Below are 111,704 nucleotides of genomic sequence, written 5' to 3' on the forward strand. Positions count from 1 at the left end.
GCCGGCGGTGTGCTCGGCAGCACGATCGGCAAGGGCGATGGCCGCACGGCCACCACGGTAGTCGGCGCGGTAGCTGGTGGCGTTGTCGGCAATCAGATCGGTCAGCGCAGCGATGGCAATGGCGCGGGATGGCGCATTGTCGTGCGGCTCGACAACGGGCAGTACGCCACGGTAACCCAGCGCGAAAACCCTGGCGTCCGCAATGGCGATTATGTGGAAGTCAGTGACGGTCACGTTTACGCGCGTTGAGTTTTCATTGTCATATGGACGTCCGTATATATGGACGTCAAAAAATAAAAAAGCCCTCATTCGAGGGCTTTTTTATTGACGTTGGATTGTGCGTATCATGAATCAGTTTACCGCGTAGAAGGCGTGTTCACCGATCGTCACACTGGGGCGATTGTGCGACCACGCTGGAGAGATCGCAGTCGTGGCAAAGTGATCGGCACGCGGCACCAGCATATGGCGCTGCGCCAGCGGCAATTGCCAGTTGCGCAGTGACCTCCCGGCTACCTGCCATGCCTTGTTGAAGGCTTCGAGATTGTTGACCTCGAATGAGCCGGGCGTCGTGGTCGTCGCGAACTGATGCGGCGAAGTCACCACCTTGCACACGGTCGCACCCCACTGGCCGCGGTCACGGCGACGCAGTGCAACTTCGGCAACGGCGAGCTGACCGATCGTCGGTTCGCTGCGTGCTTCCAGGTAGACGGTGGTGGCCAGGCATGCCTGGTCAGCGACGGGCTGGGGCATCAATGACGTCAGCCACAACAGCATGGAAAGTTTCATGGTTCTGCCTCCAACGTGCTGTACGCGCAAAGCAGACTGCAAGCTTTGAGCGCCATTGCGATGGACGGGCGGGCAGGCCGTTCCATCTGGATCTATCGCCGTGACCGAAACTTGTGGTCAGGCGCTTTGCCACGGGATTGTGGCGGTCGAGCGGCTGGTCTGTGCCGATCGGGAGTTGGGTGCTGCTGGGCGTTGCGCGTGCCGGGTCGGCCGTGTTGCCTGCAACTGCTACGCACTCGTTGGATGCGAGGCGATATGCCATCCGGCGATGCTTCTGCCGGGTCGCGCCGATTCGGATTCATCCGGTTCGTCGCGTACTTCGACACCCCGTGTTCCGGATGTCGCGATATTCAATCGGCGAAGCCTAGTGGCGGTATCCACCGCTGGCAAGTGCCGGGGGAGTGAAGTTTAACTTACGCTCACAATCCGTTGGCAAGTGCCATCACAAAATTTGTTTGTAACAACAAGCATTACTCATGCCGACCACGACGTGTCGAGGTGAATCATGAGACTGTCGTCGAGTGGATTCAGATGTCCGTCGCGCGCTTGTGCAGCAGCGTCGTCACTCAACACAACGAGTGCTGCGATGTCGTCATGCGTGGTAATCACATCGAGCACGCAACCGACTTCGCGATCACCACGGCGCAGCACGTCGCCGGCATTTGCGACTTGCGACAATGTGACGCTGTGCAGATGTCGCTTGTGACCACCGCGATAGTGCAGCCGCGCGACGATTTCCTGGCCGGGGTAACAACCCTTGTCGATGGCGACTGCCTGCAGACGCTGCAGCGACAACGCCGCTGGCAACAACTCATTCAATGTTTGCGGCGGCAGCCACGGCCAGCCTGCGCGTAGTTGCGGCAAGCGCCATGCATCGTCTCCGATGTTCGCAGCGGTGATCTGCAAGCTGTGCGTGTCGCAACCCAGTGAGAGTATTTCGGCGTCATCGCTGATCGCATGCAGCGGCATGCTCGGGCCAGTCGTCAGTGCGCGCACGGGTAACGCAGTCAAACTGAGTTTCGAGCGGAACACGAAACGCTTTAGCGCCTCGACCATGGCTGTTGCAGTGCCGCCGCGCAGCAAGACGAGATAGCGATCGTCAGCGAGTCGGGCCAGATGAAACAGCGCACGCACGCGACCTTGCGGATCGAGCCATGCACTGAACTGCCACTGGCCGGTAGCGAGCGAACTGACATTGCTGCTGAACTGGGCATGCGCAAACGCCATCGCGTCCGGGCCTTCGATCAGCAGGGTTTCCGCAGGATAGGATGTCGGCATAAGGGACTATAGGTTGGGGCAGCAGAAGCCTGTCGCAAGTACGGACGGCGAAAGCGCCGCCAACACGGCGTCTCAGTCAAGGTTGTGCTGCTTTGCCGCAAGTATTAACCTTCGTCGGCTTATAAAAACCATGTCCGATACCTCTTCCTCAGCCGAATCCACACCTGCTTCCGTTCCGACGGAAACAACCGCCGTGCCTGTGGGCCCGGTGCAGGACAGGCTGCCGGCGGAGCGGCCGGTTCCTGATCCCACCCGCTACGGCGACTGGGAAAAGAACGGGCGCTGCATCGACTTCTGAACGACCGCAACGGCGCTCGTCGCCGATCGCGTACAGGGGCAGATGCGGCACGGACACCAGCGATTCCACTCAGGATAGCCGCCATGGCAAACACGCAACGACCGCTCTCTCCGCATCTACAGATCTACAAGCGGCAGGTGCAGATGATGACTTCCATCGTGCATCGCGCCACCGGTATCGCCTTGGCTGTCGGTAGCGTGCTGGTGGTCGGTGGCCTGCTGCATCTGGCCGCAGGCGAAGACAGTTTCAACCACTTCAAGAGCATCATCGGCAGTCCGGTCGGCATGATCCTGCTGGTCGGCTGGAGCTGGGCGTTGTTCTATCACCTTTGCAATGGCATCCGTCATCTGATCCAGGATGCCGGCCTCGGTTACGAAATTCCCCAGTTCATACGCTCCAGCTGGCTGTCGGTCGCCGGAAGCATCGTGCTCACCGTGCTGGTGTGGGCTTATGTCATGACGGCCGGAGGTGCGGCATGAGCGCGAAGGACACCGTCGTGAAAGATCGACGCAACCCGTTGAAGGTTGCCCGCGGGCTGGGTTCGTCCCAGTCCGGTGTGAGCCACTGGTGGACCCAGCGTGTGACAGCCGCCGCCCTGGTATTGCTGGGCGTATGGTTTGTGGTCACCGTGCTCTGCCTGCTACATGCCGATTACGCGACCGCGCACGCCGCCGTCGCCAAGCCATGGAATGCGCTGCTGCTGATCGCGTTCGTGCTCACCATGTTCTGGCATGCCGTGCTCGGCCTGCAGGTGGTGATCGAGGATTACGTGCATACCCGCTGGAAGGAAGTCATCCTGCTGGTGGCGATCAAGTTCCTCGCGGTGCTGGGCGCGCTGGCAAGCGTGCTGGCCGTGCTGCGCATTGCGCTGACCCCATAAGACGCGAGGCCGAGAGTTCATGGAAAGCTACAAGATCCAGCAACATCTGTATGACGTGATCGTGGTCGGTGCCGGCGGCGCGGGTTTGCGCGCCACCTTCGGTCTGGCCGAGAAGGGTCTCAAGGCCGCTTGCATCACCAAGGTGTTCCCGACCCGCTCGCACACCGTGGCGGCGCAGGGCGGTATTTCCGCAGCGCTCGGCAACATGGGCGAGGACGACTGGCGCTTCCACTTCTACGACACCGTCAAGGGTTCCGACTGGCTCGGCGACCAGGACGCGATCGAGTACATGTGCCGCGAGGCGATTCCCTCGATCATCGAGCTGGAACATTACGGCGTGCCGTTCTCGCGCACCGACGAAGGCAAGATCTACCAGCGCCCGTTCGGCGGCATGACCACGCATTACGGCAAGGGCACCGCGCAGCGCACCTGCGCCGCGGCCGACCGCACCGGCCACGCGATCCTGCACACGCTGTACCAGCAGGCGCTGGCGCATGACGCGACGTTCTTCATCGAATACTTCGCGATCGACCTGATCTTCGACGAAGCCGGCGTTTGCCGCGGCGTGCTCGCGCTCGACATGAACGAAGGCACCCTGCATTTCTTCCGCGGTCACGCGGTGGTGATGGCGACCGGCGGCTACGGTCGCGCCTACTTCAGCGCCACCTCGGCGCATACCTGCACCGGCGATGGCGGCGGCATGGTGCTGCGCGCGGGTCTGGCGCTGCAGGACATGGAGTTCGTGCAATTCCATCCAACCGGTATCTACGGCGCGGGCTGCCTGATCACCGAGGGCGTGCGTGGTGAGGGCGGTTACCTGACCAACTCCGCCGGCGAACGCTTCATGGAACGCTATGCGCCCAGCGCGAAGGATCTGGCCTCGCGCGACGTGGTCAGTCGTGCGATGACGATGGAAATCCGTGAAGGCCGCGGCGTCGGCGAGCACAAGGATCACATCTTCATCAACCTGATGCACCTCGGCCCCGATGTGATCCACGAGCGCCTGCCAGGCATCGCCGAGTCGGCGCGCATCTTCGCCGGCGTGGATGTGACCAAGGAGCCGATCCCGGTCATTCCGACCGTGCACTACAACATGGGCGGCATCCCGACCAACTACCACGGCGAAGTCGTGCAGAAGAAGGGTGACGACGTCGATGCGGTCGTGCCGGGGCTGTTCGCGATTGGCGAAGCGGCCTGCGTATCGGTTCACGGTGCGAACCGTCTCGGCTCCAACTCGCTGCTCGACCTGGTGGTGTTTGGCCGTGCGGTTGCGCACCGTTGCGCCGAGCTGATCAAGCCGGAAACGGCGCACAAGGATCTGCCGACCAATGTGCTGGACAAGGCACTGGCCCGCTTCGACGGCCTGCGCAACGCCAATGGCAGCAAGCCGACCGCGCAGATCCGCCTGGAGATGCAGCGGACCATGCAGAGCGATGCGGCAGTGTTCCGTACCGGCAAGACGCTCAAGGAAGGCTGCGAAAAAATCTCTGCCGTGCGCGAATCGTTCAAGGACGTCCGCGTCAGCGATCGTTCGCTGGTGTGGAATTCCGACCTGATCGAAACGCTGGAGCTGGCCAACCTGCTGGATCAGGCGATTGCCACCATGTATGGCGCCGAACAGCGAGAGGAAAGTCGCGGTGGCCATGCGCGCGAGGATTTCCCAGAACGCGATGACGTCAACTGGATGAAGCACACGCTGGCATGGGTCGACGAGACCGGCAAGCCGCGCTTCGATTCCCGTCCCGTGCATCTGAATCCGATGACCGACGAGGTCAAGGCCGTGCCGCCGGCGAAACGCGTTTACTGATTCCGCGAGGCGGCTGCGGCCGCACCGTGGCATGGACATCATTAGTTGTACGGTCGGGGCGCAAGCCCTCCTGCAGAAAGTCGAAGGGTTCAGCACATGGCAGAGTTTTCGCTACCGAAAAATTCGAAGATCCAGCCGGGCAAGCACTACCCGGCCAAGGATGCGAAGAAGCCGCGCACCTTCCGTATCTATCGCTGGTCGCCGGATGACGGACAGAATCCGCGCATCGACACCTACGAGGTCGATCTGGCTGCGTGCGGCCCGATGGTTCTGGACGCGTTGCTGAAGATCAAGAACGAGATCGATCCCACGTTGACGTTGCGTCGCTCGTGCCGCGAAGGCATCTGCGGTTCGTGCGCAATGAACATCGACGGCACCAACACGCTGGCCTGCACCCGTGCGATCGAAGAATGCGCGTCCGGCGATGTGAAGATCTACCCGCTGCCGCACATGCCGGTGGTAAAGGACCTGGTTCCCGACCTGACCCACTTCTACGCACAATTCGCCTCGATCAAGCCATGGCTGCGCACGCAGAGTCCGGCACCGGATCGCGAGCGGCTGCAGTCGCCGGAAGAGCGCAAGAAGAGACGAGCTGCCCGAGCTACTGGTGGAACGGCGACAAGTACCTTGGCCCGGCGATCCTGCTGCAGGCCTATCGCTGGATCGTCGATTCGCGTGACGAGGCCACCGGCGAACGGCTGGATGATCTGGAAGATCCGTTCAAGCTGTACCGCTGCCACACCATCATGAACTGCACGCGCACCTGCCCGAAGGGTCTCAATCCGGCCAAGGCGATTGCCGAGATCAAGAAGCTGATGGTGGAGCGGCGTTCGCCCTGAAGCCGCCGTCGCCGCTACGCGGCGACGCCGCATAACCTCTCCCCACAGGGGAGAGGGCAGGGTGAGGGGCGGGTGCTCGCGGGGACGTTGATCGAAGCTTCCTTTCGATGAGGGTGTCCCGCAAGATTGCCCCTCTCCTCAATCCTCTCCCCGCAGGGGAGAGGAAGCAAAGGAGGCGCTTCGCGCGATTTGATTTTATGGAAGCAGCACGCATCAAGCGCCTGCGCTGGCGCACTCGTCGCGGTACCCGCGAGCTGGATGCATTGTTCGGCGGCTGGCTGGACGAGCGTTTTGCAGGTGCCGACGAAGCGCAGCAGCAGGCGTTCGACGAACTGCTCGACGTGCAGGATCCGGATCTGTGGGACTGGGTGATGGGTCATGCGCGCCCGGAGCGGACGGACTGGCAGGCGATCATCGATGACATCCGCGCCCGCCATCGGCTTTGAATACCGACCGTCGCGATTGCTGCGACGCGTGCTGCTGGTGATCGCTGTTCTGGCGTTGCTGGCCGTCGTGCTGTGCGCGCTGACGCCGTGGCTGAAACTGCTGTTGATCGTGGGCGTGCTGCTGGCGACGTGGCAGTCCGTTCGCAAGACGGCAGGTTCGCCGGTAACGGCCGCGGGCTGGAGTGCTGATAGCAACTGGACGCTGCATCTGGCCGATCATGAGGACGTGCCGGCCACGCTGGCCTCGTTTCGTGTATTGGGTGATTTCGTACTGCTGCGCCTGCAGACCGCGAAGCAGGGCATGCAGGTCTTGTTGTTGGCGCCTGACAACAGCGATGCAGACATTCGTCGTCGATTGCGCATGCGGCTGGCAACCGTGCAGCCGGGCGAGGCGGTGCCGCGGCTCTGATCCCGCGGTTCGAGCCGCCGGCAACTTCGTTGCCGCAGCGCGGTCTCATCGAATACCTGATAATGGACGACCGGGCGGCCCGCCCTGCGATCCCCACAAGCGACCCGCCCATGTTCCGACCGCTCGAACTCTTCATCGGCCTGCGCTACACCCGCGCCAAGCGACGCAACCAGTTCATCTCCTTCATTTCCACCGTTTCGATCGTCTGCATCGCGATCAGCGTGATCGCGCTGATCACGGTGATGTCGGTGATGAACGGTTTCGACTACCAGATGCGCTCGCGCATTCTCGGCGCGATCTCGCATGCGACTGTCTCCGGCGTCGGCGAAAGCGTGCAGGACTGGCCGCGCGCGCTAAAGGTGGCCGAGGCGAATCCGCATGTGCTTGGCGCCGCGCCGTACGTCGAATCCGAAGCGATGTTGCTGGCCCGGCGCTCCAGTGGTGCGATGGTGCGCGGCATCGAGCCAACGCAGGAGCCGAAGGTCGTCGACATCGGCAAGCACATGCTCGAGGGCAAGCTCGATGAGCTGACCCCGGGCAGCTGGAATATCGTGTTGGGTCGCGAGCTGGCGATGACGCTGGGCGTCAGCGTTGGCGATCGGGTGACCATGGCGGTGCAGCAGCTGCGCGGATCGCCGTTGGGCAGCGTGCCGCGGATGCGCAGCTTTCATGTGGTGGGCACGTTCGAGCTGGGCATGGAGCAGTTCGACTCGGGCCTGGCGCTGGTCAACATGAGTGATGCCGAGAAGCTCAATGACCTGAGTGGCCCCACCGGCATCCGGTTGCGCCTGGACGACTTGTTCAACGCGCGCCCGGTCGCCACCCAGCTGGCTGACCAATTGGGCCAGGTCTATCGGGTGCAGACTTGGATGGATACCAACGCCAACCTGTTCGCCGCGCTGTCGATGGAAAAGATGGTGATGTTCATCATCCTGTCGCTGATCATCCTGGTCGCGGTGATCAACCTGATCTCGATGCTGATGATGCTGGTCACCGACAAGCAGGCCGACATCGCGATCCTGCGCACGCTCGGCGCCACGCCGCGCAGCATCATGGGCATGTTCATGGTGCAGGGCGTGCTGGTGGGCTTTGTCGGCATCGGCTTCGGTGTGGGCTTCGGCTCGCTGCTGTCGTGGAAGTTGCCCGGCATCATCAAGTGGATCGAGCACACCTTCCACGTCACCTTCCTGTCGCCGGACGTCTATTACATCAGCGAGGTGCCGAGTTTGCTGCTTTGGCGCGATGTCGGCTGGGTCGCACTGTTGACTTTCACCTTCTCGCTGCTGGCCACCCTCTATCCCGCGTGGCGCGCCTCGCGCACGCAGCCGGCGCAGGCGCTGCGCTATGAATGAGACCACCAAGAAAGAGAGCGCCACGATGTCGTCGACCGAAAACGTGCTGCGCGCCAGCCACGTCGCCAAGACCTACGACGAAGGCGGCCTGCGCACCGACGTGCTCAGCGACGTCAGCTTTACCCTGAAGCGCGGCGAGACGATGGCGATCGTCGGTGCCTCCGGTTCGGGCAAGAGCACGCTGCTGCACATCATCGGTGGGCTCGACACGCTGACCGCCGGCGAAGTGGAAGTGGATGGCCGCATCTTGTCGAAGCTCTCCGATGCCGAACGTGGTCGCGTGCGCAACCGATCGCTCGGCTTCATCTACCAGTTCCATCATCTGCTGCCCGAGTTCACCGCATTGGAGAACGTGTGCATGCCGCTGCTGATCCGCGGCACCGCGATCACTGAAGCCGAGCGCGAGGCTTCGGTGTTGCTGGAACGAGTCGGTCTGGGCGGCCGCATGCAGCACAAGCCGTCGGAGTTGTCCGGCGGCGAGCGCCAGCGTTGCGCGGTGGCGCGTGCGCTGGTGACCAAGCCGGCCTGCGTGCTCGGCGACGAGCCCACCGGCAATCTCGACGAAGGCAATGCCGCGCAGGTCTATGCGCTGATGCTGGAGCTCAATCGCGAGGTCGGCACCAGCTTCATCCTGGTTACCCATGACACTCGTCTGGCGGCGCGGATGGATCGCACCCTTGTGCTGCACAACGGCGTGCTGCAGGAAAGCCCGAAGCACTGATCTCTGGCCTCTCCCCCTGCGCGCAGGGGGAGATTGAGAGGGGTTTGTTCGGGCTTGCGAGAAAGGTCAAGAGCTCCCCACCCCAACCCTCCCCTGCAAGCAGGGGAGGGAGCTGATTCGATGCTTCCCGGCAGATCGGTGAAGGCATGTGCGATCCCACGCACAGGCGAGTGCCTACATGCTTTTCATCCTCGATGCTGCAAGCGCCACGCTAGGCTCGACCGTATCCACGATGGAACGGGGCGCGGCATGGCACGAGCGGTGGCAATCACGACAGCATTGGCCTTGCTGGCTGGCGTGCTGCTGGTGCAATGGCTGCCGAACCTGCCGCCACGCTGGTGTCTCGGTCTGTTGCTGCTTGGGGCGTTGTTGCTTGCGTGGCGCTGGCCGCGCTGGCGATGGCTGGCGTGTGTGTTGTTCGGCATCGTCTGGGCGGCATGGCATGGTGCCACGGCGATGGAAGCGCGTTTGCCACGTGCGCTGGAGGGTCAGGACATCGCGGTGACCGGCAGCATCATCGATCTGCCACAGGCCGGCAGCGATGCCAGCCGTTTCACGTTGCGGGTGGAACAGGCCACGCTGGATGGCCATCCGGTCGCATTGCATGGCCGGGTGACGGTGTCCTGGTACGACGATGCACCGACGCTGCAGCCGTGTACCCGCTGGCAGTTGTTGCTGCGGCTGAAACGGCCGCGCGGGTTGCTCAACCCAGGCGTGGCTGACAGTGAGCGCTCGGCGCTGGAGCGCGGCATCGTTGCTACGGGCTATGTGCGTGACGACCCAGGCAATACCCGGTTGGCTGGTCCGCACTGGTGCGTTGATGGTGTGCGCGACGCGGTCGCCCGTGGCATCGCGGCGCGCGTGCATGTCCCCCATGACGCGGCGTTGTTGCAGGCATTTTCGGTTGGCGACACCCGCGGGTTGACGCCACCGGATTGGGAGGTGGCGCGGGCGAACGGCGTCTCGCACCTGATCGCGATCTCCGGTTTTCACGTCGGGGTGGCCGCGGTGTTCGGGGTCTGGCTGGCGATGCTGGCTTACGCGTTGTGGCCGCGGCTGGGTTTGTGGCTGCCTCGACCGCAGGCGCAGGCGGCGGCCGCATTGCTGGTCGCTGGCATCTATAGCGCGCTGGCTGGTTTCGGCCTGCCGACGGTGCGCACCTTGCTGATGATCGCCGTGGTGGCGCTCGCACGCTGCAGCCGGCGCAGCAGCAGCGGCGCGCAATCGCTGGCGCTGGCGATGATCGCGATTCTGCTGTTCGACCCGCTGGCGGTGCTGGCCGCCGGGTTCTGGCTGTCGTTCGTCGGCGTGGCCTTCCTGATGCTGTGCCTGCAGTCGCGTGGCCGCGGCTTGCGCGCGTTCCTGCATGAACTGTCGGCGGGGCAGATGGTGATGACGGTGTCGCTGCTGCCGCTGACCTTGTGGTTTTTCGGGCAGGCCTCGCTGGTGGGCGCGTTGTCCAACCTGATCGCGGTGCCGCTGGTCAGTTTCGTGATCGTGCCGTGTGCGCTATGCGGCATGTTGCTGCTGGGACTGTGTCCGCCGCTGGCCACACCGGTGCTGTGGCTGGCCGCGCAACTGGCGCACGCGCAATGGTGGCTGCTGGAACAGATGTCGGATTGGCCCGGTGCGCACTGGTATCTGCCAACCGTGCAGCCGTGGGCGTTGCTGCTGGCGGTACTGGGCGCGCTGTGGCTATTTCTGCCGCGCGGCCTGCCGTTGCGCTGGTTCGGTGTGTTGCTGTTCCTGCCGCTGCTGTGGCCACCGCGCCAATTGCCGGCCGAAGGCGCGTTCCAGGTCTGGGTGCTGGATGTGGGGCAGGGCCTGTCGGTGCTGCTGCGCACTCGGGATCATGTACTGGTGTACGACACCGGCGCGCGCTATCCGTCCGGTTTCGATCTAGGCGAGGCGGCGGTGCTGCCGTCGATCCATGCTTTGGGCATCACGCGGCTGGACATGCTGATGATCAGTCACGGCGACAACGACCATGCCGGCGGTGCGGAGGCGGTCGTGAACGCGTTTCCGCAAGCGTTGCGCTATACCGGCGAACCATTGCGCATGGCGCGGATGAAGCTGCCGATGCGCCAGTGTGTCGCCGGACAATCGTGGCAGTGGGATGGCGTGCGCTTTCAGGTGTTGAGCCCGGCCGAAGGCGGCGGTGATCGCGACAACGACAGCTCCTGCGTGTTGCTGGTCGAGGGGCGTGGCGGCCGCTTGCTGCTGACCGGCGATATCAGTTCGAAGATGGAGCCGCAGGTGGCCGCCAGGCTCGATCCAGGGATGCGACCGGTGCTGCTGGTGCCGCATCACGGCAGCAAGACCTCGTCCAGCGCGGCTTTCATCAGTGCAGTGCAACCGCCGCTGGCGCTGGTCTCGGCGGGCTGGCGCAACCGCTTCGGCCATCCCAAGCCGGAGGTGCTGGCGCGTTATGCCGAAGCCCATGTGCCAGTGTTCAATACGGCCGAGCGGGGCGCGATCTCGCTGGACTTCCCGGCGGATGCCCCGCCGCAGCGCGGGCCGGGCTGGCGCCAGCGGCAGCCGCGCTACTGGCGCGAGTGAAACGAGGAATGCCACGCCTGCCGCAGTACGGCGGGGCGAGACTGCTATCATGCGCGCTCCTTGTCAGGCAGTGCGGTGGGTCGAAAAGTGCTGGAAATTCTGATGGCTGGCGGCTGGGCGATGGTGCCCATCCTGATCTGTTCGGCGATTGCCCTGGCGATCGTGCTGGAGCGTTGCTGGACCCTGCGTCGCAAGTCGGTGTTGCCGCCGGGTCTGGGTGACGAGGTGCGCCAGTGGGCGCGTGCCGGTCAGCTCGACCCGAGCCATCTCGAAACGCTGTCGAACGGTTCGCCGCTCGGTGAATTGCTGGCCGCTGCCTTGGCCGTGCGCAAGCAGCCACGCGAACTGATAAAGGAGCGCATCGAGGACACCGGCCGGCACGTGATCCACCGGATGGAGCGTTACCTCAACACGCTGGGCACGATCGCGCTGATCGGACCGCTGCTGGGTCTGTTCGGTACCGTGATCGGCCTGATTCGCATGTTCATGGAAGTGATGGCCGGCGGCATCGGCGATCCGGCCAAGATGGCCGGTGGCATTGGTGAGGCACTGATCTGCACCGCGTCGGGCCTGACCGTGGCGATTCCGGCGTATGTGCTGCACCGTTATTTCCGTTCGCGTGTGGCGGGTTATTGCGTGGAGATGGAAAAGCAGGCGACTGCCTTGCTCGACGATCTGACCCTTGCGCCCCCCGTGGCGGCGACACCGGTGCGGCCACGGCGTACGCCGATGCCAACCGCGCCGGGCGCAGGCTGAGCACGCACCGATGCGTATCGGCAACGACCGCCGCCAGGATGATTTCGAGATCAACGTGATTCCGTTGATCGACGTGCTGCTGACCCTGCTCATGTTCTTCGTGCTGACCAGTACGTTCGTGCAGCATTCGCGCATGCAGGTGACCCTGCCGCAGGCGAGCACGCAGGATCGCGACATGAATGCTCCGGCGCTGACCATCATGATCGACCGCGATGGCCACTTCTACGTGGGCAGCGATGAAGTGCTGGGCGAGGGCATCGAGCCGCTCAAGCAGACCATCGCGCGCAACGCCGGTGCCGATCGCGAGCGTCAGGTGACGATCCGCGCCGATGCGATGACGCCGCATCAGGACGTGGTCACCGCGATGGATGCGCTGGGCCAGCTCGGTTTCACCAAGCTGTCGATCGCGACGACACCGAGCAAGCCGGGCGCCGCGCAGTGAGCGACAAGCCCAAGAAGATATCGATCTGGGACGCGGAGACCCGTCGGGTCTATGGGCGTCTGCTCGGCTATACCCGGCGCTATTGGGTGGTGGGCCTGATCTCGATGCTTGGCATGCTGGCGGATGGCGGCGGCCAGGCGATTTTCACGGACCTGTTCAAACTCATCACCGATGAGCTGTTTACCAAGAAAGATCCTTATCTGATTTTCTGGATGCCGATCTGGATCATCGCCCTTTTTCTGGTGCGTTCAATCGGCACCTTCGTCAGCAGTTACGGCATTTCGTACATGGGTCGCCATGTGGTGCAGGCGGTCCAGCAGGATGTGTTCGATGCCTATCTGCGACTGCCGGCAGCGTTTTTCGGTGCCGAACCGTCGGGGCAGCAGATTTCCCGCATTACCTACACCAGCGAACAGGTGGCCGCTGCAGCGACGGATGCCATAAAGACGGTCGTGACCGACGGCTTCACCGTCATCGCCATGCTCGGCGTGATGCTCTACAACAGCATCTATCTCACTTCGGTGTTGCTGGTGATGGTGCCGGCGATCGCCTTGATTGCTGCCGTGGTCAGTCGACGCTACCGGCAGATCAGCCGACGGATTCAGGGTTCAATGGGTTCGGTCACCGGCACGGTGGAGGAGTCGGTCGGTGCGCATCGCGAGGTTCGGGTCTACGGTGGTCAGGCCCATGAGAGCGGACGCTTCGATGAGGTCACCCGACGCACCCGCGGGCTGAATCTGAAGATCGCGGCGACCAATGCAACATCCAGTTCCACCATCCAGCTGGTGGCCGCCTGCGCGCTGGCCGCGTTGGTGTTTATGGGTACACGGCCACAAGTGCTGAATGAAATGTCGGCAGGCGTGTTCGTGGCCGTGCTGACGGCGATGGGCATGATGTTGCCGGCGCTGCGGCGGCTCGCCAATGTGCAGGCGAATATCCAGCGTGGACTGTCGGCGGCCGAGGACTTGTTCGAAATCATCGACCTGCCGCCCGAGCCGGATCACGGCACGCTGGTGCTGGATCGCACGCGCGGCGAGCTGTCGATGCACGGCATCCGGCTGGCCTATCCGCGCAGCGAGGTTGAAGCCCTGCGCGGCGTCGACCTGCATTGCGCGCCGGGTACGGTGACCGCCCTGGTCGGTCGCTCCGGTAGCGGCAAGAGCAGCCTGGTCAGCCTGTTGCCGCGCTTCTACGCACCCAGCGACGGACAGATCATGCTGGACGGCCAGAATTACGAGGCCTACACGCTGGCCTCGCTGCGCCGGCAGATCGGCTGGGTCGGGCAAAGCGTGGTGCTGTTCGACGGCAGCGTGGCCGACAACATCGCCTACGGCGAACTGGCTGGCGCCAGCGAGGCGGACATCATCGCCGCCGCCGAGGCGGCCAACGCGATGGAGTTCATCGCGCGCATGCCGAAAGGCATCCACACCCAGATCGGACAGAGCGGCAACATGCTTTCCGGTGGCCAGCGCCAACGCATTGCGATCGCCCGCGCGATCCTCAAGAACGCGCCGATCCTGGTGCTGGACGAGGCTACCAGCGCGCTGGATACCGAATCTGAGCGATTGATCCAGCAGGCCCTGCAACGCCTGATGAAGGACCGCACCACCCTGGTTATCGCCCATCGCCTGTCCACCATCGAAGGCGCCGACCAGATCGCGGTGATGGATCAGGGCCGCATCGTCGAACGCGGCACGCATGCCGAGCTGCTGGCGCTGGGCGGACATTACGCTGCGCTGCATCGCATGCAGTTCCACGACCACGCTCATCAACAGGCTGGCGACTGAGGACTGCCGATGGCGCTGATCGACACGCTCGAATCAGCCTGGTACGCCGGTGGCCGCGCGCCATGGTGGACGTGGCCACTGGCGGTGCTTTACGGCGGCGTGATCCACCTGCGCGGTGGCCTTTATCGGGCTGGCGTATTACGCAGCGTGCGTCTGCCGGCGCCGGTCATCGTGATCGGCAACCTCAGCGTGGGCGGCACCGGCAAGACGCCGTTGACGATCGCCGTGGTCGCGGCCTTGCGTGCACGCGGTTATCGGCCCGGCGTGGTCAGTCGCGGCTATGGCGGCAGTCAGCGCGAACCGCTGCTGCTCGCTGAGAAACCGGATCCGGCGCAAGTCGGCGATGAGCCTTGCCTGATCCACGCCAGTGGCGTACCGGTGGCGGTAGGGCGTGATCGCCCTGCGGCGGCGCAACTGTTGCTCGACGCAGGCTGCAATGTGCTGGTCGCCGACGACGGCCTGCAGCATTACCGGTTGGCGCGCGACGTGGAAATCTGCGTAATCGACGGTGTGCGCCGTTTCGGCAATCGGCGGCTGCTGCCAGCCGGGCCGCTGCGCGAGCCGCTGAGCCGGCTGCAGCGGGTGGATTTGCGCGTCTGCAACGGCGGCATCGCCGAAGACGGCGAATACCCGATGCGGCTGCGCGGTGGCGATGTCGTTGCGCTGGTCGACGGACGAACTCAGCCGCTGGCCAGCTTCAGTGGTCAGCGCGTTCATGCGGTGGCCGCCATCGGCAATCCGCGGCGCTTCTTCGACAGCCTGCGAGCCGCAGGTATCGAGCCAATCGAGCATGCCTTTGCCGATCACCACGAATTCGTGGCGACGGAGCTGGATTTCGCCGATGACCTGCCGGTGCTGATGACCGACAAGGATGCGGTCAAATGCAGGCGCTTCGCCCAGCCTCACTGGTGGCGGGCGCCGGTGCAGGCGGATCTGCCGCAGGCCTTTTACGACGCGCTGGACAAGCGGTTGGAAGGCTTGCGGCGTGAGACGGTTTCGCCGGCCACATAGATCTTGCGGGCCAGGCTGCCGCTGATCCAGTAGCACAGCTCGGCCGGTCGGCGCGCATTCCATACCACCAGATCGGCACGCTGGCCCACCGCAAGAGTGCCGCGATCAGTCAGACCCAACGCGCGGGCGGCGTAGACGGTAACTCCCCGCAGTGCCTCTTCGGGCGTCAGCCGGAACAGCGTGCAGGCCATGCCGGCAGCGAGCCGCAATGACAACAATGGCGAGGTGCCGGGATTGCAGTCGGTGGCGATCGCCATCGGTACCGCATGCTGGCGCAGCAAGGCGATCGGCGGCAGTTTCGTTTCGCGCAGCGCGTAGAACGCACCGGGCAGCAGCACGGCGACAGTGCCGGCGCTGGCCATCGCGCGGATACCGGATTCGCTGAGGTATTCCAGATGATCAGCGGAGAGACCGCCGAACTCGGCGACCAGCGCGGCACCATCCTGATCGGACAATTGCTCCGCATGCAGTTTCACCGGCAGGCCGAGTTGCTTCGCACACTCGAACACGCGACGGGTTTCCTCGCGGCTGAAACCGATGTTCTCGCAGAACGCATCGACCGCATCGACCAGACCTTCGGCGGCGAGCACGGGCAGCATGTCGTCGCAGACATGCGTGACATAGGCGTCGCGTCGATCCATGTATTCCGGCGGCAACGCATGCAGGCCGAGAAAACTGGTGCGCACGGTCATGCCGAGTTCACGGCCGATGCGTCGCGCGACCCGCAACATGCGTCGTTCGGTTTCCAGGTCGAGACCGTAGCCGGACTTGATTTCCAGCGTAGTCACACCGTCGGCAAGCAGTGCCCGTGCGCGCGGCAGCGATTGCGCGAACAGTTGCTCCTCGCTGGCAGCGCGGGTCGCGTTGACGCTGGAGACGATGCCGCCACCGGCGCGGGCGATCTCTTCGTAGCTGGCGCCATTGAGGCGCAAGTCGAATTCATGCGCGCGATCGCCGCCGAACACCAGATGGGTATGGCAGTCGATCAGCCCCGGCGTGACCAGTGCACCATCGAGCGATTCGACCACGCTGGCCAGCGCTACCGGGGCATCCGGCAACGCATCCATGCCACCGATCCAGGCGATGCGGCCGTGGTGCAGCGCGATCGCGCCATGCTCGATCAGGCCGTACGGCGCGTCGCCGACGAACGTCGCCAGCGTGGCGTTCAGCAGCAGTCGATCCCAGCGGGGTTCGCTCATGTTTTCGGTGACTCCGTGACTGCGTTCATGTCTTGCTGGATGGATCATCGTCCATGTCGTCGATGGGCGCAGCCGGTTCGTCGAAGGCGCTGGTGCTGCCGGCGTGCTGCAGCGCCTCGGTTTCCAGTCGGGTCTTCTCGGCGTTTTCAGCATGGCCAGCTTGTTGATGCTCGAAGTCCTGCACCATCCGTTCGGCAAAATCCTTGTAGACCGGCGTCGGGCAGAACAGCGAGGCCGCCGCGCGGGCGAGCAGGCAGGCGGCCATGATCGGGATCACCATGGCCTGATTGTCGGTCAGCTCCATCGCGATCACCGCCGAGGTCAGCGGCGCGCCGGTGACGCCGGCCAGATACGCGCTCATGCCCAGCAGCACGACCGCACTGGCCGGTACATCCGGCAGGAAATAGGCGATGTTGTGACCGAGTCCGGCGCCCACCGCCAGTGCCGGTGAAAAGATGCCGCCGGGAATGCCGGCCCAGTACGACACCACGTTCGCCGCAAGCTTGGCGATGCCGAACGTATGTCCCGGCGTGACCGCCGCTTCCTGCACGAACGCCCGAGCCTGGTCGTAGCCGGTGCCGTAGACGGTGTTGTGCGAGAACAGCCCGATCAGCGCCAGCGCGAGTCCGCAACCGGTCGCGAACAACACCGGCGCATGCGCACGCAATCGACCGACCAAGGCCAGCGGTCCGTGCCGGCTGAGCAAGATCAGCCGCGCGAACAGGCCGCCCAACAGGCCACAGATGATGCCGGTCAGCAATACCGCCAGCCACGCATGACCCAGGGGAAGATCGGCCTGCACCCTACCGAAATAGGAATAGTTGCCCATGATGCCGAGTGACACCACGCCACCGATGAACACCGCGGTCAGCAGCAGGCCGCTGAAACGATGCTCGAAGGTGCCGGCGAGTTCCTCGATCGCGAACACCACGCCGGCCAGCGGGGCATTGAAGGCCGCAGCGATACCGCAGGCGCCACCGGCAAGGATGAAACGCGAGGCAGCCTTGGGATCGGTGAAGCCGAAGCGCCGGCCGAGCGAATAGAACAGGCCGGCGCCGACGTGCACGGTCGGGCCCTCGCGGCCGATCGAGGCGCCGACGGCCAGCGCAATCAGGGTCAGTACCATCTTGCCGGCGGCAATCGGCAGCGCCAGCATGTGGGCGCGAAAGCCTTCGTCTTCGATGTGCAGGGTGCCGATCACTTGCGGGATGCCGCTGCCGCGGGTGGCGCGCAGGCGTCCTTCGGTAATCCAAGCGAGCAGGCCGAACACGACCGGCGTCAGGATCAGCGGAATCCACGAACCGTGACTGAGGACGCTTTGAAAAAGCTGGTAGGCCCATGTACTGGCCTTGGCGAACAGGATCGCGGCCAGGGCCACCAGCACCGCGCCGAACCAGAGCACGAGGCGACGTTTCCAGTGCTGCGGGGCGAAAAATTCATGGCCGAGCAAGGCCTGCAGACGCGGGCTCGACGACTTCGAGGCAGGTTCGGGTAGCTCGGACATGCAACGATTATCGCAGACCGGGCGCTATAGCCGGCACGCCATCTCTCAGCGCGGCCGCCAGCGCGTCTCGTACAGATCGAAGCGGCGATCCTTCAGATTGGTCACGGCACCGGCGTTGCGCGCGCGTGCCAGGGTTTCCAGCCGCAGGTCGGCAAACAGCACGGTCTCGATGTTCGGCGTGGAGTCGGCGGCGATGCCATCGCGGGCGAAGCCGAAATCGCTGGGGGTGAGGATGCAGCTCTGGCCGTACTGGATGTCGAAGTTGTTGACGCCGGGCAGGTTGCCGACGTTGCCCGATAGCACCACGTAGCACTGGTTCTCGATCGCGCGCGCCTGCGAGCAGTAGCGCACGCGCAGGTAACCCTCGCGCACGTCGGTGCAGAACGGCACGAACAGGATCAGAGCGCCCTGGTCGGTCAGGTGCCGCGCCACTTCGGGAAACTCCGCGTCGTAGCAGATCATCACGCCGATCGGGCCACAGTCGGTCAGCACAGTCGCCGCGCTGTCGCCGCCGCTGATGTTCCATACGTTGCGTTCGCTCGGCGTCGGGTGCAGCTTCTCGCGCTCGTGGATCGAGCCATCGCGCAGGCATACGTAACAGACGTTGTGGATATCGCCGTTGGCCTGTTCGGTCGGATGCGTGCCGGCGATGATGTTGATGTTGTAGTGCACGGCCAACCGGCTGAAGAGTTCCTTCACCTGCGGCGTGTAATGGCTCAGCTTGCGGATCGATTCGACCGGCGACAGCTCGGTGTTCTCGATCGACAGCAGTTGCAGCGTGATCAGTTCGGGAAAGGTGACGAAGTCGGCGCTGTAGTCGGCGGCGATGTCGGTGAAGTATTCGACCTGGGTGGCGAACTGCTCGAACGAGGTGATCCGGCGTTGCTGGTATTGCACTGAGGCCACCCGCACCGAATCGGGCAGCAGCCGCGCCGACGTGATCGGCGGGATGTCCGGCTGGTCGAGCAATTGCGGATTGCGCCAGACCAGATGCGCCGCGTAGCCGAGCGACTCGTGATCGGATGGCACATAGGCGCGCAGCAGGCCGATCACTTCGAAGTCATTGGCCAGCTGGAAGCTCAGCGTGAGGTCGCGCCGCTTGCCTTCCGTCACCGCCTGCACGTACGCCTCGGCGTTGCCGTAGCGTGCGAGGTTTTTCGCCAGGCCCGGGATGCGGCCGCCGAACACGATGCCACGCAGCTTCAGATCCATGCACAAGCGCTTGCGCGCCTGGTACAGCCGCTGGCCGATGCGCATGCCACGGTAATCCGGGTGCACCACCACTTCCATGCCGTACAGCCAGTTGCCGTCGGGCTTGTGGCGCGAGCCCATGCCGCCGCCAGTGATCTGCATCCAGGTATGCGGCGCCAGCGCGGTGGCTTCGTCGATACGGAACGTGGCGCAGTAACCGACGATCCGTCCCTCGTACTCGACCACGAACTGGCCTTCGGGGAAGTGCGTCTGCTGGGAGCGCAGCATCTCCACCGAATGACCCCATTCTTCGGAGTAGATCCGCGCGGTAAGGTCAGCCAGTTGTGGCACGTCCGCCAGCACGGCCTGCCGCAGCAGCAGTTTCGGGGTGTTTTCGTGAGGTTTCTTGGCCATAGCATGATTATGCACAGGCCACCGAATATTCGGGTGAAGGCGCTTTTATCCACCGGTTACACTGCACAACATCGTTGACCGGAGCCGCATCATGAGCAACAGCACCGCCATTCGCCACCTCAATGCCGGGCAACTGTGGCGTGCCGATGGCTGGCAAGCCAATGCGGTCTTGGGTGTGTCGACGGATGGGCGCTTGCTCGATCCGACGGCTGCTGCCAGCGAGTCGATCGGCCATTGGGTGCTGCCCGGCATGCCGAACCTGCATTCGCACGCATTCCAGCGCGCGATGGCCGGACTGGCCGAGCGCAAGGGGCGCAGCGACGACAGCTTCTGGAGCTGGCGCGAAACCATGTACGCGTTCGCCGCCGCGATCGGCCCGGACGAACTCAAGGCAATCGCCGCCCAGCTCTACGTCGAGATGCTCAAGGCCGGCTACACCCAGGTCTGCGAATTCCATTACCTGCATCACCAGCCGGACGGTACGCCGTACGCGCAGCCTGAGGCGATGTCGCTGGCCTTGATCGAAGCCGCACGTGAAGCCGGCATCGCACTGACCCTGCTGCCGGTGCTGTACATCAGCGGCGGCTTCGACGGTCGCGCGCTCACCGCGCGGCAACGCCGTTTCGGTCACACCGTGGACGGCTATCTGCGCCTGCTGGAAACCTTGCGCAAGCATGAGAACGATGATCTGCGAATCGGTATCGCGCTGCATTCATTGCGCGCCGTGCCGGAGGCGGCGATGCGTGAAGTGCTTGCCAGCGACGTGGCCAAAACCTGCCCGATCCACATCCACATCGCCGAGCAGATCGGCGAAGTGCAGGACTGCCTCGCCACGCGTGGCGCGCGTCCGGTGGAGTGGTTGTTTGAACATGCCGACATCGATGCACGCTGGTGCCTGGTGCATGCGACCCATCTGACTGACGCGGAGACGGTGCAGCTCGCGCGTAGTGGTGCCGTGGCCGGGCTGTGTCCCACCACCGAGGCGAATCTCGGTGACGGTCTGTTTCCGCTGACCGCGTATCAGGACGCTGGCGGCACACTCGGCATCGGTTCGGACTCGCATATCTCGATCTCGCCGGTGGAAGAGCTGCGCTGGCTGGAATACGGCCAGCGCCTGACCAGCGGCCATCGCAATATCGCGGCACGCACGCAGGGCGTCAGCGTAGGTGAAACCTTGTGGCGTGCGGCGTTGAAGGGTGGCGCACAGGCTGCCGGCCTGCCGGTCGGCGAGTTGTACAACGGCGCGCGTGCCGATCTGATCGTGCTGGATGAAAACTCGCCGTTGCTGGCGGCGCGGGATGCCCGCTCCATGCTGGACAGCTTCCTGTTTGCCGGCAATACACCGCTGGTGCGCGACGTGATATGTGGCGGTGAATGGGTGGTGCGCGATTTCCGTCATCACGACGAGGCGCGTATCGCCGTGCGCTATCGGGCGACGGTGAGTGCGCTGGCCGCACGCTGAACCCTTGCTGCTGAAAACATGAACGCCAGCCATCGTGGCTGGCGGCGACGGTCATCGGCACATCCGGCGATGGCGTTTCCCATGGCACATCCCCTCAATGGAGAGTGCCATGCGTCGATTCATCTCTTGCTGTCTCATCGCCGCCGCCGTGATCGGCAGCAGTTTCGCGATGACGGGTTGCGTGGTGGTGCCGCCGCGCGGCCATGTCCGCGTATGGGTGCCCGGCTACTGGGGGCCGAGTCACATATGGGTAGGCGGCCACTATCGCTATCGCTGATTCGTTGTTCGATCTGCCGGTCTTCACAAAAAAAGCGGCGCCAGCATCTCTGCTGGCGCCGTCCAGTCACAGCTTCATTGGCTTACTGGGCGGTCGACGAGCTCGACGAGGACGCTGCGTGCTGCGCCTTGAACTGCTTCCACTCCGCGCGGCGTGCCTGCTTCTCCTGCTTCATCGTGGCCATCTGCGCCTTCTGTGTCGGCGTCAGCACCGCGTAGATCTGCGCCCGCACGTTGGCCTTCTGCTGCACGCGGACTTGTGTGGCGGCGGCTTCTGCCTGTGCCAGGCTGGCCGCTGCCGCCTGATAACCCACCTGGTCCGGCGTCATCGACTCGAACGCGCTGCGTTGCTGACGCAGTGCCTGCCACTGCGTCTTGTTCTGCGCGAAGCTGCTCTGCATGATCTGCTTGATGCTGGCGCGCTGCGCATCGGTGAGGTTGAGCTTCTGGAAGCCCATGCCCTGACCATGCCGGTGCGAATGATGGCCATGGCCCATGCCAGCATCCTGTCCGGCGGGAGCCGCCACGGCGATCGCGGTGAGGGCCATGGCCGAAGTCAGGATCAGGCCGAGGGTGATGTTCTTGCGCATGGGTGGAACCTCTGTCGTTGGGGGGAGGACTTGCAACTCATTTGACGACAATGGCGTGTGTATGTTCTTTGCCGGAAGGTAAAGATGCGTAAAGCCCGTGGAGTTCGTCACGCCGCACCGATTGAATGGAAGCCATGCAGACAGCTCCCGTGCCACGAATACTGATTGTCGACGACGACCGCGCACTGTGCCGGCTGCTGGCCGAGTACCTGCAGCGCGAGGGTTTCGTGGTCGATCTCGCGCATGACGGCGAAGCGGCGTTGACCCAGCTGCGCAACCCGGCCCTGCGGCCCGACTTGCTGATCCTCGATGTGATGATGCCCGGCCGCGATGGCTTGGACACGCTGCGCGAACTGCGCATGCAGCATCGTTTGCCGGTCATCATGCTGTCCGCGAAAGGCGAGCCGGTGGATCGGGTGATCGGCCTGGAGCTTGGCGCGGACGATTACCTGTCCAAGCCGTGCCTGCCGCGCGAATTGCTAGCGCGCGTGCGTGCGCAATTGCGGCGCAACGCACCGGCTACCGCAGCCAATTTGCAGGTGGGTGCATTGCGCTTGCAGCCCGGCGATCGTCGGGCCTTCATCGGCGAGCAGGAACTGGTGTTGACCGGTGCCGAGTTCATGCTTTTGCTGGCGCTGGCGCAGCGCGCCGGTGAGCTGGTCGACAAGGCATCGTTGACGCGCATCGCGCTGGGACGTGAACTGGAGCGCTTCGATCGCAGCATCGACGTGCACGTGAGCCGCCTGCGCCACAAGCTGGCGGAAGCATCGGAGCAATCCCCGCGAATCGAATCGGTACGCGGCTCGGGTTACCTGATGATTGCGGGTGCGTCATGAATCCGTTCAAGAGCTCGATCTACTGGCGTCTGCTGATCTGGTTCTGCGTGGCGAACCTGCTGGTGCTGTTTCTCGGCAGCTTTCTGACCCAGCGCTTCATCGAGTACACCACGGCGGTGGAGATCAACTGGACCGCGCTGGCGCAGGACGCCAACCAGAGTTACGAAGGCGGCGGTGCACCGGCGCTCGCCAACTGGGTGGCGCAGCAGCGGCATGAAGGCATCGACGTCACGCTTTACGAAAAAGGGCAGGCGCTGTCGCCGGTGCGGCTGCCGTCGTCGATCCAGGCATCGCTGCCGGCCTGGTTCGATGCCGGACGCGACATCCTGTTGCAGCCTCGGCCGGGTCTCTATCTTTCCGTGCAGCAGGTAGTCGGCAGCGACGGGCATGTGCGGCATCTCGTGGCGCTGAGCCGTACGCATACGCGGCTGCGCCCACAGACCCGCGCGAAGATTCTGCTCGGCGTGCAACTGACGCTGTCGCTGTTGTTCATCGGGCTGGTCGGTTGGTGGGTGGCGCGCAGTGTGGCCACGCCGGTCGAGGCATTGCGCGACGCCACACGACGCATGGCCGCTGGCGAGCTGTCTACGCGGGTGGGTCGGCAAGGCGGCATGGCGCACGATGAGCTTGCCCAGCTCGCGCAGGATTTCGACGCGATGGCCGAACGCATCGAGGCGCTGGTCACGCACGATCGCGGCGTGCTGCAGGATCTGTCGCACGAGTTGCGCTCGCCGCTGGCGCGGCTGCATTTGATCCTCGACCTCGCGCAGCGCAGTCGTGATGCGGCCGAGGCCGATGTGTATTTCCATCAGGCCGAGCTGGAGATCGTGCGGCTGGATCGCATGACCGGTGAAATGCTGGCGTTGTCGCGACTGGAAGGCAGCATTCCCGGCATGAGTTGCGACAACCTGGATCTCGTCGAGCTGGTGCGCGGCTGCGTCGAGCAGGCCGAACTTGAAGCGCAGGCCCGGCATGTCGAGCTGCGGCTGACCTCGCCCGGCACGCCGGTCATCGTGTTCGGCAGTGCGTCGTTGCTAGAGCGCGCGCTGGACAACCTGCTCGGCAACGCGATCAAGTTCAGTGCCGCGGCTGGCGAGGTGGAACTGCAGGTACATGCGGCCGATGGCATCGCTGAGGTCTCGGTCCACGACCGTGGTCCGGGTGTGCCCGAGGCTGAGCTGGAATCGCTGTTCCGCCCGTTCTTCCGCGGCAGCAACGCGGTGCGTGCGGATGGTCATGGACTGGGTCTGGCGATCGTGCAGCGGGTGGTGAAGATCCACGGCGGCGAGCTGACCGCCAACAATCGCGATGGCGGCGGTCTGGACGTGCGCCTGCGCCTGCCGCTTGCTGGGGCGAATGCGCTGGTGTGAGAGGCGGCTTGAAGTGGGGCGCCCTGTGCGGGGACGCGCAATCGGATTAGATTGTCGTGGCAGTGCGCACCGTCGACGACGGTTTCCTTCGAGTCAGCTCTGGAGAGTTCCCATGCAAGGTTCCACCGATCTGGGCAAGTTGGTGCTACGTGTTGTGTTGGGTGTGCTGATCCTGTTCCACGGTGTTTCCAAACTGATGCACGGGCCCGGTTATGTGCTTGGTGTGGTGGCTCACGCCGGCCTGCCGTCGATTCTGGCCTACGGGGTCTATATCGGTGAGGTGGCGGCGCCGGTCATGCTGTTGCTGGGTCTCTGGACGCGGATCGGTGCGTTGATCATCGTGATCAACATGATCGTCGCGCTGGCGCTGGTGCATCTGGCCCAGCTCACCTCGCTGGCCGATACCGGCGGCTGGGCGCTGGAGCTGCAAGGCATGTATCTCGGTACGGCGCTGGCCATCGCGTTGCTGGGTGCCGGCCGTTTCAGCATGGGCGGCAGCAACGGCCGCTGGAACTGACGGGCTTTTCATTTCCGACTTGTTGATCGTGGCGAACGCCAGCCTTCGTCGGGTGGCGTTCGCCAATGGCATCGTGGCCGTGCCGTCGACGGCATCCATCAACCGTGTCGCGCAGCTGCGATGAGGCGCTACGCAAGCGTCGCGTGATTTGCCACACTCGAATCTTTGCCCGATGGGTCGCGATGCGTTCGAATGCTCTTGCTGCCGTGGGGTTGGCGCTGTGCTCGGCGCTGTTCTTCACGCTCACCTACGTGCTCAATCGCAGCCTGGTCGCCGGTGGCGGCCACTGGGCATGGGCGGTGATCCTTCGTTACCTGATCACGCTGCCGCTGTTGGCCGTGGTGCTGCCGCTGCAGGGCGGACTCGGCGAATTGCCGCGCGAACTGCGCCGGCATCCGCGCACGTGGCTGCTTTGGAGCAGCGTCGGCTTCGTGTTGTTCGGTATTCCGCTGACTTGGGCGGCCAGCAGCGGGCCGTCGTGGCTGATCGCCGGCAGCTTCCAGACCACCGTGCTGGCCGGACCGCTACTGGCGCCGCTGATCTATCGCGACGAGCGACGCCAGCTGGCGTGGCGCACGCTGGCGATCGGTGCACTGATTGTCGCTGGTGTGTTCGCGCTGCAATGGGGGCATGCGCAAGGTCAGCTGCATGCAAGTGACTGGCTGGCGATCGGCGCGGTGGTGTTGTCCGCGTTTGCCTATCCCTTGGGTAACCGCAAGCTGTTGCTGCATCTGGAGCATGCCCAAATGGAGCGAGGCGAAAGCCATATCAACGCCGTGCAGCGCGTGTTCGGCATGACCTTGTGCAGCTGGCCGCTGTGGCTGCTGTTCGCCGTCATTGCCTGGTGCACGATCGGACCGCCGACCCTGCGCGAAGCGCTGCTGGCCGGTGGCGTGGCGCTGTCGTCGGGCACCATCGCCACGGTGATGTTCTTTCGCGCGACCGACATGGTGCGGCGCGAGCCGACCGCCTTGGCCGCGGTCGAGGCGATGCAAGCGGCCGAGCTGCTGTTTGCCACCTTGCTTGGTGTGCTGTTTCTCGACGAGGCATGGCCGCACGGTTATGCACTGTTCGGCGCGCTGGCGATCATCGTCGGCATCGCGTTGTTCGGTTGGGTCAGCGGACGCGGCGCGGCCGGCAACGATGAAGCGGTGCGTGCCTTGCGCAGCGATCGTAGCGCCTGAGAATTCTTCAATTTGTTTTCATTGCATTCATTTGCTTGTGATTTGTGATCAATCAAGTTACATATTGGTTTCGATCAGGACCGCAAGAGTTTCCGCAAGCTATGAGCAAACGACGATTTCCATGCCTGCTGGCGTGTGCGTTGCTGGGTGCAAGCGCCGCGTTGTGGGCGCAGCCGCAGACTTTCGGCTCCGCTGCGCATCTGCACTGGGACGCGGATCGCTATGGCAATCATCGCTACCTCGTGCAGGTGACCAAGCCGGCCGATGCCGTACATGTCGTCATTCCCTGGCGTCGCCGCGATCTTCATCCGGAACAGGTGGCGGTGATCGTTACCGGGCCGGACGGCAAAGTCGTCGCCAACGTGTTGCGCGGCGCGATCGACCAGGCCAGCGGCGAGCTGGTGTTCGAGGCGCGCCAGGTCGGTGTCTATGCGGTCTATTACCAGCCGTACCTCAGCAACGGTCGCAGCAATTACCCGACGGTGAACTACGCCACGCCGAAAGACACCGCCGACGCCGGCTGGGCCAGCAAGACCGGCCATGATGCCGCGCACTGGCGCAAGCTGCCGGCGACCCCGGTGCTGCGCTACGAAGGTGTCAGCGATTTCGATGCGTATACCGCGATGGAGCGGGTGGCGACGCCGACGGAAGTGCAGCAGCTGCTCGCCGCGCATCCCGCGCAAGTGTTGTGGTTGTTTCCCGAGACGCGCGCCTATCCGGTGCGCATGTTCGATCAATTGCCGCAGCGCTGGGCGCAGCGCGGACCAGGTGGTGAACTGGCCGACCAGGCATTGCGTGGCGAGTACCTGAGTTTCCAGATCGGGCTGTGGGCACCGAGTGCCGCGCTCGACCACGTGCAGGTGGCGTTTGCCGACCTGCACGGCCCGGACGGCGCGATCCTGCCGGCCAGCGCGTTGACCAGCTTCAACCAGGGGGGCGTCGATTTCACCGGCCAGCCGTTCAGCACCCGCGTCGACGTGGCGAAGGGACGCGTGCAGCCGCTGTGGATGGGACTGGATATTCCCGCCGATGCGAAGCCGGGTGAGTATCGCGGCGCGGTGACAATCAGCGCCGATGGCGTGTCGGCGCAGACCGTGCCGCTGGTGATTACGGTGGGCGAAGGCAACGCCGTCGCGCATGGCGATGACGATCCATCAAAGCTCACGCGGCTGCGCTGGCTGAACTCCACGCTGGCGCAAGACAACACACTGGTGAAGCCGTTCACTGCGGTGACGGTCCACGGCGCACAGCTCGGCATCCTCGGGCGGGAGGTGCAGCTGGCCAACAGCGGTTTGCCGGCGCAGATCGAAAGCCGCTTCGATGAACGCATGACCGGTTTCGCGAAGCAACCGCGCGCCCTGCTTGCCGCGCCGATGCAATTGCTGGTGCAGGATGCGAACGGCACCCACGCACTGCATGCGACATCGTTGCCGAATGTACAGGTCGATGGTCCGGCCAAGGTGCACTGGCAGGTCGCCGGCGATGCCGGTCCCTTGCAGGGTGAGGTGACGGCCAGCCTCGAAGCGGACGGCACGCTCAGCTATACGATCGCGTTGAAAGCCACGCAGGCCGTCACGCTGAAGGACATTCGCCTGGAGATGCCGCTGCGCGGCGACACCGCGCAGTACGAGCTGGGCCTGGGCCGCACCGGCGACCATGCGCCCGCTGACTTCAACTGGAAGTGGAACGTCGAGAACAACCAGGACGGCGCATGGATTGGCGCGGTGAATGCCGGGCTGGAGTTCCACCTGCGCGATGAAAACTATCTGCGCCCGCTCAACACCAACTTCTATCACCAGCAGCCGCTGCGCATGCCCACCTCGTGGGACAACGCCGGGCAAGGCGGCATCACGTTCAAGCGCGATGGCGTGCGCTATCTGGTCAACGCTTTCAGCGGCCCGCGCACGATGGCGGCAGGACAGGTGCTGCGCTACGACGTGGTCATGCGCATCACCCCGTTCAAGACGATCAAGCCGGCCGAGCATTTCGCCGAACGCTACTTCCACAAGTACGACGACCTGGACACGATCAAGGCCGACGGCGCGAACGTGGTGAACATCCATCACGCCACGCCGATCAATCCGTGGATCAATTACCCGTTCCTCGAAGCGGATGCGATGCGGGCATACATCGACGCGGCGCACCAGCGCGGCATGGAAGTGAAGATTTACGACACCATCCGCGAACTGTCCGATCGCGCACCGGAACTGCCGATGCTCGAATCGCTTGGCCACGAGATCATCAGCGGCGGCAAAGGCGGTGGCTTCTCCTGGCTGCAGGAGCATCTCGACGGTGACTACATCGCCGCCTGGCACGTGCCGGAGAATCGTGACGCGGCGGTGATCGACTCCGGCCAGAGCCGCTGGAACAACTACTACATCGAGGGGCTGGACTGGCTTGCGCGCAATGTCGGCATCGATGGGCTCTACCTCGATGATGTGGCTTACGACCGCACCACGATGAAACGCGTGCGCAAGGTACTCCAGGCACATCGGCCGCATCCGCTGATCGACCTGCACTCGGCCAGCCAGTTCGATGCGCGCGATGGATACATCAACAGCGCGTTGCTCTACATGGAGCTGTTCCCGTACATCGACCGGCTGTGGTTCGGTGAGGAGTTCGACTACGAGAAGACTTCGCCCAGCTACTGGCTCACCGAGATGTCCGGCATTCCGTACGGCCTGATGGGCGAGATGCTGCAGAACGACGGCAATCCCTGGCGCGGCATGCTGTTCGGCATGACCAGCCGGCTCGGCTGGTCCAAGGGCAGCGACCCGCGCCCGCTGTGGCAGCTGTGGGACAGCTTCGGCATCGAACAGGCCGACATGATCGGCTGGTGGGTCCATGATGCGCCGGTGAAAACCGGCCGCGAAGATGTGCTGGCGACCAGCTACGTACGCCACGGCCAGACACTGATCGCGCTGGCCTCATGGGCACCGCAGAGCACCACGGTGAAATTGCAGATCGACTGGAAGGCGCTCGGGCTGAAACCCGGCAACGCCACGTTGAAAGCGCCGGCAGTGGCAGGCTTCCAGCCGGCTGCCGAGTTCAAACCGGGCGATGCAATTCCGGTGGAGCCGGGCAAGGGCTGGTTGCTGATCCTGGAATAGTGCTGCCTCCTGCAGGGAAATGACGCCGGCCTTATCCTTGTCGAATCGAAACACTTCGAAGCCGGCAAGCTCAATGCAACAAGGTCAGGAATCTACCGTGGCAACTTCATCAGCGAATGATGACTCGGCCACGTACATCCACCACGGCACACCTGCATTCCGCCGCACCAACCTCGCGTTGTTTGCCGCCGGCTTTGCCACGTTCGGCCTGCTGTATTGCGTGCAGCCGTTAATGCCGGAATTCAGTCACGACTATGGCGTGAGTGCGGCGGTCAGTGCGTTGTCGTTGTCGCTGACCACCGGCGTGCTGGCATTCGCGATGCTGTTTGCCGGTGCGCTGTCGGATGCGTGGGGGCGCAAGTCGGTGATGGTGGCGTCGCTGCTGTCGTCGGCGCTGCTGGTGCTGGTGACGGCGATGATGCCGAACTGGCCGGCGTTGCTGGTGGTGCGCACCTTGCTCGGGCTGACCTTGAGCGGTTTGCCGGCGGTGGCGATGACGTATCTCGGCGAGGAGATGGATGTCGAGTCGATCGGTCTCGGCATGGGCCTGTATATTAGCGGCAGCGCCGTCGGCGGCATGGGTGGGCGCCTGATCACTGGTGTGCTGACCGACTTCTTCGGCTGGCGCTTCGGCGTGGGCGTGGTTGGCGTGATCGGTGTGCTGGCCGGGTTGATTTTCTGGCGCGCGTTGCCGCCGTCACGGCATTTCGTGGTGCAGCCGTTGCGCTGGCGGGTGGTGCTGGGGCGCTTCACCGGCATGTTTCGCGACCGTGGCCTGCCGTGGCTGTTCGTCGAGGGCTTCCTGCTGCTCGGCGCGTTCGTCACGGTTTACAACTATCTCGGCTACCGCTTGCTGGCGCCGCCGTACAACCTGAGCCAGGCGGTGGTCGGGTTGATCTTCGGCATCTATCTGGTCGGCACCTTCAGCTCGGCGTGGATGGGCCATCTGGCCGGTCAGCTTGGGCGGCGAAAGGTGTTGTGGACGGCGTTCGCATTGATGCTGGTTGGCGTGGTGCTGACGATGATGCAACCGCTGTGGCTGATCATGCTCGGCATCGTCGCGGTGACGTTCGGCTTCTTTGGCGGGCACTCGATCGTCAGCAGCTGGGTCGGCCGGCGCGCCGGTGCCGCGAAGGCGCAGGCCTCGTCGGTGTATCTGTTCTGCTACTACATGGGTTCCAGCATCGCCGGTGCCAGCGGCGGGTTGTTCTATGCGTCGCATGGCTGGAACGGCGTGGCGCTGTTCGTCGGCGCGCTGGTGCTGGCCGGCTTGCTGATCGCGTTGCGCCTGTTCCGTCTGGCGCCGCTGGTGAATGTGGCGACGCCGCCGACACCGATGAGCAAGGGCGCGATGCCGTAGCGCTCGCTTTGCTCCTCCCCCTGCGAGCAGGGGGAGGTCGGGAGGGGGCAAAGGCTCAGCGCGCTGCTGGCTTGAGCATGTCCTTCACCGCGTCGTAGTCGCCGTCGTTCGCGGCAGCGGGAATGCCGAGCAGGTGGGTCATCAGCGGATAGACATCAACGTTCGGGAAGGCCGGCACTTTCGCGCCGACGCGGAACGCAGGGCCGTGCGCCACGAACATGGCCTGCATCAGCGGGTCGGCGTTGTCGTAGCCGTGTTCGCCGATGCTGACCGTGCCCTTGTGGCTGGCGGCATAGTCGGTGGTGGTGATGCGCCAGCCGACATCGGCCAGGCACAACAGCTGCGGCACGCGCGGATTGCTGCCGTAGACGAAGCGTGCCGGTACGCGGGTCTTGTCCCAGCAGCGCATATGTTGCTGCGGCTGTTCGAGTTGGCGTTCGATCGCGGCGAAGTCGCTGGCGGCTTTCGCGCTGTCGTCCTTCGGATTGAAGCCGGCGAGGATGCCCATGCTCACCGTCTGCACCTGATCCTGTGGAATCAGCTGGTCGATCATCACGTTGTTCTGTTCCGGCGCGCTGACCATGCCGTGATCGGCCAGCACGATCATATTGATCTTGTCGAACAGGCCGCGTTGCTTGAGTCCCTGCACCAGTCGCGTCATCGCGGCATCGGTTTCGCGCAGCGCATCGTTCACCTGCGGCGAGTCCGGACCGTTCGCGTGGCCGGCGTGGTCGACCGCATCGAAATACAGGGTGAGGAACGCGGGGCGTTGGGCTGCTGGCTGGTCCAGCCATGTCAGCACCTGATCCACGCGCTGATCCGGCGTGATCTTGCCGTCGTAGGCCATCCACTCATCCGGGTGCTGGCCGTGGATATCCGCCTCGGCGCCGGGCCAGAACATCGTCGCGGTGCGCAGCCCATGCTGATCGGCGGTGACCCAGATCGGCGTGCCTTCGTTCCACCAGCGGCCATCGCTGACGGCCTGGCGGTTGGCCAGCGCAAACTTGCCGAGTACGGGATCGAACATCGTGTTGTTGACGATGCCATGGTGATCCGGGCGCAGGCCGGTGACGATGGTGTAGTGGTTCGGGAAGGTCAGTGACGGAAACGACGGCTGCATGGCCGCCGCCCGCACGCCGGTGTTCGCCAGCATCGCCAGGGTCGGGCTGAGCCCGCGGTCGAGGTAGTCGTAACGGTACGCGTCGATCGAAATCAGCAGCAGCGGCGCGGGTTGGCTGGTCGTTGCCGCAACGGATGTTCGCGTTGCTGGCTGCTGGGTAGCGCAACCGGCGCTGAATGCCGTGAGCGTACACAGCAATACACGAAACAGGATTTTCATATGGGGGGTCCTACGATGCAAAAGCCATCCCCACATGATCGCGCACCGCCATGACCATTACACGTGTCGTTTTGCATTATCCGTTGCTGCGCACGCTGTTGACCGGCGTACTGGCGCTGGCGCCGCTCGGCGCGGCCTGTGCGTGGCAATCAACCACGCAATCGTCGAGCCTGCAGTTCCAGCAGGCTGCGCAACAGCAGCAGACGCGCGATCAATTGCAGAAAAGCCAGCTCGAACAGCAACTGCGTCAGGGCGTGGCCGATAACGCGAAGCGCCCGACAGCGAACGACCCGCGCAGTCAGCAGCAGCTCGACGATGCCGACCGTGCCCGACAGGCGCGTGATCGCGCGAGCCAGCAGGACCTGCTCGACCGCGAACGTGATGCGCCGGCGTTGCCGCGGGTGGTGCCAAAGGATCTGCCGGCAGCGACCCATAGCGGCTGATCATTTTCAGCGGTGCGGCGGACGCAGGCCCAGGCCCAGCAGCACGATCAGGACGGCCAGATCCAGCCACGCGAACCAGTCGCCCCAGCGCGCGTACAGCGTATGCGTCTCGCGCAGCGGCAGCTCGCCCACCAGCTCGGCGTTGTGCTTCTCGCTGGAAGCCTCGGCCAGCACGCGGCCACGGTCGTCGCTCAGCGTGAGGCGGCCGGAATGGGCGGCACGCGCGATGGCGAAACCGCTTTCCACACCGCGCATGATCGCCATGCGGCTGTGCAGCCAGCCATCGATAGTGAAATCCGATGCGGGCACCAGCAGCAGTTGCGCGTGGCGTGCGGCATAGGCGTGGCCGGTGTCGTGGAAATCCATGTCCTTGCAGATCGCCAGTCCGATCCGTGGCGTGCCTTCAAGCAGGGTGTAGCTGTCGCCCGGAACGTACTGCTCGAAGCCGACCAGCAGATGATGCTTGCTATAGGTGGCCGGTGACATGGCACCCGGCTGGAACACCATCAGCATGTTACGTTCGGCGCGGGGATCGCTCGTGGAATCGACGCCGATACCCACGGTCAGCTCTCGCTGATTCGCCAGCTCCACAAAGGCAGGAAGATGGGTGTCGTCGCTGGCGAAGGATGTTTCCGGGGTCAGCACAATGCGGGCGCCGGCATCCGCGAGACGCTTGATTGCGTCCACGTAATGCGCATCCCGTGTCTGCAAGTCTGCGGCAGACCGTCCCGGCTCCTGCAACGACACCAGGCCGATGCGGATCGTCGTCGTGGCCGGAGCCTGTAAGCACCAGCAGCCATAGGCGAGCGTGGTCGCGAACAGCAATGCGGTGATCGCGGCAGTCATCATGCGGCCACGCTTCGAAGCCTGCTGTGCAGTCTGCACAGCGATCGCCGCCGGCAGCAGCAGCACCAGAAAACCGATGCCCCAGAGGCCCGTGATGGCGGCGATCTGGATGATCGGCAGTGCATCCAGCTGTGTGTAACTGACGTTGAAGAACGTGCCGTGTGGCGAGAGCAGGTTGTTGATGTATTCGACGGCAACCCATAACGCCGGCGGTGCCAGCGTCGCCGCCAGCACATGACCACGCAGCAACAGTCGCCGGAACAGCAGCACGCACAAGGTGAGCAAGAGGGCTGGTGTGCCGACAGCCTGGATGATGGCCGCCAGTGGCAGGCCGATATACCCGTGCAGGTACTCCCATTGATTGATCCCGCCAATCGCATACGCGACGAATGCCGCCAGCACCGCCCAGCGCGCGCGAACCCGTGGCGCCAGCCACAACACCGGCAACGGTGCCAGCCAAGTCAGCCACCACAGCGGATGCACGCCGCTGCCGAACCACCAGCCCAGCGCGGCCAGTGCGGTCGCTGCCAGCCACGCCGGCAGCGCGAAACGATCAAGCCTTGATGCCATCAATCAGTCTCCCTATCGACTCGAAGTAGAACTTGCGGAACTTCGGCTCGTCGTAGCTGAAGCGGCCGGCGCGATATAGCGCGACCAGGCCGTGCGCGTGCGCCCACAGCGACATCGCCACGTCCCACGGATCGTCCTGCTTCAGCACGCCAAGCCGCACGCCCTCGGCGACCGCATCGGCAACCACGTTGAGCGTGGGCGACTGGCGTGCGCGGAAATCCTCGGGAAAGCGCCGCGCATCGTCACGGCGCACCGAGAACGCGTGGTCGAACAGGTGCGGATGCTCCAGCGCGTAATTCAGATACGGCTCGAGCAAGGCGAGCAGGCGCTTGAGGACGTCCGGATGCGTCGCACGTGCTTCCCATTCATGCGCGACCGTGTCGAAGCTGTCGTCGGACAGTCGCTTCAGCAGCGCCTCGCGATTCGGGAAATGCCGGTAGATCGCCATCGGCGTGATGCCGACCAGCTCGGCGACGCGCCGCATGCTGACGGCGTCGGCGCCTTCGCGATCGAACAGCTTGTGCGCGGCGCGCAGGATCTTTTCCGGCGTGGTGAGTTTCTTCATGTATACAGTGTATACATGAAGTTTTCACAGCGTCAATATCGTGAAAAACCGAGGAGGCCGGGCCGGGCAGAGCCGAGTAGGATCTAGCGGCCTTGCGCCCCCAAAGTCGTCATTCCGGCGCAGGCCGGAGGAGTTTTTCAACAGCGAAGCTGGTAATCGCACTTGCTGTTCCGCTCATCGCCAATGGATGACGTCTTTGCAGGCGATAAAGCGATTCCGGCCTGCGCCGGAATGACGAGCGGGTGTGGCGAGCTCGCGGTCTATGCAGGACTGCCAAACAAATCGCCTCGCGCAACACGATCTTCCATCGCCAGCAGAAAGCGTTTCGTCGGCAGGCCGCCGCCGAATCCCGTAAGACTGCCATCGGCGCCGATCACGCGATGACACGGCAACACGATCGGTAGCGGATTTCGCCCGTTCGCGGCGCCGACCGCGCGCACCGCCAGCGGCTTGTCGATGCGTCGCGCCAGTTCGCCGTAACTGATCGTGACGCCGTACGGAATCCGTCCGAGTTCTTCCCACACCTCAAGCTGGAACGGCGTGCCGACGGGATGCAGCGGCAGCTCGAAGTGCTGGCGCTCACCGGCGAAATACTCCTCCAGCTGCACGCGTGCGAATACGAGCGGCTCGGCTGCGCGGATCCAGCCCGCATGCGCCTTCTTCGGGTGACGTTCGCGCTCGAACCAGATCTCGCGCAGGCCGTGGCTGTCCGCGACCAGGCGCAGCGTGCCGATCGGGCTGCTGATCTCGTCGTAGTAAATCGTGTCGGGCGTAGTGGTCATGCAAGCGCTTCCGGTTTACTGCGACGTGATGTGCGTGGCGGCGGCAGCGCATCGGATGCGCCGCGCCACAGATGGATCACCGCATACGCGCGCCACGGCCGCCATGCATCCGCGCGCAGTGTCAGTGCTTTCGTGCTGAGCGGTACCGCGTCGGTGGTGGCCTCGCGGCGCAGGATCAGGTCCGCTGCCGGAAACGCATCCGGATCGCTCAATGCGCGCATCGCCATGTAGTGCGCGGTCCATTCGCCGATGCCGGGCAGCGCAACCCAGCGCGCCACGAACTCATCCAGCGATTGCTCCGCGCTGAAATCCACGCGGCCGTCCAGCAGTGCCTGTGCCATGCCGCTGATCGTGGCGGCGCGCGTGGTGGTCAGGCCGATTTCGCGCAAATCCGCCTGTGCCAGTGCGGCCGGCGTCGGGAACAATCGCTCCAGTCCTGTCATCGGCGCCGTCGGCAACGACTCGCCCCAACGCTGCACGATGCGCGTGGCCAGCGTGCGTGCGGCCGCCACGCTGATCTGCTGGCCGAGAATCGCGCGCACCGCGATCTCGAAACCGTCCCAGCCGCCGGGCAGGCGCAGGCCGGGGCGCCGCGCCAGCAACGGGCCGAGGATTGCGTCGTGTTGGAACGTGTCCGCGATCGCCTGCGGATTCGCGTCCAGGTCGAACATCCGCCGCAGCGTCGTCACCACGCCGAGCAACTGTGTCGGCTGCGGACAATGCAGTTGCAGTTGCAGCGCATGCTCACCGCCTGGCCATGCACTGAGGCGCAGCCAGCCCGGTGCGTCGGCGGGGCCGAACGCACGCGCATAGCTGTGCTCGTCGACCAGTTCCACGCCCGGCAGCGCACGCGTGCGCAGAAACGCCAGCAACGCCGCGAAGTCGTACGGTGGTCGATAGCCGAGCCGGAGCATCAACGCCGCACCGGCCACTGCGCGCGGATGCCGGCGCAGTTCGCGCGGTGGAATGCGGTTCGCCTGCAGGAACGCCGCGTTGAACCGGCGCAGGCTGCGAAAGCCGGACGCAAGCGCGATTTCCGTCACCGGCAGCGCGGTCTCCGTCAGCAACTGTTTCGCGAACAGCAACCGCCGCGTCGTGTGCACGCTGATCGGCGGCGCACCGACGCGTTCCACAAACAGCCGGCGCAACTGCCGTGCGCCGATGCCGACACGCGCTGCGAGTTCGTCCAGCGAATGTTCCGCCAGCATGCCGGCTTCGATCAGCTTCAATGCTCGCGCGACCACATGATCGCCGCGCTGCCATTGATCGTTGCCCGGTGCCAGCTCCGGCCGGCAACGCAGGCACGGCCGGAATCCGGCCGCTTCCGCTGCCGCCGGGTTTGCGTAATAGCGGACGTTCTCGCGCTTCGGCGTCGGCGCCGGACACACCGGCCGGCAATAGATGCCGGTGCTGCTTACTGCAGTGAAGAACAGCCCGTCGAACCGTGCGTCACGGCTGAGCCGGGCTTGTTCGCAGAGGTGCGGATCGGGCAGGGAGGGGTCACTCATGCGTGCAGGCTAGCACCGCCTTGCCAGCTTGACTCGCCGTTTTCGGACATCAATGCCGTAGTGCGCTGGTGCGGCGGAATTCGCCGCCTAGGGAATGCGATGACGCGTGCGGGCAGACAGTCGGGCGGCAACCCACGCAACCTCATCGTGCGGATTACTTGATCGGTGCCATCAGGTGCTCGTACGGCGTGCCGGCCCACATGACATACGGTGCGGCTGTATCCGGGCTCGGGTTCTTCGGATAGTTCGCGTAGAATGCCGGGTCCGCGCCGACGATCATGAAATGCGGCCCGGTCTTGATCCAGTGGTTGCCGCTTTCCGGTTGCTTCGCGTACGGATCGGTGTTGCTCGCATCCGTGCCGCCCTCCAGCATGTACATCAAGCCGAGCTTGCCGGGCGGCGGTGGCTTGTGCCCGACATACGCGTTTATCCATTCCATTGCGTTCTTGTCCATGCACATCGAGTCCGGCCCCGGCGTGGTCGGGTTGTCCGGCATGCAGGTGAAGTCGTTGCTGCCTTTGCGCAGAGTGCGCATCTGGCCATCCGCACCCATCGCGATGATCGTCGCGTCCTTCGCGACGCGTGCCGGCGCGGCGCGCATGGCACTGGCGATCAATTGCGCGTCGGTGGGCATGCTCTTGTCGGCCGCCTGCACTCCGCCCATGACGGCGAGCATCGTCGCGGCAACGGTGTATCGGTAGATCAAGCTCTTGGACATGACTGCTTTCCCATGATGGCGTGGACAGTCATCACTGGGTTCCCCTTGCGCAGTCTGGGCCGCTACCCGAGGTCGGTCAATCGATGCAGCGGGCAATTCGGCAGGCCGGACAACGCCGCCGAATCGCATGCATCAGTTGCGCCGACGCGTCGTTCTACGACCTCAATGCCGGATCGTGGGCAACTCCGCGCGGGCGAGCATCGGGCATTGAATTTGCCGGCCGGCACGGAACGCCGCAGCGCCCGCATCGTTGGCCGGTTTGCCGTCGTCGCCGCCGTCGAACGCGACGCGCCAGATGCCGTCGCCGCCGCGCCGCCACGTCGTGGCGAACTTGCCGATCACGTAACGCGGCTTCGCGTTCGGTGCGGGGTCCTCGTACAGATACGCGCCGCTGGAATACGCGAGCGCGCCATCGGCCGTCGCCACCACCTGCTGCGGATACCAGTCCAGATGCACCGTCTTGCCGGTGATGATCGCAGCCCAGTGCAGCCGGATCGTGTCGGCGCCGTGCTTCGGCTTGCCGGTGTTCGCATCGAACACGGCATCGTCGGCCAGATAGCTCGCGAACGCGGCTGCGTCGTGCTGCTGCACGCTCTGCGCAAACGCCAGCTCGCGCTGCCAGACCTCGCACGCCGCCTTGTGCGCGGTGGGCGTGGGCGTCGTCGCCAGCGTGGCCGGCGAGGCAACAAGCAACAGAACAAACCAGGTGCTGCGTGACATTGGCCAACTCCTTCCAGGGTGCGCAGCAGCTTCCGCCCGACAGCACCTGTTTGCCAGTGCCGGAACGCATGGCCGCACGGCGTCACCGACAATATTTCAGCCGCCGGGCTAAGCTGCGACCCATGCATACAGACAGCAACCAGCAGGCCATGCTCGGCCGACCTATCGCCGATGACGTGAAGCGGGTCGGCCGACTCGGCTCGGTGCCCACGATCCTGCAGACCGTCGCGCACACGACCGGCCTGCGTTTCGCGGTGATTGCCCGCGTCACCGACACGAGCTGGACGGCCTGTGCCGTGCACGATGCGATCGAGTTCGGCCTGAAACCCGGTGGCGAACTGCTGCTGGAATCCACCATCTGCAACGAGGTTCGCCAGCACCATCAGCCGGTGGTGTTCGGTCACGCCAGCATGCATCCGCATTTTTGCAACCATCCCGTGCCGAAGCAGTATGGTTTCGAGAGCTATGTCTCGATCCCGATCTTTCGGGCCGGTGGCGAGTTTTTCGGCACGCTGTGCGCGCTCGATCCGTTGCCGGCCAAGCTCGACGATCCGCACATGGTCAAGACACTGGAACTGTTCACCAGACTGATAGCTGCCGAATTGGAGACCGAGGAGAAGCTCGAGCACAGCGCCAACGCACTGCTCGATGCCCAGGAAACCGCGAAGCTGCGTGAGCAGTTCATCGCCGTGCTCGGGCACGACCTGCGCAGCCCGCTCAGCGCGGTCCAGGTCGGTGCCGATCTGCTGAAGTCGATGGAAAAGGATGCCCGTTCCGACCGGATCGTCGACCACATTCTGCGCAGTTGCGAGCGCATGACCGAGATGATCGAGAACATTCTCGACTTTGCGCGCGGCCGAATGGGTGGCGGTATTCCGGTGACCCTGCAGCCGCAGGACAATCTTGCTGCCGAACTGCAGCACGTGATCGCGGAAGTGCGGGGAAGTCATCCTGGACGGGAGATCCGGGCGACGATGGCCATTGAACATGCGGTTACCGCCGATTCGCGGCGCATCGCGCAATTGCTGGCCAACCTGCTCAACAACGCGGTAGCTCATGGCGCCGCCGACCAGCCGGTATCCGTCGCGGCACGCTGCGATGCGCAGGACTTCGAACTGTCGGTGACGAACGGCGGCCAGCCGATTCCGCCGGACAAGCTCGGGCGCCTGTTCCAGCCATTTTCGCGTGGTGCCGATGCGGCCCCGCAACCGGGTCTCGGGCTTGGGCTCTATATCGCGGCCGAAGTGGCCAAGGCGCATCGCGGCAGTCTGGCTGTCTCGTCGACCGAGGCGGCGACGCAGTTCGTTTTCAGGATGCCGGTCAGCCCGGCCTGACCTGTTTCAGCGCATCCAGTAGCGCATCCAGCCGGAACGGTTTCTGCAGCACGGCGCAGCCGGCGTAAGCCGCCGGCAGTTCGTCGGGGCGCAGGCCGGTCAATACGCAGGTCGGCACCTGTCGGGCGTTGAGCGAGGTCAGCAACGCTTCGGTGGTCGTCGCGGCCAGCCGGTAGTCGATCAGCGCGATATCCGGCTCTGACGTCTCCAGCAACTGGTAGGCCTCTTCCAGCGTGGCGACCGGGCCGAGCACGCGGTAATCCCGCGACTCCAGCGCAATCTCCAGCGTTGCAGAAATCATCATGTCGTCCTCGACCACCATGACCTGCGGCCAGTCCGGCGCGGTGGCGTTCATGTCGTGTTGCTCGGTGCGATGTGCATGGTATTTATCCGGAAAGTGGTGGAGTAGGTGCGAAGTCATCTGGTCGTTTCAGTGTCGCGTCCAGTAGCTCGTCGCGTCCGGCGCGTATGCCGACGATGCCTGGTTGCACCCTAACATCCGCCGGTGTGCCGGGCGCGTGACAGCGGCGACACGGTGATGCGAAATGCTATCGTCTCGAAATGTTGCCTGGGGGAGGCATGACATGGGTTCGGGTCCACGCTGGTTGCTGATAGTGGCGATTGTTCTGCTCGGCATTGGCGAGTGGGTTTGGAATGCGCGCACAGTGCAGTCGCAAGTCCGCCGGGAGGTACAGATTCAGTTGGAGCGACGACCCGCGACGGTCCCGTTGCCAAGCCACAAGTTCACGCGCAATCAAGGCTATGCGTTCATTGATGCAATGAAAAAGGCCGAGGCGATCGCCGATCCGCTGCAGCGCTGCCTGGCCTATCCCGACCCGCCGGACAGCCACTGGTCGCGAGATACCGTAGTCGCGTATTGCCATTACCGCCTGCAGCCGCGGCTCACGTTCGCCGAGGCGCAGTCGCTGATCCAGCACGACAACGCTGCCGAACTCGATCGCCGCCTCGCCGCCGCCCTGCATGCACAGCAGGCCGATCCGGCTGCGCGCGGACTGCTCGATCGCATCTATCAGGAAGCGTTCCAGAACGGCTCGTTCGACATTCGCCCGACCCTGGACGCCTGGAAGCGCGCCTCGCCGCATAGCGCCTTCGCGTTCGCCGCCAGCGGCACCGCTTACGTGTCGATGGCAGCAGAGGCACGCGGCAGTGGTTATATGAGCGACACGCCAGCCAGCAACGTGCAGGCGATGGACAACCTGCTGGCCCAGGCCGACGTCGACTTGCGTCGCTCGATCGCACTGGATCCGAAACTCACGCCGGCCTATGCCGCGCTGATCCACGGCGGTGGCCTCGGTCACGGTCGCGACTACGTCGACGCAGCGATCCGCGATGCACTGGCCGCGGTGCCGGACGACTATTCGAATTACACCATGGCGTTGTGGACGCGGCAGCCGAAGTGGGGCGGTTCGCTGGAGGCGATGGACCAGTTGGCCGCGCAGGCACGGGCGCAGGCCCCGGGCAATCCACTGATGAAAGTGTTGTCGTCGGAGCGGGCGTTCTACGAGGTATGGAATTGCGACTGCAGCCACGAAGTCGAGATGGCGGCCTATCCGCACGTGGTCGACGAGCTGACCAGCAACAGCAATCTGGCCGAGATCGGCAGGATGGCCAGCCAGTACCGTGACCAGACCATGGCCTTGATCTACCAGTCCGAGGCTCTGCGCTTTGCGCCCGGCAACGAGGACGCGCGCGTCAATCGCGCCTTTGCGCTGGTCGACTACGACGAATCCGCCTGGGCGGTGAGCGACCTCGACCGCCTGTTGGCGGCGTCTCCGGACAACAAGCGTGCGCTCGACGCACGTGCCAGCGCCTACGAGATGCTCGGCGACTACGTGCATGCCGAGCAGGATTTCCGCCGCCTGCTGGCGATGGACCCAGGCAACATGCGCACGCTGTCCAAGCTTGGCGACATGTTCGTGAACTGGGCGAAGGACTGGGACAAGGGCTGGGCGGTGGCCGACCAGTTGATTCGCGAGCAGCCGCAGAACCCTTACGGCTGGCTGCTGCGCGCCAGCGTCCAGGAGCGGCAGCCGCGCGCCGGGCTGGATGCCACCGCCGACCACCTGGAAGCGCAGTTCGGCAAGGATCCGGAAATGGCGAAGATGCTTGTGCGCATGCGCGCGACGGTGGCACTGCGCAAGCACACCGGCATCGACGCGCGACCGACGGCGCCCTGAGCAGGCTTGCGGCGGTGGCTGACCTTATACTCGGTGGTCTGACTCACCGGAGCCCTTCGCCATGAACGCACCCACCCGCATCGACACCACCCGCGTCATCCGCGCGCCGCGCGGCACCGAACTCAGCTGCAAGAGCTGGCTCAGCGAGGCGCCGTTCCGCATGCTGCAGAACAACCTCGATCCCGAGGTGGCGGAGAACCCGGCCGAGCTGGTGGTGTACGGCGGCATCGGGCGGGCGGCGCGCAACTGGGAGTGCTTCGACGCGATCCTGAAATCGCTGCGCGAACTGAACGACGACGAGACTCTGCTGGTGCAGTCCGGCAAGCCGGTCGGCGTGTTCCGCACGCATGCCGACGCGCCGCGCGTGCTGATTGCCAACTCCAACCTGGTGCCGCACTGGGCCACCTGGGAGCACTTCAACGAGCTCGATAAGAAAGGCCTGATGATGTACGGCCAGATGACCGCCGGCTCGTGGATCTACATCGGCTCGCAGGGCATCGTGCAGGGCACTTACGAAACCTTCGTCGAGATGGGCCGCCAGCATTACCACGGCAGCCTGAAAGGCAAGTGGCTGCTCACCGCCGGCCTCGGCGGCATGGGCGGCGCGCAGCCGCTGGCCGCCACGCTGGCCGGCATGTGCAGCCTCAACATCGAATGCCAGCAGAAGAGCATCGACTTCCGCCTGAAGACGCGCTACGTCGACGAGCAGGCCAGCAACCTCGACGACGCGCTGGCGCGCATCGAGAAATACACCAAGGCGGGCGAGGCGAAATCCATCGCGCTGCTCGGCAACGCCGCCGACATCCTGCCGGAACTCGTGAAGCGCGGCGTGCGCCCCGACGCCGTCACTGACCAGACCAGCGCGCACGATCCAGTCAACGGCTACCTGCCGCAGGGCTGGACGGTGGAGCAGTGGTTCGAGCGCCGCCAGAGCGATCCGGAAGGAACCCGCGACGCCGCCAAGCACTCCATGCGCACCCACGTCGAGGCGATGCTCGCGTTTCACGCGCAGGGCATCCCCACCTTCGACTACGGCAACAACATCCGCCAGATGGCGCAGGACGTCGGCTGCGAAAACGCGTTCGCGTTCCCCGGCTTCGTGCCCGCCTACGTGCGCCCGCTGTTCTGCCGCGGCATCGGCCCGTTCCGCTGGGTGGCACTCTCGGGCGACCCGGAAGACATCTACAAGACCGACCAGAAAGTGAAGGAGCTGATCCCCGACGACGCCCACCTGCACAACTGGCTCGACATGGCGAAAGAGCGCATCAGCTTCCAGGGCCTGCCTGCGCGCATCTGCTGGGTCGGCCTGGGTCTGCGCGACAAGCTTGGCCTCGCCTTCAACGAGATGGTGCGCAACGGCGAGTTGAAGGCGCCGGTGGTGATCGGCCGCGACCACCTCGACTCCGGCAGCGTCGCTTCACCGAACCGCGAAACCGAAGCCATGAAGGACGGCAGCGATGCCGTCTCCGACTGGCCGCTGCTCAACGCGATGTTGAATGTGGCCGGCGGCGCGACGTGGGTGTCGCTGCATCATGGCGGCGGGGTGGGGATGGGCTACTCGCAGCATTCTGGTGTGGTGATCGTCTGCGACGGCACGCCGGAAGCGGACAAGCGGATTGCGCGGGTGCTGTGGAACGATCCGGGCACCGGCGTGATGCGGCATGCGGATGCGGGGTATGAGATTGCCGTCGAGTGTGCGAAGGAGCAGGGGTTGAAGTTGCCGATGGTTTGAAAGCGAAAGGGTCAGAAAATTAATCTGCCCCTTAGTCTTGCGTGACCCGTTTTTCTACCTTTTCTCTTAGTGCCGGTCGGTGTGGGTTGAGTCCTATGCCAGAAAGCGATTGGAACTACAAAAAATGGACGATCAAAACCTAATAGAACTGCTTGCTGCGTTCTCCCAGTCGAATCGCATTCCGGACCTTGTTTGGGCTGCCGAGGCGATGCTTGCGGCGAAAGTGGTGAACAAGGTGCGCCAAGACCACATGTTCGAAGTAGGGCTCCGCAATTTGCTTGTGTCTACGCCTGAGCAGCCCTACGAAAAGCTCAAAGCTATTGCCACAGCCTACCGGCTAGGTGCTACTTCGAAGCCTGTGATGACGATCGTCCGCCGTTATGCATCGGATGCTTTGACTCATCAGCTTCCTGCGCTAGAACTACTCACGGACGGTCAGGATCGCTACTACGCGTCTCTGAGCTTGCTCGATGCCCGTGGTAGTTGGGTCTTAGACTACGTAGCTCGCGGAGTAGCGCGCGAAGAGACGGCCGAAACCGCACGGGTCGTGCTCGCAAGGCGCCTGATGCAGTCACTCCCTGTGGCGGAAGGGCTTGCAAGAATATCCGCTGAGCTGGAATCCGTAACCTTTGAAACTGAGAAGCCAGGAGAGTCGGCAGCAAAAAGATTGATCCGGGTGATTTCCGCTATTCGCCCAGCGATTGTTTCAGAGCTTGTTTCTCCCGGGGAAGACCTCGGACGCGCACTCAGGACATTCTTCAGAAGTCCATTCTCAAGGGTTGGTGCACCTCCACACGGAAACGTGGCTAATGGATTAGCGAGAGAGTGCTGTGCCTTGGTGTATGACGTGCTTAGAACGCAGATCACAGTTGTCGCTGATCCAGATGTCTACCGCTCTCTCTCGCCGGCGCGCGACTGGGTTGGGATATCGCTTTGGCCTCGCTTTGTAAAGAACAACAAGGCGCCGGAAAGTGTCCTCGGGGCGTTGGAGAGTGCACTCGTACTTCTTGCCAAGCAGCAGGTGACCGATCAACGACTGCTGGATGTCCTATTGCTCTTCGTTTCATCAAGGGACGAGGCTGCAGCTCGTACATCGCGGTTGGCAGAAAGTAATTCAGGCTTGGTGCCGGAAGTGCGTGATTGGCTTGCCCGCTTTGGCAGGATGAGAACAACCGCAGTTCTGACGTCAATGATTGACGCCAAAGACGCTGGCTCTGATCCGGCCATCGCATCTCTCCTGATTACGGCCGATTTGCTGGAGCGCAGCAAAGAGGAGAGCACGAGACGCGCTGCACTTACCGTGAGGCTAAGAGAAGAAATTTCGTCGCTAGCCCACTCCAGGGGTCTCGTACTTAGTCTTGAGGCTGGAGATGTTGTCGAGTACTCCCCGGCAGCGCACGAGCTCGTTGGCGGCCACGCGATGGGGGTGGGGCAAGTTCGTGTGCTAAAGCCGCTCGTCGAACGAATCGGCACAAATGGAATTAGGACAGTTGTTCACAAGGCGCTGGTTGAAGCGCAAAAGGGGGCTAAATGAGTAACCAACTAGATGAAGTTATCCAGCTACTTCGTGGGATAGATGACAAAGTGGCCGCTCTTGACTCACGAATGTCAGCTATGGAGCAAAGGGTTGGCGAGCTCGCCGATCGCGCTGAGGTAAACGTGGTGCCGATTGTGTTGCACAGCAAAGCGTTAAGCATGGACGAGGCAGAAGATAGGGATGTCCTGCTTTGCCTCGACTTTGGAACGGCTCGATCAAAGGCGTTTGCAACAAAAGGCTCAGACGACGTGCTGATTGACGTGGCTGTTGGTTCTCGTGCTGGTTCAGCTGAGCCACATAGCATCCTGTCGTGTGTCTTCGTCGGAGACGACCGTCAAATCTACTTTGGCGAAGTGGCGGCTGCTAAAAGCGAGCTGGCTGTCAATGGGGGTGTGAGGAAGCGTATCGATTCGTTCAAAGGAATGATCACGAACGCCAATCCGGGATCGGATCTGCGCGAAAACGCGTATGACAAGGCGCACAACCCAACCAATGTCAAATTGAGCGAGGGGGAAGTTTTGTCTCTCTACCTCGGCTATCTCACGGACATGGCGGTTACTGACTTGGCCGAGCGACACCAGCTATCAAGGTATGTAAAGCGTCGCTTCACCACTCCAGTATTCGCAGACGGCCACAAGCAGTGGGCATCAGCCACGTTGAGGCGACATTACGCTGAGGCAGTCCTTCTGGCGGACCATTTCCATGGTCATTGGCAAGAAGGGATCGACGTTGATGCCGCCAAGTCAGCGCTTATTGCTGTTGCGAAACAGCATGACGTTGTTGAATATCTGTTGGTTGATTCCGAGGTCGAGCCCGTGGCGGCTTTCGGAAGCAGATTCAGAAACTACGAGCCTAAGGTGAAGCAGCGTCGAATCGTCAGCATTATCGATGCCGGAGCTGGTACGACTGATTTTGCTTCCTTTGCGCTAGTGGAGCAGCCTGGCGAGGACGTCGCCATGTTCTTGATTCCTGGATCAGTGCACGCCGTACGCAAGGCGGGTAATGAGGTTGATCGCATTCTGTGCGAGTTCATTCTCGACAAATGGAAGCAGGCGGAATTTGATGCGGCTACCGTCGGGCGCATTCGGGCGGATCTTTCGTTGCAGCAGCGAGGGTTGAAGGAGCGGCTGTTCCGTGAATCGCGCGTGACGTACACACTAGCCGACGACACTAATGGGATCGTCGAGCTTCCTGAGTTCCTAGAAAGCGAGAAGGTGAAGCAACTTTCTGGCGACCTTCGAGCCGGGTTCGAGAAATCTCTTGGAGGTATTCATCCCTCTTGGTTGAAGGAAGGAGCGCAGGGGGAGCTTGTCGTAATTGTTACTGGCGGTAGTTCAAGCCTTCCCATGATTCTGGAGTTAGCCTCGCTGCAAGTGACAGCGTTGTCGATCCCGCTGAAGTGTCAAGCCGCGCCGACCATCCCGAAATGGGTGGATCAATATGATGAACTTAGGTCACAATTTCCGCAGCTTGCTGTTGCCATTGGCGGAGCATCAAGGGAGCTGCCTCGGCTCGCACCGTCTACGTTCTCTGAGTTCTCTGGATTGTCGGATCAGGGGGCATGGGTAATCGAACCTGCGATGAAAGGGGCATAACGATCAGCAGCAGGGAGCAGGAAAATAATGGGTCAGGTTTGCCTGACCCTATTTTGGAAACCGGGACGGAGGAAGTTAAGCCGGGCTAATTTCCTCCGCCCGCTTGGCTCTCGGCGTGCCGAGCTGTTTGCCCGAGCTCCCGAGCTTTTTGCTCGACGTGTGGCAAAACAACAGACGGGCGAAACAGGCAGGGACTGTCCAGTTTCGGGGCGCACGGCTCCCGCTCAGCCCGGCGGCTCCTCGTAGAGCCCGAACTCGTTGCCGACCGGATCGGCGAACGCCGCAAAAGCACCCATGCCGGACGGGATCTCCGTGCGCGGCGTGAGCATCCTGCCGCCAGCCGCTTCGATCTGCCGGAGCGCTTCGGCAATGTCATCCACCATGATGTAGACGCGGGTCCGTTCGTCCGGCGTCCGGTCGGCAGCCTTGACCCACGTCCCGCTCACGCTGCCTGCGTCGTCGAAGGCCAGGTTGCCGTCCCCGCGCTGCCGGACCTCCCAGCCGAAGATGCTGGAGTAGAAGGTGGCCGAGTCCTGCTCCCGATTCGCGGGGATTTCGAGGTAACAGATTTTTCCGTGTGGCATGGGTTGACCTCCGTCATTCGATGGAGCGCGGCGGTGCTGGTTCCAGGATGGCAGCACCAAGCCGGACGCAGTTTATTCCCGCTGAAACAGAATGCGTAAACGGGGTAGAACCCGCGAAAAAACCGGGACGGAGGAAGTTAAATGCCCTTAGGCTGGTTTCGGCTGGTTTCGGCCGTCGAGTCCGTCGCACACTTACCGGGTGGCACACGGCCTTCTTCGCTTGGGCCCGCTTAACTTCCTCCGTCCCGATTCGGAAACGGGCAGATCGGGATCACGGCGGGCTCGTCTGCCGCGAAAAGGTGCCGGAGATAATTTGGCCCAAGAGCAGGGCAAGAACGTGGCGCCATTTCACCGGATAACTCACCTGAAGGCAGAGGGGTGTTTGATGGGGGCGTGTCCAATCAAGTTGGTCGACCCGTCGTGGTCAGGAAAGACCGCTGACGCGATGAGATTTGTCCACGCCCCTTTTTCCGTTTCCTTTATTCCTGCAGTGGACGAACCTCGGACTCGCCCTCGAACTCGGGCCAGTGGGTGCGGTGCAGCTCCATGAACTTCGTCGCGAGCGCGACGGCATCCGCGTGCGTGGGGGCTTCGATCAGGGAATACCCGCCCACGACCTCCTTGGCTTCGCTGAACGGACCGTCTGTTACGGTCACCTTGCCGCCGGCGAGGCGCACGCGCGTTCCCTTCGCGAGGGGTTGCAGCCCAGCCCCGTCGATGAACATGCCCTTTTGCGCGTACTCCGCGATGAATCCGCCCATCGCCTCGAACAGCGCGGCTGGGACCTCGCTGAAGTCATAGTCCTTGGGGTGTTTGATGAACATCATGTACCGCATCGCGTATGGCTCCTGAAGGATGAGGGTTGGGGTGATACCGGCAGGTCTTGCCGGCCGGGTTGGCGGCCACATCGAGGCGCGCCACTGTCATGACGAATGATGCCTGCTGAAATCGACATCGTGTCCGGAAACCGGGACGGAGGAAGTTAAGCCATGACCAAGCGGCGCAGAAAGGGTGTCAGGGGCAAATCCCGTGGCGCGCAACCCGAAAGAGAAAAAGGTGTCCGTCAAATCCGGGCAACCTCGCTGCCTTGCCTCGACTGTCCGCAAAAACAGGGTAGAACCCGCCCGGCGGGCAGCCGGCCAGGATCCACTTCATCCGGAACAGCCACCGCAACATATGCTCGGCAACTGCACCACCTGTTCCGGCGCCACTGTCCAGCCGGTTCGCCGCAGTACCTCGATCAGGTCCGTCACGGTTACGTAGGAGGATATCCGCATCACCAGGCCACTCATGTCGAGATCGACTACCGCGTTCGGATCGACATCGAACATGACGTCCTGGATGGCGTCGGGGCTTGGGCAGGCATCGGTGAGCGCGATATGGAATTCCATCGTATGGCCTCGTTTCATGCATATCGTTGTGGTGTCGCGATATCGCATGTTCCCCGAGCAGCGCGCTTGTCGTCTTGATCCTGGTCAGGTGAAACGGGGGTCAGGAGCCGGATGGAAACCGGGACGGAGGAAGTTAAGCCTCCGTCCCTTGGGCGGCGAAACTCAGGGCACCAGCAGCCAGCTCACCTGACGGACGTTCGGCGGCGGCGGCAGCCACCAACCCGCCGCGGGGTAGCCGTATTCGTAGGTCACGGCGTCCTGCATGGCGAAGGAGTGCATCGGCTTGGCCTGGCAGACCACATCCCTGACGGGCATGACACCGGAGTTCAGATAGGCAAATTCGGCGTTGGTGGTGCAGATGTTGTCGTCGAACATGACGCCGTGGGTGGTGGCGTTGTTGACGAACACCATCCGCGCAGCAGGGCCGTTCTCCAGCCGGTCTTTCAGCGCCCCCGAATAGGGTGTGGACGGATCGAACTCGTTCTGCACCATCAGGGCCTGCACGCTGGTGCGCGACTCCAGCCTGCGGTCGAGCGCCGGCTGCCATGGCCAGTGCTGGCACTTGTCCACCACGGTGGAGGCGCCGATGGCCCAGTTCGTGCGGACGTCCGCGATCTTCTGCGCGATGCTGCGCGGATCGGTGGAGCCGGAGTCGTTGCACTGAAGGACATCGGCCATGGGGTTGAAGCTGGGTTGGCTGCGCAGGTCGACCGAGGTGAACGCGGCGATCTGCTCGGCATTGGCAATATGGGCCGGATCCCCATCCAGTGCCTGCGACATGGCGCTCAGCGACGGCGACACCAGTAGATCCCAGAACACCCACATGCCGGTGCCGTCCAGCGCACCCAACGCCTGGTCCGGCGTCACGCTGCCCATGCGGTGCTGCGAGGTGGCCTGATAGATCCGCTGGAACGTCGTCATCACCTGGTCCGGCGTCGTGCCCATGTGGAACTGGTCGTCGTGCCGCGCCATGAATGGGATGAAGGCCTGCTGCACGTTCAGCTGATCCATCGACATCCGGCTCAATGCCTGTCGCTGCCAGTCCAGATGAATCCAGTTCATGTTGCTATCGAGCACCACGCGCTCGAACCGATCGGGGAACATGCGGTCTGCGTACGCCATCAGGCTGCTGCCGCTGGAGACGCCGAACAGATCGGCGCGCGGAAAGCCCAGCACGGCACGCACCAGGTTCAGGTCGCGCGCGTGATTGGGCGTGGTGATGCCCTTGAGGAACGTCGCATGCTGCTGCAGGCAGGCACTGATCGACCGGTTCCACCAATCCTGCTGTGCCCGCACGCTTTGGACCGTGGGATTGCGGCTGTCGCCGTCCATGAAATTCTCGGCGCCGCTGCGTGGTGCGTAGTCGCAGCTGACCTGGGTGCCGGTGCCGTCGGTGATGCCGCGCAGGTCGACGCCGACCACCAGATGGCCGACTTGAACCTGCGGCTGCAGCTGCTCCAGCATCTCAGCTTGGGAAGCGCTTGAATTGTCCGGGCCGCCAGCGTTGACCAGCAGCAAGCGGGTGTAGTGCGGCGGATTGAGCGGCTTGGAAATACCGATGGTGATGTCACCCTGGCTCGGGTCGGCCCAGTCAACAGGCACCGCGACCAGGGCGCATTGAATGGTGCTGCCGTCGGTGAACAGCGATGGCGGACAGCCGCCCCAGTTCACCGGTTGGTGGTAGTACTTGGCGTAGGCCGGATCAGCGCTGTGATCGTCGACACCTTGGGCGCTGGCCAGCCCCGAGCACATCACGCAAGCGATCAACACCACCAGCTTGCGCGTAGACAACTTGAAGAGCTTCATTTGATGCTTCCTTGGTCAGTAGTGGCATGCCGGACGCATGAGCCCGTCATGGCCGGGAACGGGGCAAAAGCGAGCGCACTGGGCCGCCGGTGGCGTCGCCCGGTATCGTTTGGAATGATTCTCCCTTGCTGTGGGCTGCCCGAAACGGGCGGTCGCGGCGGCGGCCCGCATGATCGGCGTCCTGCCAGCCGTGGCATGATCATCCGCAGGTCGAGCGGGACCGTAAATGACCGGTCGCGGGCTTTTTCGATGTAACCACTTCGAGCCGCCCCGGGGAGCATGGATGGCGAACAGGCGGCAAAACGACGAACCGATGTATGTCCAGATCGCCGAGTCGATCCGGCGGGATATCGATTCGGGTCGCTTCCAGGTCGGCGCGCGCCTGCCCGGAAGCCGCTCGATGGCGGTCGCTCTGGGGGTTTCCCGCACGGTCGTATTGATGGCTTACGACCAGCTGGAAAGCGAGGGCTACCTGGACTCGCGCTCGGGCAGCGGCACCTACGTGAGTGCGCGACCCGCCGGCGTGTCCGCGTGCGAGACGCTCGTGCAGGAACAGGTCGAGGCACCGGGAGATCCGCGGTTGTCCCGCCTGGCCCGGCGGGCCGTACTGCCTGCCGTACCCGAGGCGGGTCCGCCTGCGCTCGAAGGGGAGGTGATCGAAGCGGACGTGATCGATCTTGCGCAACCTCGCGTGAGGTCCGACCCGCGCAGCCTCAAGGCCTGGATGCAGAACCTGATGGCGTTGCTGCGCCGTCGCGATGCACCTGACTTCCCCGAACTGCAAGGTGCCGTCGACCTGCGCAAGGCCGTGGCCGGCTATCTGAGCGTCGAGCGGGCGATCGAGGTCGATCCGGACGACATCCTGATCATCAGCGGCGCCCAGCAGGCACGCGACCTCATCGCCCGCGTCCTGCTCGACGAAGGCGATGGCGTAGGCGTGGAGGAACCCTGCCACTGGAGCGTGCGCCATACCTACGAGGCGATGGGGGCGCGGATCGTGCCGTGCCCGGTGGGCCCGCACGGCATGGACATCGACCGCCATGCAGCGGCACTGGATGGTGTGCGGTTGGTCAACGTGGCTCCGTCCTACCAGTTCCCGACCAGTGTGGTCATGCCCGAGGAGCGGCGCAGGGCCCTCCTGCAATGGGCCTACGCGCACGACGCATGCCTGGTGGAGGACGATTTCGATTGCGAGCACAGCTTCGGCGTGCGCACGTCCCCGTCGTTGTGGTCGCTGGATCGCTACGGCCGGGTGATCCAGGTGAGCAGCTTTGCACGCTCCATGTTTCCCGCGCTGCAGCTGGGTTACATGCTGGTGCCCCGTCTGCTGCGTGAGCGGTTCCTTGCGGTCAAGTGGCTGGCTGATCGCGGCAGCATATCGATGCAGCAGCACGTGCTCGCCGCGTGCATCACCAGCGGCCAGTACCTGCGTGACCTGCGGCGTATCGCTCATCGTCTGGCTCCGCGCCACCGGGCCTTGCAAGCCGCGATGCAAGCGCGTCTGGGCAGTGCCATGGAGGTGACCGGCTCGGTGGCAGGAGGATCGCTCTTCGTGCATTTGCCCCGGTTGCCACGCAGTGCCACCGGGGCATTGATGGCCGAGGCACTGGCACGCGGTGTGCGCATCCGTTCTGCCGAGCGCTTCCACCGGACACCGCTCGACCATGTCACGCTGGTGCTCAGCTACGCCGGGCTATCCGAGGCGAACCTCAAGCGAGCCGGGGTTCGGCTCGCAGAAGCCTATCTGGCGATCATAGAGGGACCGCCATTTCGCCGCCGGCGTCAATAGGCGCATAGAAACAGGGAACGGAGCCCCTTGTTCCTCCGCATGCACACCATGGCGAAGAAACGCTTCGGAGCGTTTCCGAGGGCTTTGCCGGACCCGTTGCTGCCGGTCGAGACAGGAGGCGTTGGTGCTACTGGCAGCGCCGCCGCCATGTCGAAGCCATCGAGGACTGAGCACGCGGTGTCGAAAACAAAATCCCGAAAGTGTCGAAATCGGTTCCGGTTGTTCGTCGTTGTCGTGAAGGCCGGCGACTGGTCAGCCTGCGGATCACTGGAGAAGATGACATGCCGCAATATCTCGTGGCGATCCACCACCCCGACAACTATGACGCGTCGCTTGAAGACGAAGCGATGATCCGCGAGATCCAGGCGCTCAATGACGAGATGGCGGCTGCCGGTGCCTGGTTCTTCGCTGGCGGCCTGCAATCGGCGCCCTTCGCGAAGTCACTGCGCAAGCAGTCCGATGGAAAGGTAGTCATTACCGATGGGCCCTACATCGAGGCGAAGGAACACATTGGCGGCTTCTGGATACTCGACGCAGCCAACATGGATGAGGCGCTGGCGTGGGGGAGCAAAGCCGTCGTCGCCTGCCGCGCCCCGGTCGAGGTGCGCGAGTTCCTCGTCATGCCAGCGGAATAGAAACGCCAGCCCCCGAACACGGAGACTCACATGCGAAAGCTCAAGATCATCGAACACATCTCGCTGGACGGCGTGATCCAGCATTCCGCCGACGACAACGATTTTCCCTACAGCGACTGGACCGCGCCGTATCGGACCCCCGCTGGCCGGGACGCCGTGATGGCCGCGCATGGCGAGAGTTTCGATCTGCTGCTGGGCCGTCGCACCTACGACCTCTGGTCGGGCTTCTGGCCCAAGGCGCCGAGCAGTCCGATGGGGGACCGTCTCAATGCGGCGACGAAGCATGTCGTTACCCACCGTCCGGAAAGTCTTGCATGGGGCCCGTTCGAGGGCCTTGGACCGGACCTCGTCGAGAGCATTTGCCGCATCAAGTCGCAGGACGGCCCGGACCTTGTCCTCTCGGGCAGCTCCACGCTGACATCGACGCTGCTCGAACACGGGCTTGCGGATGAAGTTGTGCTGATCGTCTATCCGGTCCTGCTGGGCACGGGCAAGCGCTTCTTTGCGGAGGGAACCTCGCCATGCTCATTCGAGCTCGTCAGCACGCAGGCAACGCCGTCCGGCGTCATCCTCAGCACGTACAAGGTCGCCGGGCCTTTGAAAGCCGCGTAGTTCGACGACGCGACATCGTCAGTGAATGCCGGAACGCTGTCATCCAGCAGGCAGCAAACAAAGGGGCAAGGGACACTCCACGCCTGGAGTGCCCCTTATGTGTCAACGGCAGCCCGCATCTGCGCCAGCAGTGCTTCGCCCGACCATGATGGGCGCACGTCGGCTCGCTCGGCTTCCCGCACGAGTTCGCATAGCCGCTCGTTTACTGTTGCTGTTTGTCCAAGACGTTGGGCGAGGCGCACGACTTCGCCGTTGATCCAGTCGATTTCCGTAGGACGCCCGGCCGTCAGGTCGTCCGACATGGACGATCGTGCGAGCGGATCGATCGTCAGCATCCTGCGGCCCAGCCGCTCGAACAAGGCATCGGGTAGGCCGAGAACATGCGGTATCCAGCTGGCTGGAAGCGGTGTCAGCCTGGTGGGTCGTATGTGGGCCAACTTCAGAAGCGCCAGCGCTTCTTTCTGCGCCATGCCGAGGCAGATCCGGTAGGCGCGTTGCGAGAGCTCCTCCTTCAAGGGCCGGTTCGCCAGCGCGTTGATGGCATTGTTGAGGTTGAGAAGCAGCTTCGCCCACTGCACCGGCAACATGTCGGCGTGCTGGGTCAACGACAGCCCCGCCTTGCTGAACGCTTCGACGAACGGCTGCATGGCCGGCGCACGCCTGATCTCCAGCTCGCCCGCCGAGCCTTGATGAAAGGCACCGGGCCCACGTTCGACGACATTGAATGGCACCATCCCCTCCAGCACCGTGTTCTGCGGTAGCGCGGCGCGCAGCACGCCCGCGTTGCCGATGCCGTTCTGGAAACTCACGACGACCGTGCCGGGGCGAATCACGCCCGCCAGTTCTGCCGCAGCCGTGGCTGTCGCGGTGGACTTGACGGTTACCAGCACGAGATCCGCGCTTGCAGCCGTCGCAGGATCCGTCGACACCTCGATCCGCTCGGGGCGCACATGCCAGCGGCTTTCGTCGTGCCGCGACAACGTGATGCCGTGATGGCGCAACTGGTCAGCAACACGCGCACGCCCAATGAAACTGACGTCGCTACCTCCGGCAAGCAGCCGTCCGCCGACATAGCAACCAATCGAGCCAGCGCCGTAGATAACAATTTTTGCCATGCAGGTTCTCAGGCGATGCGTTGGGAAACAGAGTGCACTTTCGTCGAACGCTCGGCTCTGGAAAGTCGATTCTGCACTCTATCTGGATCCGTTGAACCCATGATCCGGAGCGAATCGTTGGGAGCCTGAGAAACGGCAAAGTGCGCAGCGCGACACCAGCTCATTCGCAACGCGCGCTATCGCCTTCGGGTTTGCATTGTGGCGGCCAGCCGTTGCTGCGCCAGTAATCGATGAATTTCATGCGCTGCAGAAAACTCGGGAATGCCGGGTCGCGATGCAGGGCCGTGAAATCGACCGTCCACAAGATCTTGCCGTCGGGTTGCTGGTCGCCGGGTTCGAATTCGGCGAGTAACGGTGTGGCATTCAATGGCGGCGCGAATAGCCGCAGCAGGCTCACGCCACCGGTCTTGGCTTCCAATGTTGCGATAGCAGCCTCGGCTTGCGGCCAACGCGTTGGATCGAGCAACGCCTCGGTGACGGCAGCATACGCAACGGCAGCATACGCATGCGCAGTTTTCTCGTCTTCTTGACTGGACGGACCGGACATCTGCTCAACGAAATGGCGTGCAGCCGTGTAATCGTGGCGCCAGACTGCATTGCGCCAGCGTGCGATTACAGTGAGCCATTCGGGTTCCGATTCGAGGCCTGGCAGCAAATCCAGAAAATGCCTGGCTTCGTCGTGGCGACCCAGCGTATCCAGCTCGGTGGCAAGGTTGTAGGTGCCCCAGTAGCTGAGCGGGTCGGACGAGTAGTTGGTTTCGAATTCGGAGAGAGCCTGTTTGCCATATCCGAGTCTGCCCAGCCACATGCCGATTATGCTGCGCATGACCTGATCGTTGGGGGACCGCGCGAGCGCAGCATCGTATTCCTTCTTCACCGTGACCCAGTCGTGGTTGTGTGAAGCGACCAACCCCAAGGCCGCATGGGCATAGATATCATCGGGGTCGAGATCCAGTGCATGCCTGGCCTCGTGCAGCGCATCGTTGTCTCTGCCTATGTCCTCGAAACCGGATGCAAGATTCGCTGCAAGCAAGCCATGCACCGGAGCAAAATCCGGCGCACGCGCGGCCAGCGCGTTCAGTGCGGTTTCCGCCTTGGCGTAGGCGACTGAATCGTTCTGCGTAAGAAACACGTGGCGCAATTCGAGGTATTCGCGGAACACCTGCGGGTCGACCGTTTTTTCACTGGCCTGTACCATGTCGATGTGCAAGGCCAGCGCGGAAACCACGGCTTGCGCGATGTCTTGCTGCAGCGCGAATACGTCGGCGAACTTGCGGTCGTAATCCTGCGTCCACAGTATCTGGCCCGATGGCGTTTCGATCAGGCGCAGGCTGATACGCAGCTGATCACCGGCCTCGTGCAAGCTGCCTTCGATGGCGTGAGTAACATGCAGGCGTTCAGCCAGCTGTTTGGCGTCGAAGCCATCCTGTTGCGCCCGCAGGGCCGACGCGCTGGAAATCAGCCGCAAGCCATTGACGTGCGCGAGTCGGAACGTCAAATCCTCGCTCAGGCCATTGGCGAAAGCGGCCTCATTGCCGTCTGCGCTGCTGTTTGCGCCGATCGCGTGCAGAGGCAGCACGACCAGGATGGGCGAAGGTGCAGGCGCCGAACTCGACGTTTGGTGCAGCCAGAGTGAGCCCACAATGGCTGCGAGCAGCATGCATAGAAGGACGGCTGCGCGAACGCGTGTGCGCGGCGGTGCAGGTGCCGGAAGCGCGACTGAGGACGAGTCGGCGACGTGCGTTGACGAGATCGGCGAATCCGCAAGCTTGCCATCAGTTGCAGATGGCGGGGACACGGTTCGGCTGTCCACCGCATCCAGTACGGGTACCAACGCTGTCGCGGAAACGATCGGCCCCGTGCTTGCCGCATCAGCGTTTGCATCGGGCGAGACGGGCCGCGCATCGAGCAGGCGTACTTGCGCGTCGAAGCGATAGCCGATGCCATACAGCGTGTGCAAGTAGTGCTGATCTTCGACACGCTCGCCAAGCGCCTGTCGGAGCATGGTGACGACGCGATTGAGCACGCCGGGTGTCACATGGCGGTGGCCCCAGACCGCATCGAGGATTTCGTCCCGGCCGAAAGCACGGCCCGGATGTCGCGCGAGCAGGGCGAGCACCGCAAATGCCTTCGGTTCGAGCGGCACGTTCGTGCCGGCCACGAATAGTCGTCGTCCGGTGAGATCGATTTCCACCGCGTCGAACACGATCCAGCCCGCTGGATTTTCGGCTTCCACCATCGTGCCCCCTCGAATGCGCCTATTCGGCGCTCAACTGCATTGCGTGTCAAATCAAAGAGATATTTCGCGGGAAATCGTGCCTCAACCATTCCCCAAGTATTTCCCAACGTCATCCCAACGGGTTCCACACCGGAGCATCAAGCATGGCGATGTGATCGGCGTGAACCTGCCTGCGCGGAATCCTGGGCCACGCACCAGACGGGTGTAGCGGTATCGCCCTTTTGCAAGACCATCCAACGAGAGGAAACGATCATGACTTTTCGAAAAGAAGTGGTTTTCTTCAGTGCACTGGCGCTGTTGCTGCCGCTATCGGCACCGGCCGCCGCGCAAATGTCCGGGCCGGACAATGCGCAGAATTTCCTGGCCCAGCCGGCCACCGGTCTGGTCCAGGCGGTACGTCTGGCAGCCACCAAATACCAGAACGTGGCACAAGCCGTAAGGGATGGATATCAGGCTGACGCGAACGGTTGTGTCAGCAGCCCCGACGAGGGTGCCATGGGCGTGCACTACATCAATGGCGGTCTGATTGGTGGCACCGTGGATGCCAACCACCCGCAGGGATTGGTGTACGAGCCTGCGGCTAATGGACAGCTGCAGCTGGTGGCGGTGGAGTACATCACGATCGCCCAAGCTTGGGATGGCAGCCATCCGACCGGCTCGCCGGCCAAGCTGATGGGACAGGTGTTCGACTATATGGAAGCGCCGAACCGCTTCCGACTGCCGGCGGTTTACACCCTGCATGTATGGGCCTGGAAGTACAACCCGATGGGCGTGTTCTCGATGTGGAATCCGAACGTCTCGTGCACCAGCTATACGGAATAGGAAATCAGCCGCCCCGAATTTCCTGGATGGCCGCAGGGAAGCATGATCGACGGAGCTTCCCCGCATCGGGGTGAAAGTTCAGGGCACGCAGGACGCAGTTTTTCCAGGGGAGGCGTCGGCTCTGATCCAGGGCGCGGGTCAGGGCCGACTTTACGGAGACCTTCGCGACACGAGGCTGTCACTGGCGGTGTCGGCATGTCTGCTGATGCGATCCCGGTGATTTGCTCCTCCTGGCTGCGGCATTTGTCCGCACGGCGGACAATGGTCAACCGCGCTCCGGGGGAGTCACAATGAGCATCGGGATGCCTTGGGTTACGCGAGATGGGAACTTGAAGCCGAATCGACGACGTAGGCTGCTCGCCTGGCTGGTGATGGCTGCCACCCTGCCTTCGCTTGCGCATGCATGCGCCTGTGGCTGCGGCGTGTTCGACGTCGGCACCAGTGCGATGTTGCCCAACGGCGCGAAAAACACCGTGTTCCTTCAATACAGCTACCTGGACCAGCCGGAAAACTGGATCGGCAGTTCGTCGTCGCCAGGCGCGGACAATAACGACAAGCGCATTCGCAGCGAGTTTTACGTCGCCGGTTTCCAGCACATGTTCGATCGCGCCTGGGGCGTGATGGTGGAGGTTCCCTACACGCAGCGGCACTTCACCACCACCGATGACGCAAGCGAATTGATCGTGAGCCACGATCACGCGGCGCTGGGCGATATCCGGATCATGGGCATGTACACCGGTTTCTCCGATGACATGTCCACCGGGGTCACGTTCGGCGTGAAGCTTGCGACCGGCGACTTCACCTACAAGGGTTTTGACCGCGACACGTCGATTGGCACCGGCACTACCGATCTTCTGCTTGGCGGCTACCGCCAGATGCATTTCGGTACCGGCAGCTGGGGCGGATTTGCCCAGGTTCAGCTGGATCAGCCGCTGAACACACGCGAGGGCTACCGACCCGGCACGGAACTGGATGCTGCCGTGGGCGTGTATCCGGGCGGTTGGGCACTGGGCAACGGCGTGCACCTGACACCGATCTTCCAGGCACTCGTCTCCGTGCGCAGCAAGGATCACGGCGACAATGCGGATCCGCCAGACAGCGGCTACCAGCGGCTGCTGTTGTCACCGGGGCTGGAGCTTCGCGTGCGCAGGTTCCGTCTCTACGCGGATGTCGAACGGCCGGTCTATCAGCACGTCAACGGCCAGCAGCTGGTGCCGCACTGGCAAGGCAAGCTGACCGCCAGTCTCAACTTCTAGCCATTCGGCAACGCGGTTCGATCGCCTCATCGGATAGGGCCGCCACGCGAATATTCCCGATGCATCGGGATGCGGATGAAGCAACGATCAGCATCGGCATTTTCTTGCGACGGCATCGTCTGCATATCCGCGCGTGTGCCGATACGGCGCTTTCACTGGTCGAGTGTCACCCCACTTGTGGCGTGTCCGCGGTGTCCGATGTCCGCGTGAAGTGTCCGCGGACGGATATTCATCTTTTGATGATCGACGAAAAACGGCATGGGAGCGTGATTTTCAAGGCGCGATGGGATTGGCACGACGTTTGCCATATCCGTCTCGAAAGCTTCGTTTCATCACTCGATGGAGAGCCGCCATGAAATTCAAATACGAAACCCTTTTGCTGCAGAGCCTGTTCGGCGCCTGCGTGCTGATTTGTGCGATGACCGTCAGCAGCATGCTGCTGGCGTAGGTGATCGATCGCGCGAAGTACCGGCGACACGCCGGTTTGGGGCGGAGTCGTCCGCCTCGATGTACGGGCAGCAGCCAAACCCCTGGTGTGCCCGTGCGTTCCCCCTCCATAAACCTTAGGAAGTGACCCATGAACAACATGCTCTCGCCCCGTTCTGTCTCGCGTCGTATCGCTCGTGGTCTGGCTTTGGCCGGTGTGATTGGCGCGTTCGCCATGGCGGGAATCTCCACGGCCAGTGCGCAGGCCACTGCGGGCGCGGTGTTCGGCAAGGCACCAGTGGGCTACAGCATCGCTGTGCGCAGCGACACGACGGGGACTGGCCGAACGGTGACGGTGGATTCCGCCGGCCGTTACTCCGCAGCCCACCTGCCGCCGGGCACCTACACGGTCACGCTGAAGCAGGGCGATCGGGATGTGGCCAAGCATCTCAACGTACCGGTAACCGTGGCTGGCGGCGTCAAAGTGGATTTCGACTGCAGCGAAATCAAGTGCGACGAGGCTGCCGACACGAAGTGAACCTTGGTGCACCGATGTGCGCCTGGTGAAGAAGGGAGGCTCGGCGGGGAAACTGCCGGGCCTCATCTTTATGCGATGAATGAGCCTTTATCAGCCGGCCGGGTGCTTGCTGGTGAACACCGCCAATTGATCAGCGAAAGCACGTTGGAAGGCGGGCCGCACTTCGCCGCGGGCGACATAGGCGGCGATGTTGGGGTACTCGTCCAGTATTCCCGTCGGCTTCGATCGGAACAGCACGCCTATCAGCATCAGGTCGCCCGCGCTGAACGCACCATCGATCCACTCGGCATCGCCAAGGCGATTGGAAAGTGCGCCCAGCGTTTTGCGGGCGCGATCCTCGAGCATGGGCTGACGCTGCTCGTACCACGGTTTGTCGCGCTCGAAGATCAGAGCCATGCTGCGTTCAACAAGCGGCGGCTCCACTGTGCTGAGCGCGGCGAACATCCAGGTGATCGCACGCGCGCGTGCATTCGGTTCGTCCGGCAGCAGGCCGGCACGGCTCTGCGCGAGGTGGAACACGATGGATCCCGACTCGAACAAGGCGAGGTCGCCTTCTTCATAGGTGGGAATCTGCCCGAAGGGTTGCAGTGCAAGATGCGCGGGTTCCTTCATCGCCTTGAATGACAAAAGGCGAACGTTGTAAGGCTGGCCGACTTCTCCAAGCGCCCAGCGGACGCGCAAGTCGCGCGCAAGTCCTCTGCCACGGTCGGGCGAATCTTCGAAGGCGGTGATGGTGGGGATCATGGGGAAGCTCCTGTGATGGAGAGGCAGGGTCAATGTGCACTGTTCGAACAGGCGACCCTGACCCTTGCCTTGCAAGCGGTGGTTGATCGTTGCCGTCGTCAACCGCGCCGAGCGGCCTCGATCGCGGCGATGTCGATTTTCGACATCGTCATCATGGCGTCGAACGCGCGCTTGGCCACGGCGGGATCGGGGTCGGTAAATGCGGCGGTCAGGACGCGCGGGGTGATCTGCCACGACAGCCCCCACCTGTCCTTGCACCAGCCGCAGGCGCTGGCGTGGCCACCGTTGTCGATGATCGCGTTCCACAGACGGTCGGTTTCGACCTGGTCGTCGGTGGCCACCTGGAACGAGAACGCATCGGTGTGCGGAACCCCAGGGCCGCCGTTCAATCCCAGGCACGGGATGCCCATGACACTGAACTCGACCGTCAGCACATCGCCCTGCTTGCCGGCGGGATAGTCCCCCGGCGCACGATGGACCGCGCCCACGCGGCTATCCGGAAACGTCTTGGCGTAGAACATCGCGGCATCCAGCGCAGTGCCGTCATACCAAAGGCAGATCGTGTTCTTGCTGATCATGCGGGTTCTCCTGGTTCAGGGCGGGGGAGAGTGCCCTTCATTCTCTTCGACGAACGACGGGCGCGCAGATCGACACGCGGTCGGTATGCACTTTTCTGGATATTCATCTTCCGGAAAGTCGACTCTGGCCATTGTTTCGGATCACCTGATTTCGAGCCCCACTTTCGGTGCTATAAAGATGGCCGGGGGAGTACAGAACAGGGGCCATCAAACGGCTACGTGATTGCGCGGGCATGCTTGACGGCAGGATGCCTTGCGTTCTGTTGAGGCTTTATATCCACAAAAGGGGGAACGTAGTGACTGCCAAATTCAATCCTTATTCCGTGCCTGACAGTGCTTTGACTGAAACGGTCGTCAACCAGCGACGTGAAGTGGCCGGCAAATGGCGTCGCTTCGGTACATGGTTGATCGACTACATCTGTTTCTTGCTCTTGTCGATGCTATTCGGTGTGGTTGTGGGTTTGCTGTTCGGCTCGGCTGGCCTCGAGGCACTGAAGAAGATTCCGAATATTGTTCTGGGGTTGATTCTGTTGCTTGGTTATTACTGCTTCTTCGAAGGCATATGGGCGCGCACTCCTGGAAAGCTTGTGCTCGGGACAATTGTTGTCAGCCAGGGAGGCGACAAGCCGAGTTTCGGCCAGATTGTGGGTCGCACACTGTGCCGATTCATACCGTTCGAAGCCTTTTCCTTCTTCGGTGAGGAGGGTGAGGGTTGGCACGATTCCATTCCCAAGACACAGGTTGTGCTCGTTCCAAAGGGCTAGGTTTTCGCAAGCGAGCGTCCGATGGCTGGGGCAGGCCACTTAAAGCGAATCGGGATCGCACGCCATCAGGCCGGTCCACAGCTCACAAGGGAGCATCAATGCGTTACTTCATTTTTGTGGTGGTCTTGCTTCTCGGGGCGATTGCCGGTTGTGACCAGTCAAGCCTGTTGAAGGCGATGACCCCATCCGGGGACGAGCAGACTGCGAAGAGTTACATCGATCTGTTGCGGGAGCATAAGTTCGAGCAGATCGAGCAAGCTATCGATCCTGAAATAAAGGTGCCGAACCTTCACGATGCGCTGGTTGAAATGGCGGGGCTGATTCCAGCGCAGGATCCCACTTCGGTGAAGGTAGTCGGAGCGAACACGTTCAAAGGCCCCGATATCTACAAGAGCAACATCACGTTCGAATATCAGTTTTCGGACAAGTGGCTGCTGGCGAATGTTGCGATTCAGAAGAAGGGTGGCGTTTCCACGATCATTGGTTTCAATGTCAATCGCCTTTCCGACTCACTGGAGAATCTCAACAAGTTCAAGCTTGCCGGAAAGAGCCTGCTGCAGTACGCCGTGCTTGCCGGAACCATTCTGATTCCACTCTTCAGCCTTTACGCACTCGTCTTGTGTGCGCGGGCCCGGATTCCGAAGCGAAAATGGCTATGGATCGTCTTCATCTTGTTCGGCATCGGCAAGTTTGCAGTCAACTGGACCACGGGACAGTGGGGTTTCATGCCGCTGTCCTTCCAGTTGTTCGGCGCGGGCGCGTTTGCACCTCTTTATGGTGCATGGACGCTTTCGATATCTCTGCCTCTCGGTGCCATCTGGTTTCTGATGCGGAGGAAGAGTTTCAGCCAGGCTGCCAGTGCGCAAAGCGTTCCGCCGGAGCTGCCTCCGACCGACCGTTGAGCGGTGGTGTCCAGCCACGGTGATGTGGGGACTGCTAAGCGAACTTGAGGGGCCAGCTTGAGTTGCCCCAGTTGTCCACCGACTTCCTACACGATCCAGGCGCCGGCTCTATTCGAACCGGCACCTCGGACGCGAGGCGCCGATCCAAACCTGGCCGTTGCGACGCGCATCCGGCGGCTGAAATCATTGTTCCCGGCGACATCCGCTCAGATGCGGGTGTCTGCATGAATACGTGGGAAAACCTCAGTCCTTGAGCCCCTTTCCATCTGTCTAGCCGGAAACGGGTGTGGCGGCTGGAGTGGCGTTTGCTGGTGTACCGGACTTTTGTTTGTGCATGGTCTTGTGCGACTTCGGGTGGTCATTCCGATACATCGTGTCCGCGGTCTGTTTCTGATCGGGCGACAGCACGGCGTACAGGTCGCTCATGGCGGCAGACAGTTTCTGCATGTTTTCCGCGTGAAGCTGGGTTAGCGCCGCATAGGACTTCATGGCTTCGTCGGCATTCATCGTCGGAAGCTTCTGGGCACGTTCGTGAAAGGCGTCGGCGGCCTTCTTTGCATTGTCGCGCATGGTCTGTGCGAAAGCGTCCCACTGTTTGGATTGCTGATCGGTGATCTTCAACTGGGTGTGCATATCGCTGATGCGCTCCTCCACGGCATCCGCACGTTTTTGCGCGTGATGTGTCGCAGATGCGGCACTCGGGGAAGCGGTGGCAGGGGCGGTAGTGGCCTGTTGTGCCCACGCTGCGGTGGAGCACATGGCGAGCGTCAACAAGGCGGGCACAGCAATATTACGAATGACATTGTTCATGGATGGATGCTCCGATTCAGAGGTTCGGGTCGACGAGGCTTGGGTGGACATGTCGTGCCATTCAATCTTGATACGGCTCATTCGGGTCGGGCGGTGGTGGCTGATTGTTGTTGTCGTCGTTGTTGTAATAGACGACGCCCGGTGGTGGTGGCGGCGGCGCGTCCGTGTAAACCACGGCGGGTGGCGGCCGCTGTGCCGAATTCATGATCACCGCACCCGCGACCAGTCCCAGCAAGGCACCTGCGATCAGGTTGCCGCTGCCGTTGTCGTGCCCGCGGTAATCGTGCCCGCGATATTGATACTGGGGAGCCGGTCGTCCGCGATACCCATCACGCCGTTGATACTGTTGCGCCTGTGCAGGCAGGGCGGAGACGGTTACGGCAACGGCGAGGATGGCTGTGGCGACCTGGCGGTACAAGTGGGTGCGAGAGCTGTGAGTCATGGACATAACCTCCACACTGATGTCGCGGTTGTCGCATGCATCGGCCAGCATCGAATGCCTGCGAGGACATGAATCGACGCGGCGACAGTAGGCAATGACATCAACGTCTGGCATGTCATTCCGATCGCCGACGGTCGAGTCTATGCCGAATCATGTGTACGGGGACTTCACCGGCCAGTACAAGTAGGGATCGGTTCATGCCGTCAATTGACAGGGTCAGATCAGCCCCTGCGCCAGCGGGTACGGGAGTCAGAGATAGCTGAGCCACCAGTTCTTGCGCCGCCGCTTCAGGCCGACGTACCAGCGGCAGAGCGGGTACAGGGCCAGCACCACGCATGCCCACAGCAGGTAGATCGCCGGCAGGCCGACGTCCCATCCGGGCGGTGCGGTGAACGGAAAATGGCCCAGGTCCGGCGAGCGGAACATGCCGCTGACATCGCCGTAGCGCAGGTAGCAGGCGGCGACCGCCAGCAGATGGATCAGGTAAAAGTGCAGGACATAGAAGAACAACGGCACCTTGCCGTAGACCAGCGCCGGGCGCAGCAGCCGTGGCGTGTTTGCGTCGAAGGCGCACAGCAAGGGCAGCGCGGGTCCCAGCGTCATCAGCAGGAACAGCAGCGAGGGCGGGTACTTCTGGGTGTTGAGGAAGGACAGCAGCGTCCACAACGGCGAGTGCTGCACCGACCACGGCTGCGGATCGCCATACATGTTGAGCAGGCGCAGCAGCACGAAGCCGAGGCTGAGGCCCAGGCCGAGCCGGAGCAGCAGCGTGCGGCGGCGCTCCGCGCTCCATCCGTAGCTGTGCCCGAGCGCGTAGCCCAGCGCGGTGACGCCAAGCCAGGGCAGCAGCGGATAGGCGACGAACACCGCATGCGCTCCGGTGTGGACGAAGCCGGGCGCGTGCAGCACCGACCACAGCGGCGCGAACGGGCCGAATGCGTCGGCCTGGACGTCGTCCAGCAGGTTGTGACCGGCAACCATCACCACACCCAGCGCGATCAGCGCGCTCGTGGGCACATAGATCAGTCCGGCCAGCACGATCATCGCCCAGCCCAGCGCCCACAGCACAGTGAGCAGGGTGATCTGGTAGTCGACGTTGAACTGCAGCGCAAAGCGCATCACCACCACTTCCAGCACGATCAGCCACAGCCCGCGCGTGAGCAGAAAGCGCGACAGCTCGCCCTTGGACATGCGCTGCAGCGTCAGGCAGGCGCCGGTGCCGGTGAGCAGGAAGAACACCGGCGCGCAGAAGTGGGTGATCCAGCGGGTGAAGAACAGTCCCGCCGTGGTGGTGGCGAGGTTGGTCGGGCTGGCATCGAGCGCGCCGAAGAAGTCGTGCACGTGATCAAGCGCCATGATCACGATGATGATGCCGCGGAGCAAGTCGATCGATTCGATGCGGACGCGGGAGGGCGACACGTCACCAGTTGCCGCGCGAACGGCAGGAGAGGGTGTGGCGGTATCCATGTCGTTCGCTCCCCAGGGGCGGCCGGCCAAGCGTCATGCGCAGGCCGGTTGCCGTCGTGACGGTCAGTCCGGAATTTCCGGCTCCACCAGCTTGCCCAGCAGCACCAGCGACTCCTGCCAGCCCAGGTAGCACATCTCGATCGGAATCATCTCGGGCAGGCCCTCCTGCACGACTTGCAATTCGGTGCCGCAGGAGACGGCGCGGAAGGTGATGGTGGTGATCATCTCGCCGGGCAGGTTGGTGTCTTCGAAGCGATCCGTGTACTGGATGCGTTCGCCCGGCACGAGCTCGCGGTAGGTGCCGCCGAAGCTGTGACCGTTGCCGGTGGAGAAGTTGGTGAACGACATTCGATGGGTGCCGCCAACCCGTGCGTCGAGCTGGTGCACCTTGCAGGTGAAGCCATTCGGCGGCAGCCACTTGGCGATCGCGTCAGCGTCGAGGAAAGCGCGGTAGACCCGCTCGGGTGGAGCGTGCAGCACGCGGTGGAGACGGAGGGTGTTGGTAGCCATGAGGGTTTCCATCGCAGAGGATCGGCCCTGGTCTTGCGGGGCGAGCGGGTAGCCTGGAGCCGCTTGCCATCGCTACGCCGGCAGGCTGAGCACCGGTGTGAAGCCGCCGAAGATCATCCGCTTGCCGTCGAACGGCATGTCGCTGGCGTCGGCCATGCGTGGATCTTTCATGAATTTTTCCATGCCGGCATTGCGGGTGGCCTTGTCGGGCCACTCGATCCAGGAGAACACCACGGATTCGTCCTGCTTCGCCTGCACGGCGCGGCGGAAATCGGTGAGCTTGCCTTCAGGCACATCGTCGCCCCAGCACTCCACCACCCGCGTGGCGCCGAACTCCATGAAAATCGCGTCAAAGGTCCTGGCGTGCGCAATGAACTGCTCGCGGTTGGCGTTGGGTACGGCGATCACGAAACCATCGATATAGGACATGGTCGTTTCCTCAGCGTTGGTGTCCGGTATGGCCACCTTCTTTCATGCGACGAACGAGTGTGTGCAGGATCGACATGGCGGTCGACAGCCCTGGGTCACGCGTGTAGCAGACGCGGCAGCTTGTCTCGAGTGCGATGGCGCGTGTCAGCCATGGTGCTCGGGTTCACGGGCTGGACGGAGGGTGTGCGCCTTGCGGTTGTGGCGGCTGCCAGCCAGTCGGTGGGTCGAGCGGCTTGCCAGCGTCGGTGAGCATCGTGTCGATGCCGTCGATCTCGCGCTCATGCGCCAGCATGGTGGCGATCTGTTTCGTTGGCGGCAACGCGGGGGTTCCCGCGAGCGCACCCAGCTGATTCATGCGCCACTGCAGACGGCGACGCTGCGCCACGGCATCGGCGTGGTCGACGGCATCGCGTGCGGTCCATTCTTGCAGGCGCAGGCCGATCATGTTCGCAATCAGGCTGTCGCCACGCTCCATCGAGGTCGCGATATCACGGCAAGTCTTGCGACGGGCATCGTTGGCCGCCGAACCAGGCTGGCAGGCATGCGTCACATCCTGGAATGCCGGTATGGCCATCGCGGCGACCATGCTCATCGCCAGCATTTGTCGTTGTGCGTCGGTCGTGTCGGCGTGGTGCGTCGGATCGCTCGGTGGTGTGGGGACGCGTTTCAACCCGGTAATGAAGCGTCGTCCGAGGGACGCAAAGTAAAAATTGAAATGGGTGGAGTGTGCCATGTTCGACAGTGCCTCATCGATGCGTGCCTGATCCGCATGGGAGGTGGCGTCATGCAACGCAGCCATCCACACATCGCCATTGTGCGGGTCGATACCACGCACACGAGCCTCACGGCTAAGCGCGTCGCATCCGGGTTGCGTGTGGCACTGGATGACATCCAGCAGGCCAATATCCGCGGCCTGGGGCGCGATGGCCGCGGCGCGATCCAGCAGACCTAGCGATTGGCCTGCGTCACCCGGCAGGCTCTGCGCAAGCGCGGCAGCGGTAGTCAGGGCGTCGGCATCGTGCAGCACGGCGAGTGATTCGACGGCGCCCATTCGCCACGCCTTTGTGGCTGAAGTGGCGTCAGGCTGCGGTCCCGTTTGCGGTGACGTGGTATGGGCGATGGCGAACGAGCTTGCCAGCAGATGGGTGGCAAGCGTGGTTCCGAAAATGATCCATGCGTAACGCATTGCGTGATCCCCACACCGTCGGGAAATCCAGTGTAGCCGCAGGCTGGCGGGAGCGGGGCATCCCTGCTGCTGCCCTGACGGTGTCCGGTATGAAGCAAAGCAGTCAGCGTGAGCTGGCCCGGGTTTTGGGCCGGCGGATGGCGGTGATCTTGCCGCTGCGCCCGCCGCCGCAGAAGAAGCGGTCGCCGCCATCGGACTCGAGTCCCGATACCCCCATACCGGCTGGCATCTGCAGGCTCTCGAGCACTTCGCCGGTTGCGGGGTCGATGTGTCGTACATCGCTTTCGTCGCCTTCCCAAGTGGCGTGCCACAACTCGCCGTCGACCCAGGTGACGCCGGTGACGAAACGGTCGCTCGCGATGGTGCGAAGAATCGCCCCTGTTTCAGGATCGACCTGATGGATCTTGCGCTCGCGGTATTGGCCGACCCAGAGCGAGCCCTCGGCCCACGCGAGTCCGGAGTCGCCACCAGCGCCCGGCGCCGGGATGGTGGCAAGCACGCGGCCGGTCGTCGGGTCGATCTTCTGGATGCGGTTCTCCGCGATCTGGAACAGATGGCGCCCGTCGAAGGCCGTACCCGCATGCGCGGCGATATCGATCGTGCGCGGCGCTTTTTCCCCGTTCGCTGGATCGAACGCGGCCAGCATGTCGCCGGCGGCAAACCAGACGCGCTCGCCGTCGTAGGTGACGCCGCCCACGCTGTCGACACCTGGGAAGGGACCGTACTCGCTGATGATTTCCGCGTTTGATCGTTTCATGTATCCATCCTAATCGCCGGGGAAGGGCGCCGGGAGTAACAAGCTTGTCGGGAATCCCGGCACGGACGGGGTCATCCAGCGCCGCGCCCGTCCGCGACCGAACGAGTCCACCTTGTGTGCCGCCACCAACGCATCGAGTGCGCGCTGCACACTGCGCTGGCTGGTACCGAGCGCCAGCGCCAGCGCCGAGCTCGACCACGCTTCGCCGTCGGCGAGCAGGGCCAGCACCGCCGCATGCGCGTCGTCGACGGGCCGTGCCAGCACGGCGACCTCGCTCGCGTGGCGCGGCGCCAGCGTGAAGCCGTGCTTGGTCGCGCTGATGTCGGCCACCGTGCGAAGCAGGGTGCGCAGGCGCCCGACTTCGACCCGCAAGCGCGCGCGATGGGACTCGTCGGCGTGCTTTGTGCGGAAGGCTTGGGCGATCAGCGTGGCTCTCGGCACATCGCCGGGCCACGCTTCGGCCAAGGTCCGTGCCAGCGTGAACAATACGGGGCGCCGCTCCAGCGAGATCATCGAACGTGCATCGCGCACCACGTAGCGGCACGCGTCCACGACGAGTGCGGTGGAGGCCAGCCATGCCTCGACCTCGTCAAGCTGCAGGAGTCGTTCATCGCCGCGGGCGATCAGGCGCGCGGCGGGCAGTTCCAGCACGCGGAAGGCGCTTTGGACTTCCGCCATCAGCACTGGAATACCGGCTTGGCGCGCCGCCTGTTCGGCGCGAACCAGGGCGGCGCGTGCTTCCGTCGTGCGCAGGCGACGGATCGCGATGCCCGCGACGACCAGCTCGCTTGAGGCTCGCGACGCGAACGGCAACGCAGTCGTGTCGAGTTCGGTGAGTGTGCGCTCGGCGTCGTCGAGACGTCCGATCAACAGCAGGCGGCGGGCCTGGAGGTAACGCGCATACGCGGCGTTCGCGCGATCGCCGTGTGCTTCCAGCGTGGCCCGCGCGGCATCGAGCGCCTTCGTAGGCTCGCCGAGGTCACGCGAGACGAGTGCAATCTCGGCTTCGGCGACGGCGCAGCGTGCGCGGGCCATGGTTTCGTGCGGACCGAAGGCGCGTGCGGCGCGACGCAGCAGCGTCTTCGCCAGTGCGAAATCACCGAGCTGGGCCATCGCGATGCCGCGCAGTGCGAGCGCCGGCGCATCGTCGCGCAAGGCGACCCGCTTCAACGCGCCGAGCGGGTCACCCGCCGCGAGCGCACGCGCCGCGGCCGTGATCAGGGAGTCCATTGGAGTGAGTTCATGTCAGCGAGCCTTGTTGAATCACGCCCATTTCAATCGCGCCACACTTGTCACTCCCACCCTTCGATGGCCCGGTCGCAGTCTATCTCACGCTCACCAACCAGGACGCCGGCGACAACCGGCATCGACAGCACGTGACTATGAGGAGAAACGAGATGGAAAAGATCGCTGTATGGGGCTTCAGCTGGGTGCCGCCTTTTGCCCAGGGACTGGTACGTGATCTGCGCGTACGCTGGGCACTCGAAGAGGCAGGGCTTGCCTATGAAAGCCGGTGGATCGGCCTCGAGGAGCGAAACTCCGATGCCTATCGGCACAAGCATCCTTTCGGACTGGTGCCTGTACTCGAATCCAGTGACGGGACCTTGATCGAATCGGGTGCCATCGTCTACGCCATTGCCGAACAGTGCGAAACGCTCATGCCTGTCGGCCTGCGTGCCGAAGCGCTCACCTGGATGTTCGCCGCGCTCAATACCGTCGAGCCGCCAGTCTGGAATCTTTTCGTGTTGGACGTGCTGCACCAGGGCGAAGAATGGGCAAAGCTGCGGCGTGCTGGCGCTGTCGACGAAGTGAAGGCTCGATTGGCCGCGCTGTCCGAATGCCTCGACGGTCGCGACTACCTGCTTGATCGTTTTACGGCGGCGGACATTCTGATGACCACCGCGCTGAGGTTCATCAGGCATACGGATTTGGTGGCCGGATTCCCGCGGCTCGAAGCCTACGTCAAACGTTGCGAGGCGCGGCCGGCCTTCCAGGCTGCCTTGCGCAACCAGGCGACTGGCTACGCACGCAACGCACCGATTGCAGCCTGAGATTCGAGAAGGAGAGCAGCGATGATCAACGACAAGACCGGAACACGTGAAGAATGGCTGGCAGCGCGACTCGAGCTGCTCCAGGCGGAGAAAGAGTTCACCCGGCGCGGCGACGAGCTGGCGCGGCAGCGGCAGGCGCTGCCGTGGGTGCGCGTCGACAAGGATTACCGGTTCGAGACCGAAGCAGGCAACGCGTCGCTGGCAGATCTCTTCAAGGGGCGCTCGCAGCTGCTGGTCTATCACTTCATGTTCGGGCCTGACTACAAGGCTGGATGTCCGTCGTGCTCGTCGATCGCCGATGGCTTCAACGGCTCCGTCGTCCACCTGGAAAACCATGACGTGGCCTTTACGGCGGTGTCGCGGGCGCCGCTTGCGAAGCTGCAAGCGTTCAAGCAGCGGATGGACTGGACGTTCCCTTGGGCGTCAGCGCCCGATGGAGAGTTCAACTTCGACTTCAACGTCGCATTCACCGAGGAGCAACTGCGCCATGGCCCGGTGGATTACAACTACCAGCCGATGGACGTGAGGCCGGCCGTGAAAGCCGGAGCGGATGGCTTCGTCGGGCAGATGGCAGCCATGACGGAGACGGGCGTGGCCACATACCTGCGCGAGATGCCAGGCATGAGCGCGTTCGTGCTGGAGGATGGCGTCGTCTACCACACGTATTCCGCCTATGCGCGCGGACTGGACGGCCTTTGGGGCATGTATCAGTGGCTCGATCGCGCCCCCAGTGGGCGCAACGAGAACGGTGTCTGGTGGCGGCACCACGACAAGTACGATCAGCGCTGAACCATGTCTTGCTGGCAACGCACGGTGCTTCATGACAGGAGAGATGACGTGAGCGACGCTCATACCGACGCAGGTATCTGCGCTGCCATCGATCATGGAAGCGATAATGCGGCATCTCTCCGCGCAGCCAACCGGCTTGGCCTCGCGGCTGCGCCGACGTTTGCCCTCATGGCGTTGCTGAGCGGTATCGATGCAGGCGGCCCGATGGACATGCTTTGCTCAGCCGCGCACAGTGCGTCGCCGTTGAGCGGCATGACCCTGATGTATGTGCTGATGAGTGTCTTCCATGTGGGACCCTGGCTGAAGTGGATCGTCTGCCGCCGACGCGGTATTCGCCGATCCTGATCGGTGTTGGCCACAGCATAAAAAGACGCCGGGAAGATCAGATGCCAGCTTGTTTTGGAACTTCGTCAGGCCGGAGGCATACTGGGAGAAATAAATCACAGGGGGTGGATCGTGTCTTCCGTCATTCCGCAACCGGTTGTCGCCAAGCTTACGAGCGCCGCCATTTTTCTCGTAGTGACGTTGAATCCCGAACCTCACCACGAAGAGGCGGTGCGAGCGCTTTGCGGTGACATGGCGTCGCTGTTACGCGGGATAGGTTTCCGCGACCCCGACGGTCGCCTGTCCTGCGTCATGGGTTTTGGGTCCGATGCGTGGGATCGGCTTTTCGGGCAGCCCAGGCCCAGCGATCTGCACCCGTTCCGCGAGATCAAGGGACAGCACCACGCCGTCTCCACGCCGGGAGACATGCTCTTCCATATCCGCGCCATGCGCATGGACCTGTGCTTCGAGCTGGCGACCCAGATCGTGTCCCGCCTCGGCGACGCCGTCGCAACGGCAGACGAGGTGCATGGCTTCAAGTATTTCGACGAGCGCGATCTGCTCGGCTTTGTCGACGGTACCGAGAATCCGATGGACCAGGCCGCCATCGACGCGGCGATCATCGGCGACGAAGATCCCAGTTTTGCCGGCGGAAGCTACGTCATCGTGCAGAAGTACCTGCACGATCTGAAGGCATGGAATGCGGTGCCGGTCGAGCAACAGGAAAACATCGTCGGCAGGGCGAAACTCTCGGATATCGAACAAGCCGATGCCGCGAAGGCTCCCTACGCGCACAACGTGCTGACCAATATCGAGAAGGATGGCGAGCAGCTGCAGATCGTGCGCGACAACATGCCATTCGGCGACGTCAGCAAGGGCGAGTTCGGTACTTACTTCATCGGTTACGCGCGATCCCCGGGCCGGACCGAGCAGATGCTCGTCAACATGTTTGTCGGCAACCCGCCGGGCAACTACGACCGCCTGCTGGACTTCAGCAAAGCCGTCACCGGCACGCTGTTTTTTGTGCCGTCCGCGACGTTTCTGGACAATGTTTAGGGGGAAGTGCCAGAGACTTTTCCATCGCTGGCCATGTCTCTGGACCTTCTCCTCGGCAATCATGTCTCCGAGCCGTCTGGCGCAAACAGGTTTTTGACTGCTTGCCTCAGCCTTGGCGAAGCAGAAATGCGCTGATCAGTGCCCCGAGCACGATGAGGCCGCCGAACAGCAACGCCATCTTCCGACCGATCTGAGTGTCGGTCGTGATAGCAACGCCGCCGGGCATGACGATCAGTATTTTCTGATCTCCCGATCCCAGTTTCCGATGCATTTCCTCGAGGTCGGTGGGCATGGGAAAAACCAGGCCATCATCCGCACGGCGTGTCATGAACAAAAGATCGCCAGCCTTGGCGACCAACGTGCGCGCAGGGATGTTCCAGCCGGTCATCGAGGAGTTGTAACCAGGTCGCCCCTGTGCGAAAACGATCTGGTGAACCGGCTGACCCTGGTCGGACCGAAGTTCGTCGGGCGCCCAGAGCATGGTCGCCAGCAGGTCGGCTGGACCCAGGTGCAGGCTCTCGTCGCTCAGGTCACGGTGCAGCTGGTCCAGCAGCGAACTGCCATCCGGATCGCTCGATTGGGCATGCACGAACCGCTCTTCGCGACCGTCGACACGCCAGCACACCGCGATGGGCTTGAGATTGTCATCGAACAGCGCCGCCTCCGACACCAGCAGGTTGCGGGCCATGCCGAGGTTCAGGACATCGGGCTTGTCGATCCAGTCGCCCGGAAATTCGATGCCGCGATAAATCTCGGCGACGACGCGCGAGCTGACGGTGGGCATTTCCAAATGCGATTCCCCTGTTAAGTCAACCGAGTGAGCTGTCGGTCATCCTGATGCTGGATTCTCCCAAGCTATATGAGGTTGATGCCACAGGTCCGGATGGTAGGCGCGAGCGATCGACTGTGTTGTAGTCTGTGCAGCGCATCCGCCGCTTTGGTGATGGTGGGGCCTTACGCACGCAAACGAGAGGGTGGCCGCAATGGCGAACTTCCGTATTCCTGGTCCGACCTTGTGGGGCGAACAGGTTCCTCAGGGCGGCAGCGGTCTGTCCATGCTGTTTACGGGCCTGCCTGCAGCGTGTGTGTATGGTGCGCCACTGGCGACTTCGCAATTGCTGCTGCCGACGGGAGGGCAGCTGTCGACGACTGGATTGCCCAGCATGTGTCCGGTCGGAAGCCCGTTCGGGCCGGCACCGGACGTGTCGTTCCTGTTCCGCATGTGTCTCGGTCCGCAGCGCGGTATCAGCGAGCAGGACTATGCCGTTGCAGCCACTCAGCTGGGTGCGGAAGTGGCTGCGATCAAGTCGGTGGCCGAGGTCGAAACATCGGGGGCGGCCTTCGACGACTACGGACGTCCGCGCATCTTGTTCGAGCGGCACTACTTTCACCGCCTCACCCATGGTCGTTACGACAAGCGTCATCCGGATATATCCAACAGCCTGGCTGGCGGCTACGGCAAGTTTTCCGCGCAGTACGGCAAGCTTGAGAAAGCCTATCTGCTCGATGCCGTGGCCGCGCTGGAGTCGGCGTCGTGGGGACGTTTTCAGATCATGGGCAACAACTACCGGGATGCGGGTTTCGCTTCGGTGCAGGAGTTCGTGCTGGCACTGAGCCGCACCGAGGCGGCGCACCTGCGGGCCTTCGCCAGTTTCGTCTCGGCCAACAAGGCGTTGAACAAGGCACTGCAGCAGAAGGAATGGGCCGCCTTTGCCAGGGCGTACAACGGCAAGGGCTACAAAAAGAACGACTACGACACCAAACTGAAGAACGCCTACGACAAGTTTGCCAAGGGGAACGGGAAGTGACTTATCGCACTCACCGCAGCTGGACCGGTTTGTTGCTGCTCTCGCTGGTGTCGTCCTGCGCGTATCCGGCACAGCCGGCTACCGGCTCGCTATGCGAAACGTCGCAGACCACGTATTTCAGCTGCCAGACCGCCCGGCGCAGGACAATCAGCCTTTGCGGTGCGTTGCCGTCCGCGCTGCAGTACCGCTACGGCAGGCCCGGACAGATGGAATTGAAGTTCCCGGACGACGCTGCGCAGGGTGCACGGTTGTTCGCCTTCGCGCATTACAGCCGTTACCAGGCCGAGCGCACCGAGATCGGTTTCAGTCGTGGTGACGCCGACTACACTTTGTTCGACTACACCGAGCAAGGCCGCCGTACGGCAGGTGTGCAGGTCACCACCACGGACGGCAAGGCAGCGGAAATCCGCTGTGCCGGCTCGATCCAGGGAGCGATGGCGCCGCTAGGCAAGAGCCTGCGTTGCGACCCGGACAGTGCACTCAACGGCGGCCACTGCCCCTGACGAAGTTTGGTGTTCCGGGGGCGGCTTTCATCATCGCGAACCCGGAACGATGGGAGCAAAGGAGTCAACTCGCTTTAACCCCCTTCCCGCAGCTATCTCGCATCGCAACGGAGCACGCCATGACTGGACGACGGTTTTTCCTCCTGCTCGGAACCCTGCTGGCGCTGGCCGGCCTTGGCAACGTCGGTTCGGCCATGGCGGCCGCCAGTGACGCCACCGCGATCCGGCAGGTGATGGATCAGCAGCAGGCGGTGTGGAACCGTGGCGATGTCGTGAGCTTCATGCACGGTTACAAGGATGCGCCCGACACCACCTTCGTCGGCACCGGTGTGCGCAAGGGTTATCAGACGATTCTTGAAAGCTATCGCAAGCACTACGCCAACAAGGCGCAGATGGGCCGACTCACGTTCTCCGACTTCGACGTGCGTCTGCTTCCGGATGCACATGGCGAAGTGCGCTACGCGGCCGTGACTGGTCGCTTCCATCTCGATCGCACGGCTCACGGCGAAGCCGCCCAGGACGACGGCGTGTTCTCGCTGCTGTGGGAGAAGACGGCCGAAGGCTGGAAGATTATTCTCGATCACAGCAGTTGACGCTTTCTCCATCAACGCCCGCATGCAAGGATGTTCACTTGCCGGAGCAATGGCTGTCGACGTGGGGTGTGGCATGGGCAAGAGCAGGCTTGAAGCGTTCAGCGATGGCGTGATCGCCATCATCATCACCATCATGGTGCTGGAGCTGAAGGTGCCGGAGGGGCATTCGCTCGCTGCCCTGCTGCCACTGACGCCGGTGCTGCTCAGCTACGTGTTGAGCTTCGGTTACGTCGGTATCTACTGGAACAACCACCACCACATGCTCTTGATCAGCCACAAGGTGAGCGGGGCTGCGTTGTGGGCGAACCTGCACCTGTTGTTCTGGCTGTCGCTGTTCCCTTTCACCACGGCATGGATGGGCGAGAACCACGTCGCTGCCGCACCGACGGCGGTGTATGGCGCGGTGCTGCTGATGGCTGCCGTGGCTTATTGGGTGCTGCAGCAGGCGCTGGTCGCGGCCGATGGTTCCGACTCGGCACTACGGCGCGCGATCGGCTCCGACTGGAAGGGCAAGCTCTCGCCGGCGCTCTATCTCGCGGGAATCGCCCTGACGTTCTGGCAGCCGTGGGCCGCGCAGCTGGTCTATGCACTGACGGCGTTGCTGTGGCTGATCCCCGACCGGCGCATCGAAAGCGTCGTCCAGGAATGATAGCGCGGCGTGTTTATTTCTCCACGAGCGCCTTGAGCCGCGACAGCGCCGTGTCCCACTGGCTGGACACCAGCTCGATGTAGCTGCGGATGTCTTCGATCGGCTGCGGATTCAGCACGAACAGGCTTTCCCGGCCTGCGCGCTCGCTGCGCACGACCCGGGCGCCTTCGAGCACGCGCAGGTGTTTGCTGATGGCTTGTCGGGTCAGCGAGTGACCCTCGCTCAATTGAGCGATCGAGCGACGCGACCCGTCGCAAAGTCTCGCCACCAGCGCCAGCCGCGTCGGATCCCCCAACGCGGCGAACACGGTCGCCGCTTCGGCGGATCGACGGGCGATCCGGGTCTGGGCGTTAGCGGCCATGAGCGGTTTCACCGGAGCCTGCATCGACATGACGGCGAATGTTCTCCATCTGCTGCGCCCAGCCGTTGTCGTTCATGCGGAACGCCTCGGCGCGGCGATGAGCCGGGATACTGTCGAAGCCCGATTCGATCAGGGTCAGTACGGTGCATTCTCCCTTGGGCTCAAGGCGGAGCTCGATCAGGGTCTGCGGCTCGGTCGAGTAATCGACATCCGGCTCGATCGCGTAAGGATGCCAGGTGAAGGAAAACAGCCGTTCCGGCTCCATCTTCTGCACGACGGCGCGCCAGGTGACGTGCTCGTAGCCCGGATGGGTTATCTGGCCGATCGCTTCCTTGCCCGGCTCGAAGGGCCCACTCATGTTTACCCGGAACCATGCGCCGAATTCACGGTAGTCGGTCAGCGCGCGCCAAACCCGCGACACGGGTGCCTTCAGTTCAATGCGTTTCTCGATGCGATCGCTCATATGCCACCTCCTGGTTGCATATGAGCATGCGCCCATGCAGAGGATTAATGCAACCTGTAGGTTGCTTTTTGCCGAGGCGTGACCTGATTGAAAAAGATCCTGGCGCGGTACAGCTTGACTGGCTGCCGCCATCGTTTTTTGCTGCCCGTACACGTGTCCGGACAACAACGCGATCGTCCGCGGACAGCCGCTCTTCCTTGGGAGCATCGAAAGAAATGGCTTAGCAACGCGGTTTGCCGGGTTTTGTGCGGTTGGCACGGCGCTTGCCATCTACTTCTCGAAAGCTTCATGTCACCACAACCAAGGAGAGCCACCATGAAATTCGAGTCCCTGATGTTGCAGAGCCTTTTCGGTGCCTGCCTGCTGGTCTGCGTGCTGGTCCTGGGCGCCATGCTCACTTCGCACGCGAGCGTGCCCAGCGTGGCAGCTGGCCATGCCCGTGTGGCGACAAGCTCGGCCAGCTGATTCGGTGAAACCTCCAGCAGTCGTTTCGGAGTTCGCGTTGAATTACGCTGACTGTCACCGTTTTCGCCCGTGCCAGGAGATCAATGTGTCGATGGATAGAAACCCGGCCTGCTGGCTGTTTTCAATGTTGTTCTGCTGGACTTCGCTGGCCACCGCACAGCAGGCACTGGCACCGGTGGAGGCACGCGTACCGTTTGCTCCGGCCGCATTTGTCGGCAGTGATGAGCTGATGCATCTTGCTTATGAGCTGCATCTCACCAGCATCTACGGCGACACCGGTCCGCTGATGCCGCAGGGTCTGGACGTCTACGCGGGCGATAGCGGCACGCCACTGGCCGGCTTCAGCGCCATTGATCTGGCGGCGATGAGCCGGCCCGCACCGGCCGAACATGCGCCAGTGACGATCGAAGCAGGCAAGCGCGTGGTGATCTATGTCTGGCTGACGCTGCCGGCAGGGAGCGCAGTGCCACATACCTTGCGTCACCGAATCGCATTTGCCACCGCGAAGCACACGACCGAGTTGCTCGATGGCGTGCGCGTGCCGGTGAACACTGAGGCGCCCATGCTGATCGGGCCGCCGTTGCGCGGTGGACTCTGGCTGGCGCACGAGGGACCTGGCAACGCGCATTCGCATCACTGGGGCAGCCTGGTGGCGGTGAACGGGCAGGTGACCATTCCGCAGCGTTATGCGCTGGACCTGGTGGGCGTTGATCCGCAGGGTCACGCGATGCGTGCGGGCGTGAAGGATATCGGCAAGACGCGCCATGCGGACTGGATCGGTTACGGCGCGGACGTGCTCGCGGTGGCCGATGCCGTGGTACGCGACATGCGCGATGGACAGGTGGAACACCCGCCGCTCAGCCCGCAGTCAGAACCCGAATCACTGACCGCACATGGCCTGTTCGGCAACTACGTCGTGCTGGAGCTCAAGCCAGGTGTGTACGCCAGTTATGCGCACCTGCAGCGCGGCAGCGTGAAGGTGCGCGCGGGCGAGCGTGTTCGTCGTGGACAGTTGCTGGGACGCCTGGGCCAGTCCGGCAATTCTGCCGCTCCGCATCTGCACTTCCAGCTTTCCAGCGCGGCCACGTTCGAAGGTTCGGAAGGCTTGCCGTTCGCCTTTGACCACTTCGATCTGCTCGGACCGGAAACCGAGCCGCAGTTGTTCGGTCAGGGCGAGCCGTGGAAGTCTGCGACTCCCCGGCAGCATCAGGCGCAGTTGCCGTTGAACGATGTGGTGATCGAATTTCCGGCGCCTCGCTGAGATGACTGCAGGGGGCTGAAGCGGCTCAGAGAAAAGTCGGGACAACCGTTGCCTTTCTGTCCATGGCAAACTTTTCCGCCAGCATCTGATCGGACAGCATTGCGAGATGACCGCTACCGAACTCGACAATCCCTTCTGGTCGTCACTGCGCAGCCGGCATCGCGCACTGGCGCGCAGCCATGGCGATGCGGTGCGTTATCCGGCGGAGTTCGCGCCGTTCCTGGGCGTGGTGAGCGCGCAGGCGGATGTGGCCGAGGCAGTCGCGTCGCTGATCGATCCGGGTGAATCCGTCTACATGCTCGGCGTGGCGCCGACGTTGCCAAATGAGTGGCGTGTTGAGGCATATGGCCCATTGGCGCAGATGATCTGCACGGCACCGATCCCGGTGATCGACGGGCCGGAAGTGATCGAGTTGTCCGAGGCGCATCGCGCCGATGTGCTGGCGCTGACCGCGCTGGTGTATCCGCATTATTTCCGCCCGCGCACGATGGAGCTGGGCCGCTACTTCGGGATCTATCAGGGCGGCCGACTGGCGGCGATCATCGGCGAGCGTCTGGGCATGGACGCGTACCAGGAAATCAGCGCCGTCTGCACGCATCCGGACTTCAACGGTCGCGGCTACGCCCGCCGCCTGCTGGCGCTGCTGTCGAACGACAATCTCGAACGCGGCCGCATACCCTTCCTGCACGTGAGCCACCAGAACCAGCGCGCGAAGCTGCTGTACGAACAGGCCGGTTATCGGCTCCGCCGTGACATCGAGTTCTGGTCGCTGAGCCGGACGTAGATTTGTCCTCACGCAAACATTGGGTGGGCGGAGAGAATCCATCGGCGTCGCCGCGGGGTGTCATCGCCCGCCGCCCGAAGATGTGGTCTGATCATGCAACCTACACCACGTTGCCATGACTACGCAGGCCATCATGTCCCAACCTCTTGTCGACCCCTGGCTGTACTCCATTGCCCTGCTGCTGGGTCTGCTGATCTGCGTGCAGGCCGGCTTTGTTCTGGGTAGGCGCTACGGCGTCAAAGGCGATGCCAACACGCTGAGCGGAGCGGTGTTCGGTTTGCTGGGACTGCTGCTGGCGTTTTCGTTTTCCGGGGCAGCGGGTCGGTTCGAACATCGGCGAGAGTTGATTACGCAGGAGGTCAATGCCATCGGCACGGCCTACCTGCGCATCGACCTGTTGCCGCCGGCAGCGCAGCTGCCGTTGCGCGAGGCGATGCGCCGGTACGTGCAGCAGCGGCTGGACACTTATCAGGCCACGCCGGGCTCCGCGGCTGCGGCCAAGGCGTGGGTCGACAGCATGGCCACGCAGCAGCAGATCTGGACGCAGGCCACCACGGCGGCACAGGCCTCGGGCAATACCGCCACGTTGAGCCTGATGGCGTCTGCGCTCAACGAGATGTTCGATATCACCACCACGCGACTGGCGGCCACGCGCGACCATCCGCCGGCCGTGATCGACCTGATGCTTTTTCTGCTTGCGCTGATGTCGGCCCTGCTGGCCGGTTATGGCATGGCGGAGGGCGAGCGGGTGCCCTGGCTGCAGGTGATGGTGTTTGCGGTGGCGCTGACGGTGACGGTATTCGTCATCCGTGATCTCGAGTACCCGCGTCAGGGCCTGGTTCGGGTGGATGCCGCCGATCAGCTGCTCATCGAGACGCTGCAGGGCATGACGCCAAGGTAAAAACTCTCTGCGTTGCATGTGGGGTCGAATGCTTTGCTGCGCCGGTCCATGGTGTCGGGCAGCAAGGTATCGCCCTGGCCGGGTGATCCGGCCTGTGATCTGTTTCAGGTCGGCTTGACATGTAACGAACGTTACATGTAACGTTCGTTACATGCAGACACGAAAAGAAATCCTCACCGACGAGCTCGTCGACTACCTGCTCGAACATGGCCTGTCGGATCTCTCGCTGAGGCCGTTGGCCGATGCGCTGGGCACCAGCGCACGCCTGCTCATCTATCACTTCGAATCAAAGGAAGGCCTGCTGACCGAAGTACTGGACAGCATGCAGACGCGTCTGCGGCAGTCCTTTGGCAGCCTGGTCGAGCGGCGGGCAGGGCAGTCGGAGCGACCGCTGAAAATGTTCTGGGACTGGGCGATCACGGACGAAAACTATCCGTACTTCAAGCTGCTCTACGAGCTGCAGATCCTCGCCGTGCAGAATCCCGCCGTCTACGGGTCATACCTGCAGCGCAATGCCTCGAACTGGTCGGAGCTGATCGCGACGGCGCTGCCGGAAGCGGAACGGACTCCGGCCATGGTTACCTTGCTGGGTGCGGTGTTCGACGGACTGTTTCTGGAGTTGATGAGCACCGGCGACAGGAAACGGACCACCCAGGCTGTCCTGCAATTCATCCAGCTGGTCGACGAGGCTCGCGCAGCACGCCCGGCTTCCAAGAAGAAAACCGCGAAAGCATCGAGTACGAGGCGAGGCTGATTTCATGTCGACGACTGCTGCACAAATGATGAGCCGGCAGAGGAAGCCGTGGCTGCTCGGCATCGGAGGATTGCTGCTGGCACTCGGCGGCATCAGCCTGCCGTTTGGAACGTGGGATCACGCGTTTGCCAGCGTCGGTCATATGGCGGCCAATGAGCTGGTCTACTGGGGTCTGGTCGCGGCGATCCTGCTGTATGTCGTGCTGATCGAGCGTCGTCCGCTGACCTCCATCGGACTGCGGAAGCCGAGTGGCAAGGACATCCTCGCGGCGCTGGCGACTGGCATCCTGATGGTTGCCGTGCTGGGGGTGATGTATCTCGTCGTGTTCCCGGCGCTGCACTGGGACGAGACGCAACAGCTGCAGACCCTGACGGCGGTGCCGTTCTGGCTGAAATTCATTTCGGTCGTGCGTGCAGCGGTATCCGAAGAAATCCTGTTTCGCGGTTATGCGCTCGAACGGGTACAGGAACTGACCGGCAGCCGCAGCGTGGCGGGCATATTCACCTGGGCCGTCTTCACGCTTGAGCACCTCAGTTACTGGGGTTGGCACCATCTGCTGGTCGCGGGTGCGGCCGGTGCGTTGCTCACGCTGCTCTACCTGTGGCGCCGCAACCTGTGGGCCAACATGCTGGCGCACTTCATGGTCGATGCTGTCGGCTTTCTACTGGGATAAGCCGGCCGCCATGATCGCGCGGTGACGCCGGCGCGCCGGGCCAGACAGTCGATAGAGCAGCAGATCGGTATGGTTCACTTGATCTTGCCAGGTAACAGCTCAATCTGATTCGCTTGTCACCTCATCAGCAGGAGCAAGCCATGCCCGACCTCTCCAACTTCCCGATCGCGACGCGCTGGCCGGCGCAGCATCCGGACCGCATCCAGCTGTATTCGCTGAACACGCCGAACGGGGTGAAGGTGTCGATCATGCTGGAGGAGGCCGGACTGCCGTACGAGCCGCATCTCGTCGACATCATGAAAGACGAGAGCCACACACCGGAGTTCCTGTCGCTCAACCCGAACGGCAAGATTCCCGCGATCATCGATCCAGATGGTCCCGGCGGCCAGCCGCTGGGCCTGTTCGAATCGGGCGCGATCCTGCTGTATCTGGCGGACAAGACCGGCAAGTTCATTCCGGCCGATCCGGCACGACGCTGGGAAACCATCCAGTGGGTGTTTTTTCAGATGGCCTCGATCGGTCCGATGTTCGGCCAGGTCGGTTTCTTCAACAAGTTCGCCGGCAAGACATACGAGGACAAGCGGCCGCTGCAACGCTATGTCGCCGAATCGAAGCGGCTGCTTGGCGTGCTCGATACCCGGCTGGATGGCCGCGACTGGATCATGGGTGACGACTACTCCATCGCCGACATCGCCACACTCGGCTGGGTCAACAACCTCATCACGTTCTACGAAGCGCGCGAGCTGGTCGAGTTCGACAGCTTCAGGAACGTCTCTGCATGGCTCGAACGTGGATTGGCTCGGCCTGCGGTAAAGCGCGGCCTGGAAATTCCCGGCCGAAGCTAGTTCGATCGAACTGACCGAATAAAGAGGCCCGAGACACTCCCGTGCATGAGTGTCTCGGGTTCTTTCAAGCGATCTGCCGTCGACTCTTGTACGAGGCAGATCGCTGGCAACGACTCGGCAGGAACAGCGCCATCATCCTTTCGTTGAAATCCGGCGGTCACTCGCGCTGCTGTGAAGGTTCGTGCGAGCACGGCCCTTGTCGCCGCACGTTGTTGCGAATGGCTGTCAATAGCCCGTCACCTCCACCCAATACCGTGAATCCGCTTTGCGTACGTATTCCCTGTGTTCGTACCCACTCTGGAGATCACGATGATGAAGACCCTGTCCCGTCGTTCAAGCCGTCGGCATATGGCGACGGTCCTGACGCTTACCGCCCTCGCAGCCTGTGCCTCCGCTTATGCCGGTGATTCTTCGCACGGCCGCGACTTTCATTTCTGGCCGGGCAACCTGGTCGTGAGCCGCAGCGTCTACGACAACAAGGCCAGCAACGTGCAGGTCGGCATGATCCTGCCGGTGAATTGCGCAGCCACCACCGGCGGCTGCAGTGCATCGACCGGTGCACCGTACGACGGCACGTACCCGTACGTGTTCAACAACGATCTCTATGACGGCAGCTTCGGTATCACCGCGCGCATCTATCTCGACCAGATCACGCCAAACGGTGCGCTGGTCAATTCGCTGGAAGTACCGAACAGCCAGTTGCCGACAGCCATGGCGGGCGAGCTGGTCACCAGCTTCAGCTCGAAATCCGAGATCGCGCTGAATCTTTCATTGGACCGCAAGCACCTGACCTTCATGGGCTATGTGGCGCCGGTCAATGCGCTCGACGTGTCGAATTCGAACACGCCCGGTGCCGTCGATCCGACCAATCCGGATGGGCAGAATTTCTACCGTGCCGTGGCCACCGTCAATCGCGAGGGTCATTTCAGCTTCACGGAAACCAATGCGTACAGCGGCAACAACGGCCGTGCGGCGATCCTGGACGATCGCCACGGCGCCAACGTGTTCTACACCAGCGGCAATGCCGGCAACGGCAGCAATCCGCAGCCGGACGGCGTGATTCTTGGTGCAGGTGCGCAGTTCATCACGCGGGCACCGTTGCCGGAGGTGCAGCAGCAGCCGGGCGCCAGCACGCCGGTAGCCAGCTTCTCGGTCACCGAGTTGGGCAAGAAGGCCGACAAGATCGGCAAGGACGACAATTTCCGCGGCATGACGGTGTTCAACAACGTGCTGTATTACACCAAGGGCAGCGGCAGCAACGGCGTGAACACGGTGTATTTCGTCGATACGACCGGGACTGCGTGCCCGAACGGCGTCGGTGTGCCGGCGGCTGGTGCAACCTTGCCGAGCGCGCCGCTTGCCTACAATGCGGCCACGTTGCAGAGCAGCGGCCTGCCCAGCAACATGTGCATACTCGCCGGGTTCCCGTCGACGCCGGCCAAGACGGCGACGACGCTGAGCTATCCGTTCGGAGTCTGGTTCGCAGATGCGAACACGCTGTACGTGGCCGATGAAGGCGATGGCTACGCCGGTGGTGCCGACCTGTATACACACGCGGCGGCGCAGACCACGGCCGGTCTGCAGAAGTGGGTGTTCAATGCCACCACCAAGAGCTGGACACTGGCCTATACGCTGCAGGCCGGTCTGGATCTCGGTCAGCCTTACACGGTGCGTGACTATCCGGTCGGCACCAACCCGGCCACCAGCCTGCCGTGGTCGCCGGCGTCCGACGGCCTGCGCAACCTCACCGGCCGTGTCGATGCAGATGGCCGTGTCACGATCTGGGCGGTGACCTCGACCGTCAGCGGTGGCGGCGATGTCGGTGCCGATCCGAATCGTCTGGTGGCGATCCGCGACAACCTGAAGAACACCAGTGCGGCTGCTGCATCACAGGAGAAGTTCATGACGTTGCGCTCGGCACAGTTCGCTGAAGTGCTGCGCGGCGTGTCGTTCACGCCGGACTCGGACGCACGCCGCGACGGCTGGCACTGAGCTCATGTGAGTGCAGAGTGTCGATGCATCGCATCGACACTCTGCAGCAGCCCCTGCAAAAAACGGTGCGCATAGGAGCGCGCCAGGACGGTTGCCTCGCCATTGCCCCAGACTATGCCGTGGAATGCCCGCACCGATACGTAAGCTCGGGCGTTGCATTTTCTCTGCACGAAGGGTGATGAAATGAACCGTCGAAATCTGCTCAAGGGCGCCGCGGCTGTTGCCGCGGCGCTGGTGTTTAAGCTGGCGTTTGCCGTGGATGCTGCAGAGGAAGCTGCGACAACGCGCCTGGCCGCGCTGGAGCGCCGGCATGGCGGCCGTCTGGGTGTGGCGATTCTTGATACCGGCAACGGGCGCCGCATCGGACATCGAGCCGACGAACGCTTTCTGATGTGCAGCACCTTCAAACTGCTGGCGGTGGCTGCAGTGTTGGCGCGCGTCGATCGCGGCGTGGAACAGCTGGGCCGGCGCATCGTGTTCGGCCGGGACGCACTGCTGGCGTATGCACCGATGACCAGCCATCGCGTGGGTGCGCCGGGCATGACGGTGGCCGAGCTGTGCCAGGCCGCCATCACGGTGAGTGACAACACGGCCGCGAATCTGCTGCTGGCCAGTTTGGGCGGGCCGGCTGCGGTGACCGCTTACGTGCGCAGCCTCGGTGACGACGTAACTCGGCTCGACCGGATCGAGCCCGAGCTCAACGTGGCCAGCCCGGGCGATCTGCGTGACACCACCACGCCCAGTTCCATGCTGGCGGACCTGCACACGCTGCTGCTGGGCAACGCGCTGTCCGCGGCGTCGCGCGAGCAACTGGCCACGTGGCTGCAGGCCACCAGCACGGGTACCGAGCAGTTGCGTGCCGGCATGCCGAGCGGCTGGCGAGTCGGCGACAAGACCGGCAGCGGCGCCAAGCGCGAAACCAACGACATCGCCATCGTCTGGCCGCCGCAACGCAAGCCGCTACTGGTGACGGCCTACTACGCAGGGTCGACGGCTGAGGCCGACGGACGCCATGCCGTATTGGCCGAGGTGGGCCGCATCGCCGCATCGATCTAGGACGAGAAGCATTCCGCACATCGTCTGCCAAGGCGCACACAATGCTTGGTGTGAGCATTGGCACCATACAGGCCGCCAGTCGCATCCTCGATTCTTGATGATTCCCCTGCAGGAGATGTTTCATGGCATCGATCGAACCACCGTCGCTCTATGCGGCTTCTGTGCGCCGGATGCATTGGACGATATTTGCACTGGTCCTGTTGGCTTACGTCTGCATCAACCTGTTCGAGCAGTTTCCCAAGGGCAGTGCTACCCGCGGCAACGTGCTGGCTGCGCATTACACCGCGGGACTGGCGGTGCTGCTGCTGGTATTGCCACGGTTGCTGCTGCGTTTGCGCAACGGACGGCCGCCGATCACGCCGCCGCCACCGCGCTGGACCGAGCTGCTGGGCAAGATCACGCACGTGGCGCTGTACCTGTTCCTGCTGATCCAGCCGATCCTCGGCATCATCACGCTGCAGGTCGGCGGCAAACCGGTAACCCTGTTCGGCGTGACCTTGCTGCCTTCGTTCGTCAGCCTGCCGGACCGGGCACTGTCGCATCGGCTGGAAGACCTCCACGGCACCATCGGCACGATCTTCTACTACGTGATCGGGCTGCATATCCTGGCCGCGTTGTGGCATCACTTCGGTCGACGTGACGACACGCTGAAGCGGATGCTCTGAACGCGACACGGCACTATTTCCGTTTTATTTCTATGTGACCCTTGCAGAGATCTCCCGCGTGCACCGACGCCATTCCGAAAGACACCGCACTGGCCGCATGGGCTGGTTGCGCGCAGCCGTGCTTGGCGCGAACGACGGCATCGTCTCCACCGCGAGCCTGGTGCTGGGCGTGGCGGCCGCGCATGCCAGTGGGCAGAACATCCTGATCGCCGGTATCGCCGGGCTGGTGGCAGGTTCGATGTCGATGGCCGCCGGCGAGTACGTGTCGGTGCATTCACAGGCCGACAGCGAGCGCGCCGAACTCGAGCGCGAACATCACGAGCTGCAGACCGATGTGGAGGGTGAGCACAAGGAGCTGGCGTCGATTTACGTGGGCCGCGGACTCGACCCGGCACTGGCCAGACAGGTGGCCGAGCAGCTGATGGCGCACGACGCGCTTGATGCCCACGCACGCGATGAGCTCGGCATCACTGAAGCGTTCAGGGCGCAACCACTGCAGGCTGCCGGCGCATCCGCGCTGAGTTTCGCCATGGGCTCCGCACTGCCCCTGCTGGTGGTGGCATTGACCCCGACCGCCATGCTGTTGCCGCTGGTGTTCGCCACGTCGCTGGTGTTTCTCGCTGCGCTCGGCGCGCTGGCGGCACGGGCCGGCGGCGCGAAGATGGGCGTCGGTGCCATGCGCATCACGTTCTGGGGCGCGCTGGCGATGGCAATCACCGCCGGCGTCGGCATGTTGTTCGGCGTCAGCGGCTGACGCCATGCAGCCTTACTCTCCCGGGCGATAGACCCGCTCGGTATGTCCCTTGAGCTGCTCGGGCCAGAAGTAGACCGTGCGCAGGTTGCCCGTGGTATAGCGTTCGGCCTCGTCGTTGAAATGTTTTGAATCCGGGTGGCCGCTCTCGCCGCCGGCGGTGATCGCGCGGGCGCGGACCTTGGGGCCGAATTCGACGACCGCTACGAAGCTGTTGCCGCTGGTGCCGTAGTAGCGCTTCGTGCCCGGCCAGCGATGCGCGCCGAATGAGGCGAGCGAGCCCCAGCGTGACGAGGTGAACGGCACCGGGATGCTGGGCTTGGCATCGTCGAACGGCTGCACCAGGTCACCGTTGATGCGCTGGTAACGATTGATCTCGCCCCACGGCACGCCCCAGCTGCCGAAATCCTTTTCCAGCCGGTCGGACGCCTCGACCAGCGCAGCCAAGCGCGCCTTCGCACCGGCTTTCTCGGCCATGACGTCATAGATCGACAGGCCTTCGGCGGTATCGGCCTTGTTGACCTTGTCCCACAGGATGTCGCCCCAGAACACCGCGAGCGAGGTCGGCATCGAGGCGATGCCCCAGCGATAGTCCCAGTGGCGCAGCAACGCGATCTGGCCGGCGAGTTTGGTTTTGAGCGGATCGTTGGCCGGCAGCGCGTCGTAGTCGGCCACGAGGATCGGAATCTGTCGTGCAAAAGCCGGCAGGTAGGAATCGAACGCGGCGGTGATCAGCGACGGCAGCGTGAAGTCTTGCTGGCCGGTCAACACGCGGGTGGCGTGCAGTCCGCGCGGATTCTCGCCAGCGCGGTCCATGTAGCGCGGGTAATCCGTGCGCTTCGGGCTGTCGGGGCCGGCAGCGGAATACGGCCAGTCATTGGTGTTGAAGATCCAGCCGTTCGGCGGATTGAGCAGGTGTGGCGCGGCGTCGAGCGGCAGCAGGCCCTGCCAGTCGGTGGCCGGATCGCTGCCGTCGACCGGCTTCGTATAGTCGAAGCGGTCGTCGCGCTTGGGGATGAACTGCGGATGCAGATAGGCGATCTCGCCCTTGTCGTCGGCGAAGATCGTGTTGTTCGACGAGTTCGCTTTCAACTCGGCGACCTTCATGTAGCTGGCGTAATCGCTGGCCTTGGTGCGCAGCCAGCTCTGTTCGAGCGCTTCCATCGGCTTGTTCATCAGCGCGGTGGCGATCCACTTGCCATCCAGCGCACGCACGATCGGACCGTGATGCGTGGCGTAGGTGGTGAAGCTGCGCTCGGCCATCGAGCCGTCCTTCGCGCGATAGGGCACGTTGACGGTGCGCGTGGTGACCGGGCGCAGTGCCTGGCCGTAGCGATAGAACAGCTTGCCGTCCTGGTGCACGATCGTCTCGGCGAACTCGTCGACCGCGTCGAGGCCGGTCGACGTGTGCATCCAGCCGATGTGGTGGTTGAAGCCCTGGTAGATGAAGAACTGGCCCCAGGTGACCGCGCCATAGACATCCAGCCCGGCGTCGCTGGTCATCTGCAATTCCGAGCGGAAGAAGAACGAGGTGTGCGGATTGATCAGCAGCAGCGCATGACCGTCGGCGCTGAGCTTGGGCGCGATCGCGATGCCGTTCGATCCGGTCGGTTCCTGCCAGCTCGACGGCGGTGCGACCCGTGCCAGCGCCAGAGGGTTATGTCCGTAGAAGGCTTCGAGCCGGTCCAGCGACACGTCTTCGATATCACCGCCGATACTGCCTTCGCTGAAGCTCAGCGCCATCCACGGTTCGAAATGCGTGATGACGCGCGGATGCACGTCCGGATGCGTGGCGAGGTAATAGTTGAGCCCATCGGCCCAGCTGTTCATCAGCGCCTGCAGCCAGCTCGGGCTCTTCGCGTAGAGCGCCTTCAACACGACCGGGTCGATGAACAGTTTCATCCGCAGGTCCTGCCAGATCGCGGATTCACCCTCGGCCTCGGCGAGCCGACCCATCGCATTGAGGTAGTTGGTCTCGACCCGGTTGAAGTCGTCCTCAGCCTGCGCATAGGCCATGCCGAACACCGCGTCGGCATCGGTCTTGCCGTGCACGTGCGCGATGCCCCAATCGTCGCGGGTGATCGTGACGGCCTGTGCCTCGTGCTGCCAGCGCGCTTCGTCCGACGTGCGCGCCTGAACAGTGGCGATCAGGCACAACGCGAGCAGCGTCGCCGCGGTCAGCAGACGCGCCACACCGCAGGCATGGGTCAGACGGAACAGATTTTTCGTGGTGTGTGCCAGCATCGGTGCCCCCTTTCAGATGCGGTTGCTACCGCCACTTTGCCGGGGCGTTGAGCAACGAGCCACGGGCGCCACGAATTGTCCATCGGGCACCACGCGAATCTGGCAACACTAGCAGGGGCAGCGTCTGGTCTGTCGCATCGGCGTTTCCAGATCCAGCACGGCGCAACTATTTCAATCCAATCGTATGCAAGAACGAATCGACCGCATCGGTATAGCTGCCGGGCGTGCCGAGTTGCTGGTTGATTTCCATATGCGTCTTGTCGACCGGCAGGACCGTGGCGCGGCTGCCCAGCGCGATGGCTTTGGCGGCAAACGCGTCGGCCTGGGGACAGGAGTTGCTGCGTCGACTCGAACAAACCAGCAACATCGGTATCGATGCGCGGCTCACGCGCAGGGTGGGCGAGGCTTCGCGCCAGAGATCCTGATCGGCATGGAACACGCGATCGTAAAGACCAAGGTGATGCGACTGCATGAGCAGGACGACGTTGTACGCCGCGCTGTCCAATGACACTGTGCCGAGCCAAGGTCGGGCACCCTGGTGCGTCGCGATGGCTGGGTCGGCGCTCAGCAGCGATACCAGATGGGCGCCGGCGGAATGTCCGATGAGTACGAACCGGGCCGGGTCCGCCCCCCAGCGATTGGCATGGCTCTGGGCAAAGGCCAGTGCCCTGGCGACATCGTCGGCCTGCTCGACAGGGTTGGCCGATGGCGACAGGCGATAGTTGGTCGACATCACGATGTAGCCCGCGGGCAGCCAGTGCGCCACCTTGTTGCTGACCACGCCGCTCGAATCCTTGTCGCCAAACATCCAGGCGCCACCATGAACCATGAAGATGACCGGAGCATGCTCGGCATGCGGCGGCAGATAGACGTCCAGACGTTGCGCTGGATCGGGTCCATAGGCGATGTCGCGTTCGACCCGCATGTCGGCCGGCAACGGCATGGCGTGACTTGCGGCGGCGATGCGACGCTGGGCGGGCCCCTCGCGCAGGGACTGGCCGATCGCATGGCCGGGCGTTACCAGTAGCATGCCGAGCAGAAGGGTGGCGACGCACTTTGCTGCAGTCGATGCTTGCATGGGAAACTCCGTTCGGGATATTTGATGCCGGCTATCCGCCATTGCAGCGTTGATGTGCTTCAACGCTTGATGTCCCGACCGGATGACAGCGGGACAGCGACGACAGGAGTCGGGGGACATGGGAACGATGATTCATCGCATGATCGGCGGCGTGGTGGTGCTGGCCTGGCTATGGATGGTGTGCCACCTGCAGCGCTGGGCTCCTGCGCTGGATGTCGCGGCGTCTTCCAGTATCGGGCGCGCGGGCAGTGGTGCCGACTACGTGCTGTTCCTGCCGTTGCTCGCGGCGACCTTGCTGATCTTTCCCGATTTCTTTGTGGATCGCTTCAGCCCTTCCTCCGAACTGACCAACGAGCCGTTGCTCGGTGCGGGTTTCTGGCGGTTCTTCGGTTATTTCGCGCTGCTGGTGAGCTGGGCATTGCTGCAGCTTTTTCGCTGATGTTCTGTGCAAAAGATGGAGGACATAATGATTGCGATATGGATGGCCGCTTTGGTGTTCGCTGGCAGCACGCCGGCGCAGACGGTTCCCAAGCAATATGAGGTGAAGCATTTTTTCGTGACACCACGTGCGGCAACAGGTCGGTCGTTGGACCTGAATGCCGATGCCAGTGATGGCGCCCATATATACGTAACGGCCACGCCATGACCAGCTATGTCGCGCTGTTGCGTGCCGTCAACGTGGGTGGTACCGGCAAGTTGCCGATGAGCGAACTCAAGGCCATGTGCGAGGCGGCCGGCTTTGAAGACGTGCGCACGTATATCGCCAGTGGCAACGTCGTGTTCACCAGCAAGCTGGCCGAAAAGGCGGTGAAGCGGGCGCTTGAGCAGCGGCTGCGGGATTACGCGGGGAAACCGGTCGGTGTGATGGTGCGCAGCGCGGCTGAAATGGCGGCGGTGCTGTCGGCCAATCCTTTTGCCGAAGCGGCGGGCAATCGCACGGTGGCTATTTTCCTGGACGCGCCTCCACCGGCGACGGCCTTGCACGATGTCACCGGTGCGAAGGGCGAGCAGCTTGCGCTGGGGCGACGCGAAATCTACGTGCATTACGGCGATGGCATGGCCGACTCGCGCCTGAAGATTCCGGTTGCGAAATCGGGTACGGCGCGCAACATGAACACGATTGCCAGGCTGGCCGATATGGCTGCCGGTCGCGGCAAGGCATGATTCCGCATATCAGCCAGGAAACGAGTCCATGAAGATCCTGATTTTTGGTGCCACCGGCATGGTCGGTCAGGGCGCGTTGCGCGAATGCCTGCTCGCTGATGACGTGACCTTGGTGCAGACGGTCGGACGCACTGCGACCGGCCAGCAGCATCCGAAGCTGATGGAGTTGGTGCATCGGGACCTGTTCGATTACGCCGGCGTCGAAGCCGAACTGGAAAACTTTGATGCCTGCTTCTTCTGCATTGGCGTGACCTCGTCCGGCATGGACGAGGCGCAGTACACGCGACTCACGCATGACCTCACCTTGGCGGCGGCACAGGTGCTGGCGCGGTTGAATCCGCCGATGACCTTTGTCTATGTTTCCGGTGCCGGCGCGGACAGCAGCGAAACCAGCAAGACCATGTGGGCGCGCGCGCGCGGACGGCTGGAGAACGCTCTGCAGCGATTGCCGTTCAAGGCGGTGTACGTGTTCCGCCCCGGCATCATCCAGCCACTGCACGGCATCCGTTCGAAGACCGGTTCGTATCGCTGGTTCTACACGCTGACCCGGCCGTTACTGCCGGTGTTGCGCGCGTTGATGCCGAATACCGTGCTGAGCACCGAGATCGTCGGCCGCGCGATGCTAGCGGTCGCGAGGCACGGTGCGCCGAAGGCGGTGCTCGAAGCGGCGGATATCAGCGCGCTGGGCCGATGATCCATCGACCCAGCACCGCTCCTGCTGCAGCACGACGAACGTCTTGAAGCCGCCGTAAAACATCTGCTTGAGCCAATGGCTTGGGTTGCTGTCGTACTGTGGAGGATGATCGGCGCGTGTCGTGGCGCCGCGTACGTGCTGTGAGGAACCGCGGTGCTTCATCTACATCAAATGGCTGCGTGAGAGGCGGTGCCGGGTTATCCAGGTAGCTGACATGGTTCAAGCAACTTCGCTCATTGATGCGGGTGCGCGGCGTACCGCCTTTGTCATGGCTGGTGGTGGCAGCCTGGGCGCGGTCGAGGTGGGCATGTTGCAGGCCTTGCTCGACTGGGGCGAGACACCGGCCTTCATGGTGGGCGCATCCGCGGGTGCGATCAACACAGCCTACTTTGCCGGCGATCCGACACCTGCCGGTGCCCGCGAGCTGGAGCGCATCTGGTGTGTGCTGAAACGGCGTGATGTGTTTCCGTTCAATCTGGGCAGCGTGGTGCGCTTGTTGCGTCATCGCGACCATCTGGTGGATTCCGATGGCTTGCGGCGCCTGCTCGAACGGTATCTGCACTACCGACGGATTGAAGATGCCGCCGTGCCGATTCACCTGGTCGCTTCGGACATGCTGACCGGGCAGGAGGTGCTGTTGTCGGCCGGTTCGGTGGTCGACGCGGTGCTGGCCAGTGCGGCCATTCCCGGCGTGTATCCGCCAGTGCAGATCGGCGGACGCTTGCTGATTGACGGTGGTGTGGCCAACAACACGCCGATCTCGGTGGCGATCGGCCTCGGCGCCACGCGGGTCATCGTGCTGCCCACCGGGTTTGCCTGCGCACTCGACAAGGCGCCGACAGGTGCGATTGCGCGAGCAATGCACGCACTCAGTCTGCTGGTAGCTCGCCAGCTGGTGCAGGATGCCGATCGTCTTGCGCAAGGTGCGGTCGAGCTGCGCATCGTGCCCAGCCTGTGCCCGCTCGACATATCGCCCTACGACTACTCCGCGGCGGCGGCACTGATCGCCCGCGCGAAAGCGGGTACCCGTCGCTGGCTCGAACAGGGCGGGCTCGATCGCGCGGGTACGCCGGCGCAATTGCGCGAGCATCACGACTGACCAGATCGATCGCACGCTGGCGAGTGTGCGTGTCGGCAGAGCTACAGAGACATCGGATGTCCCTGCAGCAGCCGTTCGATGTGATCAGGTACCGGTGCCTGCCGACGGTGGCTTTGGGAACCCCATCCGTGTTGCGGATGATCAGGTGCAGGTGACCATCAGCTGCTGCATCGCAGCTGGCAGACATGAGGCACTTTCAGGAGCGAGTGCGGACAGGGAGCAGGGTGCGCGTTGCGGGCTGCCCGTGCCGCGAAAAAGTGGTACACCCGTCCTTTTGACCCACGTGGCAGGGGTTACCCTGCGTCGACAGGGCGTGAGCTGTTTGGCCATCCATTGCGTGACAAGGAGTGGGAGAGCGCTGCGGACCAGGCAAAGCGCAGCTGCCACCACGGACCACCTCAACAGCCACGAATCCAGGGATTTCGGCATCGCATCGCGATGTCGGGTACGACCGGTAGCAGGTGTTTTCTGTACCGGCGAAGCGAAGCAGTAACCAACCGAACCGCCCAACTCTGAGGAAAATCCTGATGAACAACCACAACCGTTTCGAACGTAGCGGCCCGCTGACTGAACTGACCAGCTATCCACAATGGGCTCAGGACATGGTGGCTGATTGCGAAAGCGCCAAACAGGGCGTCGTGAACCATGAGATGTGGGACCTGATGCGGGCAGCCAGCCTTGATCCGGTGTCCACGGCCAATTTCATGATGGGCATCTGGCCGGTCATCGAGCGCTTCCCGGCCTACATGGCGTTGAGCCTGCTCAAGACCCGTTTTGGTCGCAGTCCCGGCGACAATCTCGCGCGACGCTGGTTGGTACGAAATATCCGCGTCGAACAGAATCATGCCGAATATTGGCTCAACTGGGCCGAAGGCGCAGGTGTGGAGCGTGACGCGGTGCTGCACGGTCGGGCTCCGCATGGCACGGGAACACTGGCCAGCTGGTGTGAGGAGATCTGCACCAATGGCTCACTTGCCGCCAGCATCGCCGCCACCAACTATGCCGTCGAGGGCGCCACTGGCGAGTGGTCGCAAAAGGTTTTTGAGAGTAAAACCTATGCCGACAGTTTCCCGTCACAGGTCAGGGTGGGCAGCTTGCGATGGTTGCAACTGCATGCCGCGTATGACGACACCCATCCGTGGGAAGCCTTGGAGATCGTCTGCACCTTGATGGGGACAGCGCCATCTGCCGAAGAGGTGGCGCATGTCGGGGATTGCATCAAGCGAAGCTATGTAAGCATGCGCATCAGCATGGATCGCTGCATTGAAACGCAGCACGAGTTTGAGGTGATAAGCGAAGCCGCTGCCTGAAGGAACGGGACACGGCTGCGGCAAAATGCGACGATAGGTCCATGACGTATAGGTCATGAGAGGGACGATGGGTATCGCCAGGACCACCTTGCAACGGCCGTTGTCCCGACGCCTGATGCCGTTGGCATATGCGCTGGTCGTCATGGTGGGGCTGATTCTCGCTCTGACCTGGGGAGCACTGCAGGTTCAGATCACTCTCGCTGGTTTCCTGAACGGCGAGAGTCTCTGGTCCAAGGCACAGAAGCAGTCGGTGATTGATCTTGAAGCCTATGCGACTGGCGGCAACGCTGCAGACCTCGCCGACTTCCGACGGAACTACGCGATACTCGAAACTGATCGCTGGGCGCGGGATGCCATAGCGTCCGGCAGCTTCGACCAGGTGAAGGTGAGGCAGGCATTCGATCGCGGCGGCGTCATACCTGAAGCCATCCCGGGGATGATCTTCATACTCGATCACTTTTCCTCCGCCCCGCACATGAGCGGGGCATTGCAGGCGTGGTACTCGACCGACGACTCGATCGCCCAGCTTGGCGACATTGCGCGCGAGCTGCAGGATGCCCATGCGGGCAACGGGCTTTCGGACGCGGGAATCGTCCAGCAGCGCAATCGAATTCACACACTCAGCCGTTACATCGAGCCGCGCACCAACATCTTTTCGCTGGAGATTGCGCGCGGTGCCGCCTGGATCGGCAGGATATTGTTCGGCAGCGTTTTCGGCATTGCATGCATTGCGATGCTGATGTGGTTGAGTATGGCGCGCCGCATCCTGGTCAGCGTTCGCGGTAGCGAGGAACGTTATCGCCTGCTGTTCGACAGTGCCGCCGATGCGATCGTGATGGTCGATGAAGCCAGCGGACGGATTCTGGACGTCAACCACACCGCCTCGGTGTGGACAGGGCGCGATGCGGATGAACTGATCGGCGACCGTTTCGTGCATCTGTTCACGCAGCCGCTCTCAGGGCAGCAAGCCGGACGGGCGGCGAGCAACGCCTTGCTCGGTGCGGACGGCAGCAAACGACCGATCGAGACGCAGAGCAGTCTTGCCCACTGGGGCAATCAGCCGGTGCGCCAGGCAATCATTCGCGACATTTCCGAACGGGTGGCGATGGAGCAGGAGCGTCGCGTGGCGGCCGAAGCGCTGGCCAGCATCGCCGAAGGTGTGATCATCGCCGATGCTGAGCGCCGGGTGATCTCGACCAATGCCGCGCAGGTCCAGCTCACTGGTTTCACCAGCAAGGCGCTGCAGGGCAAGCGCCTTGACGACAACCGCCGCTTGCCTGGCGGCAAGCCACTGCCGCAGTCGATCTGGGACAACGTGGCCGCCGGCCACAACTGGCTTGGCGAAGTGCAGACCACTCGCAATGACGGCAGCAGCTATCCCGAACACCTGAGCATCAGCACGATACGCAATGCGGACAACCAGGTGGTCCATTACGTCGCGGTGCTCACCGACGTCCATGAAGCGAAGGCCAGCCAGCGGCGGCTAGAGCATCTGGCGCGGCACGATCCGCTGACTGGACTGGCCAACCGGGCGGAGTTCGAGCGGTGCTGCAGTGAAGCGATTGCGGTGGCCGAGCGCGAACGGCTGGCGGCGGTGGTGTTGTTCATCGATCTGGATGCCTTCAAGATCGTCAACGACAGCTACAGTCATGCGATCGGCGACCGTCTGCTGGTCAAGGTGGGCGAACGTATTCGTCGGCAGTTGTCCGACGGCGACGTGGCCGGGCGTATCGGCGGCGACGAGTTCACCGTATTGATCCCGCGGCTGGGCTTGCGCGAGGACGCCAGAGCGATCATCAATCGACTGCTGGTCACGCTGTCCGAGCCGGTGCTGGTGGACGACTACGAAATTGTGCTGAGCGCCAGTATCGGCGTGGCTGGTTATCCGCTGGATGGCGACAATGCGGCGGCGCTGATCGCGAATGCCGATGCGGCCATGTATGCGGCGAAAACCGAGGAACGCAATACGTTCCGTTTCTACACGCCGATGATGCACGCCGACACCCGTCGTCGCCTGCAACTGGCGACCGAGTTGCGCCAGGCGCTGGCGCGCAACGAATTCCAGCTGGTGTTCCAGCCCAGTATCGAGCTGCGTTCAGGGCGCATCGTGGCGGTGGAGGCGCTGTTGCGCTGGCAGCATCCCGAGCGTGGCGAGGTGTTGCCGGGGGAATTCATCCCGGTGGCGGAAAGTCTGGGCCTGATCCGTCGTATCGACGAATGGGTGATGCAGGCGACTTGCGCGCAAATCCAGGCGTGGGACCTGGCTGGCGTGCCGCCGATCCGCGTGGCGGTCAACGTGTCGGCACGTTGGTTCGGTCACCCGGCTTTCGTCGACGGCGTAAGCCGGGCCTTGCAGTCCCGGCAATTGTCCGCGCAGCGACTGCTGCTGGAGATCACCGAAAGCGCGATGCTGCGGCTTGGCGACGACACCGAGCGCACCATGCGTACCCTGCACACGCTCGGTATCGAGGTGGCGATCGACGATTTCGGCACCGGCTATTCCTCGATGTCCTACCTCAAGCTGCCGGCGGTGGCCTATCTGAAGATTGATCGCTCCTTCGTCACTGGTCTGCCTGGCAATACGAACGATGCAGCCATCACCGAGGCGATGCTGGCGATGTCGAAGAGCCTCGGCCTGACCACGATTGCCGAGGGCATCGAAACCGAGGCGCAGCACGATTTCCTGCTGCGTGCCGGTTGCGTCGAAGGGCAGGGCTATCTGTATTCGTATCCGTTGCAGGCCAACGAGATCCAGCATCTGTTGTGCCCGAACCAGCCGCTGGTTCCAGCCAGGCTCAGGCTGGTACCGCCCAGGCGCACCTGAGGTTTTCGCTGCGCAAGCGCTCGCTCAGAGCGGCGCGCAGTGGCGGTTCAACCATTCCAGATCGGCGTCATCCAGCAGCGGGCTGAGCGCGGCGCGCACGCTGGCGTGATAGTCGTCGAGCCAGGCGCGTTCTTCCGGATTGAGCAGGCTCGGCTCCAGCGCGCGGCGGTCGAACGGACACAGCGTCAGCGTCTCGAAGGCATGGAATTCGCCGAATTCGGTCTGCTCGGCCTCAACCACCACCGCCAGGTTCTCGTGGCGGATGCCATGCCGACCGGGCTTGTACAGGCCCGGCTCGATCGAGCTGATCATGCCCGGTTCGAGTGCTACCAGCGCGCCGCCGGCGACCGGTGGGCGGATCGACTGCGGGCCTTCGTGCACGTTGAGGAAGTAGCCCACGCCGTGGCCGGTGCCATGGCCGTAATCCATGCCCGAAGCCCACAGCGGCGCACGCGCCAGTGCATCCAGTTGCGGGCCGCTGGCACCTTTCGGAAAGCGTGCGCGGGACAACGCGATCATGCCCTTCATTACCAGCGTCGCATCGCGACGTTGCTCCGGCGTGGTTTCGCCCAGCGCCAGCACGCGGGTGATGTCGGTGGTGCCGCCGAGATACTGGCCGCCCGAATCGATCAGCAGCAAGCCTTTGGTTTGGAGTGTGCTGTGCGATTCCGGTGTGGCGCGGTAATGCGGCAGCGCGCCGTTGGCCTGGTAGCCGGCGATGGTGGCGAAGCTCTCGCCGACGTAGCCGGGCTGGGTCGAGCGTTCCTCGTACAGCAAGGTATCGACGTCCAGCTCGGTCATCGTCATGCCGGCGGCGAGCCGTTGTTCCAATCGACGGAAGCCACGCACCAGGGCGGCGCCGTCGCGACGCATCACCTCGCGGATATGGTCCAGCTCGGCAGCGCTCTTGATCGCCTTGAACGCGGTGCTCGGGTTGGCCGCCTCGATCCGCTGGACCGCCGGCGCGATCGCTGCGGCGATGGAGCTGACCACCCGTCCGCTGTCCAGCAGCAGACGGTCGGTGGCGCCGAGTTCGTGCAAGGTCGAGGTAATCGAGGCGTAGTCGGCGATGCCGATGCCATCGGCGGCCAGCGCGGCGACCAGTGCATCGCTGAGCTTGGCGCGGTTGACGGACAAGGTGGCGCGGCTGTCGGCCTGCACCAGCAGATGGGCGAGGAAGACCGGATTGCACTCGACGTCGCTGCCACGCAGGTTGGTCAGCCAGGCGATGTCGTCGAGGCTGGACAGCAGATGATGGGTGGCACCGAGCTTGTGCATCGCCTTGCGCAGACGAGCGAACTTGTCGGCGCGCGGTGTGGTGGCATAGGCCGGGTCGTGAGCGACCACTGGCGCCAGCGGCAGCGCGGGACGATCCGGCCAGATCTCACCGGGCAGGTCCAGATCGGTGCGCAGGGTGGCGCCATGCTCGGCCAACCGGCGCTCGATCTGTCGCTGGGTGGTCAGCGCCAGACTGTCGCCAGTGACAGCCAGCACGTCGCCCTCATGCATATGCTGTTGCAGCCATTCCAGATGCTCGGGCATGTGCGGCACGCGCAGCTTCATCAAGGTGACGCCGCTGCCGGCCAGCTGCTGTTCCGCCTGCGAGAAGTAGCGCGAGTCGGTCCATAGCCCGGCGTGCTCGCGGCTGACGATCAGGGTGCCGGCCGAGCCGGTGAAGCCGGACAGCCACGCCCGTGCCTGCCAATGCTCGGGCAGGTATTCGGACAGGTGCGGATCGGCGCTGGGAATCAGTACGGCGGCGACACCATGCTGCTGCATGGCTGCGCGCAGGGCGGCAAGACGGGCGGGGATGGGGTTGTTCATCCAAGCATGCTAGCAGGCGGCCCGCGGTCGTTTCATCCGTCGCGGCGGCACCGGAAATGAACCAAAACAGAGAATTCTCCGTTGCCATCTCGCAGCGGGACGCTTCTGCGGCTAAAATGCCTAATTTCCAGCACGGCTACTTTCCATGACCCCCCTGATTTTCGTCACCGGCGGTGTGGTGTCCTCGCTTGGCAAGGGCATTGCTGCGGCGTCGCTCGCTTCCATCCTCGAAGCGCGCGGACTCTCGGTCACCATGATGAAGCTCGATCCCTATATCAATGTGGATCCGGGCACGATGAGTCCGTTCCAGCACGGCGAGGTCTACGTGACCGACGACGGCGCGGAAACCGACCTCGACCTCGGTCACTACGAGCGCTTCGTGCATACCCGCCTCACCGGCAAGAACTCGATCACCACCGGCAAGATCTACGAGAGCGTGATCCGCAAGGAACGCCGCGGCGATTACCTGGGCGCCACCGTGCAGGTGATTCCACACATCACCGACGAGATCAAGCACTGCATCCACGAGGCCACCCGCGGTTTCGACGTGGCGCTGGTGGAGATCGGCGGCACGGTCGGCGATATCGAGTCGTTGCCGTTCCTGGAGGCGATCCGCCAGCTGCGCATCGAGCATGGCCCCGAGAAGGTGGTGTTCATGCACCTGACCTTGGTGCCGTTCATCAAGGCCGCCGGCGAACTGAAGACCAAGCCGACCCAGCACTCGGTGAAGGAACTGCGCTCGATCGGTATCCAGCCGGACATCCTGCTGTGCCGCTGCGAGCAGGCATTGCCCGAGGGCGAGCGCCGCAAGATCGCGTTGTTCACCAATGTGCCCGAGCAGGCGGTGATCAGTGCCGTCGACGTCGACATCATCTACAAGCAGCCGTTGTGGCTGCATCAGCAGGGGCTGGACGAGATCGTGGTCAAGCGCCTCGGCCTCGATGCCGGTCCGGCCGACTTGTCCAGCTGGGTACGCACGGTCGAGGCGATGGAACATCCGAAGGACGAGGTCAACGTGGCCATCGTCGGCAAATACGTCGAGCACAAGGATGCCTACAAGTCGCTGGCCGAGGCGCTGCGTCACGGTGGCATCAAGCAGCAGGCGCGGGTCAACCTCAACTGGATCGATTCCGAGCAGGTCGAAGCCGATGGCGCGGCCAATGCGCTGGGCCATGTCGACGCGATCCTGGTGCCGGGTGGTTTTGGCAAGCGCGGCTTCGAGGGCAAGATCCTGGCGGCCAAATATGCACGCGAGCATGGCGTGCCGTATTTCGGCATCTGCTACGGCATGCATGCGGCGGTGATCGACTTTGCCCGTCATATCGCCGGTCTGGCCGGTGCCGACTCCAGCGAGAACGACCGCAATACGCCGGACCCGGTGATCGGCCTGATCACCGAATGGACCACGGCCACTGGTGAGGTTGAACAGCGCAGCGATCGTTCCGACATGGGCGGCACCATGCGCCTCGGTGCGCAGGAATGCCGCTTGAAGACTGGCACGCTGGCGCGCGAGCTGTACGGACAGGATGTGGTGCGCGAGCGTCACCGTCATCGTTACGAATTCAACAACCGTTACCGCCAGTCGTTCGAGGATCTGGGCCTGGTGATTTCCGGCAAGTCGATGGACGACCTGCTGGTGGAAATGATCGAGTTGCCGCAGCAACAGCATCCGTGGTTCCTCGCCTGTCAGGCACACCCGGAGTTCACCTCGACACCGCGCGACGGCCACCCGTTGTTCAGCGGCTTCATTCGTGCGGCGCGTGAATACAAGGCCGTGCGCGATGGTGTACGGCTGGCACAGGAGTCGGTGGCATGAAGCTTTGCGGATTCGAGATCGGGCTGGACCAGCCACTGTTTCTGATTGCCGGCCCCTGTGTGGTCGAGTCCGAACAGTTGCAGATCGACACCGCCGGCACGCTGAAGGAAATCACCGGCCGGCTCGGCGTGAACTTCATCTTCAAGTCCAGCTTCGACAAGGCGAACCGCTCCTCCGGCGACAGCTTTCGCGGACCGGGCATGGAGGAAGGCTTGCGCATCCTCGCCGAAGTAAAGCGCCAGCTCGGCGTGCCGCTGCTCACCGACGTGCACGAATACACCCCGATGGATGAAGTGGCGTCGGTGGTCGACGTGCTGCAGACGCCGGCGTTCCTGTGCCGGCAGACCGACTTCATCCAGAAGGTGGCACGCGCCGGCAAGCCGGTGAACATCAAGAAGGGCCAGTTCCTGGCGCCGTGGGATATGAAGCATGTGGTGGCCAAGGCCAAGGCCGTCGGCAACGACGAGATCATGGTGTGCGAGCGCGGTGCCAGCTTCGGTTACAACAATCTCGTCTCGGACATGCGCTCGCTCAGCGTGATGCGCGATACGAACTGCCCAGTGGTGTTCGACGCCACCCATTCGGTGCAATTACCGGGTGGCCAGGGCGCCACCTCGGGCGGTCAACGCGAGTTCGTGCCGGTGCTGGCACGCGCGGCGATCGCAGTCGGTGTGGCTGGCTTGTTTGCCGAGACGCATCCGGATCCGAGCAAGGCACTTTCCGATGGCCCGAACGCATGGCCATTGGGAAAGATGGAAGCGTTGCTGGAAACCCTGATGGAGCTGGATGCCGTGACCAAGCGGCACGGGTTCCTGGAGCAGACCGTTTCCTGATCTACCGGGCGCAGCGATGCGCTCTTTCATTATCATCACAACGAACGCAACGGACACCGCATGAGCACTCTGATCACCCGCATCCACGCCCGTGAAATCCTTGACTCGCGCGGCAATCCGACGCTGGAAGCCGAAGTCACCTTGGCCGACGGCAGCTTTGGTCGGGCCGCGGTACCGAGCGGTGCCTCCACCGGATCGCGCGAAGCGGTCGAGCTGCGCGACGGCGACAAGGCGCGTTATGGCGGCAAGGGTGTGAAGAACGCGGTGGCGAACGTCAACGGTGTGATCGCCGACGCACTGAAGGGTTTCGACGCGGTCGACCAGAAGGGTCTGGACGCCAAGCTGATTGCACTGGATGGCACGCCGAACAAGAGCAAGCTGGGTGCGAACGCGCTGCTCGGTGTCTCGATGGCGGCGGCACATGCGGCGGCTGCGTCGCGCGACGAGCCGCTGTGGAGCTATTTGTCGAACGGCAAGCCCGGTGCGTTGCCGGTGCCGATGATGAACATCATCAACGGCGGCGAGCATGCCGACAACAATATCGACGTGCAGGAATTCATGGTGTTGCCGGTCGGCATGCCAAGCTTTGGCGAAGCGCTGCGCGCCGGCGCCGAGATCTTCCATGCCTTGAAGAGCGTGCTCAAAGGCCGTGGCCTGAGCACCGCGGTAGGCGATGAAGGCGGCTTTGCGCCCAACCTGCGCTCCAACATCGAAGCGCTCGACACCATCCTCGAAGCGATCCATAAGACCGGCTACAAGATCGGCAGCGAAATCCTGCTCGGCCTCGACGCAGCCAGCTCGGAGTTCTACAAGAACGGCAAGTACGACCTGGCCGGCGAAGGCAAGCAGTACAGCTCGGCCGAATTCGTCGACCTGCTGGCCGGCTGGTCGAAGCAGTATCCGATCATCACGATCGAGGACGGCATGGCCGAAGGCGACTGGGCTGGTTGGAAGCTGTTGACCGACACCATCGGCGATCGCATCCAGGTGGTTGGCGACGACCTGTTCGTGACCAATCCGGTGATCTTCCGCGAAGGCATCGAGAAGAAGATCGCCAACTCGATCCTGATCAAGGTGAACCAGATCGGCACGCTGTCCGAAACGCTGGAGGCGATTGCGATGGCGGATGCAGCGAAGTATTCGGCGGTGATCTCGCATCGTTCCGGCGAAACCGAGGACACCACGATCGCCGATATCGCGGTGGCTACCACCGCGACCCAGATCAAGACCGGTTCGCTGTGCCGCAGCGACCGTGTGGCGAAGTACAACCAGCTGCTGCGCATCGAGGAGCAGCTCGGTGCCGCAGCGCGTTATGCCGGTCGAAACGCGTTCCCCAATCTGACCCGTTTGCCGGGCTGAGCGGGAAGATCGCCGACCCATGCTGCGCTGGATCGCCCTGGTTCTGATCCTGATCCTGATCGGACTGCAGCTGAAGCTGTGGTCCGGCAATGGCGGCATGCGCGAAGTGGATGCGCTGCGCGTTTCGGTGAAGAAGCAAACCGACGACAACGCCAAGTTGCAGCAGCGCAATCAGGCCGTCGGCGCCGATGTGCTTGATCTCAAGCATGGCGATCAGGCGGTCGAGGCGCGTGCACGCACCGAACTGGGTCTGATCAAGCCGGGCGAGACCTTCTATCAGGTGGTCGAGCAGCCGGCTCGTGCCGGCAGCACGCTGCCACCGTCCGCCGCATCCGCCGGCTCGCCATGAATTCGCCACAGGTGTGGTGCGTGGTGCCGTCAGCCGGGCGCGGCACGCGCGTCGGCGGCGATTGCCCCAAGCAGTATTTGCCGTTGGCCGGGCGGCCGTTGATCGAACACACACTGGAGCGGCTTGCCGCGCATCCGCAGATTGCCGGTTTGCTGGTGGTGCTGGGGGCGACAGATACGCATTGGCCCAGTATCGGCATGCTGCATGGCAAGCCGGTACTCACCGCTGTCGGCGGAGCGGAACGCAGCGATTCGGTGTTGGCCGGGATCGATGCGTTGCCCGAGGTGGTGGGCGCGAATGATTTCGTGCTGGTGCATGATGCTGCCCGCCCGTGTGTCCGGCTGGCGGATATCGGCAAGCTGATCGAGCGGGCTGGCGCCGTCGATGGTGGTCTGCTCGGCGCGCCGTTGCGCGACACGCTGAAGCGTGCAGACGCCGCCGGCCGCAGCGAACTGACCGAGCCACGCGATCAGCGCTGGCGCGCGTTCACGCCACAAATGTTTCGGCGTGCTCAACTTTCGATGGCGCTGCGCGATGCGGCACGACGTGGTGTGAATGTCAGCGACGAGGCGATGGCGATGGAGCAGGCCGGTTTCGCGCCGCTGCTGGTCGAAGGCGCCGAGGACAATATCAAGGTCACCACGGCAGCGGATTTTGCGCTGGCCGAGTTTCTTCTCGCGAGGACAGCATGATGCGCATAGGCCAGGGTTTCGACGTGCACGCGTTCGGCGACGGCGACCATGTCACGCTCGCTGGCGTGCGCGTGCCGCATCACCGCGGCGTGATCGCGCATTCGGACGGTGATGTGGTGATCCATGCGCTGTGCGACGCGATCTTCGGCGCACTGGCGCTGGGCGATATCGGCCAGCACTTTCCGCCATCGGACGAACGCTGGCGCGATGCCGACAGTCGCCAGTTCCTGCGTCATGCGGCAACGCTGATGGCGCAGCACGGTTACGCGCTGGGCAATGCCGACATCACCGTGATCTGCGAGGCGCCGAAGGTCGGCCCGCATGCGCTGGCGATGCGCGAGAATCTTGCGGCCGATCTGCATAGCGAGATCGGCCGCATCAGCGTAAAGGCCACCACCACCGAGAAGCTCGGCTTCTGCGGTCGTGGTGAAGGTCTCGCGGCGCAGGTTTGTGTTTTGCTTGAACGGCGCTGAGCGCTGCCTGTTCCCATCCGAAGGCCGGTGCGACCGGCGGAGTGTCATGTCCGAATCCGAACTTGCCCAGGCACCATTGCCGTGGGCCTACGGCATACCGCCGCTGACGGCGCTAATGCGCAGTACGCCGGAAGACTTCGTGGTCGAGGAAATCCTCGGCTATGACGCTGAAGGTGCCGGCGAGCACGCCCTGTTGTGGGTGGAAAAGCGCGGCGCGAATACCGACTGGGTCGCGCGCGAGCTGGCGAAGTTTGCCGGCGTGTCGCAGGTCGCGGTCGGCTATGCGGGCATGAAGGATCGTCACGCAGTGACCCGGCAGACGTTCTCGGTGCAGCTGGCCGGCAAACCCGATCCGGACTGGTCGACGTTTCCGCATGCAGAAGTGAAGGTGCTGGCGGCGACGCGGCATTCGCGCAAGCTCAAACGCGGCGCGCTGCGTGGCAATCGCTTCGTGCTGGTGTTGCGCGATGTGCAAGGCGATCGCGCGGCGGCCGAGCAGGTGCTGATGCAGATTGCTGCGCGCGGTGTGCCGAATTACTACGGCGAGCAGCGCTTCGGTCGTGAGGGCGGCAATGTGGCGCAGGCACGAGCGATGTTCGCCGGGCGCCGGGTCGAGCGCGACAAACGCTCGTTCCTGCTGTCGGCGGCGCGTTCGCACATCTTCAACAGCGTGCTGGCGGCGCGGGTCGAGCGTGATGCTTGGGACAGGCCGCTGGATGGTGAGATATGGTCGCTGGCCGGCTCACGCTCGTGGTTCGGGCCGGAGCCGTTCAGTGAGGTGCTGGCCGAACGGCTGGCACGTGCCGATATCCACCCGTCCGGCCCGTTGTGGGGGCAGGGCGAGCCGCCGACACAGGGCGAGGCCGGTGCGCTGGAGCGCGAAATCGGTGCGGCCAATGGCGATCTGGTCGCGGGGCTGGTGTCGGCGCGGATGGATCAGGAGCGCCGCCCATTGCGGTTGATGCCGAAGGATCTGAGGTGGCATTGGCGGGACGATGCTGCGCTGGAGTTGTCGTTCGAGCTGCCAGCCGGCGCCTATGCCACGGTCGTGGTGCGCGAGCTGGCGCAAAGCTAGACGAATAACGCGACACACCAGGCTTTTGTGGGGCGGCTTCAGCCCTTCAATAGCACCACCACTGCGCCGGTGCCACCCATGGCTGGTCGCGCCGAGGCAAACGCGATCACGTCGTCGCGCCGGCGCAGCATGCGGTCGGTGAGACCTTTCAGCACCGGCCCGGCGGAACGTGAGCGCAGACCCTTGCCGTGCACGATGCGCACACAGCGCAAGCCGTGCTGCTTCGCTTCGGCCAGAAACATCACGATGCTGGCCTGCGCGGCGGCGGCATTCATCTGGTGCAGGTCGATGTCGTCCTGCACGCTGAACTGGCCGCGTTTGAGCTGACGTAGCAGCTTCGGCGAGTAGCCGTCACGCAGATAACTCAGCTCCTCGCCGACTTCGAGCAGGGCCGGGTCGAACGCCAAGTCCAGCAACTCGCCGGGCACGGCGGCTTCGTCTGCTTCCAGCATGTGCGGGTACGGTGCGGGCTTGGCGGCCGCTGGCCGCGGCTGCACCGGATCAAGTGGACGCACCTCGCCAATCGCCTCGCGAAACAGGCGGCTGTCGTCATCATCGATCGGAGCGGGTGCTCGGCGCTTCATCCGCACATGCTAACCAACGCGGCGCGGATCGGCACGAATGCGCGCAATTGGCGCCATTTCGTGTGAAACCGGCGGCACGCTCCGGTAGACTTCGGGGAATGAGGCGCGCGCCATCGGGTGATCGGCGGTGCGCCCGCAGTCAGCTTTCGACGGAGCATCATGCGAGTTCTGGTAAGTAACGACGATGGCGTGGATGCACCGGGCATCCGCGTGCTTGCCGAGCGCCTCGGCGCGGTGGCTCAGGTAACCGTGGTGGCGCCCGATCGCGATCGTTCCGGCGCCAGCAATTCGCTGACCCTTGACGCGCCGCTGCGCGTATTGCCGATGGGCAACGGTTACTACCGGGTGGCCGGTACGCCGACCGATTGCGTGCATCTGGCGCTGGCTGGGCTGCTGGACGAAGAGCCGGACATGGTGGTGTCCGGCATCAACAATTCGGCGAACCTCGGCGACGACGTGATCTATTCCGGCACGGTGTCGGCGGCGATGGAAGGACGTTTTCTCGGTCTGCCGGCGATCGCGGTGTCGCTGGTCACGCAGGATCACAAAGGCGTGCATTACGACTCGGCCGCCGAGGCGGTGTTGCTGCTGATGCAGCGCCTGCTGGTCGATCCGCTGCCGGCCGACACCATCCTCAACGTCAACGTGCCGGATCGGCCGTGGGCCGAGATCAAAGGTTTCGAAGTGACCCGGCTGGGTCGCCGCCACCGCTCCGCGCCATGCATTGCGCAGACCGATCCGCGCGGCCGGCCGATCTGGTGGATCGGCCCCGCTGGTGAGGTGGACGATGCTGGCCCAGGTACCGATTTCAATGCCGTGCAGCGCGGATTCGTTTCCGTCACGCCGATCCATGTCGACCTGACCCGTTTCCAGGCACTGGAGAAAGTCAGCAGCTGGATGCAGGCATTGAGCGACGATATGGCGGCAGTCCGGTCCAGCAGCGACGAGGCGGCCTGAGCGATGACTGTCTATCCGTTACCGGCTGCCGATCTGAAAGGCGAGGGAATGACCTCGCAGCGTGCGCGCGATCGCCTTGCGGCCAATCTGAAAGAAGGCGGTATCCGCGATCCACGGGTGATCGATGTGATCCGCAATACGCCGCGGCATCATTTCATCGACCAGGCGCTGCATTCGCGCGCTTACGAAAATACCGCGTTGCCGATCGGTCACGGCCAGACCATCTCGCAACCGTGGGTGGTGGCGCGGATGACCGAGGCGTTGCTCGAGTTCGGCATGCCGCAGAAGGTGCTCGAGATCGGTACCGGCTCGGGTTATCAGGCTGCCGTGCTGGCGGCGCTGGTGCCGCAGGTGTTCACAGTGGAGCGGATCGAGGAACTGCTGCGCCAGGCGCGCCGGCGTTTCCGCCAGCTCGGCCTGACCAACCTGCGCTCGCGTTACGACGACGGCAAGCTCGGCTGGCCTGACGAGGCGCCGTTCGACGCGATCATCCTCACGGCTGCCGGCGACACCATCCCGACCCGGATTCTCGATCAACTCAGTCCCACCGGTGTGCTGGTGGCACCGGTCGGCTCGCCCAGCCGGCAGACGCTGATCCGCATGCGCGGTGACGGGCAGGGCGATTTCACCCAGGAAGAACTTGGCGCGGTCAGTTTCGTGCCGCTGCTGGGCGGGATCGGTTGATGCGTCTGTTCGGGGCACTTTATGCGCGTGCACTGGTATGGGCGCGCGAACCACGGGCGCTGTATTACCTGGGCGGGCTGAGTTTCGTCGAAGCGTTCATCTTCCCGATTCCGCCGGAAGTGATGCTGGCGCCGATGATGCTGGGCAAGCGGCACAAGGCGTTCTTCTACGCCAACATCAGCCTGCTGTGCTCGCTGCTCGGTGCACTGGTCGGGTATGCGCTGGGTCATTGGGCTTTCCAGGCCTTGCGGCCGCTGCTCGACATGCTGCATCTGTCGGCGCCGATCGAGCAGGGCGTGGCGAGCCTGAGTGCGCAGATGCACGAGCATCGCTGGGGCATGTTCGGCGTGCTGATCCTGGCGGCGTTGCAGCCGGTGGTGCCGATGAAGTTCGTCACCTGGGCCTGCGGCATCATCGGCGTGCCGATCCTGCCGTTCCTGGCCTGCATCGGACTTGGGCGCGGCAAACGCGTGTGGCTGCTGGCTCTGCTGATCCGGCTGTTCGGCGAACGTGCCGAGCGGATCCTGCACAAATACATCGAATGGATCGGCTGGGTCGCGCTGGTTGCGCTGGTCCTGTTGCTGGTGTGGTGGCTCTGGTTGCGTTGAGCGTTGGCTGGCTTCAAGGAGCGACATTGCATGAAAAAGCCTGACCGCCTCGGTATGCTGCTGCACATGGATCGATATCTTCAATCGCTGATCGTGCTGGCGACCTCCCTGCTGCTGGCTGCCTGCGGCACCATGCGCAGTTCGGTGGTGGTCGAACCGGCAGCCGGCAGCGGCTACGACAACCACGTTGCCAGCGCGGTGGCGCCGGCTCGCACGCCGATTCCCGGCGGCAGCTACGTCGTGGTGAAAAGCGACACGTTGTACTCGATCGCATTCCGCAAGGGTGTGGATTTTCGCGACCTGGCACAGTGGAACGGCATTGCTGCGCCATACACGATCTGGCCCGGACAGCGGCTGACCCTGTCGCCATCGGGCAGGACAGTTGCCACGCAGACGACTGAGACCCCTCGGGCGTCATCGCCAGTCGTTGTTCCCGCACCACCACACCCTTCGACCACCGCATCGGCGGCCGCACCAGTGTTCGAGCCGGTGACGATACCGACCACGACGTCAACAGCGACGCCGACAGCTGCAACTACGGCGAGTACGACGATGACGGCGCCGCCGGTCACTGCGCCGGTCAAGCCGGTCGTGCCAGCCGTAACTGCCACCACGGCGATCGTGCCGGTGGCAGGCGTGCCGGCACCAGCACCAGCGACAGTGCCGCCACCAACGCCAACCCCGGTTGCCGCTGGTGCCTCACGTGCTGTCAGTGGCGTGAACTGGCGCTGGCCGGCGGATGGCAGCCTGCTCAGTCGCTTCCAGAGTGGTGACGCGATTCCCGGCATCGAGATCGCCGGCAAGTCGGGTGATCCGGTACGTGCGGCCGCCGATGGCGTGGTGGTGTACAGCGGCAACGGCCTGGTCGGCTACGGCGAGCTGGTGATCATCAAGCACAACGACAGCTTCCTGTCGGCCTACGGCCACAATCGCAAGCGGCTGGTGAAGGAAGGGCAACGCGTCAGCGCTGGTCAGCAGGTAGCGGAGATGGGTTCCACCGGTGCCACACGCAACGAATTGGAGTTCCAGATCCGCAAGGACGGCAATCCAGTCGATCCGTTGGGATATTTGCCACCGCGCTGAAGCGGCCACACAGGTCAGTGAGTGCGATCAGCCGTTTGGCAGGATGAATCCGGCAACGACTCGACGCCCTTCGCCCGCCAGCAGGTTGTAAGTGCGTGCGGCGGCAGCGTTGTCCATCACCTCGATACCGATGTTCTTGCGCAGGAAGCCGGCCATGAAGGCGGCTGCCGGAAACACCTGGCGTTCGCCGGTACCCAGAATCACCAGTTCCGGCTGCAACGCCAGCAGGGCGTCGACGTGGCCGGCTTCCAGCGTGCCGACAGCCTCGACCGGCCAGTTTTCGACCGCCCGATCCGGTGCCAGCAGGAAGCTGCTGGAGAGTTCGCGGTCGATCAGGGTGATGCTGTGTGCGCCGACGCGACGCACGAACAGATAGCCTTCGGGACGGTCGAGCGACAGGTCCATCCGCTGCCCTCAGCGCGGCAGCGCGATTTTCGGTTCGTCGGCGTTGCGGCGGAACAGCACGACGACGTGGCCGATCTGGTGGATCTTTTCGGCCTGGGTGCCGCCGGCAAGCACGTCGATCTGCGCCTGGCGCTCGTCCTTGTCACCACCGGACAGCTTCACCTTGACCAGTTCGTGGATGTCCAGCGCCTGGTTCAGTTCCTTGACCACAGCTTCGGTAGCCCCCTTGTTGCCAAGCAGAATGACCGGGCTCAGATCGTGGGCGAGGCTGCGCAGGTAACGGGTCTGCGAGGAGGAAAGGGCCATGCGGTGGTGCTCGATTCGCGGTCAGTGAACGGCAAAGGGTATCATGCGGTATCCCGTTCCCCAATCGGCGACCCCAACGACATGGCCCGCAGCAAAAGCAGCGCAGTCTGGCTGCGCGAACATTTCAACGACGAATTCGTGAAAAAAGCCCAGGCTGAGGGCTTGCGTTCGCGTGCGGTCTACAAGCTGGAGGAGCTGATCGAGCGTGATCGCCTGCTCAAGCCGGGCATCAATGTGGTCGATCTGGGCGCCGCGCCAGGCAGCTGGTCGCAACTGGTGCGCAACCGCCTGGGTGATACCGGCAAGGTGTTCGCGCTGGACATCCTGCCGATGCAGAGCATCGCCGGGGTCGACTTCCTGCAGGGCGATTTCCGCGAGGAGTCGGTACTGCGCGAGCTGGAGGGCCGGTTGGAGGGGCACAAGCTGGATCTTGTACTGTGCGATCTGGCCCCCAATATGAGTGGTGTGGCGCTGGCCGACCAGATCCGCGCGATGGCGCTGGCCGACTTGGCATTGGATTTCAGTCGGCAGTGGCTCAAGCCGGGCGGCTCGTTCCTGATCAAGTTGTTTCAGGGAGTCGGCTTCGACGAATACTTGCGCAGCTTGCGCGCGGAGTTCACCCGCGTAACCATGCGTAAACCTAAGGCCTCACGCGCACGTTCGCGTGAGGTGTACGCACTGGCGGTGGGGCGCAAGCCTTCCGCCGTGTCACCGGGCGAGAACCGTGCATGAATGAAACAGCGAAAAATGTGTTGCTCTGGGTAATCATCGCGGTGGTGTTGTTCACCGTGTTCCAGAGCTTCAATCCGCGCGGTGCGGCTTCTTCCGACCTGCCTTACAGCTCGTTTGTGCAGAGTGTGGACAACGGCAACGTCGCCAGCGCCACGATCAGCGCGGATCAGCCAGCCACGCTCAGCGGCAAACTGAAAGACGGCAGCGCGTACCGTACGGTGGCCCCGATGCTCGGCTTCTCCACCAATGCGGTGGTCAAGCAGATGCAGGACAAGGGCGTCGAAGTTCGTCAGGATCCGTCTGAAGGCTTCTCGTTGATCGGCCTGCTGGTTAGCTGGTTGCCGGTGTTGCTGATCGTAGGCGTATTCATCTGGTTCATGCGCCAGATGCAGTCCGGTGGTGGCGGCCGCGGTGCGATGAGCTTCGGCCGTTCGCGTGCCAAACTGCAGGGCGAAGACCAGATCAAGGTCAATTTCAGCGACGTCGCCGGTTGCGACGAGGCGAAGGAGGAGGTTGGCGAGCTGGTCGAATTCCTGCGCGACCCAGGCCGCTTCCAGAAGCTCGGCGGCAAGATTCCGCGCGGCGTGCTGATGGTCGGCCCGCCCGGTACCGGCAAGACCTTGCTGGCGAAAGCCATCGCCGGCGAGGCCAAGGTGCCGTTCTTCGCGATCTCCGGTTCCGACTTCGTCGAGAT

At 63.4% G+C, this 111,704-nt stretch carries 115 protein-coding genes and 1 pseudogene (2 of these 116 cut by a window edge); 77 read left to right on the plus strand and 39 right to left on the minus strand.

The genetic code is table 11. The annotated features are described in order from the left end of the window. A protein-coding gene (locus IE071_RS04185) for an outer membrane lipoprotein (RefSeq protein ID WP_189439883.1) crosses the window boundary here: on the plus strand, positions 1-249 show its final stretch. Its footprint begins 249 nt before the window's first position; 249 of the gene's 498 nt are visible here — the last part of the coding sequence; its start codon lies off the left edge, out of view; the stop codon is at positions 247-249. A 102-nt stretch (positions 250-351) separates the two neighbouring features. On the opposite strand, the gene IE071_RS04190 is transcribed toward IE071_RS04185, so the two are convergent. Further along, positions 352-786: a cell wall hydrolase gene (locus IE071_RS04190; protein ID WP_229792738.1), complete on the minus strand. Its 435-nt coding sequence runs from the start codon at positions 784-786 to the stop codon at positions 352-354. A 474-nt stretch (positions 787-1,260) separates the two neighbouring features. Then, positions 1,261-2,064, minus strand: coding sequence for a CAF17-like 4Fe-4S cluster assembly/insertion protein YgfZ (ygfZ, locus tag IE071_RS04195; protein WP_189439884.1), 804 nt, complete (start codon positions 2,062-2,064; stop codon positions 1,261-1,263). A gap of 130 nt (positions 2,065-2,194) precedes the next feature. Here ygfZ and IE071_RS04200 point away from each other — a divergent pair, with 130 nt between their 5' ends. The 14 genes and pseudogenes from IE071_RS04200 (at position 2,195) to lpxK (ending at position 15,371) form a co-directional block, all read left to right on the plus strand. Then, positions 2,195-2,362, plus strand: a complete 168-nt coding sequence (locus tag IE071_RS04200; protein ID WP_189439885.1) for a DUF1674 domain-containing protein — start codon at positions 2,195-2,197, stop codon at positions 2,360-2,362. Between the two features lie 83 nt (positions 2,363-2,445). After that, positions 2,446-2,841: a succinate dehydrogenase, cytochrome b556 subunit gene (gene sdhC / locus IE071_RS04205; protein WP_189439886.1), complete on the plus strand. Its 396-nt coding sequence runs from the start codon at positions 2,446-2,448 to the stop codon at positions 2,839-2,841. Beyond that, positions 2,838-3,242, plus strand: coding sequence for a succinate dehydrogenase, hydrophobic membrane anchor protein (sdhD, locus tag IE071_RS04210; RefSeq protein ID WP_189439887.1), 405 nt, complete (start codon positions 2,838-2,840; stop codon positions 3,240-3,242). Before sdhC ends, sdhD begins: the two co-directional genes overlap by 4 nt. Before the next feature lie 19 nt (positions 3,243-3,261). After that, positions 3,262-5,049 (plus strand): succinate dehydrogenase flavoprotein subunit, encoded by a 1,788-nt coding sequence (gene sdhA, locus IE071_RS04215; RefSeq protein WP_189439888.1) that lies wholly within the window; start codon positions 3,262-3,264, stop codon positions 5,047-5,049. Positions 5,050-5,145: 96 nt separating this feature from the next. After that, positions 5,146-5,888 (plus strand): annotated as a pseudogene (locus IE071_RS04220) (succinate dehydrogenase iron-sulfur subunit). Between the two features lie 197 nt (positions 5,889-6,085). Continuing rightward, positions 6,086-6,334, plus strand: coding sequence for an FAD assembly factor SdhE (locus tag IE071_RS04225; RefSeq protein ID WP_189439889.1), 249 nt, complete (start codon positions 6,086-6,088; stop codon positions 6,332-6,334). After that, positions 6,306-6,743, plus strand: coding sequence for a protein YgfX (locus IE071_RS04230; RefSeq protein WP_189439890.1), 438 nt, complete (start codon positions 6,306-6,308; stop codon positions 6,741-6,743). Before IE071_RS04225 ends, IE071_RS04230 begins: the two co-directional genes overlap by 29 nt. A gap of 110 nt (positions 6,744-6,853) precedes the next feature. Further along, a complete protein-coding gene (locus IE071_RS04235; RefSeq protein WP_189439891.1) occupies positions 6,854-8,095 on the plus strand; it encodes a lipoprotein-releasing ABC transporter permease subunit in 1,242 nt (413 codons plus the stop codon). Further along, the gene (gene lolD, locus IE071_RS04240; RefSeq protein WP_229792739.1) at positions 8,088-8,816 is read left to right on the plus strand and encodes a lipoprotein-releasing ABC transporter ATP-binding protein LolD; all 729 of its coding nucleotides are present in this window, start codon (positions 8,088-8,090) and stop codon (positions 8,814-8,816) included. The genes IE071_RS04235 and lolD overlap by 8 nt, the downstream gene beginning before the upstream one ends. Positions 8,817-9,065: 249 nt before the next feature. Beyond that, complete coding sequence (locus IE071_RS04245; protein ID WP_189439892.1) at positions 9,066-11,375, plus strand: DNA internalization-related competence protein ComEC/Rec2; 2,310 nt, start codon at positions 9,066-9,068, stop codon at positions 11,373-11,375. A 102-nt stretch (positions 11,376-11,477) separates the two neighbouring features. Then, a complete protein-coding gene (locus IE071_RS04250; protein ID WP_189440894.1) occupies positions 11,478-12,131 on the plus strand; it encodes a MotA/TolQ/ExbB proton channel family protein in 654 nt (217 codons plus the stop codon). Between the two features lie 10 nt (positions 12,132-12,141). After that, a complete protein-coding gene (locus IE071_RS04255) occupies positions 12,142-12,573 on the plus strand; it encodes an ExbD/TolR family protein (RefSeq protein ID WP_189439893.1) in 432 nt (143 codons plus the stop codon). After that, positions 12,570-14,360 carry a lipid A export permease/ATP-binding protein MsbA gene (msbA, locus tag IE071_RS04260; RefSeq protein WP_189439894.1) on the plus strand — a complete coding sequence of 597 codons (1,791 nt, stop codon included), beginning with the start codon at positions 12,570-12,572 and terminating at the stop codon, positions 14,358-14,360. The genes IE071_RS04255 and msbA overlap by 4 nt, the downstream gene beginning before the upstream one ends. A 9-nt stretch (positions 14,361-14,369) precedes the next feature. Beyond that, a complete protein-coding gene (gene lpxK, locus IE071_RS04265) occupies positions 14,370-15,371 on the plus strand; it encodes a tetraacyldisaccharide 4'-kinase (protein ID WP_189439895.1) in 1,002 nt (333 codons plus the stop codon). On the opposite strand, the gene hutI is transcribed toward lpxK, so the two are convergent. The 3 genes from hutI to IE071_RS04280 are packed head-to-tail and all read right to left on the minus strand — an operon-like array spanning position 15,308 to position 19,679. Then, positions 15,308-16,570, minus strand: a complete 1,263-nt coding sequence (hutI, locus tag IE071_RS04270; protein ID WP_189439896.1) for an imidazolonepropionase — start codon at positions 16,568-16,570, stop codon at positions 15,308-15,310. The genes lpxK and hutI overlap by 64 nt on opposite strands. A 25-nt stretch (positions 16,571-16,595) precedes the next feature. Beyond that, the gene (locus IE071_RS04275; protein WP_189439897.1) at positions 16,596-18,074 is read right to left on the minus strand and encodes a chloride channel protein; all 1,479 of its coding nucleotides are present in this window, start codon (positions 18,072-18,074) and stop codon (positions 16,596-16,598) included. A 45-nt stretch (positions 18,075-18,119) separates the two neighbouring features. Beyond that, complete coding sequence (locus IE071_RS04280; protein ID WP_189439898.1) at positions 18,120-19,679, minus strand: bifunctional GNAT family N-acetyltransferase/carbon-nitrogen hydrolase family protein; 1,560 nt, start codon at positions 19,677-19,679, stop codon at positions 18,120-18,122. Between the two features lie 91 nt (positions 19,680-19,770). Between IE071_RS04280 and IE071_RS04285 the strand changes: the two genes are divergently transcribed. Together IE071_RS04285 and IE071_RS04290 are read left to right on the plus strand one after the other, a co-directional pair. Next, positions 19,771-21,141 (plus strand): formimidoylglutamate deiminase, encoded by a 1,371-nt coding sequence (locus IE071_RS04285; protein ID WP_189439899.1) that lies wholly within the window; start codon positions 19,771-19,773, stop codon positions 21,139-21,141. 109 nt (positions 21,142-21,250) lie between these two features. After that, on the plus strand, positions 21,251-21,418 hold the full coding sequence (locus IE071_RS04290; protein WP_189439900.1) for a hypothetical protein: 168 nt from the start codon (positions 21,251-21,253) through the stop codon (positions 21,416-21,418). Between the two features lie 82 nt (positions 21,419-21,500). On the opposite strand, the gene IE071_RS04295 is transcribed toward IE071_RS04290, so the two are convergent. Beyond that, entirely contained in the window at positions 21,501-22,007 is a 507-nt protein-coding gene (locus tag IE071_RS04295; RefSeq protein ID WP_189439901.1) for a Spy/CpxP family protein refolding chaperone, read from the minus strand. Positions 22,008-22,141: 134 nt separating this feature from the next. Here IE071_RS04295 and IE071_RS04300 point away from each other — a divergent pair, with 134 nt between their 5' ends. The 6 genes from IE071_RS04300 to IE071_RS04325 all read left to right on the plus strand — a co-directional run bounded on the left by IE071_RS04300 (position 22,142) and on the right by IE071_RS04325 (position 30,384). Continuing rightward, positions 22,142-22,843 (plus strand): response regulator, encoded by a 702-nt coding sequence (locus tag IE071_RS04300; protein WP_229792740.1) that lies wholly within the window; start codon positions 22,142-22,144, stop codon positions 22,841-22,843. Continuing rightward, positions 22,840-24,213 (plus strand): HAMP domain-containing sensor histidine kinase, encoded by a 1,374-nt coding sequence (locus IE071_RS04305; protein ID WP_189439902.1) that lies wholly within the window; start codon positions 22,840-22,842, stop codon positions 24,211-24,213. Before IE071_RS04300 ends, IE071_RS04305 begins: the two co-directional genes overlap by 4 nt. Positions 24,214-24,325: 112 nt before the next feature. Then, the gene (locus IE071_RS04310) at positions 24,326-24,730 is read left to right on the plus strand and encodes a DoxX family protein (RefSeq protein WP_189439903.1); all 405 of its coding nucleotides are present in this window, start codon (positions 24,326-24,328) and stop codon (positions 24,728-24,730) included. Positions 24,731-24,912: 182 nt separating this feature from the next. Next, entirely contained in the window at positions 24,913-25,914 is a 1,002-nt protein-coding gene (locus IE071_RS04315) for a multidrug resistance efflux transporter family protein (protein WP_189439904.1), read from the plus strand. Between the two features lie 101 nt (positions 25,915-26,015). Further along, on the plus strand, positions 26,016-29,024 hold the full coding sequence (locus IE071_RS04320) for a glycoside hydrolase domain-containing protein (RefSeq protein ID WP_189439905.1): 3,009 nt from the start codon (positions 26,016-26,018) through the stop codon (positions 29,022-29,024). Positions 29,025-29,097: 73 nt separating this feature from the next. Beyond that, positions 29,098-30,384, plus strand: coding sequence for an MFS transporter (locus IE071_RS04325; protein ID WP_229792741.1), 1,287 nt, complete (start codon positions 29,098-29,100; stop codon positions 30,382-30,384). A 55-nt stretch (positions 30,385-30,439) separates the two neighbouring features. On the opposite strand, the gene IE071_RS04330 is transcribed toward IE071_RS04325, so the two are convergent. Next, positions 30,440-31,723, minus strand: coding sequence for an alkaline phosphatase family protein (locus IE071_RS04330; RefSeq protein WP_189439906.1), 1,284 nt, complete (start codon positions 31,721-31,723; stop codon positions 30,440-30,442). 50 nt (positions 31,724-31,773) lie between these two features. Here IE071_RS04330 and IE071_RS04335 point away from each other — a divergent pair, with 50 nt between their 5' ends. Next, positions 31,774-32,166 (plus strand): hypothetical protein, encoded by a 393-nt coding sequence (locus tag IE071_RS04335; RefSeq protein WP_189439907.1) that lies wholly within the window; start codon positions 31,774-31,776, stop codon positions 32,164-32,166. Between the two features lie 6 nt (positions 32,167-32,172). Here IE071_RS04335 and IE071_RS04340 read toward each other — a convergent pair whose 3' ends face one another. The 6 genes from IE071_RS04340 to IE071_RS04365 all read right to left on the minus strand — a co-directional run bounded on the left by IE071_RS04340 (position 32,173) and on the right by IE071_RS04365 (position 37,875). Beyond that, the gene (locus tag IE071_RS04340; RefSeq protein WP_189439908.1) at positions 32,173-33,582 is read right to left on the minus strand and encodes a nitrilase-related carbon-nitrogen hydrolase; all 1,410 of its coding nucleotides are present in this window, start codon (positions 33,580-33,582) and stop codon (positions 32,173-32,175) included. Next, a complete protein-coding gene (locus tag IE071_RS04345) occupies positions 33,566-34,147 on the minus strand; it encodes a TetR/AcrR family transcriptional regulator (protein WP_189439909.1) in 582 nt (193 codons plus the stop codon). The genes IE071_RS04340 and IE071_RS04345 overlap by 17 nt, the downstream gene beginning before the upstream one ends. A 260-nt stretch (positions 34,148-34,407) precedes the next feature. Next, the gene (locus IE071_RS04350) at positions 34,408-34,929 is read right to left on the minus strand and encodes a methylated-DNA--[protein]-cysteine S-methyltransferase (protein ID WP_189439910.1); all 522 of its coding nucleotides are present in this window, start codon (positions 34,927-34,929) and stop codon (positions 34,408-34,410) included. Beyond that, entirely contained in the window at positions 34,926-36,437 is a 1,512-nt protein-coding gene (locus tag IE071_RS04355) for an AlkA N-terminal domain-containing protein (RefSeq protein WP_189439911.1), read from the minus strand. Before IE071_RS04355 ends, IE071_RS04350 begins: the two co-directional genes overlap by 4 nt. Positions 36,438-36,591: 154 nt before the next feature. Next, complete coding sequence (locus IE071_RS04360; RefSeq protein WP_229792742.1) at positions 36,592-37,155, minus strand: hypothetical protein; 564 nt, start codon at positions 37,153-37,155, stop codon at positions 36,592-36,594. A 162-nt stretch (positions 37,156-37,317) separates the two neighbouring features. After that, complete coding sequence (locus tag IE071_RS04365; protein WP_189439912.1) at positions 37,318-37,875, minus strand: YybH family protein; 558 nt, start codon at positions 37,873-37,875, stop codon at positions 37,318-37,320. Between the two features lie 122 nt (positions 37,876-37,997). Here IE071_RS04365 and IE071_RS04370 point away from each other — a divergent pair, with 122 nt between their 5' ends. Beyond that, positions 37,998-39,209 (plus strand): GAF domain-containing sensor histidine kinase, encoded by a 1,212-nt coding sequence (locus IE071_RS04370; protein WP_229792743.1) that lies wholly within the window; start codon positions 37,998-38,000, stop codon positions 39,207-39,209. Here the strand turns inward: IE071_RS04370 and IE071_RS04375 are convergent. Further along, positions 39,196-39,564 (minus strand): response regulator, encoded by a 369-nt coding sequence (locus IE071_RS04375; protein WP_189439913.1) that lies wholly within the window; start codon positions 39,562-39,564, stop codon positions 39,196-39,198. The genes IE071_RS04370 and IE071_RS04375 overlap by 14 nt on opposite strands. Positions 39,565-39,988: 424 nt before the next feature. Between IE071_RS04375 and IE071_RS04380 the strand changes: the two genes are divergently transcribed. The 4 genes from IE071_RS04380 to IE071_RS04395 all read left to right on the plus strand — a co-directional run bounded on the left by IE071_RS04380 (position 39,989) and on the right by IE071_RS04395 (position 46,271). Next, positions 39,989-41,407 (plus strand): tetratricopeptide repeat protein, encoded by a 1,419-nt coding sequence (locus IE071_RS04380; RefSeq protein ID WP_229792744.1) that lies wholly within the window; start codon positions 39,989-39,991, stop codon positions 41,405-41,407. A gap of 61 nt (positions 41,408-41,468) precedes the next feature. Continuing rightward, positions 41,469-43,139 (plus strand): urocanate hydratase, encoded by a 1,671-nt coding sequence (hutU, locus tag IE071_RS04385; protein WP_189439915.1) that lies wholly within the window; start codon positions 41,469-41,471, stop codon positions 43,137-43,139. A 124-nt stretch (positions 43,140-43,263) separates the two neighbouring features. Further along, on the plus strand, positions 43,264-44,673 hold the full coding sequence (locus IE071_RS04390) for a hypothetical protein (protein ID WP_189439916.1): 1,410 nt from the start codon (positions 43,264-43,266) through the stop codon (positions 44,671-44,673). Then, on the plus strand, positions 44,670-46,271 hold the full coding sequence (locus IE071_RS04395) for an acetate and sugar kinases/Hsc70/actin family protein (RefSeq protein ID WP_189439917.1): 1,602 nt from the start codon (positions 44,670-44,672) through the stop codon (positions 46,269-46,271). Before IE071_RS04390 ends, IE071_RS04395 begins: the two co-directional genes overlap by 4 nt. 224 nt (positions 46,272-46,495) lie before the next feature. On the opposite strand, the gene IE071_RS04400 is transcribed toward IE071_RS04395, so the two are convergent. From IE071_RS04400 to IE071_RS04415, 4 genes are all read right to left on the minus strand, one after another. Beyond that, on the minus strand, positions 46,496-46,855 hold the full coding sequence (locus IE071_RS04400; protein WP_189439918.1) for a VOC family protein: 360 nt from the start codon (positions 46,853-46,855) through the stop codon (positions 46,496-46,498). A 479-nt stretch (positions 46,856-47,334) separates the two neighbouring features. Continuing rightward, a complete protein-coding gene (locus IE071_RS04405) occupies positions 47,335-47,682 on the minus strand; it encodes a YciI family protein (protein ID WP_229792745.1) in 348 nt (115 codons plus the stop codon). A gap of 324 nt (positions 47,683-48,006) precedes the next feature. Next, positions 48,007-48,246, minus strand: coding sequence for a hypothetical protein (locus tag IE071_RS04410; RefSeq protein WP_189439920.1), 240 nt, complete (start codon positions 48,244-48,246; stop codon positions 48,007-48,009). Between the two features lie 162 nt (positions 48,247-48,408). Next, complete coding sequence (locus IE071_RS04415; protein WP_189439921.1) at positions 48,409-50,052, minus strand: alpha/beta fold hydrolase; 1,644 nt, start codon at positions 50,050-50,052, stop codon at positions 48,409-48,411. Between the two features lie 313 nt (positions 50,053-50,365). Here IE071_RS04415 and pdxR point away from each other — a divergent pair, with 313 nt between their 5' ends. The 3 genes from pdxR to IE071_RS04430 all read left to right on the plus strand — a co-directional run bounded on the left by pdxR (position 50,366) and on the right by IE071_RS04430 (position 53,088). Continuing rightward, positions 50,366-51,841, plus strand: a complete 1,476-nt coding sequence (gene pdxR, locus IE071_RS04420) for a MocR-like pyridoxine biosynthesis transcription factor PdxR (protein ID WP_229792746.1) — start codon at positions 50,366-50,368, stop codon at positions 51,839-51,841. Between the two features lie 281 nt (positions 51,842-52,122). After that, positions 52,123-52,476 carry a YciI family protein gene (locus tag IE071_RS04425; RefSeq protein WP_189439923.1) on the plus strand — a complete coding sequence of 118 codons (354 nt, stop codon included), beginning with the start codon at positions 52,123-52,125 and terminating at the stop codon, positions 52,474-52,476. A 30-nt stretch (positions 52,477-52,506) separates the two neighbouring features. Then, a complete protein-coding gene (locus IE071_RS04430; RefSeq protein WP_189439924.1) occupies positions 52,507-53,088 on the plus strand; it encodes a dihydrofolate reductase family protein in 582 nt (193 codons plus the stop codon). A gap of 95 nt (positions 53,089-53,183) precedes the next feature. Here the strand turns inward: IE071_RS04430 and IE071_RS04435 are convergent, their stop codons facing one another. Beyond that, positions 53,184-54,203 (minus strand): 2-dehydropantoate 2-reductase, encoded by a 1,020-nt coding sequence (locus IE071_RS04435; protein ID WP_189439925.1) that lies wholly within the window; start codon positions 54,201-54,203, stop codon positions 53,184-53,186. Positions 54,204-54,363: 160 nt separating this feature from the next. Then, positions 54,364-56,442: a winged helix-turn-helix domain-containing protein gene (locus IE071_RS04440; RefSeq protein ID WP_189439926.1), complete on the minus strand. Its 2,079-nt coding sequence runs from the start codon at positions 56,440-56,442 to the stop codon at positions 54,364-54,366. 252 nt (positions 56,443-56,694) lie between these two features. Between IE071_RS04440 and IE071_RS04445 the strand changes: the two genes are divergently transcribed. From IE071_RS04445 to IE071_RS04460, 4 genes are all read left to right on the plus strand, one after another. Beyond that, positions 56,695-57,264, plus strand: a complete 570-nt coding sequence (locus IE071_RS04445) for a hypothetical protein (protein WP_229792747.1) — start codon at positions 56,695-56,697, stop codon at positions 57,262-57,264. Between the two features lie 329 nt (positions 57,265-57,593). Continuing rightward, on the plus strand, positions 57,594-58,520 hold the full coding sequence (locus tag IE071_RS04450) for a hypothetical protein (RefSeq protein ID WP_189439927.1): 927 nt from the start codon (positions 57,594-57,596) through the stop codon (positions 58,518-58,520). A gap of 59 nt (positions 58,521-58,579) precedes the next feature. After that, on the plus strand, positions 58,580-58,876 hold the full coding sequence (locus tag IE071_RS04455) for a hypothetical protein (RefSeq protein WP_189439928.1): 297 nt from the start codon (positions 58,580-58,582) through the stop codon (positions 58,874-58,876). A 221-nt stretch (positions 58,877-59,097) separates the two neighbouring features. After that, a complete protein-coding gene (locus IE071_RS04460; protein ID WP_189439929.1) occupies positions 59,098-59,484 on the plus strand; it encodes a carboxypeptidase-like regulatory domain-containing protein in 387 nt (128 codons plus the stop codon). Between the two features lie 90 nt (positions 59,485-59,574). Here IE071_RS04460 and IE071_RS04465 read toward each other — a convergent pair whose 3' ends face one another. Both IE071_RS04465 and IE071_RS04470 read right to left on the minus strand, forming a co-directional pair. After that, entirely contained in the window at positions 59,575-60,228 is a 654-nt protein-coding gene (locus IE071_RS04465; RefSeq protein WP_189439930.1) for a glutathione S-transferase family protein, read from the minus strand. 98 nt (positions 60,229-60,326) lie between these two features. Then, a complete protein-coding gene (locus IE071_RS04470) occupies positions 60,327-60,806 on the minus strand; it encodes a VOC family protein (protein ID WP_189439931.1) in 480 nt (159 codons plus the stop codon). Positions 60,807-61,102: 296 nt separating this feature from the next. On the opposite strand from IE071_RS04470, the gene IE071_RS04475 reads away from it, so the two are divergent. Together IE071_RS04475 and IE071_RS04480 are read left to right on the plus strand one after the other, a co-directional pair. Then, entirely contained in the window at positions 61,103-61,570 is a 468-nt protein-coding gene (locus tag IE071_RS04475) for an RDD family protein (protein ID WP_189439932.1), read from the plus strand. Between the two features lie 98 nt (positions 61,571-61,668). Next, positions 61,669-62,472, plus strand: a complete 804-nt coding sequence (locus IE071_RS04480; RefSeq protein WP_189439933.1) for a hypothetical protein — start codon at positions 61,669-61,671, stop codon at positions 62,470-62,472. A gap of 270 nt (positions 62,473-62,742) precedes the next feature. Here the strand turns inward: IE071_RS04480 and IE071_RS04485 are convergent, their stop codons facing one another. The 8 genes from IE071_RS04485 to IE071_RS04520 all read right to left on the minus strand — a co-directional run bounded on the left by IE071_RS04485 (position 62,743) and on the right by IE071_RS04520 (position 69,303). Then, positions 62,743-63,282: a Spy/CpxP family protein refolding chaperone gene (locus IE071_RS04485; RefSeq protein ID WP_189439934.1), complete on the minus strand. Its 540-nt coding sequence runs from the start codon at positions 63,280-63,282 to the stop codon at positions 62,743-62,745. A 61-nt stretch (positions 63,283-63,343) separates the two neighbouring features. Further along, positions 63,344-63,724, minus strand: a complete 381-nt coding sequence (locus IE071_RS04490; protein WP_189439935.1) for a hypothetical protein — start codon at positions 63,722-63,724, stop codon at positions 63,344-63,346. A 249-nt stretch (positions 63,725-63,973) separates the two neighbouring features. Beyond that, a complete protein-coding gene (locus tag IE071_RS04495; RefSeq protein WP_189439936.1) occupies positions 63,974-65,191 on the minus strand; it encodes an acetyltransferase domain-containing protein in 1,218 nt (405 codons plus the stop codon). Positions 65,192-65,254: 63 nt separating this feature from the next. Next, positions 65,255-65,701, minus strand: coding sequence for an SRPBCC family protein (locus tag IE071_RS04500; protein WP_189439937.1), 447 nt, complete (start codon positions 65,699-65,701; stop codon positions 65,255-65,257). A gap of 72 nt (positions 65,702-65,773) precedes the next feature. Continuing rightward, on the minus strand, positions 65,774-66,130 hold the full coding sequence (locus IE071_RS04505; RefSeq protein WP_189439938.1) for a DUF1428 domain-containing protein: 357 nt from the start codon (positions 66,128-66,130) through the stop codon (positions 65,774-65,776). Between the two features lie 163 nt (positions 66,131-66,293). Further along, positions 66,294-67,181, minus strand: coding sequence for a hypothetical protein (locus IE071_RS04510; protein WP_189439939.1), 888 nt, complete (start codon positions 67,179-67,181; stop codon positions 66,294-66,296). 238 nt (positions 67,182-67,419) lie between these two features. Next, the gene (locus IE071_RS04515; protein WP_189439940.1) at positions 67,420-68,073 is read right to left on the minus strand and encodes a Vgb family protein; all 654 of its coding nucleotides are present in this window, start codon (positions 68,071-68,073) and stop codon (positions 67,420-67,422) included. A 9-nt stretch (positions 68,074-68,082) separates the two neighbouring features. Beyond that, on the minus strand, positions 68,083-69,303 hold the full coding sequence (locus IE071_RS04520; RefSeq protein WP_189439941.1) for a helix-turn-helix domain-containing protein: 1,221 nt from the start codon (positions 69,301-69,303) through the stop codon (positions 68,083-68,085). Between the two features lie 167 nt (positions 69,304-69,470). Here IE071_RS04520 and IE071_RS04525 point away from each other — a divergent pair, with 167 nt between their 5' ends. The 4 genes from IE071_RS04525 to IE071_RS04540 are packed head-to-tail and all read left to right on the plus strand — an operon-like array spanning position 69,471 to position 72,293. Beyond that, the gene (locus tag IE071_RS04525) at positions 69,471-70,124 is read left to right on the plus strand and encodes a glutathione S-transferase family protein (protein ID WP_189439942.1); all 654 of its coding nucleotides are present in this window, start codon (positions 69,471-69,473) and stop codon (positions 70,122-70,124) included. A gap of 21 nt (positions 70,125-70,145) precedes the next feature. Continuing rightward, positions 70,146-70,913 (plus strand): DUF899 domain-containing protein, encoded by a 768-nt coding sequence (locus IE071_RS04530; protein ID WP_189439943.1) that lies wholly within the window; start codon positions 70,146-70,148, stop codon positions 70,911-70,913. 48 nt (positions 70,914-70,961) lie between these two features. Beyond that, a complete protein-coding gene (locus tag IE071_RS04535) occupies positions 70,962-71,258 on the plus strand; it encodes a hypothetical protein (RefSeq protein WP_229792748.1) in 297 nt (98 codons plus the stop codon). A gap of 54 nt (positions 71,259-71,312) precedes the next feature. Continuing rightward, complete coding sequence (locus tag IE071_RS04540; RefSeq protein ID WP_229792749.1) at positions 71,313-72,293, plus strand: Dyp-type peroxidase; 981 nt, start codon at positions 71,313-71,315, stop codon at positions 72,291-72,293. Positions 72,294-72,399: 106 nt separating this feature from the next. Here the strand turns inward: IE071_RS04540 and IE071_RS04545 are convergent, their stop codons facing one another. Then, on the minus strand, positions 72,400-73,077 hold the full coding sequence (locus IE071_RS04545; RefSeq protein ID WP_189439944.1) for a hypothetical protein: 678 nt from the start codon (positions 73,075-73,077) through the stop codon (positions 72,400-72,402). Between the two features lie 379 nt (positions 73,078-73,456). On the opposite strand from IE071_RS04545, the gene IE071_RS04550 reads away from it, so the two are divergent. The 4 genes from IE071_RS04550 (at position 73,457) to IE071_RS04565 (ending at position 75,846) form a co-directional block, all read left to right on the plus strand. After that, positions 73,457-74,101: an N-acetylmuramidase family protein gene (locus IE071_RS04550; protein WP_229792750.1), complete on the plus strand. Its 645-nt coding sequence runs from the start codon at positions 73,457-73,459 to the stop codon at positions 74,099-74,101. After that, a complete protein-coding gene (locus IE071_RS04555) occupies positions 74,098-74,604 on the plus strand; it encodes a hypothetical protein (protein WP_189439945.1) in 507 nt (168 codons plus the stop codon). Before IE071_RS04550 ends, IE071_RS04555 begins: the two co-directional genes overlap by 4 nt. A 119-nt stretch (positions 74,605-74,723) precedes the next feature. Next, entirely contained in the window at positions 74,724-75,197 is a 474-nt protein-coding gene (locus IE071_RS04560; protein WP_189439946.1) for a YybH family protein, read from the plus strand. A 73-nt stretch (positions 75,198-75,270) separates the two neighbouring features. Further along, positions 75,271-75,846 carry a TMEM175 family protein gene (locus IE071_RS04565; protein WP_189439947.1) on the plus strand — a complete coding sequence of 192 codons (576 nt, stop codon included), beginning with the start codon at positions 75,271-75,273 and terminating at the stop codon, positions 75,844-75,846. Between the two features lie 13 nt (positions 75,847-75,859). Here IE071_RS04565 and IE071_RS04570 read toward each other — a convergent pair whose 3' ends face one another. Then, positions 75,860-76,207, minus strand: coding sequence for an ArsR/SmtB family transcription factor (locus IE071_RS04570; RefSeq protein ID WP_189439948.1), 348 nt, complete (start codon positions 76,205-76,207; stop codon positions 75,860-75,862). Next, positions 76,197-76,670 (minus strand): SRPBCC family protein, encoded by a 474-nt coding sequence (locus IE071_RS04575; protein ID WP_189439949.1) that lies wholly within the window; start codon positions 76,668-76,670, stop codon positions 76,197-76,199. Before IE071_RS04575 ends, IE071_RS04570 begins: the two co-directional genes overlap by 11 nt. A gap of 315 nt (positions 76,671-76,985) precedes the next feature. Here IE071_RS04575 and IE071_RS04580 point away from each other — a divergent pair, with 315 nt between their 5' ends. The 11 genes from IE071_RS04580 (at position 76,986) to IE071_RS04630 (ending at position 86,820) form a co-directional block, all read left to right on the plus strand. Then, on the plus strand, positions 76,986-77,135 hold the full coding sequence (locus tag IE071_RS04580; protein ID WP_189440972.1) for a hypothetical protein: 150 nt from the start codon (positions 76,986-76,988) through the stop codon (positions 77,133-77,135). A 91-nt stretch (positions 77,136-77,226) separates the two neighbouring features. Further along, positions 77,227-78,396 carry a M23 family metallopeptidase gene (locus IE071_RS04585; protein ID WP_189439950.1) on the plus strand — a complete coding sequence of 390 codons (1,170 nt, stop codon included), beginning with the start codon at positions 77,227-77,229 and terminating at the stop codon, positions 78,394-78,396. Positions 78,397-78,502: 106 nt separating this feature from the next. Continuing rightward, positions 78,503-79,180, plus strand: coding sequence for a GNAT family N-acetyltransferase (locus IE071_RS04590; RefSeq protein WP_189439951.1), 678 nt, complete (start codon positions 78,503-78,505; stop codon positions 79,178-79,180). Positions 79,181-79,313: 133 nt separating this feature from the next. Continuing rightward, positions 79,314-80,081: a bestrophin-like domain gene (locus IE071_RS04595; RefSeq protein ID WP_189439952.1), complete on the plus strand. Its 768-nt coding sequence runs from the start codon at positions 79,314-79,316 to the stop codon at positions 80,079-80,081. Positions 80,082-80,232: 151 nt separating this feature from the next. Next, on the plus strand, positions 80,233-80,835 hold the full coding sequence (locus tag IE071_RS04600) for a TetR/AcrR family transcriptional regulator (protein WP_189439953.1): 603 nt from the start codon (positions 80,233-80,235) through the stop codon (positions 80,833-80,835). 4 nt (positions 80,836-80,839) lie between these two features. After that, positions 80,840-81,508: a CPBP family intramembrane glutamic endopeptidase gene (locus IE071_RS04605; RefSeq protein WP_189439954.1), complete on the plus strand. Its 669-nt coding sequence runs from the start codon at positions 80,840-80,842 to the stop codon at positions 81,506-81,508. Positions 81,509-81,648: 140 nt separating this feature from the next. Next, a complete protein-coding gene (locus IE071_RS04610; protein WP_189439955.1) occupies positions 81,649-82,353 on the plus strand; it encodes a glutathione S-transferase N-terminal domain-containing protein in 705 nt (234 codons plus the stop codon). A gap of 309 nt (positions 82,354-82,662) precedes the next feature. After that, a complete protein-coding gene (locus IE071_RS04615; protein WP_189439956.1) occupies positions 82,663-84,345 on the plus strand; it encodes a hypothetical protein in 1,683 nt (560 codons plus the stop codon). Positions 84,346-84,498: 153 nt separating this feature from the next. Next, on the plus strand, positions 84,499-85,401 hold the full coding sequence (gene bla, locus IE071_RS04620; RefSeq protein WP_343226474.1) for a class A beta-lactamase: 903 nt from the start codon (positions 84,499-84,501) through the stop codon (positions 85,399-85,401). Positions 85,402-85,523: 122 nt separating this feature from the next. Continuing rightward, positions 85,524-86,066: a cytochrome b gene (locus IE071_RS04625; protein ID WP_189439958.1), complete on the plus strand. Its 543-nt coding sequence runs from the start codon at positions 85,524-85,526 to the stop codon at positions 86,064-86,066. A 97-nt stretch (positions 86,067-86,163) separates the two neighbouring features. Continuing rightward, positions 86,164-86,820, plus strand: a complete 657-nt coding sequence (locus IE071_RS04630) for a VIT1/CCC1 transporter family protein (protein ID WP_229792751.1) — start codon at positions 86,164-86,166, stop codon at positions 86,818-86,820. Between the two features lie 12 nt (positions 86,821-86,832). On the opposite strand, the gene IE071_RS04635 is transcribed toward IE071_RS04630, so the two are convergent. Both IE071_RS04635 and IE071_RS04640 read right to left on the minus strand, forming a co-directional pair. Next, positions 86,833-89,061, minus strand: coding sequence for a penicillin acylase family protein (locus IE071_RS04635; RefSeq protein WP_189439960.1), 2,229 nt, complete (start codon positions 89,059-89,061; stop codon positions 86,833-86,835). A 166-nt stretch (positions 89,062-89,227) separates the two neighbouring features. Next, positions 89,228-90,202, minus strand: a complete 975-nt coding sequence (locus IE071_RS04640; protein WP_189439961.1) for an alpha/beta hydrolase — start codon at positions 90,200-90,202, stop codon at positions 89,228-89,230. Between the two features lie 55 nt (positions 90,203-90,257). On the opposite strand from IE071_RS04640, the gene IE071_RS04645 reads away from it, so the two are divergent. The 7 genes from IE071_RS04645 to IE071_RS04675 all read left to right on the plus strand — a co-directional run bounded on the left by IE071_RS04645 (position 90,258) and on the right by IE071_RS04675 (position 97,230). After that, complete coding sequence (locus IE071_RS04645) at positions 90,258-90,578, plus strand: hypothetical protein (RefSeq protein WP_229792752.1); 321 nt, start codon at positions 90,258-90,260, stop codon at positions 90,576-90,578. A 27-nt stretch (positions 90,579-90,605) separates the two neighbouring features. Then, on the plus strand, positions 90,606-90,785 hold the full coding sequence (locus IE071_RS04650; protein WP_189439962.1) for a hypothetical protein: 180 nt from the start codon (positions 90,606-90,608) through the stop codon (positions 90,783-90,785). Continuing rightward, positions 90,782-91,303 carry a DUF1697 domain-containing protein gene (locus tag IE071_RS04655; protein WP_189439963.1) on the plus strand — a complete coding sequence of 174 codons (522 nt, stop codon included), beginning with the start codon at positions 90,782-90,784 and terminating at the stop codon, positions 91,301-91,303. Before IE071_RS04650 ends, IE071_RS04655 begins: the two co-directional genes overlap by 4 nt. Before the next feature lie 28 nt (positions 91,304-91,331). Beyond that, entirely contained in the window at positions 91,332-91,997 is a 666-nt protein-coding gene (locus tag IE071_RS04660) for an NAD-dependent epimerase/dehydratase family protein (protein WP_189439964.1), read from the plus strand. 214 nt (positions 91,998-92,211) lie between these two features. Next, a complete protein-coding gene (locus IE071_RS04665; protein WP_189439965.1) occupies positions 92,212-93,096 on the plus strand; it encodes a patatin-like phospholipase family protein in 885 nt (294 codons plus the stop codon). Positions 93,097-93,623: 527 nt separating this feature from the next. Then, a complete protein-coding gene (locus tag IE071_RS04670; protein ID WP_189439966.1) occupies positions 93,624-94,406 on the plus strand; it encodes an iron-containing redox enzyme family protein in 783 nt (260 codons plus the stop codon). 67 nt (positions 94,407-94,473) lie between these two features. Continuing rightward, positions 94,474-97,230, plus strand: coding sequence for a putative bifunctional diguanylate cyclase/phosphodiesterase (locus tag IE071_RS04675; RefSeq protein ID WP_229792753.1), 2,757 nt, complete (start codon positions 94,474-94,476; stop codon positions 97,228-97,230). Between the two features lie 24 nt (positions 97,231-97,254). Here IE071_RS04675 and IE071_RS04680 read toward each other — a convergent pair whose 3' ends face one another. Further along, positions 97,255-99,054: an aminopeptidase P family protein gene (locus tag IE071_RS04680; RefSeq protein WP_189439967.1), complete on the minus strand. Its 1,800-nt coding sequence runs from the start codon at positions 99,052-99,054 to the stop codon at positions 97,255-97,257. Between the two features lie 145 nt (positions 99,055-99,199). Here IE071_RS04680 and pyrG point away from each other — a divergent pair, with 145 nt between their 5' ends. Genes pyrG through truD form a run of 7 tightly spaced genes read left to right on the plus strand, consistent with a single transcriptional unit; the run spans position 99,200 to position 105,651 of the window. Next, positions 99,200-100,870 (plus strand): CTP synthase, encoded by a 1,671-nt coding sequence (gene pyrG / locus IE071_RS04685; RefSeq protein WP_189439968.1) that lies wholly within the window; start codon positions 99,200-99,202, stop codon positions 100,868-100,870. Next, a complete protein-coding gene (gene kdsA, locus IE071_RS04690; protein ID WP_189439969.1) occupies positions 100,867-101,703 on the plus strand; it encodes a 3-deoxy-8-phosphooctulonate synthase in 837 nt (278 codons plus the stop codon). The genes pyrG and kdsA overlap by 4 nt, the downstream gene beginning before the upstream one ends. Positions 101,704-101,763: 60 nt before the next feature. Next, positions 101,764-103,062 carry a phosphopyruvate hydratase gene (gene eno, locus IE071_RS04695; RefSeq protein ID WP_189439970.1) on the plus strand — a complete coding sequence of 433 codons (1,299 nt, stop codon included), beginning with the start codon at positions 101,764-101,766 and terminating at the stop codon, positions 103,060-103,062. A gap of 19 nt (positions 103,063-103,081) precedes the next feature. Further along, entirely contained in the window at positions 103,082-103,411 is a 330-nt protein-coding gene (ftsB, locus tag IE071_RS04700; protein WP_189439971.1) for a cell division protein FtsB, read from the plus strand. Then, complete coding sequence (gene ispD / locus IE071_RS04705) at positions 103,408-104,103, plus strand: 2-C-methyl-D-erythritol 4-phosphate cytidylyltransferase (RefSeq protein WP_189439972.1); 696 nt, start codon at positions 103,408-103,410, stop codon at positions 104,101-104,103. The genes ftsB and ispD overlap by 4 nt, the downstream gene beginning before the upstream one ends. Beyond that, positions 104,103-104,576, plus strand: a complete 474-nt coding sequence (gene ispF, locus IE071_RS04710) for a 2-C-methyl-D-erythritol 2,4-cyclodiphosphate synthase (protein ID WP_189440905.1) — start codon at positions 104,103-104,105, stop codon at positions 104,574-104,576. The genes ispD and ispF overlap by 1 nt, the downstream gene beginning before the upstream one ends. 46 nt (positions 104,577-104,622) lie before the next feature. Next, entirely contained in the window at positions 104,623-105,651 is a 1,029-nt protein-coding gene (gene truD, locus IE071_RS04715) for a tRNA pseudouridine(13) synthase TruD (RefSeq protein WP_189439973.1), read from the plus strand. 38 nt (positions 105,652-105,689) lie between these two features. Here the strand turns inward: truD and IE071_RS04720 are convergent, their stop codons facing one another. Next, a complete protein-coding gene (locus IE071_RS04720; RefSeq protein WP_189439974.1) occupies positions 105,690-106,235 on the minus strand; it encodes a Smr/MutS family protein in 546 nt (181 codons plus the stop codon). A gap of 159 nt (positions 106,236-106,394) precedes the next feature. Between IE071_RS04720 and surE the strand changes: the two genes are divergently transcribed. From surE to IE071_RS04740, 4 genes are read left to right on the plus strand one after another with little or no spacing between them, the layout of a single operon-like run. Further along, positions 106,395-107,192 (plus strand): 5'/3'-nucleotidase SurE, encoded by a 798-nt coding sequence (surE, locus tag IE071_RS04725; protein ID WP_189439975.1) that lies wholly within the window; start codon positions 106,395-106,397, stop codon positions 107,190-107,192. A gap of 3 nt (positions 107,193-107,195) precedes the next feature. Beyond that, the gene (locus tag IE071_RS04730; RefSeq protein WP_189439976.1) at positions 107,196-107,876 is read left to right on the plus strand and encodes a protein-L-isoaspartate(D-aspartate) O-methyltransferase; all 681 of its coding nucleotides are present in this window, start codon (positions 107,196-107,198) and stop codon (positions 107,874-107,876) included. Continuing rightward, positions 107,876-108,484 carry a YqaA family protein gene (locus IE071_RS04735; RefSeq protein WP_189439977.1) on the plus strand — a complete coding sequence of 203 codons (609 nt, stop codon included), beginning with the start codon at positions 107,876-107,878 and terminating at the stop codon, positions 108,482-108,484. Before IE071_RS04730 ends, IE071_RS04735 begins: the two co-directional genes overlap by 1 nt. Positions 108,485-108,538: 54 nt before the next feature. Beyond that, positions 108,539-109,567 (plus strand): peptidoglycan DD-metalloendopeptidase family protein, encoded by a 1,029-nt coding sequence (locus tag IE071_RS04740; RefSeq protein WP_189440906.1) that lies wholly within the window; start codon positions 108,539-108,541, stop codon positions 109,565-109,567. 27 nt (positions 109,568-109,594) lie between these two features. Here IE071_RS04740 and IE071_RS04745 read toward each other — a convergent pair whose 3' ends face one another. Together IE071_RS04745 and yhbY are read right to left on the minus strand one after the other, a co-directional pair. Next, on the minus strand, positions 109,595-109,972 hold the full coding sequence (locus IE071_RS04745; protein ID WP_189439978.1) for an Mth938-like domain-containing protein: 378 nt from the start codon (positions 109,970-109,972) through the stop codon (positions 109,595-109,597). Between the two features lie 9 nt (positions 109,973-109,981). Beyond that, complete coding sequence (yhbY, locus tag IE071_RS04750; RefSeq protein ID WP_189439979.1) at positions 109,982-110,278, minus strand: ribosome assembly RNA-binding protein YhbY; 297 nt, start codon at positions 110,276-110,278, stop codon at positions 109,982-109,984. Positions 110,279-110,359: 81 nt separating this feature from the next. Here yhbY and rlmE point away from each other — a divergent pair, with 81 nt between their 5' ends. After that, a complete protein-coding gene (gene rlmE / locus IE071_RS04755) occupies positions 110,360-111,010 on the plus strand; it encodes a 23S rRNA (uridine(2552)-2'-O)-methyltransferase RlmE (RefSeq protein ID WP_189439980.1) in 651 nt (216 codons plus the stop codon). Further along, on the plus strand, positions 111,007-111,704 hold the beginning of the coding sequence (ftsH, locus tag IE071_RS04760) for an ATP-dependent zinc metalloprotease FtsH (protein WP_189439981.1). Its footprint extends 1,261 nt past the window's final position; the window shows 698 of its 1,959 coding nt (coding positions 1-698); its start codon is at positions 111,007-111,009; its stop codon lies off the right edge, out of view. Before rlmE ends, ftsH begins: the two co-directional genes overlap by 4 nt.

This window comes from Rhodanobacter panaciterrae (assembly GCF_014651895.1).
Taxonomy (GTDB): Bacteria; Pseudomonadota; Gammaproteobacteria; order Xanthomonadales; family Rhodanobacteraceae; genus Rhodanobacter; species Rhodanobacter panaciterrae.

Excerpts from the sequence above, each read along its gene's own strand:
- IE071_RS04190 (WP_229792738.1), bottom strand. The coding sequence starts at position 786 with ATGAAACTTTCCATGCTGTTGTGGCTGACGTCATTGATGCCCCAGCCC.
- ygfZ (WP_189439884.1), bottom strand. The coding sequence starts at position 2,064 with ATGCCGACATCCTATCCTGCGGAAACCCTGCTGATCGAAGGCCCGGAC.
- IE071_RS04200 (WP_189439885.1), top strand. The coding sequence starts at position 2,195 with ATGTCCGATACCTCTTCCTCAGCCGAATCCACACCTGCTTCCGTTCCG.
- sdhC (WP_189439886.1), top strand. The coding sequence starts at position 2,446 with ATGGCAAACACGCAACGACCGCTCTCTCCGCATCTACAGATCTACAAG.
- sdhD (WP_189439887.1), top strand. The coding sequence starts at position 2,838 with ATGAGCGCGAAGGACACCGTCGTGAAAGATCGACGCAACCCGTTGAAG.
- sdhA (WP_189439888.1), top strand. The coding sequence starts at position 3,262 with ATGGAAAGCTACAAGATCCAGCAACATCTGTATGACGTGATCGTGGTC.
- IE071_RS04225 (WP_189439889.1), top strand. The coding sequence starts at position 6,086 with ATGGAAGCAGCACGCATCAAGCGCCTGCGCTGGCGCACTCGTCGCGGT.
- IE071_RS04230 (WP_189439890.1), top strand. The coding sequence starts at position 6,306 with ATGACATCCGCGCCCGCCATCGGCTTTGAATACCGACCGTCGCGATTG.
- IE071_RS04235 (WP_189439891.1), top strand. The coding sequence starts at position 6,854 with ATGTTCCGACCGCTCGAACTCTTCATCGGCCTGCGCTACACCCGCGCC.
- lolD (WP_229792739.1), top strand. The coding sequence starts at position 8,088 with ATGAATGAGACCACCAAGAAAGAGAGCGCCACGATGTCGTCGACCGAA.
- IE071_RS04245 (WP_189439892.1), top strand. The coding sequence starts at position 9,066 with ATGGCACGAGCGGTGGCAATCACGACAGCATTGGCCTTGCTGGCTGGC.
- IE071_RS04250 (WP_189440894.1), top strand. The coding sequence starts at position 11,478 with ATGGCTGGCGGCTGGGCGATGGTGCCCATCCTGATCTGTTCGGCGATT.
- IE071_RS04255 (WP_189439893.1), top strand. The coding sequence starts at position 12,142 with ATGCGTATCGGCAACGACCGCCGCCAGGATGATTTCGAGATCAACGTG.
- lpxK (WP_189439895.1), top strand. The coding sequence starts at position 14,370 with ATGGCGCTGATCGACACGCTCGAATCAGCCTGGTACGCCGGTGGCCGC.
- hutI (WP_189439896.1), bottom strand. The coding sequence starts at position 16,570 with ATGAGCGAACCCCGCTGGGATCGACTGCTGCTGAACGCCACGCTGGCG.
- IE071_RS04275 (WP_189439897.1), bottom strand. The coding sequence starts at position 18,074 with ATGTCCGAGCTACCCGAACCTGCCTCGAAGTCGTCGAGCCCGCGTCTG.
- IE071_RS04280 (WP_189439898.1), bottom strand. The coding sequence starts at position 19,679 with ATGGCCAAGAAACCTCACGAAAACACCCCGAAACTGCTGCTGCGGCAG.
- IE071_RS04285 (WP_189439899.1), top strand. The coding sequence starts at position 19,771 with ATGAGCAACAGCACCGCCATTCGCCACCTCAATGCCGGGCAACTGTGG.
- IE071_RS04290 (WP_189439900.1), top strand. The coding sequence starts at position 21,251 with ATGCGTCGATTCATCTCTTGCTGTCTCATCGCCGCCGCCGTGATCGGC.
- IE071_RS04295 (WP_189439901.1), bottom strand. The coding sequence starts at position 22,007 with ATGCGCAAGAACATCACCCTCGGCCTGATCCTGACTTCGGCCATGGCC.
- IE071_RS04300 (WP_229792740.1), top strand. The coding sequence starts at position 22,142 with ATGCAGACAGCTCCCGTGCCACGAATACTGATTGTCGACGACGACCGC.
- IE071_RS04305 (WP_189439902.1), top strand. The coding sequence starts at position 22,840 with ATGAATCCGTTCAAGAGCTCGATCTACTGGCGTCTGCTGATCTGGTTC.
- IE071_RS04310 (WP_189439903.1), top strand. The coding sequence starts at position 24,326 with ATGCAAGGTTCCACCGATCTGGGCAAGTTGGTGCTACGTGTTGTGTTG.
- IE071_RS04315 (WP_189439904.1), top strand. The coding sequence starts at position 24,913 with ATGCGTTCGAATGCTCTTGCTGCCGTGGGGTTGGCGCTGTGCTCGGCG.
- IE071_RS04320 (WP_189439905.1), top strand. The coding sequence starts at position 26,016 with ATGAGCAAACGACGATTTCCATGCCTGCTGGCGTGTGCGTTGCTGGGT.
- IE071_RS04325 (WP_229792741.1), top strand. The coding sequence starts at position 29,098 with ATGCAACAAGGTCAGGAATCTACCGTGGCAACTTCATCAGCGAATGAT.
- IE071_RS04330 (WP_189439906.1), bottom strand. The coding sequence starts at position 31,723 with ATGAAAATCCTGTTTCGTGTATTGCTGTGTACGCTCACGGCATTCAGC.
- IE071_RS04335 (WP_189439907.1), top strand. The coding sequence starts at position 31,774 with ATGACCATTACACGTGTCGTTTTGCATTATCCGTTGCTGCGCACGCTG.
- IE071_RS04340 (WP_189439908.1), bottom strand. The coding sequence starts at position 33,582 with ATGGCATCAAGGCTTGATCGTTTCGCGCTGCCGGCGTGGCTGGCAGCG.
- IE071_RS04345 (WP_189439909.1), bottom strand. The coding sequence starts at position 34,147 with ATGAAGAAACTCACCACGCCGGAAAAGATCCTGCGCGCCGCGCACAAG.
- IE071_RS04350 (WP_189439910.1), bottom strand. The coding sequence starts at position 34,929 with ATGACCACTACGCCCGACACGATTTACTACGACGAGATCAGCAGCCCG.
- IE071_RS04355 (WP_189439911.1), bottom strand. The coding sequence starts at position 36,437 with ATGAGTGACCCCTCCCTGCCCGATCCGCACCTCTGCGAACAAGCCCGG.
- IE071_RS04360 (WP_229792742.1), bottom strand. The coding sequence starts at position 37,155 with ATGTCCAAGAGCTTGATCTACCGATACACCGTTGCCGCGACGATGCTC.
- IE071_RS04365 (WP_189439912.1), bottom strand. The coding sequence starts at position 37,875 with ATGTCACGCAGCACCTGGTTTGTTCTGTTGCTTGTTGCCTCGCCGGCC.
- IE071_RS04370 (WP_229792743.1), top strand. The coding sequence starts at position 37,998 with ATGCATACAGACAGCAACCAGCAGGCCATGCTCGGCCGACCTATCGCC.
- IE071_RS04375 (WP_189439913.1), bottom strand. The coding sequence starts at position 39,564 with ATGAACGCCACCGCGCCGGACTGGCCGCAGGTCATGGTGGTCGAGGAC.
- IE071_RS04380 (WP_229792744.1), top strand. The coding sequence starts at position 39,989 with ATGAAAAAGGCCGAGGCGATCGCCGATCCGCTGCAGCGCTGCCTGGCC.
- hutU (WP_189439915.1), top strand. The coding sequence starts at position 41,469 with ATGAACGCACCCACCCGCATCGACACCACCCGCGTCATCCGCGCGCCG.
- IE071_RS04390 (WP_189439916.1), top strand. The coding sequence starts at position 43,264 with ATGGACGATCAAAACCTAATAGAACTGCTTGCTGCGTTCTCCCAGTCG.
- IE071_RS04395 (WP_189439917.1), top strand. The coding sequence starts at position 44,670 with ATGAGTAACCAACTAGATGAAGTTATCCAGCTACTTCGTGGGATAGAT.
- IE071_RS04400 (WP_189439918.1), bottom strand. The coding sequence starts at position 46,855 with ATGCCACACGGAAAAATCTGTTACCTCGAAATCCCCGCGAATCGGGAG.
- IE071_RS04405 (WP_229792745.1), bottom strand. The coding sequence starts at position 47,682 with ATGATGTTCATCAAACACCCCAAGGACTATGACTTCAGCGAGGTCCCA.
- IE071_RS04410 (WP_189439920.1), bottom strand. The coding sequence starts at position 48,246 with ATGGAATTCCATATCGCGCTCACCGATGCCTGCCCAAGCCCCGACGCC.
- IE071_RS04415 (WP_189439921.1), bottom strand. The coding sequence starts at position 50,052 with ATGAAGCTCTTCAAGTTGTCTACGCGCAAGCTGGTGGTGTTGATCGCT.
- pdxR (WP_229792746.1), top strand. The coding sequence starts at position 50,366 with ATGTATGTCCAGATCGCCGAGTCGATCCGGCGGGATATCGATTCGGGT.
- IE071_RS04425 (WP_189439923.1), top strand. The coding sequence starts at position 52,123 with ATGCCGCAATATCTCGTGGCGATCCACCACCCCGACAACTATGACGCG.
- IE071_RS04430 (WP_189439924.1), top strand. The coding sequence starts at position 52,507 with ATGCGAAAGCTCAAGATCATCGAACACATCTCGCTGGACGGCGTGATC.
- IE071_RS04435 (WP_189439925.1), bottom strand. The coding sequence starts at position 54,203 with ATGGCAAAAATTGTTATCTACGGCGCTGGCTCGATTGGTTGCTATGTC.
- IE071_RS04440 (WP_189439926.1), bottom strand. The coding sequence starts at position 56,442 with ATGGTGGAAGCCGAAAATCCAGCGGGCTGGATCGTGTTCGACGCGGTG.
- IE071_RS04445 (WP_229792747.1), top strand. The coding sequence starts at position 56,695 with ATGACTTTTCGAAAAGAAGTGGTTTTCTTCAGTGCACTGGCGCTGTTG.
- IE071_RS04455 (WP_189439928.1), top strand. The coding sequence starts at position 58,580 with ATGCATCGGGATGCGGATGAAGCAACGATCAGCATCGGCATTTTCTTG.
- IE071_RS04460 (WP_189439929.1), top strand. The coding sequence starts at position 59,098 with ATGAACAACATGCTCTCGCCCCGTTCTGTCTCGCGTCGTATCGCTCGT.
- IE071_RS04465 (WP_189439930.1), bottom strand. The coding sequence starts at position 60,228 with ATGATCCCCACCATCACCGCCTTCGAAGATTCGCCCGACCGTGGCAGA.
- IE071_RS04470 (WP_189439931.1), bottom strand. The coding sequence starts at position 60,806 with ATGATCAGCAAGAACACGATCTGCCTTTGGTATGACGGCACTGCGCTG.
- IE071_RS04480 (WP_189439933.1), top strand. The coding sequence starts at position 61,669 with ATGCGTTACTTCATTTTTGTGGTGGTCTTGCTTCTCGGGGCGATTGCC.
- IE071_RS04485 (WP_189439934.1), bottom strand. The coding sequence starts at position 63,282 with ATGAACAATGTCATTCGTAATATTGCTGTGCCCGCCTTGTTGACGCTC.
- IE071_RS04490 (WP_189439935.1), bottom strand. The coding sequence starts at position 63,724 with ATGACTCACAGCTCTCGCACCCACTTGTACCGCCAGGTCGCCACAGCC.
- IE071_RS04495 (WP_189439936.1), bottom strand. The coding sequence starts at position 65,191 with ATGGATACCGCCACACCCTCTCCTGCCGTTCGCGCGGCAACTGGTGAC.
- IE071_RS04500 (WP_189439937.1), bottom strand. The coding sequence starts at position 65,701 with ATGGCTACCAACACCCTCCGTCTCCACCGCGTGCTGCACGCTCCACCC.
- IE071_RS04505 (WP_189439938.1), bottom strand. The coding sequence starts at position 66,130 with ATGTCCTATATCGATGGTTTCGTGATCGCCGTACCCAACGCCAACCGC.
- IE071_RS04510 (WP_189439939.1), bottom strand. The coding sequence starts at position 67,181 with ATGGGCGCCGTCGAATCACTCGCCGTGCTGCACGATGCCGACGCCCTG.
- IE071_RS04515 (WP_189439940.1), bottom strand. The coding sequence starts at position 68,073 with ATGAAACGATCAAACGCGGAAATCATCAGCGAGTACGGTCCCTTCCCA.
- IE071_RS04520 (WP_189439941.1), bottom strand. The coding sequence starts at position 69,303 with ATGGACTCCCTGATCACGGCCGCGGCGCGTGCGCTCGCGGCGGGTGAC.
- IE071_RS04525 (WP_189439942.1), top strand. The coding sequence starts at position 69,471 with ATGGAAAAGATCGCTGTATGGGGCTTCAGCTGGGTGCCGCCTTTTGCC.
- IE071_RS04530 (WP_189439943.1), top strand. The coding sequence starts at position 70,146 with ATGATCAACGACAAGACCGGAACACGTGAAGAATGGCTGGCAGCGCGA.
- IE071_RS04545 (WP_189439944.1), bottom strand. The coding sequence starts at position 73,077 with ATGCCCACCGTCAGCTCGCGCGTCGTCGCCGAGATTTATCGCGGCATC.
- IE071_RS04550 (WP_229792750.1), top strand. The coding sequence starts at position 73,457 with ATGTGTCCGGTCGGAAGCCCGTTCGGGCCGGCACCGGACGTGTCGTTC.
- IE071_RS04560 (WP_189439946.1), top strand. The coding sequence starts at position 74,724 with ATGACTGGACGACGGTTTTTCCTCCTGCTCGGAACCCTGCTGGCGCTG.
- IE071_RS04565 (WP_189439947.1), top strand. The coding sequence starts at position 75,271 with ATGGGCAAGAGCAGGCTTGAAGCGTTCAGCGATGGCGTGATCGCCATC.
- IE071_RS04570 (WP_189439948.1), bottom strand. The coding sequence starts at position 76,207 with ATGGCCGCTAACGCCCAGACCCGGATCGCCCGTCGATCCGCCGAAGCG.
- IE071_RS04575 (WP_189439949.1), bottom strand. The coding sequence starts at position 76,670 with ATGAGCGATCGCATCGAGAAACGCATTGAACTGAAGGCACCCGTGTCG.
- IE071_RS04580 (WP_189440972.1), top strand. The coding sequence starts at position 76,986 with ATGAAATTCGAGTCCCTGATGTTGCAGAGCCTTTTCGGTGCCTGCCTG.
- IE071_RS04585 (WP_189439950.1), top strand. The coding sequence starts at position 77,227 with ATGGATAGAAACCCGGCCTGCTGGCTGTTTTCAATGTTGTTCTGCTGG.
- IE071_RS04590 (WP_189439951.1), top strand. The coding sequence starts at position 78,503 with ATGACCGCTACCGAACTCGACAATCCCTTCTGGTCGTCACTGCGCAGC.
- IE071_RS04595 (WP_189439952.1), top strand. The coding sequence starts at position 79,314 with ATGTCCCAACCTCTTGTCGACCCCTGGCTGTACTCCATTGCCCTGCTG.
- IE071_RS04600 (WP_189439953.1), top strand. The coding sequence starts at position 80,233 with ATGCAGACACGAAAAGAAATCCTCACCGACGAGCTCGTCGACTACCTG.
- IE071_RS04605 (WP_189439954.1), top strand. The coding sequence starts at position 80,840 with ATGTCGACGACTGCTGCACAAATGATGAGCCGGCAGAGGAAGCCGTGG.
- IE071_RS04610 (WP_189439955.1), top strand. The coding sequence starts at position 81,649 with ATGCCCGACCTCTCCAACTTCCCGATCGCGACGCGCTGGCCGGCGCAG.
- IE071_RS04615 (WP_189439956.1), top strand. The coding sequence starts at position 82,663 with ATGATGAAGACCCTGTCCCGTCGTTCAAGCCGTCGGCATATGGCGACG.
- IE071_RS04625 (WP_189439958.1), top strand. The coding sequence starts at position 85,524 with ATGGCATCGATCGAACCACCGTCGCTCTATGCGGCTTCTGTGCGCCGG.
- IE071_RS04630 (WP_229792751.1), top strand. The coding sequence starts at position 86,164 with ATGGGCTGGTTGCGCGCAGCCGTGCTTGGCGCGAACGACGGCATCGTC.
- IE071_RS04635 (WP_189439960.1), bottom strand. The coding sequence starts at position 89,061 with ATGCTGGCACACACCACGAAAAATCTGTTCCGTCTGACCCATGCCTGC.
- IE071_RS04645 (WP_229792752.1), top strand. The coding sequence starts at position 90,258 with ATGGGAACGATGATTCATCGCATGATCGGCGGCGTGGTGGTGCTGGCC.
- IE071_RS04650 (WP_189439962.1), top strand. The coding sequence starts at position 90,606 with ATGATTGCGATATGGATGGCCGCTTTGGTGTTCGCTGGCAGCACGCCG.
- IE071_RS04655 (WP_189439963.1), top strand. The coding sequence starts at position 90,782 with ATGACCAGCTATGTCGCGCTGTTGCGTGCCGTCAACGTGGGTGGTACC.
- IE071_RS04660 (WP_189439964.1), top strand. The coding sequence starts at position 91,332 with ATGAAGATCCTGATTTTTGGTGCCACCGGCATGGTCGGTCAGGGCGCG.
- IE071_RS04665 (WP_189439965.1), top strand. The coding sequence starts at position 92,212 with ATGGTTCAAGCAACTTCGCTCATTGATGCGGGTGCGCGGCGTACCGCC.
- IE071_RS04670 (WP_189439966.1), top strand. The coding sequence starts at position 93,624 with ATGAACAACCACAACCGTTTCGAACGTAGCGGCCCGCTGACTGAACTG.
- IE071_RS04675 (WP_229792753.1), top strand. The coding sequence starts at position 94,474 with ATGGGTATCGCCAGGACCACCTTGCAACGGCCGTTGTCCCGACGCCTG.
- IE071_RS04680 (WP_189439967.1), bottom strand. The coding sequence starts at position 99,054 with ATGAACAACCCCATCCCCGCCCGTCTTGCCGCCCTGCGCGCAGCCATG.
- pyrG (WP_189439968.1), top strand. The coding sequence starts at position 99,200 with ATGACCCCCCTGATTTTCGTCACCGGCGGTGTGGTGTCCTCGCTTGGC.
- kdsA (WP_189439969.1), top strand. The coding sequence starts at position 100,867 with ATGAAGCTTTGCGGATTCGAGATCGGGCTGGACCAGCCACTGTTTCTG.
- eno (WP_189439970.1), top strand. The coding sequence starts at position 101,764 with ATGAGCACTCTGATCACCCGCATCCACGCCCGTGAAATCCTTGACTCG.
- ftsB (WP_189439971.1), top strand. The coding sequence starts at position 103,082 with ATGCTGCGCTGGATCGCCCTGGTTCTGATCCTGATCCTGATCGGACTG.
- ispD (WP_189439972.1), top strand. The coding sequence starts at position 103,408 with ATGAATTCGCCACAGGTGTGGTGCGTGGTGCCGTCAGCCGGGCGCGGC.
- ispF (WP_189440905.1), top strand. The coding sequence starts at position 104,103 with ATGCGCATAGGCCAGGGTTTCGACGTGCACGCGTTCGGCGACGGCGAC.
- truD (WP_189439973.1), top strand. The coding sequence starts at position 104,623 with ATGTCCGAATCCGAACTTGCCCAGGCACCATTGCCGTGGGCCTACGGC.
- IE071_RS04720 (WP_189439974.1), bottom strand. The coding sequence starts at position 106,235 with ATGAAGCGCCGAGCACCCGCTCCGATCGATGATGACGACAGCCGCCTG.
- surE (WP_189439975.1), top strand. The coding sequence starts at position 106,395 with ATGCGAGTTCTGGTAAGTAACGACGATGGCGTGGATGCACCGGGCATC.
- IE071_RS04730 (WP_189439976.1), top strand. The coding sequence starts at position 107,196 with ATGACTGTCTATCCGTTACCGGCTGCCGATCTGAAAGGCGAGGGAATG.
- IE071_RS04735 (WP_189439977.1), top strand. The coding sequence starts at position 107,876 with ATGCGTCTGTTCGGGGCACTTTATGCGCGTGCACTGGTATGGGCGCGC.
- IE071_RS04740 (WP_189440906.1), top strand. The coding sequence starts at position 108,539 with ATGCTGCTGCACATGGATCGATATCTTCAATCGCTGATCGTGCTGGCG.
- IE071_RS04745 (WP_189439978.1), bottom strand. The coding sequence starts at position 109,972 with ATGGACCTGTCGCTCGACCGTCCCGAAGGCTATCTGTTCGTGCGTCGC.
- yhbY (WP_189439979.1), bottom strand. The coding sequence starts at position 110,278 with ATGGCCCTTTCCTCCTCGCAGACCCGTTACCTGCGCAGCCTCGCCCAC.
- rlmE (WP_189439980.1), top strand. The coding sequence starts at position 110,360 with ATGGCCCGCAGCAAAAGCAGCGCAGTCTGGCTGCGCGAACATTTCAAC.